103 protein-coding genes, 5 pseudogenes and 1 riboswitch (2 of these 109 cut by a window edge) are annotated in these 111,698 nt (G+C 70.1%); of the genes and pseudogenes, 72 read left to right on the top strand and 36 right to left on the bottom strand.

Translation table 11 applies throughout. The annotated features are described in order from the left end of the window. Together H9L17_RS04445 and H9L17_RS04440 are read right to left on the bottom strand one after the other, a co-directional pair. Positions 1-752, bottom strand: partial view of a DUF58 domain-containing protein gene (locus H9L17_RS04445; protein ID WP_187571854.1) — the 5' portion only. 196 nt of this gene lie to the left of the window's left edge; the window shows 752 of its 948 coding nt (coding positions 1-752); its start codon is at positions 750-752; its stop codon lies beyond the left edge, outside the window. Positions 753-776: 24 nt separating this feature from the next. Next, the gene (locus tag H9L17_RS04440; RefSeq protein WP_187571853.1) at positions 777-1,727 is read right to left on the bottom strand and encodes an AAA family ATPase; all 951 of its coding nucleotides are present in this window, start codon (positions 1,725-1,727) and stop codon (positions 777-779) included. Positions 1,728-1,782: 55 nt separating this feature from the next. Between H9L17_RS04440 and H9L17_RS04435 the strand changes: the two genes are divergently transcribed. Both H9L17_RS04435 and H9L17_RS04430 read left to right on the top strand, forming a co-directional pair. Then, entirely contained in the window at positions 1,783-3,636 is a 1,854-nt protein-coding gene (locus H9L17_RS04435; protein WP_187571150.1) for a glycosyltransferase family 39 protein, read from the top strand. Positions 3,637-3,639: 3 nt separating this feature from the next. Beyond that, a complete protein-coding gene (locus tag H9L17_RS04430) occupies positions 3,640-4,950 on the top strand; it encodes a hypothetical protein (RefSeq protein ID WP_187571149.1) in 1,311 nt (436 codons plus the stop codon). 4 nt (positions 4,951-4,954) lie between these two features. On the opposite strand, the gene H9L17_RS04425 is transcribed toward H9L17_RS04430, so the two are convergent. Both H9L17_RS04425 and H9L17_RS04420 read right to left on the bottom strand, forming a co-directional pair. Continuing rightward, on the bottom strand, positions 4,955-5,533 hold the full coding sequence (locus H9L17_RS04425; protein WP_187571148.1) for a Maf family protein: 579 nt from the start codon (positions 5,531-5,533) through the stop codon (positions 4,955-4,957). Between the two features lie 2 nt (positions 5,534-5,535). Beyond that, on the bottom strand, positions 5,536-5,901 hold the full coding sequence (locus H9L17_RS04420) for a hypothetical protein (RefSeq protein WP_187571147.1): 366 nt from the start codon (positions 5,899-5,901) through the stop codon (positions 5,536-5,538). A gap of 113 nt (positions 5,902-6,014) precedes the next feature. Between H9L17_RS04420 and H9L17_RS04415 the strand changes: the two genes are divergently transcribed. The 19 genes from H9L17_RS04415 to H9L17_RS04325 all read left to right on the top strand — a co-directional run bounded on the left by H9L17_RS04415 (position 6,015) and on the right by H9L17_RS04325 (position 24,079). Next, complete coding sequence (locus H9L17_RS04415) at positions 6,015-6,533, top strand: YceD family protein (protein WP_187571146.1); 519 nt, start codon at positions 6,015-6,017, stop codon at positions 6,531-6,533. Positions 6,534-6,584: 51 nt separating this feature from the next. Further along, positions 6,585-6,779 carry a 50S ribosomal protein L32 gene (gene rpmF / locus H9L17_RS04410; RefSeq protein WP_187571145.1) on the top strand — a complete coding sequence of 65 codons (195 nt, stop codon included), beginning with the start codon at positions 6,585-6,587 and terminating at the stop codon, positions 6,777-6,779. 242 nt (positions 6,780-7,021) lie between these two features. Continuing rightward, positions 7,022-8,011: a beta-ketoacyl-ACP synthase III gene (locus H9L17_RS04405; protein WP_187571144.1), complete on the top strand. Its 990-nt coding sequence runs from the start codon at positions 7,022-7,024 to the stop codon at positions 8,009-8,011. 218 nt (positions 8,012-8,229) lie between these two features. After that, positions 8,230-8,952: a BUD32 family EKC/KEOPS complex subunit gene (locus H9L17_RS04400; protein WP_187571143.1), complete on the top strand. Its 723-nt coding sequence runs from the start codon at positions 8,230-8,232 to the stop codon at positions 8,950-8,952. Positions 8,953-9,166: 214 nt separating this feature from the next. Beyond that, entirely contained in the window at positions 9,167-10,051 is an 885-nt protein-coding gene (gene fabD, locus H9L17_RS04395; protein ID WP_187571852.1) for an ACP S-malonyltransferase, read from the top strand. A gap of 112 nt (positions 10,052-10,163) precedes the next feature. Then, positions 10,164-10,907 (top strand): 3-oxoacyl-ACP reductase FabG, encoded by a 744-nt coding sequence (gene fabG / locus H9L17_RS04390; RefSeq protein WP_187571142.1) that lies wholly within the window; start codon positions 10,164-10,166, stop codon positions 10,905-10,907. A gap of 91 nt (positions 10,908-10,998) precedes the next feature. Further along, positions 10,999-11,238 (top strand): acyl carrier protein, encoded by a 240-nt coding sequence (acpP, locus tag H9L17_RS04385; protein WP_028838444.1) that lies wholly within the window; start codon positions 10,999-11,001, stop codon positions 11,236-11,238. An 88-nt stretch (positions 11,239-11,326) separates the two neighbouring features. Further along, a complete protein-coding gene (gene fabF, locus H9L17_RS04380; protein ID WP_187571141.1) occupies positions 11,327-12,565 on the top strand; it encodes a beta-ketoacyl-ACP synthase II in 1,239 nt (412 codons plus the stop codon). Positions 12,566-12,774: 209 nt separating this feature from the next. Further along, on the top strand, positions 12,775-14,130 hold the full coding sequence (locus tag H9L17_RS04375; protein ID WP_187571140.1) for an aminodeoxychorismate synthase component I: 1,356 nt from the start codon (positions 12,775-12,777) through the stop codon (positions 14,128-14,130). 100 nt (positions 14,131-14,230) lie between these two features. Then, positions 14,231-15,049 (top strand): aminodeoxychorismate lyase, encoded by an 819-nt coding sequence (gene pabC, locus H9L17_RS04370; RefSeq protein ID WP_187571139.1) that lies wholly within the window; start codon positions 14,231-14,233, stop codon positions 15,047-15,049. Next, positions 15,046-16,098 carry an endolytic transglycosylase MltG gene (mltG, locus tag H9L17_RS04365; protein ID WP_246455160.1) on the top strand — a complete coding sequence of 351 codons (1,053 nt, stop codon included), beginning with the start codon at positions 15,046-15,048 and terminating at the stop codon, positions 16,096-16,098. Before pabC ends, mltG begins: the two co-directional genes overlap by 4 nt. Beyond that, complete coding sequence (gene tmk / locus H9L17_RS04360) at positions 16,095-16,754, top strand: dTMP kinase (RefSeq protein WP_187571137.1); 660 nt, start codon at positions 16,095-16,097, stop codon at positions 16,752-16,754. Before mltG ends, tmk begins: the two co-directional genes overlap by 4 nt. Then, positions 16,751-17,749, top strand: coding sequence for a DNA polymerase III subunit delta' (locus H9L17_RS04355; protein ID WP_187571136.1), 999 nt, complete (start codon positions 16,751-16,753; stop codon positions 17,747-17,749). The genes tmk and H9L17_RS04355 overlap by 4 nt, the downstream gene beginning before the upstream one ends. A gap of 53 nt (positions 17,750-17,802) precedes the next feature. Next, entirely contained in the window at positions 17,803-18,150 is a 348-nt protein-coding gene (locus tag H9L17_RS04350) for a PilZ domain-containing protein (RefSeq protein ID WP_187571851.1), read from the top strand. A gap of 248 nt (positions 18,151-18,398) precedes the next feature. Further along, positions 18,399-18,809 carry a GntR family transcriptional regulator gene (locus tag H9L17_RS04345; RefSeq protein WP_187571135.1) on the top strand — a complete coding sequence of 137 codons (411 nt, stop codon included), beginning with the start codon at positions 18,399-18,401 and terminating at the stop codon, positions 18,807-18,809. Positions 18,810-18,923: 114 nt separating this feature from the next. Beyond that, complete coding sequence (locus H9L17_RS04340) at positions 18,924-19,835, top strand: ABC transporter ATP-binding protein (protein WP_187571134.1); 912 nt, start codon at positions 18,924-18,926, stop codon at positions 19,833-19,835. 23 nt (positions 19,836-19,858) lie between these two features. Continuing rightward, the gene (locus tag H9L17_RS04335; protein ID WP_187571133.1) at positions 19,859-21,676 is read left to right on the top strand and encodes a hypothetical protein; all 1,818 of its coding nucleotides are present in this window, start codon (positions 19,859-19,861) and stop codon (positions 21,674-21,676) included. An 89-nt stretch (positions 21,677-21,765) separates the two neighbouring features. Then, a complete protein-coding gene (locus tag H9L17_RS04330) occupies positions 21,766-23,814 on the top strand; it encodes a S9 family peptidase (RefSeq protein WP_187571132.1) in 2,049 nt (682 codons plus the stop codon). Further along, positions 23,789-24,079: a hypothetical protein gene (locus H9L17_RS04325; RefSeq protein WP_187571131.1), complete on the top strand. Its 291-nt coding sequence runs from the start codon at positions 23,789-23,791 to the stop codon at positions 24,077-24,079. The genes H9L17_RS04330 and H9L17_RS04325 overlap by 26 nt, the downstream gene beginning before the upstream one ends. A gap of 9 nt (positions 24,080-24,088) precedes the next feature. Here the strand turns inward: H9L17_RS04325 and H9L17_RS04320 are convergent, their stop codons facing one another. Both H9L17_RS04320 and H9L17_RS04315 read right to left on the bottom strand, forming a co-directional pair. Further along, positions 24,089-24,478, bottom strand: coding sequence for a DUF1801 domain-containing protein (locus tag H9L17_RS04320; protein ID WP_187571130.1), 390 nt, complete (start codon positions 24,476-24,478; stop codon positions 24,089-24,091). A gap of 62 nt (positions 24,479-24,540) precedes the next feature. Beyond that, positions 24,541-26,607 (bottom strand): 3-hydroxyacyl-CoA dehydrogenase NAD-binding domain-containing protein, encoded by a 2,067-nt coding sequence (locus H9L17_RS04315; protein ID WP_187571129.1) that lies wholly within the window; start codon positions 26,605-26,607, stop codon positions 24,541-24,543. Between the two features lie 163 nt (positions 26,608-26,770). On the opposite strand from H9L17_RS04315, the gene rpoE reads away from it, so the two are divergent. The 9 genes and pseudogenes from rpoE to recO all read left to right on the top strand — a co-directional run. Next, positions 26,771-27,391, top strand: a complete 621-nt coding sequence (rpoE, locus tag H9L17_RS04310; protein WP_187571128.1) for an RNA polymerase sigma factor RpoE — start codon at positions 26,771-26,773, stop codon at positions 27,389-27,391. Between the two features lie 5 nt (positions 27,392-27,396). Further along, positions 27,397-28,278, top strand: a complete 882-nt coding sequence (locus H9L17_RS04305; RefSeq protein WP_187571127.1) for a sigma-E factor negative regulatory protein — start codon at positions 27,397-27,399, stop codon at positions 28,276-28,278. 79 nt (positions 28,279-28,357) lie between these two features. Beyond that, positions 28,358-29,923, top strand: a complete 1,566-nt coding sequence (locus H9L17_RS04300) for a DegQ family serine endoprotease (RefSeq protein WP_187571126.1) — start codon at positions 28,358-28,360, stop codon at positions 29,921-29,923. A gap of 141 nt (positions 29,924-30,064) precedes the next feature. Next, positions 30,065-31,858, top strand: coding sequence for a translation elongation factor 4 (gene lepA, locus H9L17_RS04295; protein WP_187571850.1), 1,794 nt, complete (start codon positions 30,065-30,067; stop codon positions 31,856-31,858). A 180-nt stretch (positions 31,859-32,038) separates the two neighbouring features. After that, a complete protein-coding gene (gene lepB, locus H9L17_RS04290) occupies positions 32,039-32,824 on the top strand; it encodes a signal peptidase I (protein WP_187571849.1) in 786 nt (261 codons plus the stop codon). A gap of 40 nt (positions 32,825-32,864) precedes the next feature. Then, positions 32,865-33,245: a DUF4845 domain-containing protein gene (locus H9L17_RS04285; protein ID WP_187571125.1), complete on the top strand. Its 381-nt coding sequence runs from the start codon at positions 32,865-32,867 to the stop codon at positions 33,243-33,245. Continuing rightward, positions 33,229-33,912: a ribonuclease III gene (gene rnc, locus H9L17_RS04280; protein WP_246455159.1), complete on the top strand. Its 684-nt coding sequence runs from the start codon at positions 33,229-33,231 to the stop codon at positions 33,910-33,912. The genes H9L17_RS04285 and rnc overlap by 17 nt, the downstream gene beginning before the upstream one ends. A gap of 156 nt (positions 33,913-34,068) precedes the next feature. After that, on the top strand, positions 34,069-34,989 hold the full coding sequence (gene era, locus H9L17_RS04275; RefSeq protein WP_187571124.1) for a GTPase Era: 921 nt from the start codon (positions 34,069-34,071) through the stop codon (positions 34,987-34,989). Between the two features lie 124 nt (positions 34,990-35,113). Then, a pseudogene (gene recO / locus H9L17_RS04270) lies at positions 35,114-35,833 on the top strand (DNA repair protein RecO); the annotation flags it as partial. A 209-nt stretch (positions 35,834-36,042) separates the two neighbouring features. Here recO and rnk read toward each other — a convergent pair. The 3 genes from rnk to yhbY form a co-directional block, all read right to left on the bottom strand. Further along, positions 36,043-36,471 (bottom strand): nucleoside diphosphate kinase regulator, encoded by a 429-nt coding sequence (rnk, locus tag H9L17_RS04265; RefSeq protein WP_187571122.1) that lies wholly within the window; start codon positions 36,469-36,471, stop codon positions 36,043-36,045. A 136-nt stretch (positions 36,472-36,607) separates the two neighbouring features. Continuing rightward, positions 36,608-36,979 carry an Mth938-like domain-containing protein gene (locus tag H9L17_RS04260; RefSeq protein ID WP_187571121.1) on the bottom strand — a complete coding sequence of 124 codons (372 nt, stop codon included), beginning with the start codon at positions 36,977-36,979 and terminating at the stop codon, positions 36,608-36,610. Positions 36,980-36,985: 6 nt separating this feature from the next. Beyond that, positions 36,986-37,291, bottom strand: coding sequence for a ribosome assembly RNA-binding protein YhbY (gene yhbY / locus H9L17_RS04255; protein ID WP_187571120.1), 306 nt, complete (start codon positions 37,289-37,291; stop codon positions 36,986-36,988). 118 nt (positions 37,292-37,409) lie between these two features. On the opposite strand from yhbY, the gene rlmE reads away from it, so the two are divergent. The 11 genes from rlmE to H9L17_RS04200 all read left to right on the top strand — a co-directional run bounded on the left by rlmE (position 37,410) and on the right by H9L17_RS04200 (position 49,182). Beyond that, complete coding sequence (rlmE, locus tag H9L17_RS04250; RefSeq protein WP_187571119.1) at positions 37,410-38,063, top strand: 23S rRNA (uridine(2552)-2'-O)-methyltransferase RlmE; 654 nt, start codon at positions 37,410-37,412, stop codon at positions 38,061-38,063. Positions 38,064-38,082: 19 nt separating this feature from the next. Then, complete coding sequence (gene ftsH, locus H9L17_RS04245) at positions 38,083-39,984, top strand: ATP-dependent zinc metalloprotease FtsH (RefSeq protein ID WP_187571118.1); 1,902 nt, start codon at positions 38,083-38,085, stop codon at positions 39,982-39,984. 67 nt (positions 39,985-40,051) lie between these two features. Continuing rightward, entirely contained in the window at positions 40,052-40,948 is an 897-nt protein-coding gene (gene folP / locus H9L17_RS04240; RefSeq protein WP_187571117.1) for a dihydropteroate synthase, read from the top strand. 245 nt (positions 40,949-41,193) lie between these two features. Then, complete coding sequence (locus H9L17_RS04235) at positions 41,194-42,630, top strand: amino acid permease (protein ID WP_187571116.1); 1,437 nt, start codon at positions 41,194-41,196, stop codon at positions 42,628-42,630. 11 nt (positions 42,631-42,641) lie between these two features. Then, a complete protein-coding gene (gene miaA / locus H9L17_RS04230; protein WP_187571115.1) occupies positions 42,642-43,712 on the top strand; it encodes a tRNA (adenosine(37)-N6)-dimethylallyltransferase MiaA in 1,071 nt (356 codons plus the stop codon). Between the two features lie 142 nt (positions 43,713-43,854). Next, positions 43,855-44,124: an RNA chaperone Hfq gene (hfq, locus tag H9L17_RS04225; RefSeq protein ID WP_187571114.1), complete on the top strand. Its 270-nt coding sequence runs from the start codon at positions 43,855-43,857 to the stop codon at positions 44,122-44,124. 66 nt (positions 44,125-44,190) lie between these two features. Further along, positions 44,191-45,537 (top strand): ribosome rescue GTPase HflX, encoded by a 1,347-nt coding sequence (gene hflX, locus H9L17_RS04220; RefSeq protein ID WP_187571847.1) that lies wholly within the window; start codon positions 44,191-44,193, stop codon positions 45,535-45,537. Positions 45,538-45,578: 41 nt separating this feature from the next. Then, entirely contained in the window at positions 45,579-46,649 is a 1,071-nt protein-coding gene (gene hflK, locus H9L17_RS04215) for an FtsH protease activity modulator HflK (protein ID WP_343044065.1), read from the top strand. Further along, the gene (gene hflC / locus H9L17_RS04210) at positions 46,646-47,509 is read left to right on the top strand and encodes a protease modulator HflC (protein WP_187571112.1); all 864 of its coding nucleotides are present in this window, start codon (positions 46,646-46,648) and stop codon (positions 47,507-47,509) included. The genes hflK and hflC overlap by 4 nt, the downstream gene beginning before the upstream one ends. 3 nt (positions 47,510-47,512) lie before the next feature. Further along, complete coding sequence (locus tag H9L17_RS04205; RefSeq protein ID WP_187571111.1) at positions 47,513-47,701, top strand: DUF2065 domain-containing protein; 189 nt, start codon at positions 47,513-47,515, stop codon at positions 47,699-47,701. A 188-nt stretch (positions 47,702-47,889) separates the two neighbouring features. Next, entirely contained in the window at positions 47,890-49,182 is a 1,293-nt protein-coding gene (locus H9L17_RS04200) for an adenylosuccinate synthase (RefSeq protein ID WP_187571110.1), read from the top strand. Positions 49,183-49,255: 73 nt separating this feature from the next. Here the strand turns inward: H9L17_RS04200 and H9L17_RS04195 are convergent, their stop codons facing one another. From H9L17_RS04195 to H9L17_RS04180, 4 genes are read right to left on the bottom strand one after another with little or no spacing between them, the layout of a single operon-like run. Further along, the gene (locus H9L17_RS04195) at positions 49,256-50,422 is read right to left on the bottom strand and encodes an acyltransferase family protein (RefSeq protein ID WP_187571109.1); all 1,167 of its coding nucleotides are present in this window, start codon (positions 50,420-50,422) and stop codon (positions 49,256-49,258) included. Between the two features lie 10 nt (positions 50,423-50,432). Continuing rightward, positions 50,433-51,119: an ABC-2 transporter permease gene (locus H9L17_RS04190; RefSeq protein WP_187571108.1), complete on the bottom strand. Its 687-nt coding sequence runs from the start codon at positions 51,117-51,119 to the stop codon at positions 50,433-50,435. Beyond that, on the bottom strand, positions 51,116-52,000 hold the full coding sequence (locus tag H9L17_RS04185) for an ABC transporter ATP-binding protein (protein WP_187571107.1): 885 nt from the start codon (positions 51,998-52,000) through the stop codon (positions 51,116-51,118). Before H9L17_RS04185 ends, H9L17_RS04190 begins: the two co-directional genes overlap by 4 nt. Then, a complete protein-coding gene (locus H9L17_RS04180; RefSeq protein WP_187571106.1) occupies positions 51,997-52,425 on the bottom strand; it encodes a GntR family transcriptional regulator in 429 nt (142 codons plus the stop codon). The genes H9L17_RS04185 and H9L17_RS04180 overlap by 4 nt, the downstream gene beginning before the upstream one ends. Positions 52,426-52,526: 101 nt before the next feature. Here H9L17_RS04180 and trhA point away from each other — a divergent pair. The 3 genes and pseudogenes from trhA to H9L17_RS04165 all read left to right on the top strand — a co-directional run bounded on the left by trhA (position 52,527) and on the right by H9L17_RS04165 (position 57,399). After that, a pseudogene (gene trhA, locus H9L17_RS04175) lies at positions 52,527-53,179 on the top strand (PAQR family membrane homeostasis protein TrhA). Between the two features lie 207 nt (positions 53,180-53,386). Continuing rightward, a complete protein-coding gene (locus tag H9L17_RS04170) occupies positions 53,387-56,047 on the top strand; it encodes a M1 family metallopeptidase (RefSeq protein WP_187571105.1) in 2,661 nt (886 codons plus the stop codon). Between the two features lie 134 nt (positions 56,048-56,181). Then, entirely contained in the window at positions 56,182-57,399 is a 1,218-nt protein-coding gene (locus H9L17_RS04165; RefSeq protein ID WP_187571104.1) for an NAD(P)/FAD-dependent oxidoreductase, read from the top strand. 65 nt (positions 57,400-57,464) lie between these two features. Here H9L17_RS04165 and gcvP read toward each other — a convergent pair whose 3' ends face one another. The 4 genes from gcvP to H9L17_RS04145 form a co-directional block, all read right to left on the bottom strand. Further along, the gene (gene gcvP / locus H9L17_RS04160) at positions 57,465-60,398 is read right to left on the bottom strand and encodes an aminomethyl-transferring glycine dehydrogenase (RefSeq protein ID WP_187571103.1); all 2,934 of its coding nucleotides are present in this window, start codon (positions 60,396-60,398) and stop codon (positions 57,465-57,467) included. Between the two features lie 33 nt (positions 60,399-60,431). After that, positions 60,432-60,559: riboswitch (glycine riboswitch) on the bottom strand. 95 nt (positions 60,560-60,654) lie between these two features. Next, positions 60,655-61,401 carry a sensor histidine kinase gene (locus H9L17_RS04155; RefSeq protein ID WP_187571102.1) on the bottom strand — a complete coding sequence of 249 codons (747 nt, stop codon included), beginning with the start codon at positions 61,399-61,401 and terminating at the stop codon, positions 60,655-60,657. 151 nt (positions 61,402-61,552) lie between these two features. Next, positions 61,553-63,955 carry a serine/threonine-protein kinase gene (locus H9L17_RS04150; RefSeq protein ID WP_187571101.1) on the bottom strand — a complete coding sequence of 801 codons (2,403 nt, stop codon included), beginning with the start codon at positions 63,953-63,955 and terminating at the stop codon, positions 61,553-61,555. Positions 63,956-63,962: 7 nt separating this feature from the next. Then, positions 63,963-64,610, bottom strand: a complete 648-nt coding sequence (locus tag H9L17_RS04145; RefSeq protein ID WP_187571100.1) for a response regulator transcription factor — start codon at positions 64,608-64,610, stop codon at positions 63,963-63,965. Positions 64,611-64,784: 174 nt separating this feature from the next. On the opposite strand from H9L17_RS04145, the gene H9L17_RS04140 reads away from it, so the two are divergent. The 3 genes from H9L17_RS04140 (at position 64,785) to H9L17_RS04130 (ending at position 67,693) form a co-directional block, all read left to right on the top strand. Next, positions 64,785-65,798: a hypothetical protein gene (locus tag H9L17_RS04140; RefSeq protein WP_187571099.1), complete on the top strand. Its 1,014-nt coding sequence runs from the start codon at positions 64,785-64,787 to the stop codon at positions 65,796-65,798. 34 nt (positions 65,799-65,832) lie between these two features. After that, on the top strand, positions 65,833-66,357 hold the full coding sequence (locus tag H9L17_RS04135; protein WP_187571098.1) for a hypothetical protein: 525 nt from the start codon (positions 65,833-65,835) through the stop codon (positions 66,355-66,357). An 88-nt stretch (positions 66,358-66,445) separates the two neighbouring features. Continuing rightward, a complete protein-coding gene (locus H9L17_RS04130; protein ID WP_187571097.1) occupies positions 66,446-67,693 on the top strand; it encodes a multidrug effflux MFS transporter in 1,248 nt (415 codons plus the stop codon). Here H9L17_RS04130 and H9L17_RS04125 read toward each other — a convergent pair. The 8 genes from H9L17_RS04125 to H9L17_RS04090 all read right to left on the bottom strand — a co-directional run bounded on the left by H9L17_RS04125 (position 67,680) and on the right by H9L17_RS04090 (position 75,300). Beyond that, the gene (locus H9L17_RS04125; RefSeq protein ID WP_187571096.1) at positions 67,680-68,951 is read right to left on the bottom strand and encodes an amino acid permease; all 1,272 of its coding nucleotides are present in this window, start codon (positions 68,949-68,951) and stop codon (positions 67,680-67,682) included. The genes H9L17_RS04130 and H9L17_RS04125 overlap by 14 nt on opposite strands. Continuing rightward, entirely contained in the window at positions 68,948-70,015 is a 1,068-nt protein-coding gene (locus H9L17_RS04120; RefSeq protein ID WP_187571095.1) for an aromatic ring-hydroxylating oxygenase subunit alpha, read from the bottom strand. The genes H9L17_RS04125 and H9L17_RS04120 overlap by 4 nt, the downstream gene beginning before the upstream one ends. 85 nt (positions 70,016-70,100) lie before the next feature. Beyond that, positions 70,101-72,062: a M2 family metallopeptidase gene (locus H9L17_RS04115; protein WP_187571094.1), complete on the bottom strand. Its 1,962-nt coding sequence runs from the start codon at positions 72,060-72,062 to the stop codon at positions 70,101-70,103. 74 nt (positions 72,063-72,136) lie between these two features. Beyond that, positions 72,137-72,673, bottom strand: a complete 537-nt coding sequence (locus H9L17_RS04110) for a hypothetical protein (protein WP_187571093.1) — start codon at positions 72,671-72,673, stop codon at positions 72,137-72,139. Between the two features lie 66 nt (positions 72,674-72,739). Beyond that, positions 72,740-73,003 carry a cell division topological specificity factor MinE gene (minE, locus tag H9L17_RS04105; RefSeq protein ID WP_187571092.1) on the bottom strand — a complete coding sequence of 88 codons (264 nt, stop codon included), beginning with the start codon at positions 73,001-73,003 and terminating at the stop codon, positions 72,740-72,742. 3 nt (positions 73,004-73,006) lie between these two features. Next, a complete protein-coding gene (gene minD / locus H9L17_RS04100) occupies positions 73,007-73,819 on the bottom strand; it encodes a septum site-determining protein MinD (protein ID WP_187571091.1) in 813 nt (270 codons plus the stop codon). 96 nt (positions 73,820-73,915) lie between these two features. Next, positions 73,916-74,692 carry a septum site-determining protein MinC gene (gene minC / locus H9L17_RS04095; protein ID WP_187571090.1) on the bottom strand — a complete coding sequence of 259 codons (777 nt, stop codon included), beginning with the start codon at positions 74,690-74,692 and terminating at the stop codon, positions 73,916-73,918. After that, positions 74,689-75,300 (bottom strand): GNAT family N-acetyltransferase, encoded by a 612-nt coding sequence (locus tag H9L17_RS04090; RefSeq protein WP_187571089.1) that lies wholly within the window; start codon positions 75,298-75,300, stop codon positions 74,689-74,691. The genes minC and H9L17_RS04090 overlap by 4 nt, the downstream gene beginning before the upstream one ends. Positions 75,301-75,438: 138 nt before the next feature. Here H9L17_RS04090 and H9L17_RS04085 point away from each other — a divergent pair, with 138 nt between their 5' ends. The 5 genes from H9L17_RS04085 (at position 75,439) to H9L17_RS04065 (ending at position 79,649) form a co-directional block, all read left to right on the top strand. Further along, complete coding sequence (locus tag H9L17_RS04085) at positions 75,439-76,629, top strand: sensor histidine kinase (RefSeq protein WP_187571088.1); 1,191 nt, start codon at positions 75,439-75,441, stop codon at positions 76,627-76,629. Then, the gene (locus H9L17_RS04080) at positions 76,626-77,297 is read left to right on the top strand and encodes a response regulator (RefSeq protein WP_187571087.1); all 672 of its coding nucleotides are present in this window, start codon (positions 76,626-76,628) and stop codon (positions 77,295-77,297) included. Before H9L17_RS04085 ends, H9L17_RS04080 begins: the two co-directional genes overlap by 4 nt. 133 nt (positions 77,298-77,430) lie before the next feature. After that, entirely contained in the window at positions 77,431-78,492 is a 1,062-nt protein-coding gene (locus H9L17_RS04075; protein ID WP_187571086.1) for a GyrI-like domain-containing protein, read from the top strand. A gap of 94 nt (positions 78,493-78,586) precedes the next feature. Continuing rightward, positions 78,587-78,961 (top strand): DUF423 domain-containing protein, encoded by a 375-nt coding sequence (locus H9L17_RS04070; protein ID WP_187571085.1) that lies wholly within the window; start codon positions 78,587-78,589, stop codon positions 78,959-78,961. A gap of 13 nt (positions 78,962-78,974) precedes the next feature. After that, positions 78,975-79,649: a DNA-3-methyladenine glycosylase family protein gene (locus H9L17_RS04065; protein WP_187571084.1), complete on the top strand. Its 675-nt coding sequence runs from the start codon at positions 78,975-78,977 to the stop codon at positions 79,647-79,649. 10 nt (positions 79,650-79,659) lie between these two features. Here H9L17_RS04065 and H9L17_RS04060 read toward each other — a convergent pair whose 3' ends face one another. Beyond that, positions 79,660-80,049 (bottom strand): DUF488 domain-containing protein, encoded by a 390-nt coding sequence (locus H9L17_RS04060; RefSeq protein ID WP_187571083.1) that lies wholly within the window; start codon positions 80,047-80,049, stop codon positions 79,660-79,662. Between the two features lie 120 nt (positions 80,050-80,169). On the opposite strand from H9L17_RS04060, the gene H9L17_RS04055 reads away from it, so the two are divergent. Next, positions 80,170-81,177, top strand: a complete 1,008-nt coding sequence (locus H9L17_RS04055) for a TraB/GumN family protein (protein ID WP_187571082.1) — start codon at positions 80,170-80,172, stop codon at positions 81,175-81,177. Positions 81,178-81,195: 18 nt separating this feature from the next. On the opposite strand, the gene dxs is transcribed toward H9L17_RS04055, so the two are convergent. Then, complete coding sequence (gene dxs, locus H9L17_RS04050) at positions 81,196-83,121, bottom strand: 1-deoxy-D-xylulose-5-phosphate synthase (protein WP_187571081.1); 1,926 nt, start codon at positions 83,119-83,121, stop codon at positions 81,196-81,198. Between the two features lie 99 nt (positions 83,122-83,220). Between dxs and H9L17_RS04045 the strand changes: the two genes are divergently transcribed. The 5 genes from H9L17_RS04045 to H9L17_RS04025 all read left to right on the top strand — a co-directional run bounded on the left by H9L17_RS04045 (position 83,221) and on the right by H9L17_RS04025 (position 88,705). Beyond that, positions 83,221-84,408, top strand: a complete 1,188-nt coding sequence (locus tag H9L17_RS04045) for a GGDEF domain-containing protein (RefSeq protein WP_187571080.1) — start codon at positions 83,221-83,223, stop codon at positions 84,406-84,408. A 76-nt stretch (positions 84,409-84,484) separates the two neighbouring features. Continuing rightward, a complete protein-coding gene (locus H9L17_RS04040) occupies positions 84,485-85,168 on the top strand; it encodes a DUF502 domain-containing protein (RefSeq protein WP_187571079.1) in 684 nt (227 codons plus the stop codon). Positions 85,169-85,170: 2 nt separating this feature from the next. After that, positions 85,171-85,941: a queuosine precursor transporter gene (locus H9L17_RS04035; RefSeq protein ID WP_187571078.1), complete on the top strand. Its 771-nt coding sequence runs from the start codon at positions 85,171-85,173 to the stop codon at positions 85,939-85,941. Positions 85,942-86,058: 117 nt separating this feature from the next. Next, entirely contained in the window at positions 86,059-86,295 is a 237-nt protein-coding gene (locus H9L17_RS04030; RefSeq protein WP_187571077.1) for a hypothetical protein, read from the top strand. 64 nt (positions 86,296-86,359) lie between these two features. Beyond that, positions 86,360-88,705, top strand: a complete 2,346-nt coding sequence (locus H9L17_RS04025; RefSeq protein WP_187571076.1) for a methyl-accepting chemotaxis protein — start codon at positions 86,360-86,362, stop codon at positions 88,703-88,705. On the opposite strand, the gene H9L17_RS04020 is transcribed toward H9L17_RS04025, so the two are convergent. From H9L17_RS04020 to trxA, 3 genes are all read right to left on the bottom strand, one after another. Next, positions 88,658-90,607 carry a serine/threonine-protein kinase gene (locus H9L17_RS04020; protein ID WP_187571075.1) on the bottom strand — a complete coding sequence of 650 codons (1,950 nt, stop codon included), beginning with the start codon at positions 90,605-90,607 and terminating at the stop codon, positions 88,658-88,660. The two genes, H9L17_RS04025 and H9L17_RS04020, sit on opposite strands and share 48 nt — an antisense overlap. Before the next feature lie 62 nt (positions 90,608-90,669). Continuing rightward, on the bottom strand, positions 90,670-91,119 hold the full coding sequence (locus tag H9L17_RS04015) for a DUF4442 domain-containing protein (protein ID WP_187571074.1): 450 nt from the start codon (positions 91,117-91,119) through the stop codon (positions 90,670-90,672). 2 nt (positions 91,120-91,121) lie between these two features. Continuing rightward, complete coding sequence (gene trxA, locus H9L17_RS04010; RefSeq protein ID WP_187571073.1) at positions 91,122-91,994, bottom strand: thioredoxin; 873 nt, start codon at positions 91,992-91,994, stop codon at positions 91,122-91,124. 134 nt (positions 91,995-92,128) lie between these two features. Here trxA and H9L17_RS04005 point away from each other — a divergent pair, with 134 nt between their 5' ends. From H9L17_RS04005 to H9L17_RS03980, 6 genes are all read left to right on the top strand, one after another. Then, complete coding sequence (locus H9L17_RS04005) at positions 92,129-92,779, top strand: hypothetical protein (protein ID WP_187571072.1); 651 nt, start codon at positions 92,129-92,131, stop codon at positions 92,777-92,779. After that, on the top strand, positions 92,776-93,231 hold the full coding sequence (locus H9L17_RS04000; protein WP_187571071.1) for a hypothetical protein: 456 nt from the start codon (positions 92,776-92,778) through the stop codon (positions 93,229-93,231). Before H9L17_RS04005 ends, H9L17_RS04000 begins: the two co-directional genes overlap by 4 nt. 61 nt (positions 93,232-93,292) lie before the next feature. Beyond that, complete coding sequence (locus tag H9L17_RS03995; RefSeq protein WP_187571070.1) at positions 93,293-93,736, top strand: hypothetical protein; 444 nt, start codon at positions 93,293-93,295, stop codon at positions 93,734-93,736. Then, positions 93,733-93,951, top strand: coding sequence for a helix-turn-helix transcriptional regulator (locus H9L17_RS03990; RefSeq protein WP_187571069.1), 219 nt, complete (start codon positions 93,733-93,735; stop codon positions 93,949-93,951). The genes H9L17_RS03995 and H9L17_RS03990 overlap by 4 nt, the downstream gene beginning before the upstream one ends. Further along, positions 93,933-94,853 carry an alpha/beta fold hydrolase gene (locus H9L17_RS03985; RefSeq protein ID WP_187571068.1) on the top strand — a complete coding sequence of 307 codons (921 nt, stop codon included), beginning with the start codon at positions 93,933-93,935 and terminating at the stop codon, positions 94,851-94,853. Before H9L17_RS03990 ends, H9L17_RS03985 begins: the two co-directional genes overlap by 19 nt. After that, positions 94,850-95,470 (top strand): DUF998 domain-containing protein, encoded by a 621-nt coding sequence (locus H9L17_RS03980; protein ID WP_187571067.1) that lies wholly within the window; start codon positions 94,850-94,852, stop codon positions 95,468-95,470. Before H9L17_RS03985 ends, H9L17_RS03980 begins: the two co-directional genes overlap by 4 nt. Here H9L17_RS03980 and H9L17_RS03975 read toward each other — a convergent pair. The 5 genes and pseudogenes from H9L17_RS03975 to H9L17_RS16275 form a co-directional block, all read right to left on the bottom strand. Beyond that, on the bottom strand, positions 95,418-95,669 hold the full coding sequence (locus tag H9L17_RS03975; RefSeq protein WP_187571066.1) for a SemiSWEET transporter: 252 nt from the start codon (positions 95,667-95,669) through the stop codon (positions 95,418-95,420). The two genes, H9L17_RS03980 and H9L17_RS03975, sit on opposite strands and share 53 nt — an antisense overlap. Beyond that, the gene (locus tag H9L17_RS03970; protein WP_187571065.1) at positions 95,666-95,887 is read right to left on the bottom strand and encodes a hypothetical protein; all 222 of its coding nucleotides are present in this window, start codon (positions 95,885-95,887) and stop codon (positions 95,666-95,668) included. The genes H9L17_RS03975 and H9L17_RS03970 overlap by 4 nt, the downstream gene beginning before the upstream one ends. A gap of 218 nt (positions 95,888-96,105) precedes the next feature. Then, positions 96,106-99,855, bottom strand: a pseudogene (locus H9L17_RS16285) (putative Ig domain-containing protein); the annotation flags it as partial. A 153-nt stretch (positions 99,856-100,008) separates the two neighbouring features. After that, a pseudogene (locus H9L17_RS16280) lies at positions 100,009-102,984 on the bottom strand (beta strand repeat-containing protein); the annotation flags it as partial. A 30-nt stretch (positions 102,985-103,014) separates the two neighbouring features. Continuing rightward, a pseudogene (locus H9L17_RS16275) lies at positions 103,015-103,584 on the bottom strand (putative Ig domain-containing protein); the annotation flags it as partial. Positions 103,585-103,902: 318 nt separating this feature from the next. Here H9L17_RS16275 and H9L17_RS03960 point away from each other — a divergent pair. The 4 genes from H9L17_RS03960 to H9L17_RS03945 all read left to right on the top strand — a co-directional run bounded on the left by H9L17_RS03960 (position 103,903) and on the right by H9L17_RS03945 (position 106,230). Beyond that, complete coding sequence (locus H9L17_RS03960; protein ID WP_187571063.1) at positions 103,903-104,451, top strand: phage tail protein; 549 nt, start codon at positions 103,903-103,905, stop codon at positions 104,449-104,451. A gap of 78 nt (positions 104,452-104,529) precedes the next feature. Further along, positions 104,530-105,066, top strand: coding sequence for a phage tail protein (locus H9L17_RS03955; protein WP_187571062.1), 537 nt, complete (start codon positions 104,530-104,532; stop codon positions 105,064-105,066). Positions 105,067-105,137: 71 nt separating this feature from the next. Beyond that, positions 105,138-105,665 (top strand): phage tail protein, encoded by a 528-nt coding sequence (locus tag H9L17_RS03950; protein WP_187571061.1) that lies wholly within the window; start codon positions 105,138-105,140, stop codon positions 105,663-105,665. 58 nt (positions 105,666-105,723) lie between these two features. Further along, positions 105,724-106,230, top strand: a complete 507-nt coding sequence (locus H9L17_RS03945) for a GNAT family N-acetyltransferase (protein WP_187571060.1) — start codon at positions 105,724-105,726, stop codon at positions 106,228-106,230. A gap of 59 nt (positions 106,231-106,289) precedes the next feature. Here H9L17_RS03945 and H9L17_RS03940 read toward each other — a convergent pair whose 3' ends face one another. Further along, positions 106,290-106,586, bottom strand: coding sequence for a DUF6916 family protein (locus H9L17_RS03940; RefSeq protein WP_187571059.1), 297 nt, complete (start codon positions 106,584-106,586; stop codon positions 106,290-106,292). 209 nt (positions 106,587-106,795) lie between these two features. Between H9L17_RS03940 and leuS the strand changes: the two genes are divergently transcribed. The 4 genes from leuS to nadD form a co-directional block, all read left to right on the top strand. Then, the gene (gene leuS / locus H9L17_RS03935) at positions 106,796-109,528 is read left to right on the top strand and encodes a leucine--tRNA ligase (protein ID WP_187571058.1); all 2,733 of its coding nucleotides are present in this window, start codon (positions 106,796-106,798) and stop codon (positions 109,526-109,528) included. A gap of 119 nt (positions 109,529-109,647) precedes the next feature. Further along, positions 109,648-110,151: an LPS-assembly lipoprotein LptE gene (locus tag H9L17_RS03930; RefSeq protein ID WP_187571057.1), complete on the top strand. Its 504-nt coding sequence runs from the start codon at positions 109,648-109,650 to the stop codon at positions 110,149-110,151. A 21-nt stretch (positions 110,152-110,172) separates the two neighbouring features. Beyond that, positions 110,173-111,213, top strand: coding sequence for a DNA polymerase III subunit delta (holA, locus tag H9L17_RS03925; RefSeq protein ID WP_187571056.1), 1,041 nt, complete (start codon positions 110,173-110,175; stop codon positions 111,211-111,213). Beyond that, positions 111,210-111,698, top strand: the 5' portion of a protein-coding gene (nadD, locus tag H9L17_RS03920; RefSeq protein ID WP_246455158.1) for a nicotinate-nucleotide adenylyltransferase. It continues 213 nt past the right edge of the window; 489 of the gene's 702 nt are visible here — the first part of the coding sequence; the start codon lies at positions 111,210-111,212; its stop codon lies beyond the right edge, outside the window. The genes holA and nadD overlap by 4 nt, the downstream gene beginning before the upstream one ends.

Below are 111,698 nucleotides of genomic sequence, written 5' to 3'. Positions count from 1 at the left end.
AGGCCGGCGGTGTGCTGCCAGTCCAGCAGCAGTTCGCCGCCGCGCTGCTGCTCGTAGTCGCGCACCAGCAGGTTGTCGTGGCGGGCCGAGGCTTTCCACGCCACCGAGCGCGGTGCGTCGCCCGGACGATAGGCGCGCAGATGGTGCGGCTCGTCGCCCGCGCGCGCGGCCTGCGGATGGCCCTGCTCGCCGGCGGGCACCGGCAGCGGCGGCGCCTGCGCTTCCGGCGCGGGATAGACCAGCAGCGACTGCGCCGGCCACGCGTAGGCCCAGGCGCGCGCCAGCCCCAACGGCTGCACGGTGGACAGCTCCAGCTTCGGCACCGGCATCAGGCCGCGCCGCGCGGTGGGCAGGCGCAGTTCGGCGGTGGTGCCGCGCGGGTCCAGCGCGACGTGCGCGGCGTGTTCCTCATGCGCGATGCGCAGGCCGCGACGTTGGCGCGCGTCGTCGGCCGCCAGCGCGATGCGCAGATGCAAGGCTTCGCCGGCGGCCACCGGCTCGGCCGCCACCGCGTCGATGCGCAGCCCGGACAGCTGCATGTGCGCGGCGATCAGGCTGGCCAGCGCCGCGCCGGCCAGCAGCAGCGCCAGCAGCAGCGCCGGATTGTTGTTGAAGTTCAGCGCGCCCAGCAGCATCGTGCCGAGCAGCAGGCCGAAGAACAGGCCGCTGGCGGTCGGCAGCACGTAGATGCGGTGGCGGTCCAGCCGCGCAGGCAACGCCTCCAGCGCGCGCGGACGCGTCAACGCGCGGATGCGCCTGCGCAGCGCCGCGAACACTCAGTCCACCGCGACCGCGTGCAGGATCGCCTTCGCCAGGCCGGCGGCGGAGGCGTCGGCGTCCGCCACCAGTCGGTGTTCTGCGACCGCCGGGAACAGCGCCTGCACGTCCTCGGGAATCACGTGGCCGCGCCCCAGCAGCAGCGCGTGCGCCCGCGCCGCGCGCAGCAGCGCCAGCCCGGCGCGCGGCGACAGCCCCACACGCACGCCCGGCTGCTTGCGGCTGCGCGCGATCAGCGCCTGCACGTAGTCCAGCAGCGCATCGCTGGCGTGCACGTCCAGCACCGCCCGGCGCAGCGCGAGGATGCGCGGCGCGTCCAGCAGCGGCGCGACGCCCGCGATCAGGTCGCGGCGGTCGGCGCCGGCCAGCAGCGCGCGTTCCGCCGCCTCGTCGGGATAGCCCAGCGCCAGCCGCAGCAGGAAGCGGTCGAGCTGCGAATCCGGCAGCGGGTAGGTGCCGGACAGGTCCACCGGGTTCTGCGTGGCGATGACCAGGAACGGATCGGGCAGGGCGCGGGTCTGGCCGTCGAGGCTGATCTGGTGCTCCGCCATCGCCTCCAGCAGCGCGCTCTGGGTGCGCGGCGGCGCGCGGTTGATCTCGTCGGCCAGCAGCACGTGGGTGAACACCGGGCCGGGATGGAACTCGAAGCGCCGCGCCTGCGCCTCGTACACCGACACGCCGAGGATGTCCGAAGGCAGCAGGTCGGAGGTGAACTGCACGCGCGCGAAGTCCAGCCCCAGCGTCGCCGCCAGCGCGTGCGCCAGCGTGGTCTTGCCGAGGCCGGGCAGATCCTCGATCAGCAGGTGCCCGCCGGCCAGCAGGGCCACGAAGGCCAGCCGCACCTGCGCGGGCTTGCCCAGCACCAGCGTGTTCACCTGCGCCTGCGCCTCGCGCAGGGCCTGTTTCAGTGCATCGGGTAGCATTTGCGCCGGTGCCGAGGTCGCGGACATGTCGTTGGGCATGGATTCTCGGGAAGTGCAGCGAGTGTAGCGAGGACGCCCGGACATGCGGGATGCAGGGAACGCGGAAGCGGCGCGGTCGGCCCGGCGAGGGTTCGTCGGCACGTGGCTGCTGCTGTGTGCGCTCAAGCTGGCGCTGGCGGCGCAGGTGCCGCTGTTCGTCGACGAAGCCTTCTACTGGCAGGAAGGCCAGCATCTGGCCTGGGCCTATTCCGACCTGCCGGGGCTGACCGCCTGGCTGGCGCGGCTGGGCGTGGCAGTGTTCGGCCAGCACGAGCTCGGCCTGCGGATGCCGTTCCTGCTCATCGGCGCGCTGGTGCCGTGGCTGCTGGTGCGGATGACCGCGCGCGAAATCGACGCCAAGGCCGGCTATCGCGCCGGCCTGCTGGCTCTGCTGCTGCCGCTGGCCGGCACGCTGGGCGTGCTGGCGCTGCCCGACGTGCCGCTGCTGCTGGCGACGCTGCTGTGCCTGGACGCCGGCCTGCGCCTGCTGCGTCGGGTGAGCGGCGTCGCCGCGCTGGAACTGGCGCTCGGGCTGGCGATGGGCGGGCTCACGCACTATCGCTTCGCGGCGGTGATCGCGGTCGGCTTCGCGGTGCTGCTGATGCTGCGCGAGGGACGCGGCGCGCTGCGCGACTGGCGCGTGTGGGTGGCCGTCGCCGTCGGCGCGCTGGCCTGGCTGCCGCTGCTGCTGTGGAACCTGCACAACGCCGACGCCGGCCTGCGCTTCCAGCTGGTGGATCGGCACCCGTGGCAGTTCGGCAGCGCCGGCATCGAACTGGGCCTGATGCAGCTGATGACCGCCACGCCGCTGCTGCTGGCGGCGATGGCCGTGGCCGCATGGCGCGGCCTGCGCGATCCGCGCCCGGCGGCGCGCTGGCTGGCGCTGTGCGGCGCGCTGATCGTGCTGGGCTTCCTCGCGCTGGGCTTCTTCGCCGACCGCGAGCGGATCAGCTTCCACTGGCCGCTGCCCGGCTTCGTCGCGCTGCTGCCGCTGGTGCCGGCGGTGCTGGCGGGCTGGCCGCGCTTCTGGCGCATCGCCACGCTGGCGACCACCGCGCTGGGGCTGGCGGGTATGCTCGGCTACTTCGCGCTCGCCACCACGTCCGGGGAAGGCCAGCGCGGAAGCAACGACATGCTGTATCCGGCCAACTTCGCCGGCTGGACGGAGCTGGACGAAGCGGTGCGCACGCGGCTCGCGTCGATGCCGCCGGACACCCGGCTGCTGGCCGGCGATTTCAAGATCGCTTCGGAGCTCGGCTTCGCGCGCGGCGACGCCGACATCCCCGCGCTCGACCACACCTTGAACCACAAGCACGGGCGCGCGCCGCAGCTGGCGCTGTGGGGCTTGCAGAGCGACGGTTCGCGCAGCGCGCCGACCCTGTTGGTGGTCGCGACCCACCACATCAACCTGCGCGAACAGGTGGCCTACTTCCAGCACCTGTGCGGCTTGGTGGGCACGCTGCCGCCGCCGCAGGTGCTGAACGTGCGCCACGGCCGCCAGCGCTTTTTGCTGTTCGCGCTGCCGGCCAGCCGTGACGATGCGGCCTGCGTCGCACCGGCGGTGTCGCATGTCGATGCACCCGAAGCCGGCGCGCGGATCGGCAGGCGGTTCGAGGTCGCCGCGTGGGCGGTCAAGGACACCGTCGGCGTGCGCAAGGTCGAGGTGCTGCTGGACGGCCGCGCGGTCGCCACCGCGCGGCGGGATGGCGAGAACGGATGGATCGTCGATACGTTCCTGCAAGGCCGCTCGCGCGACCCGGCCGTTCCCGCCATCCGCTTCGTCGCCGACGTGGACGCCTCCGGGCTGCCGGCGGGCCTGCACTGGCTCGGCCTGCGGATCACCGGCGGCGACGGGGCGGTCGAGGACAGCGTCGAGCAGCCCGTCGAGCTGCGTTGACCGATGGCCGCGCGCATCGCCACGCCCCCGTCGCCGATTCCCGCCTGGGCGCTGCCGCTGGCGCTGTGCGCACTGCTGGCCGCCACCCTGTGGCTGCATCTGCCGCTGATGCTGTGGGATCACATCGACCTGGTGCCGATCATTGATGCCTGGCGGCACGGCGAACTGGCCGCCTCGCAGTTCTGGCGCCTCCACGACGGCAGCCACTTCCATTCCGCCGCCTATGCGGTGCTGCTCGCCACGACCTGGCTGTCGGGCGGGCGGCCGTGGCTGGACTGCGTGGCCGGATGGGCGTTCTACGCGCTGCTGGCGTGGACGCTGTGGCGCATCGTCGCCAACGGCTGGCGCGGCGCGCAGGTGGGGCGCGGCTGGTGGTGGGCGATGCTGCTGCTGATCGTCCATCCCGGCCACTTGGCGAACCTGCAATGGGGCTGGCAGGTGGCGGTGTTCATCAGCCTGCTGGGCGCGGTCGCACCGATCCGTTTCCTGACGCTCGAGCGGCCCACGCATGCGTTGAATTTCGCCGGCGTGCTGCTGGCGGTGGTCGGCGTGCTGGGCTTCTCCACCACGCTGGCGGCCTTCCCGGTGGCGCTTGCGTTGATCGGAACGCGCGGCGAATGGCCGTGGTCGCGACGCTTCGCGTTCGCCCTGCCTTGGCTGCTGGCCGGCGGCGGCATGGTTGCGTGGCTGCTGGCGGCGCGCGGGCCATCCGCGCCCTTGCCCGACGCCGGCGTGGTGGCGCTGTATTCGCTCAACTATCTCGGCGGCGGCGTGCTGCGCTTCGCCGAGAAGCTCGCGCCGTGGTGGACGCTGCTCGCCCTGCTGATGGCGGTGCCGGCGACGCTGCGCTGCCGGCATCGCCCGCAGGTGCGGCCATGGCTGGCGTTGATGGCGTTCGCGCTGGGCTGCGCGCTGCTCACCGCGCTGGGCCGCGCCGGCACGTTCGGCGCCGAGCACGCCTTCGTGACCCGCTACGCCAGTTTCTCGCTGCCGTTCTGGATCGGCTGGCTGGGGCTGATGGTGCTGGCGTGGCGCGATGACGGCACGACGTGGCGGCGCTGGGTGCGTCCGCTGCTGGTCGCCACGGTGGCATTCGCGACCATCAACGGCCTGCATCTGGGCAAGAAGGCGTGGAGCGCGCACCAGCGCGCGGTCGGCTATGCTGGGCAGATCCGCGCGCAATACCCGCGGCTGGACGATGCTTTGATGGAACAGGCCTACGGCGACCGGGCCGCTGTCGCGCGGCAGCGTCTGGCCCTGCTCAAGCGCTGGGGCTTCGCACCGTTCGACCGTGATGCCGCGGACAACGACTAAACGACTAAGGCAACGCGAATCCCGCCTGCCGCAGCAAAGCGCAGGTCGCGATCAGCGGCAATCCGATCAGCGCGGTCGGGTCGCGGTTGTCGATCGCCTCGAACAGGGCGATGCCCAGCCCTTCCGACTTGAAGCTGCCGGCGCAGTCGAACGGCTGTTCGGCATCGACGTAGCGTTCGATCTCGGCGTCGGTCAGCGTGCGGAACCGCACTTCGGTCAAGTCGATGGCGGCCAGCGCGCGGCCGTCCGGATGGGCCAGACAGAGCGCGGTATGGAACCGCACCGCGCCGCCGGACATCGCGCGCAGCTGGGCGATGGCGGCCTCGCGGTGGCCCGGCTTGCCGAGCGCGCGGCCGGCGAGATCCGCCACCTGGTCGGAGCCCAGCGCCCAGCCGTCGCCGTCCAGCACGCGTGCGACCGCACGCGCCTTGGCCTCGGCCAAGCGGACGGCCAGCGCCTGCGGGGGTTCGCCCGGCAGCGCGGTTTCGTCCACCTCGGGTCGGGCGACATCGAACGGCAGCCGCAGCCGCTCCAGCAATTCGCGCCGGTAGCGCGAGGTCGAGGCCAGCACCAGCCGCGGCATGGTCAGGCCGCTCCGGTGCGGGCGCGGTCCACCCGCTGCAGCTGCCGTTCGATGCTGGCGCGGGCCGCGTCCAGCGCGTCGCGCACGCCGTGCAGCTGTGCCAGGCTCGCGGTCTGCGCGTTGTCCTGCAGCCACAGCCGCTGCCGCAGCAGGTCCTGCATCGCCGCGCGCACCGGATTCTCCTCGCTGCCGGCGACCGCCTCGATCTCGGCCCGCGCCGCGCGCAGGCGGGCTTCCAGCGCGTCGGCGGCGTCCAGCAGCTGCGAGATCGCCTGCTGCCGCTGCAGGCTGCCGCGGCGCAGGCGGAAGGCCAGCCAGAACGCGAAGCCGGCGAGCGCGACGACGATGATGGGCAGGGCGATGTCCATCCGCGCAGTCTGCGCGAGGCGGGCGGGGGCCGCAAACCGGCGGCCGGCGCGCGGTTCGCGGACTGGCGGGGGATTTGACAGCATCGGCAGCGACGCGTAGCATTTTGCGGCTTATGTCCGAACAGCCGACAAGCCGGGTTCCAGAAGTCTTGGACGTCTGGCGCATGGTCGCGGCGCGGCGCGAGTTCGAAGGCCGGGTTCCGCTGGCGTCGATGACCCGCCTGCAAGGCAGCCTGCTCGATGCCGAAGGCGAGGCCCGCTACACGCTGGCCTTCGACACCGACGCGCTGCGGGTGCCGTTCGCCGAACTGCGGATCGAGGCGGAGCTGCCGCTGGAATGCCAGCGCAGCCTGCAGCGGTTCCTGCTGCCGGTGCGGCTGGTGCAGCGGCTGGGCCTGATCCGCGACGAGGCCGACGAAGCGGCCCTGCCGCCGGACTACGAGGCCCTGCTGGTGGCCGACGACGGCATGCTCCGTCCGGCCGAGCTGGTGGAGGACGAACTGATTCTGGCGTTGCCGGTGGTGCCGGTGTCGCCCGATGCCGAAACGGTCGAGCGCGACTTCGCGCCCACCGTGGAGGAAACCGCCCAGGCCAACCCGTTCGCGGCGTTGTCGGGGTGGAAGAAGGAATAGTGCGATAATCGCCGCATCGCGCGTCACAAACGTTTTTCTTGGAGTTGTCCCATGGCCGTCCAGAAGTCCCGTGTTTCCCCGTCCCGCCGCGGCCAGCGCCGCGCCCATGACGCCCTGTCCGCCAAGCAGCTGGCCACCGATCCGACCAGCGGCGAGACCCATCTGCGCCACCACGTGACCGCCGACGGCTACTACCGCGGCAAGCAGGTCGTCGCGCCGAAGACCAAGGTCGTCGACGAGGAGTGATCGCCGGCCGCAAGGCCGCCGACCCGCACGACGCCCGGCCGCGCCATCAGGCGCGGCCGTTGGCGTTTCTGCGTCCGTGATTTGATCGGCCGGCGCGTGGAGGCCGGCCCGCTCGCCGCCATTGAGCCGACGGCGCCCGCGTCCGCGACGGACGCAGCGCAGGGCCGCATCGGCTACTCTTGTCCGCTTCGCGCTTCTTTTCAGCGCGCTCCGCCCGCTCGTTCCAGGGAGTCACCGTCCGCATGAGCCAGACCGACCGCCGCCTCTACGCCCGCATCGCCGGCACCGGCAGCTACCTGCCCGAGAAGGTGCTCACCAACGACGACCTGGCGAAGATGGTGGACACCAGCGACGAGTGGATCGCCGCGCGCACCGGCATCCGCGAGCGCCACGTGGCGGCGGAGGGCGAGACCACCAGCGACCTCGGCTACCGGGCCGCGCTGCGCGCGCTGGAAGCCGCCGGCGTCGCCGCGGACGAACTGGACCTGATCGTGGTCGGCACCACCACGCCCGACCTGATCTTCCCGTCCACCGCCTGCCTGATCCAGCACAAGCTCGGCGTGGCCGGCTGCCCGGCGTTCGACGTCAACGCCGCCTGTTCCGGCTTCATCTACGCGCTGACCATCGCCGACAAGTTCATCCGTTCGGGCGCGGCCAAGACCGCCCTGGTGATCGGCGCGGAAACTCTGACCCGGATGCTGGACTGGAACGACCGCGGCACCTGCGTGCTGTTCGGCGACGGCGCCGGCGCGGTGGTGCTCAAGGCCGATACCGATACCGGCATCCTCAGCACCCACATGCACGCCGACGGCAGCAAGAAGGAATTGCTGTGGAACCCGGTGGGCGTGTCCGCCGGCTTCCGGCCGGAAGAAAAGAACGCCGGCGTGCGGGTGATGATGACCGGCAACGAGGTGTTCAAGCACGCGGTGAAGGCGCTGGATTCGGTGGTCGACGAGGCGCTGGAATCCAACGGCCTGGACCGCAGCGCGCTGGACTGGCTGGTGCCGCACCAGGCCAACCTGCGCATCATCGAAGCCACCGCCAAGCGGTTGGCGATGCCGATGGACCGGGTGATCGTCACCGTGGACCGGCACGGCAACACCTCGTCGGGTTCGGTGCCGCTGGCGCTGGACGAGGCGGTGCGCTCGGGCCGCGTGCAGCGCGGCCAGCTGGTGCTGCTGGAAGCTTTCGGCGGCGGCTTCACCTGGGGTTCGGCGTTGCTGCGCTATTGATCGCACCAGCGATGCCCGTGCGCCCGGCATCGCCCGCGGCGCACCGGGTTCCGTTTGACCGGGTTCCTCCGCGTGCCGCGTATCCGCTGAGCGGGACGGAAGGGCGAACGACACGGCCGGCAAGGGAAGCGGCACGCATGGTGACCCAGTTGAGCTTGCAGGGCCGCAGGGCCTGGCTCAAAACCTACGAACGCGGCGATCGCCGCCTCAGGCTGCGTATGCTCGATCTGGCCGCGCGCCGGCTGGGCGTGCCCGCGCTGCGCCCGCCGCCGCATCCGGGCGGCGACGCGGCGCGTGCGGTCGAGCGCCGCCGCCTGGGCGAACTCGCGGCGCTGCAGGTGCGGGTGCCCGAGGTGCTGGGCGAAAGCGGGCAGGTGCTGCTGCTGAGCGACATCGGCGAGACGCTGGCGTCCCGCCTGCGCGGAGCCGGGCCGGACGAGCGCCGGCGGCTGGTGCTGGCCGCCGCTAGGGCGCTGGCGGAGGTGCACGCGCGCAGCGGCTGCATCGGCCAGCCGCTGGCGCGCAACATCGCGGTGGACGAGGCCGGCCGGATCGGTTTCCTCGATTTCGAGGAGGACCCGCGCGAGGTCATGCCGCTGGAACAGGCGCAGGTCCGCGACTGGCTGGTGTTCGCCGCCGGCGTGTCGCGCTATTTCGATGCGCCGGAGCGGGAACTCGCGGACATCCTGGTCGAGGCGTTGCGCGATGCCGCGCCGCCGGTGCGCATGGGCGTGGGGCAGGCCGGCGAGCGGCTGGGCGTCGTCGCCCGCATCGCCGGCCGGCTGGGCGAACGCGCGCGGCGCATCGCCGGGGCGATCCTGGCGCTGCGTTCGGCGGCGCTCGGCGGGCTGCTGGCGCTGGCCTGCCTGGGGCTGGCCTGGGACTACGCCGGGGATCGCCAGCTCGATGCTGTCCAGCAGGTGGTCGACTATCTGGATTGACCGTGCGGGACTGGCCGCTTGCCGCAGGTTGCGGCAAGCGGCTCCACCATACGCAGTGGTACAGACGCGCTAGAGCAATTGCTCGTATCATTCCCGGCCCTGTTGCGGGCCCCGGGCCTGCGCATCTCCTGCACGGTTTTCCAGCGTGAGCGAAGCTTCCCATTCCAATTCCCTCGCCCTCGTGTTCCCGGGGCAGGGCTCGCAGGCGGTCGGCATGCTGGCCGAACTGTCGGAACTGCATCCGTCGGTGAAGGCCACGTTCGAGGAAGCCTCGGACGGCGCCGGCGTCGACCTGTGGGCGCTGTCGCAGGGCGGCCCCGAGGAAATGCTCAACCGAACCGAATACACGCAGCCGGCGCTGCTGGCCGCGGGCGTGGCGGTGTGGCGGCTGTGGAACGAACAGGGCGGCGCGCAACCGGCCGTGCTGGCCGGGCACAGCCTGGGCGAATACACCGCGCTGGTCGCGGCCGGCGCCTTGTCGCTGAAGGAAGGCGCGCATCTGGTGCGCATCCGCGGCCAGCTGATGCAGGACGCCGCACCCGTCGGCATCGGCGCGATGGCGGCCGTGCTCGGCGCCGAGGACGCGCTGGTCGAGGCGGTCTGCTCCGAAGCCTCCGGCGCGCAGGTCGTGGTGCCGGCCAACTACAACTCGCCGGGCCAGATCGTGATCGGCGGCGATGCCGCGGCGGTGGACCGCGCGCTGGCGCTGCTGCAGGAAAAGGGCGTGCGCAAGGCGGTGAAGCTGGCGGTCAGCGTGCCCTCGCACACCCCGCTGATGCGCGAGGCCGCCAACCGGCTGGCCGAGACGATGGCCGGCCTGCACTGGCACCTGCCGGCGCTGCCGGTGGTGCAGAACGTGGACGCCCGCGCGCACGACAGCGTCGACGCCATCCGCGACGCGCTGGTGCGCCAGCTCTACCTGCCGGTGCAGTGGACCGGCTGCGTGCAGGCGCTGGCCGCGCGCGGCGTTTCGTGCATCGGCGAATGCGGCCCGGGCAAGGTGCTGGCCGGGCTGGTCAAGCGCATCGACAAGTCGCTCGACGCGCGCGCGTTGGGCACGCCGGCGGAGTTTGCCGGTGCGCTCGAAGATTGGAACTAGGATTTTTCGACGCGGATCAGAGCCGATGAGCGCGGATTAAAGCCATTTATAAAGGTTTATCCGTGCCCATCAGATCTGATCCGCGTCAAAGACAGCTCTTTGGGAGAATTGCATGACCGAAATCCTGAAAGGTGAAGTGGCGCTGGTGACGGGCGCATCGCGCGGCATCGGCGCGGCCATCGCCGACGAACTGGCCGCGCAGGGCGCGACCGTGATCGGCACCGCCACCTCGGACGCCGGCGCGCAGGCCATCGGCGATCGCTTGGCCGCGGCCGGCGGTCACGGCCGCCGCCTCAACGTCAACGAGGCAGGCGCGATCGAGGCGCTGGTCGATGCCGTCGCCACCGAGTTCGGCGGCGTTTCGATCCTGGTCAACAACGCCGGCATCACCCGCGACAACCTCTTGATGCGGATGAAGGACGAGGACTGGCAGGCCATCCTCGACACCAACCTCACCAGCGTCTATCGCGCCTCCAAGGCGGTGCTGCGCGGGATGATGAAGGCGCGCAAGGGCCGCATCGTCAACATCGCCTCGGTCATCGGCGTGACCGGCAACGCCGGGCAGGCCAACTACGCCGCGGCCAAGGCCGGCATCATCGCCTTCAGCAAGTCGCTGGCGAAGGAAATTGGTTCCCGCGGGATCACCGTCAATGTCGTCGCGCCCGGCTTCATCGCCACCGACATGACCGCCGACCTGCCGGAAGCGGCCAAGGAGGCCATGCTGGGCCAGATCGCGCTCGGCCGCCTGGGCGAGCCGGCCGACATCGCCCGCGCCGTCGCCTTCCTCGCCGGCCCCAATGCCAGCTACATCACCGGCGAGACCCTGCACGTCAACGGCGGCATGTACATGCCGTGATTTTTTCCGCCGGCGGGCGTGCGATCATGCCCGCCGGCTTTCCCGTACACTTACCCACCGAACGACCCGATTTCCGGGAGGAGCAACCCACATGAGCAACATCGAAGAGCGCGTCAAGAAGATCGTCGTCGAACAACTGGGCGTCAAGGAAGAAGACGTCACCAACAGCGCGTCGTTCGTGGACGACCTGGGCGCGGATTCGCTGGACACCGTGGAGCTGGTGATGGCGCTCGAGGAAGAGTTCGAGTGCGAGATCCCGGACGAGGACGCCGAAAAGATCAGCACCGTGCAGGCGGCGATCGACTACATCAAGGCCCACGTCAAGGCGTAAGCCCGGCGTCCGCCAGTGGTACCCCGGGGCCGCGCATGCGGCCCCCTGTGTTTGCATCGAACGTAACGAGCGTGTGGAGGACAGGATGATGGGCAAGCGCCGCGTTGTGATTACCGGAATGGGCATCGTCTCGCCGCTGGGCAACGATCTGGCCAGCAACTGGGACGGCATCGTCAACGGCCGCTCCGGCATCGGCCCGGTGGAAGGCTTCGATGCGTCCACCTACCCCACCCGCATCGCGGGCGAGATCCGCGACTTCGACGTCACCCGCTGGGTGAACCCGAAGGACGCCAAGAAGATGGACCACTTCATCCACTACGGCATCGCCGCTTCGCTGATGGCGAAGGACGACGCCGGGCTGGAGGTCACCGAGGCCAACGCCGAGCGCATCGGCGCGCTGATCGGCGCCGGCATCGGCGGCATCTGGGGCATCGAGGAAACCGCGATCAAGCTGCACGAGGGCGGCGTCCGCAAGATCAGCCCGTTCTACATCCCCTCGACCATCATCAACATGCTGCCCGGCCAGCTCTCGCTGCTGACCGGCCTGAAGGGGCCGACCTTCTCGGCGGTCTCCGCCTGCGCCACCGCCAACCATTCCGTCGGCATGGCGATGCGCATGATCCAGTACGGTGACGCCGACGTGATGTTCGCCGGCGGCGCCGAACGCGGCAGCTCGCCGACCTCGATGGGCGGCTTCTGCGCGATGAAGGCGATGAGCACCCGCAACGACGACCCGACCCGCGCCTCGCGGCCGTGGGACGCGGAGCGCGACGGCTTCGTGCTGGGCGACGGTGCCGGCATCCTGGTGCTGGAGGAATACGAGCACGCCAAGGCCCGCGGCGCGCGCATCTACTGCGAGCTGGCCGGCTTCGGCGCGTCCTCCGACGCCTTCCACATGACCGCGCCCAGCGAGAACGGCGAAGGCCCCGCGCGCTGCATGGCGATGGCGTTCCGCGACGCCGGCATCGACGCGACCGACGTGGGCTACCTCAACGCGCACGGCACCAGCACGCCGCTGGGCGACCTGGCCGAGACGCTGGCGATCAAGCGCGCGCTGGGCGACCACGCGTACAAGACGATGGTCAGCTCCACCAAGTCGATGACCGGCCACCTGCTCGGCGCGGCCGGCGGCGTGGAGGCGATCTACACGATCAAGGCGCTGGAGACCGGGATCATCCCGCCGACCATCAACCTGGAGAATCCGGGCGAAGGCTGCGACCTGGACTACGTGCCGAACACGGCGCGCGAGGCCAAGGTGGACGTGGCGGTGTCCAACGGCTTCGGCTTCGGCGGCACCAACGGGACGCTGGTGTTCAAGCGCCTTTGATTTTTCCTTCTCCCTTTGGGAGAAGGTGCCCACCGCGGGCGCCGGAGCGCCCGCGAACAGCGAAGCTGGCCCGAAGGGCGAACGCCATGGATGGCGTGAGTCAAGGGCGGATGAGGGTACGACGAAGCGGCAATACCGCACGCGCCGAACCCTTACCCAAACCTCTCTTCCGACGGGAGAGGGGCTTCAAGCGGGAACGACTGGCACCCATGATCCGAACCCGCGCGATTCCATCCGACGTCGACCTGCTCGACCTGTATCGGCTCGATCCGGCGCGCTATCCGGTGCTGCTGGAATCCAGCGCCGCCGGCGCGCACGGCCGCCGCGACATGCTGCTGGCGCATGCGGGCGAGGGTTTCGTCCTGCATCGCGACGGCGTGGTGCGCACGCTGTCCGGCGAGGTCGTCGAAGGCCGCTTCCTCGACGTGCTGGACGCGCACTGGCGCGCGGCGCGCATCGATCGCGACGACGATGCCGCGCTCCCGTTCCGCGGCGGCTGGGCGCTGCTGCTGGGCTACGAACTGGCGCAGCAGGTGGAACCCGTCCTGCATCTTCCGCAGGCCGACGGCACGCTGCCCGTCGCGGTGGCGCTGCGCTGCCCGGCGGCGCTGCTGCGCGATCGCGCCAGCGGCGAATGCGTCGCGGTGGCCGAAGCCGATGCCGGCGGGTGGTTGGCGCGCATCGCCGACGATGCCGGACGCGCGCGCGCGCTGCCGCCGCCGCCTTCATTCACGCCGCCGATCCGCATCGACGAAGACGAGCCGCAGCGCTATCTCGACGGCGTGGAACGGATTCTCGATTACCTCGCCGCCGGCGACGTGTTCCAGGTCAATCTGTCGCGAGGCTGGCGGGCCGCGTTCGACGGCGCGCTCGATCCCGCAGCGCTGTTCCGGCGCCTGCGCGCGCACAATCCCGCGCCGTTCGCGGGCATCTTCCGCAGCGGTTCCGGAAGCGTGGTCAGCGCCTCGCCGGAGCGGCTGCTCTCGGTACGGCAGGGCGTGGCCGAGACGCGCCCCATCGCCGGCACGCGCGCGCGCTTCGCAGGCGACGACGACGCGGCGCGCATCCGCGAGCTGGTCGGCCATCCCAAGGAACGCGCCGAGCACGTGATGCTGATCGACCTCGAACGCAACGACCTCGGCCGCGTCTGCGCGCCGGGCAGCGTGCGGGTGGACGAGCTGATGACGGTGGAGAGCTACGCGCACGTCCACCACATCGTCAGCAACGTGCGCGGCGAACTGCGCGCCGACGTGACGCCCGGACAGGCGATCGCCGCGGTGTTCCCCGGCGGCACCATCACCGGCTGCCCGAAGGTGCGCTGCATGCAGATCGTCGCCGAGTTGGAAGGCGTCGGCCGCGGCGCCTACACCGGCGCGATGGGCTGGCTGGGCCGCGATGGTGACATGGACCTGAACATCCTGATCCGCAGCGCGGAAGTGGAGGGCGACGCGTTGCGCTTCCGTACCGGCGCCGGCATCGTGATCGACTCCGATCCGCGGCGGGAGCTGGACGAGACGCGGGCGAAGGCGCGCGGGATGCTGCGGGCGTTGGGAGTGGCCGAGTGATGAGGGCGAGGCTTGGCTGCTTGCGTACGTCATGGGATTCGACTCATGCCAGCGCAATTGCGCTGGCACTCCCCGGTACTCGCTTGGTGAGTCGAATCCCATGACGTACGCCGGATACATTGGTCGCGAGTGCGTGGGTGAAATTTCCGTTGCCAACCGCGGCCTGAACTACGGCGACGGCCTGTTCGAAACCATGCGCGTGCATCGCGGCGCATTGCCGCTGTGGCCGCGCCACCTCGCGCGGCTGCGCGACGGCGTGAAGCGGCTCGGCATCGCATTGCCCGATCCGGTCTTCATCGAAGCGCGCATTGAGGAAACCATCGCCGGCACCGAAGCCGGCGTCCTCAAGCTGCTGCTGACGCGCGGCGACGGCGGCCGCGGCTACGCGCCGCCCGTCGATGCGCAGCCGGTGTGGACGCTGGCGCTGCATCCGCTGCCGTCGATGCCTGCAGCGCTGCGCCTGCACCTCTGCGAAACGCGCCTGGCGATCCAGCCCGCGCTGGCCGGCATCAAGCACTGCAACCGGCTGGAGCAGGTGCTGGCACGCGCCGAGGTCGAGCGCGCCGGCTGTGAGGAAGGGATGATGCGCGACACCGAAGGACGCCCGGCCTGCGCCACCTCGGCCAACCTGCTGGTCTATCGCGACGGTCGCTGGCTGACGCCGCCGGTCGAGCGCTGCGGCGTGGCCGGCGTGCTGCGCGGCTGGCTGCTGGAACAGGGGTTGGCGGAGGTCGCGGATTTGACCGCTAACGACGTCGAGTGCGCCGACGCGTTGGCGCTGTGCAACGCCGTGCGCGGTATCCTGCCGGTCTCGATGCTGGGCGCCCGTGCATGGGCGGCGCACCCGGCGATCACCGACCTGCAGGCGCGACTGGCGATGGCGTATCCGATGTTCTCCAACCCGGCGGTGGCGGCGTGAAGGCGCGCCGCCTGCTGCTGTTCGTGCTGCTGGCGGCCGCCATCGCGGCCGGCTGGTACTGGCAGCGCTTCCAGTCGTTCGCCGACGCGCCGCTGGCCGGCATCAAGGCGGACGCCAGCCTGGTGGTCGAGCGCGGCGACAACCTCGACAAGGTGCTGCGCAAATTGCAGGCGCAGGGCGTCGCCACCGGCGATCGCCTGTCCTGGCAGCTGCTGGCGCGGCAGACTGGCGCGGCCGGCAGGCTGCAGGTGGGCGAATACGCGCTGCCGGCGGACGTCTCGCCGGGCGCGCTGCTGCGGGCGATGCGCGACGGCAAGGTGGTGCGGCGCAAGTTCACCATCGTCGAGGGCTGGAACATCCGCGACCTGCGCGCCGCGCTGCGCAAGGTGCCGCTGCTGGAGCAGAAGACCGCCGCCATGGACGATGCCGCGCTGATGGGCGCGCTGGGCCATGCCGGCCAGCACCCGGAAGGCCGCTTCCTGCCGGAAACCTATGCCTGGGTGCGCGGCGACGCCGACCTCGACGTCCTCCAGCGCGCGTATTCGGCGATGGACAAGGCGCTGGACGACGCGTGGAAATCCCGCGACCAGGACCTGCCGCTGGACAACCGCGACCAGGCGCTGGCGCTGGCCTCCATCGTCGAAAAGGAAACCGGCGTCGGCGACGAGCGCGCGCAGATCGCCGGCGTGTTCGTGCGCCGGCTGAAGACCGGGATGCGGTTGCAGACCGACCCCACGGTGATCTACGGCATGGGCTCGAACTACGCCGGCAACATCCGCCGCGCCGACCTGACCACCGACACGCCGTACAACACCTACACCCGCACCGGCCTGCCGCCCACGCCGATCGCGATGCCGGGCAAGGCGGCGCTGCGCGCGGCCACGCATCCGGCGCCGGGCGACGCGCTGTATTTCGTCGCGGTGGGCGACGGCAGCGGGCGGCACGTGTTCAGCGCCTCGCTCGACGCGCACAACAGCGCGGTGCGCGACTACGTGCAGCGCTACCGCGCGCAGCGCCAGGCCGAGCGCGAGGGAGCGACGCCGAAGTGACGCAGGTGTTGCATCGCCAGAAGCGCCTGCTGACCATCGAAGGCGGCGAGGGCGCGGGCAAGAGCACGGTGCTGTCGGCGCTGCGCGACGCGTTGCTGGCCGACGGCTGCGAGGTGGTCTGCACGCGCGAGCCGGGCGGCACGCCGCTGGCCGAGCGCATCCGCGGGCTGCTGCTCGACGCCGGCGACGAGCCGGTGCATCCGCACACCGAACTGCTGCTGATGTTCGCGGCGCGCGCGCAGCACGTGCGGCAGGTGCTGCTGCCGGCGCTGGCGCGCGGCGCGTGGGTGATCAGCGACCGCTTCACCGATTCCAGCTACGCCTACCAGGGCGCGGCGCGCGGCATGGACGAAGCCTTCATCGCCGAGCTGGAGCGGCGCGCGGTCGGGATCGAACCGGGCCTGACCCTGCTGCTCGACCTCGGCGTCGCGCATGCGCGCGAACGCACGCGCGGACGCGACCTGCTCGGCGGCGCCTCGCCCGACCGCATCGAATCCGAGCGCGACGATTTCTTCGAGCGCGTGCGCGACGGCTTCCTCGCCCGCGCGGCGCGGCATCCGCAGCGCATCCGCGTGCTCGACGCCAGCCCGGACGCGGCCACCGTCGCCGCCGCCGCGTTGGCCGCGCTGGCCGACTATCGCAAGGGGCTGGAATGAACCTGCCGCCGCTCTCGCCCTGGCAGCAGCGCGCCTACGCGCAGGCGGCCGACGCGCTTGCTGGCGGCTATTTCGGCCACGCCACGCTGATCGTCGGCCCCGCGCTGATCGGCAAGCGCCTGCTCGCCGAGCACCTGGCGCGGCGCGTGCTGTGCCTGTCGCCGCGCGCCGACGGCGAAGCCTGCGGCGCGTGCAAGAGCTGCACGCTGTTCGCCTCGCGCGCGCAGATGGAGACGCCGGAGCTGCGCCCGGACGGTTCGCCGGCGCATCCGTGGGGGCACAGTGCGCATCCCGACCTGCAGTTCCTCGGCTACGAGGTCAACCAGAAGACCGGCAAGCCGCGCGGCGAGATCGTCATCGAGCAGATCCGCACGCTGTCGGAAAAGATGGGCCTGACCGCGCAGCTCGGCGGCGCGCAGGTGGTGATCGTCGATCCCTGCGACGCGATCAACTGGAGCGCCTTCAACGCGCTGCTGAAGACGCTGGAGGAGCCGCAGCCGGGCCGCTACCTGTGGCTGCTGGCGTCCAATCCGGCGCAGCTTCCGGCCACCATCCGCAGCCGCTGCCAGCGGCTGGAACTGCGCCTGCCGCCGCGCGACGAGGCGCTGGCCTGGCTGCGCCAGCGCGGGCACGCGGAAACGCTGGCAAGCGAAGCGCTGGACGCCGCGCGCGGGCATCCCGGTTTGGCCGACGCCTGGGCGTCGGGCGACGGCCTGTCGCTGCGCCGCGATGCGGTGAAGGACGCGCAGGCGCTGCAGCGCGGGCAGGCCGAGGCCAGCGACGTGGCGCAGCGCTGGGTGGCCGATGGGCGCGCGGCGGAACGTTTGGGTCATCTGGCCGAGTACGCGTTGCGCGAGGCGGCGGGCTTGACCGATCCGGCCGCAACCCGCACGCTGGCCGCGCGCTTCGACGCGGCCAATCGCGCGCGCGACCTGCTGCGCACCACGGTGCGGGCGGATCTGGCGGTGATGGAGGCGCTGCTGGCGTGGCGCTGAAGAACAACGATCGTTCGCGTGGCATCTGACGGGAAAAACGAATGAGCAATCCGATGGGCGGGGCAAGGCAGGGCATCCTGTCGCTGGGCATCAAGGACAAGGCGGCGCTGTACAACGCCTACATGCCGTTCATCCGCCAGGGCGGCATCTTCGTGCCCACCACGCGCCGCTACTTCATCGGCGACGAAGTGTTCCTGCTGCTGACCCTGCCGGATTCCTCCGAGCGCCTGCCGGTGGCGGGCAAGGTGGTGTGGGTGACGCCCACCGGCGCGCAGGGCAACCGCGCCGCCGGCATCGGCGTGCAGTTCGCCGAGACCGCCGAGGGCGAGGCGGTGCGCAGCAAGATCGAAACCATCCTGGCCGGCACCCTCAACGCGGACCAGCCGACGCAGACGATGTAAGCGCGATGGCAATCCCCGCGCGAAGCGGGGAGCCGGCTACCGGCCGCCCATCCAGTCCTGCACCCATCCGTCATTCGCCGCGACCCGCTCGCGGCCATGGCGCGCTGAAATCCACCCAACCTTGGGGCACCCGCACCCGTCCTGCGCGGTTTCGTCGTGCCGGGAGGCGGTTTCGTCGCAACCGGCTTGACGATCGCTGCTCGTTCGTACTGTACTATTTCAAATAGTACAGATAGGACGGTGCGCGCATGGCTCGAACCAGCCCCCTGATGATCCAGGTCGCCACCGGCGATCCGCGCCCGATCGGCCGCCAGATCGTCGATGCCGTGCGCATGAAGATCGCCACCGGCGAACTCATCCAAGGCGACCAGCTGCCCAGCGTGCGCGGCCTCGCCCAGCAGCTGATGATCAACCCGAACACCGTCGCCAAGGCCTACGCCGAGCTGACCACCGAAGGCTGGCTGGAATCGCGGCAGGGCACCGGCCTGTTCGTCGCCGCGCCCCGCCAGCGGCTGTCCGACGCCGAGCGCGAGCGCCGGCTGGACGACGCCATCGGCCGCTTCGTCAACGACGTGATCCCGCTGGGGTTCCCGCCCGACGAGGTGCAGGACCGGGTCGCCCACGAATTCCGGCAGCTGGTTCCGCGCAAGACCGCCTGACGCGATCTCCCGTTCCCCGTCGTCCCGAGCGCAGCGAAGGACCTGCTTCATCACGCCGCCCCGGCAGGCGGGTTCTTCCCCCGTGCCCGGAACGGCAGCCCAGAGAGCACAACCATGCCCAGCCACGACTACGTCATCGAAACCCGCGCGCTCTCCAAGCGCTACGGCCGCAAGCTGGCGCTGGACCGCCTGGACCTCGCGATCCCGCGCGGCCGCATCCACGCCATCGTCGGCGCCAACGGCGCCGGCAAGTCCACCCTGTTCCGCATCCTGATGGGCTTCATGCCGCCGAGCGCGGGCGAGGCACGCATCCTCGGCAAGGACAGCCAGGCACTCACGCCGCAGGATCGCAGCCGGATCGGTTTCGTCAACGAGGAACACACGCTGGCCAACTGGATGCGGGTGTCGCAGGTCGCGGCGATGCAGAAGCACCAGTACCCGCGCTGGAACCAGCAGGCCTACGACGGCGTGATCGGCCATTACAACGTGTTGCCGGACCAGAAGGTCGGCCAGCTCTCGCGCGGTGAGCGCGCCGGCTTCAACCTCGCGCTGGCGCTGGCGCAGGGGCCGGAACTGCTGGTGCTGGACGAACCGACGCTGGGCCTGGACGTGGTCGCCAAGCGCGCGTTCCTGGAGTCGCTGATGTACAGCAACGCCGCCGCCGACTGCACGGTGATCTATTGCTCGCACCAGATGGAGGAGATCGAGCGCGTCGCCGACAACCTGATCATCCTCGAACGCGGGCAGCTCCGGCACATGTCGGCACCGGAGGACTTCACCGCGCGCGTGAGCCACTGGGTGGCCGACGTGCCGTTCAAGGGCCCCGATCCGCACACCGTGCCTGGTCTGCTGGAGGTGCAGCGCCTCGACGGCCTGCACCACTACCTGGTGCTGGACCAGGACGACGGCTTCGAGCGCTTCCTGCGGGAAGCCGGCGCCCGCAACGTGCAATCGATGCCGGTCAGCCTGGACCGCGCCGTCAACGCTTTCCTTGCCAAGAACCACGCCGCGCCGGCAGCCGCCTGAGCGCGCGACACGAGGACACCACCATGATCGATCTCTTCAAGGGCGAACTGCTGCGCTTCCGCCTGTGGGCCGGCATCGCCGCCATCGTCAATCTCGCCGTGCTGGGCTTCCTCAGCCGCATGGTGGACATGGCGCAACAGCCGATCTTCGTCTACCAGGTGTTCGCCGCGGTGTACGCCGTGGCCGGCATCCTGCTGGGGCTGTACCAGATGGGCACGTACCGCAAGCCGAACCAGTGGCTGAGCCTGCTGCACCGCCCGTTGCATCGCCTGAGGATCGCCGGTGCCCTGAGCGGCGCCAGCGCCTTGCTGTTGCTCGCCGCGGTCGCGCTTCCCGTCGTGCTGGTCTGCATCTACCAGGACACGATGACCGCGCGCGTGGTCGACCTGCGCCACTGGCTGCTGCCGGTGGCGGCGTGGCTGATCGCGGTGTCCGGCTACCTCGCCGGCGCCTACGCGATGGTCGCCAACCGCCGCTATTCGTTCGCCGCCTTCCTGCTGCCGACCCTGTTCATGTATGCGCAGGCCTCGGGCGTGGCGATGCTGGGCGTGCAGCTCGTGGTCATCATCTTCCTCGCGTTGCTGCTGGCGATCGCGTTCAAGCCGGATCCGGCCGCGCAGCCGCGCAATCCGGCGGCGGTGCTGGCGGTTGCGCTGCCGGTGCAGGTGGGCGCGTATTTCCTGATCTGGATGCTGGGCTTCGGCATCGAACTGCTGTGGACGGTGAGCGGCACCCATCCGCTCAACATGCCCGCGCCGCCGAAGGGTGGCTACATCGAAGCCGAGCGCGCCGAGGGCAAGAGCATCCTGCTGCTGGGGCTCGAAGGCAGCCGCGATCCCGAGGCCGCGCTGTGGCGCGAGCAGATCGCGCTGTCCGACGTGTACACGACCTACCCGCTGCGCAACCTGCCGGTGCAGGGCAGCATGACCAACCTGTCGCCGCTGGAATTCGCCGATGGCGACAACAATGTCTTCCTGGTGTTCAGCCACGACCGCCAGCGCTTCGTCACCCGCGGCCTGCGCGACCAGCGCCCGATCGGCGAACTGGGCGTGGGCGGGAAACAGGCGCCATTCCCGGCCCCGACCATGCCGTACGGCCCCACCTACCTGTACAACGCCCATGCGGCCTACCAGTACGACAGCGACCAGCAGCGGATGTTCGAACGCGTCCGCCTGCCGCAGGACGAGGTGATGGCCAGTCCGCCGGCACCCGCCGGCGACAACATCCTGGTGCTCAGCGACCGCGCCGCCTATTTCTATCCCGGCCGCGAGGCGATGAACGGGCTCGACCTGCTGCAGCCGCTGCTGCGCGTGGCGATGCCGGGCCACGTCGGCAACCTCAGCCGGATGGACATGATCGAGCTGCTGGATGGCTACCTGGTGTCGCTGACCTATACCTGGGGCGTGTGGTCGGGCGAAATGCAGCATCCGTTCCAGCAGGTGCTGCGGGTCGACGGCAATGGCAACGTGCGCACGGTCGCGCGTCGCGCGCTGAACGTCGATCTGCCGCCGGCCTACACCACGCGCATCTGGTGGCTGTCGCCGGTGCTGCGCACGCTGTGCCTGGGCGCGCAGGATCTGTTCGCGGCAAAGGATCCGCTGCGCGCCGCGCCGCAGCCGGTGCCGCGCGGGATGGTCTGGCTGGCGCTGACCTGCTGCGTGGCGTCGCTGCTCGGCGCGATCTGGGTGAGCGGACGGCAGTCGCATTCGCGGCGCGCGCGCTGGGCATGGGTGCTGCTGTGCGGCGTGGTCGGCCTGCCCGCGCTGGTCAGCCTGTGGCTGATGTACCCGATGCGCGAGCGGCTGGACGACCTGCGGCTCGCGCGGCCCGCCGCCGCCTGAGCTTTTGATCGTCATTCCCGCGCCGCATCTAACAGACGAATGTCTGTTCAAAGCGGGGATGACGGGCGCGAAAAAAGGAGATCATCGAAATGACGTTCCCGAAATTGCTGGGGGCGCTGGCCTGCAGCGTCCTGTTGTGGGCGGCGACGCCTGCCCGCGCCGACGACGCGCAGGCCTTGCGCACCGCAGTCGCCGCCGCGCGCGCGCGCGCGCCGGCGCCGCAGTACCCGCGCGCCGCGTTCGAGGCCTCGCGCGCGCTGCAGTCGGTGCGGCTGTCGCCCGATGGCCGCCATGTCGCCTACCTGCGCCAGCTCGGCCAGCAACGCAGCCTGTGGCTGCTGCCGACCGCCGGCGGCGCGGCGCGGCAACTGCTGCCGCGCACCGAAGCGGAGGAGCTGTATTGGTCGCGCGATGGCCGATGGCTGTTCGCCAAGGCGAGCCGCACGCTGATGACGCTGGAGATTGGCGGTCGCGGCGGCATGCGCATCGCCCTCGACAATCCGCGCGGCATGCTGCGGGTCGATCCTTCGCAACCGGCGGCGGTGGTGCTGCGCGAGCGCGTGCGCACGCCCACCGGCGAGCGCTGGCGGGTGGTGCGCCGGGACGCGCGCGGCAAGCGCACGCTGCTGTGGGAAGACCCGCGCTTCATCCATGACGTGGCGCTGGATGCGCGCGGCCGGCTGGTGGCGCTGATGCGTTTCGATGGCGACCACGACGCGCTGTACCGGGTCGAGGGCAATGGCCGCCTGCGCGAAGCGCTGCGCTGGACCGTCATCCGCGACCAAGCCCAACTGCTGGCCGTCACCCCGCAGGGCGACCTGTTGCTGGACAGCGACGCGGGCGGCAATTTCCGCCGCGTGTTGCGGCTGGATCGCGACAACGTCCTGCACACCGTGCATGCGGATCCGCGCGGCGAAGCCGATCTCGACCAGGTGGCGCTCGATCCGGCCACGCAGCAGCCGGTGGTGGCGAGTTATCGCAGCATCGTGGCCGCGACCTACGGGATCGGCGCCGCGCAGGCGCAGGTGGCGGCGATCACCAGGCAATTCCCCGATCGCGACGTCGGCATCAGCATCGGCAATGGCCCCGGCGCCCGATGGCTGGTGTCCGAGCGCGCCGGCACCCTGCGCGATGCGCGCTGGCACCTGTACGACCCGCGCAATGGCCGTTTCCGCCGCATCCTCGAGCAGGAGGCGAAGGTCTCGCCGCCGCCGCCGGAAACAGCGCTGGCGCGCAAGCTGCCGTTCGCCTACCGCGCCTCCGACGGCATGCTCGTGCACGGGTTCCTGCTGTTGCCGCCGGGCGCCGATCCCGCGCGAGTTCCGCTGGTCGCGCAGGTGCACGGTGGCCCGATCAATCATTTCCACGCCGGCGATTACGACGGCATCGCCCAGTTGCTCGCCAATCGCGGCTATGCGGTGTTCGAGTCCAATTTCCGCGGCTCCACCGGACACGGCCGCGACTACGCGCTGTCGCCGCACGGCGACTACGGCAACGGCCGCGTGCAGCAGGACATCGTGGAAGGCGTGCGCTGGCTGCTGGCGCAGGGCATTGGCGACCCGCAGCGCGTCGGCATCGTCGGCCATTCGTTCGGCGGCTATTCGACGTTGCTCGGCGTGACCTTCGATCCGGAGTTGTTCAAGGTCGGCGTGGCCGGTGCGCCGCCTGCGGACTTCGGCTGGTCGATGCGCTGGCTGCACGAGTTCGGCAACCAGGGCGCACGGCCGGATCGTTCGCTGACGGCGCAGTTGCGCCTGCTCGGGGTCGATGTCGGCGATGCCGCGAGCTACGCGCACCTGCGTGCGCAGTCACCCCTGGCCAACGCCGGCAAGCTGCGCCGTCCCTTGTTGCTGCTCGCAGGCGGCGAGGACCGCACGGTGCCGATCCGCGAAGTGATCCATTACGCCGCGGTGCTGCGCCGCCTCGGCAAGGACGTCAGCCTGTACGTCGAAGCGGACGGCGGCCATTCGCCGACCGAACCGCTGCCGCGCGAGGCCTATGTCTACCTGATGGAAGCGATGCTGCATCGCTACCTCGGCGGCGCGAAGCCGGAACCGCCGAGCCCCGCGCTGCACGATTACCTGAAGCCGGCGTTGCGCATCGTGGACAAGGATGCCGACCTGCTGTCGAAGCGCTGATGCCCATCCGACTCGCATCACTGCTGGAGATTCGAAGCATGAAAAATCTGAGACCACCGCAATCGCGATCCTGCTGACCGCCGCGGCATTGGTCGGCGCGGCGATCGCCTGCGATACAACGCTGGTGACGATCGCGCCCGGCATGCCGGCGCAAGGCGGAGAAGCCGTCGTGGCGGTAGCGAGTCTCGACGCCGCTCTGGCCGCCATCGCCTTCGGCATCCGCGAACTGCGGCGCATGCGTCGAGGGCGGCTCACGCATGCCTGAAGGCGCGGTTCAGCGGATGCGTTCCAGCCTGCCCTTGCGCTTGACGATGTGCTTGTAGTCCCACTGGATGTCGCGTGCCTTGATCAGCCAGCGCCGCAAGGCCTCGACATCCACCTGTGCGGCAGCGGTATAGCGCGCCTCGGCCGCCTTGAAGCTGCCTTCGTTTTGCAGGCCGGCTTCGTCGAAGGATTGCCCGCTCCAGAACAGCAGGCGGATGCAGGATTTCAGCTTGCCGTAGCCCACGACCGGATTGCCGTCGAGGAACCAGACGGGATGCCGGTGCCAGACCTTGTTTTCGGCATCCGGCAATGTCTGTTCGATTTCGCGCGCCAGCAGGTCGCAGATCGCCTTGTCGTCCGGCGATTGCGCATCGTTGTAGGCCAGGGTGTCGGGATGCATGGCGGCTCCGCGGTTTCGTCGCAGCCGCCACTGTACGCCCGGAGTCCGGGCGCGGAGTCGGCTTACGCCGTCGGCTCGCGCAGCGCCGGGCTGTCCCAGCCGGCGCGCGGGGCGAAGCGCTGCCCGTATTTCGCCCGCAGCGCTTCCAGCCGCACCAGCAGCGCGTCGGCGCCGACGGCGCGGATATGCTGGATCGGGCCGCCGCGGAACGGGGCGAAGCCGGTGCCGAAGATCACGCCGGCGTCCAGCAGGTCGGCGTCGCTGACCACGCCGTCGTGCAGGCAGGCCACCGCTTCGTTGAGCAGCGGCAGGATCAGGCGGTCTTCCAGGTCATCGGGCGCAACAAAGCCCGCCGGCAGTTCCGGTTTCACCGCCTTGCCGTTCTCCCATTTGTAGATGCCCTGGCCGTCCTTCTTGCCGCGCTTGCCGGCCTCGACCGTCGCCAGCGCCGCCGGTACGTCGAGGCCCAGGAAGGGTGCAAGCTCGCGGCCGACGCTGGCGGCCACGTCCAGGCCGACGGTGTCGAGCAGTTCGATCGGCCCCATCGGCATGCCGAAGCGCGTCGCCGCCTTGTCGATGACCGGGCCGGGAATGCCTTCGGCGTAGGCGGTGGCGGCCTCCAGCATGTACGGGAACAGCACCCGGTTGACCAGGAAACCCGGCGTGCCGGCCACCGGCACCGGGAACTTGCCCAGCGCCTTGCAGAACGCGGCCAGCCGGCGTTCGGTCTCGGCGGCCATACCATCGTGGCGGATGATTTCCACCAGCGGCATCTGTGCCACCGGGTTGAAGTAGTGCAGGCCGGCGAACAAGGCCGGGCGCGCGATGTGTTCGCGCAGTTCGTCCAGCGGGATCGACGAGGTGTTGGTGGTCAGCAATGCGTCCGCCTTCATGTGCGGTTCGACCGACTGGTACAGCTCGCGCTTGGCTTCCGGATTTTCGATGATCGCTTCGATGACCAGATCGGCCTCGTTCACGCCCGCGCCGTCGAGGTCGGACTTCAGCCGCGCCGCCACCGCCGGGCGCTTGCTTTCGTCCTTCACTTTCTTCTCGAACAGTGTTTGCGCGCGTTGCAGCGCGCCGTCGATGAAGCGCTGCTCGCGGTCTTGCAGCGTCACCTCGAAGCCTTTGTAAGCGGCGAACGCGGCGATGTCGCCGCCCATCACGCCCGCGCCGACCACGTGCACGCGCGCGATGCCGGACTCGCCCTTGCCCAGCGCCTTCAGGCGTTCGGTGAGGAAGAAGATGCGGATCAGGTTGCGCGCGGTCGGCGTGCCGGCCAGCTTCACCACCGCGCGGCGTTCGGCGTCGAGGCGTGTGCGGATGCCGCCGCCGCCGCTGCGTTCCCACGTCGAAATCAACGCGTAGGGTGCGGGATAGAACGCCTTGGGCGCCTTGCGCGCGACCTGCTTGGCCATTTGCGGCGCCAGCAGCTTGCGCGCGACGAAGGTGTTGGTGAGCCAGCCCAGCGCGCGCTGCTTGAACGGCCGCACGGTGCCTTTCAGCGCCAGCGCGGCGGCGTCGTCGATCAGCTGCGCCGGCTCCACCACCTTGTCCACCAGCCCGATCGCGCGCGCGGCCTTCGCCGACAGCGCGCGGCCGGTCAGCATCATGTCCATCGCCGCCGGCGCGCCGACGAGGCGCGGCAGGCGCGCGCTGCCGCCCCAGCCGGGGAAGATGCCGAGCTGGGTTTCCGGCAGACCGATCCGGGTGGAGACGTCGCTGCTGGCGACGCGGTAGCGGCAGGCCAGCGAAATCTCGGTGCCGCCGCCCATGCAGAAGCCGTGGATCGCCGCGGCCGTGGGGCAGGGCAGCGTCGCCAGCGTCTGGAAGGTGTCCTGGCCGCGGCGGATCGCGTCGTTGACGGTGCCGCGGCGGTCGAACTCCTGGAACTCCTTCAGGTCGGCCCCGGCGATGAAGCCGCTGCTCTTGCCGGAGGCGATCACCAGCGCCTTCGGCGGTTCGATGGCGATGCGCTCCAGCGCCTCGCCCAGCTCGATCAGCGCGTCCTGCGAGAACGCGTTGACCGGCGCGTCGGCGCGATCGAAGTACAGCACCAGCACGCCGTCGTCGCGGCGCTCGGGCGTCCAGTGGCGAAGGCGGAGTCCGTCGAAACCGTTTGCGGCCATGGGGTTGCCATCCGAACCTGGGGAAGCGGCTATCGTAGCCCGCGAAAACTTGAATACTTGTCTAAACGCCTTCACCTCATCCGGGTGTCGCGGAACTTTCCCGGCGTATTCCTGTCACACCCGCCCGGAAGCGACCGGGCCCAACCTGCGAGGCGCGGCGCAAATGGCGGAGGATCGGGTGTCGGAAGCGCTGGATCAGGATCTGGTGGCGCGGGTGCAGCGCGGCGACGGCGCCGCGTTCGACCTGCTGGTGCGCAAGTACCAGCACCGCGTCGCCGCGGTGATCTCGCGCTACGTCCACGACTGGGCGGAAGTGCAGGACGTGGCCCAGGACACCTTCATCCGCGCCTACCGCGCCATCGGCGGGTTCCGCGGCGACGCGCAGTTCTCCACCTGGCTGCACCGGATCGCGGTGAACACCGCCAAGAACCATCTGGCCTCGCACAACCGCCGCCCGCCCGGCGAGGACATCGAGATCGAGGACGCCGAGCAGTTCGAATCCGGCCTGCGCCTGCGCGACAACGACACGCCGGAGCGCGAGCTGATGCGCCAGCAGCTGGAACAAACCGTGCTGTCCGCGGTCGAAGAACTGCCGCAGGACCTGCGCGACGCGATCACCCTCCGCGAAGTGGAGGGCATGAGTTACGAAGAGATCGCAGAACGCATGGGCTGCCCGATCGGGACGGTGCGTTCGCGCATCTTCCGCGCGCGCGAGGCGATCGACGCCCGCATGCGGCCCCTGCTGGACCACGACCCCTTGCCGAAGCGCTCGTACGCATCATGACGCCGATGACTACCGATACCGACCGCCACTGCATCGACCTCACCCAGCTCAGCAGCCGCGAGCAGCTCTCGGCGCTGATGGACGGCGCATTGCCGGAGGACCAGACCCGGTTCCTGCTGCGCCGCCTGCAGCACGACGCGCCGCTGGCCGGCTGCTGGGAGCGCTGGCGCATCGCCGGCGACGCGATGCGCGGGCTGGCCCCGGCGCATCGCCTGCCCAACGATTTCGCCGAGCGCGTCGCCGCGGCGCTGCACGGCGAAAGCGTCGCCGCGCCGCAGCCCGCCGCGCGTCGTCCCGCCTGGCTGCGCTGGGGCGGCGGCGCCGCGATGGCCGCCGCGCTCGCGGTGGTGGCGCTGATGGCGCGCCCGCAACTGGAACGCCCGCAATCGCCGCAGGGCGATGCCGCGCCGGCCGTGCAACTGGCGGCGAATCCGCCGTCCTCGCCCGCTTCACCGAAAGCGCCGCAGCCGCAACCCTCCGCGCCGCTGGCCGAAGCGCCGGCCATGCTGGCCGCCGCGGTGGCGGTCGCCGCCAAGCCGGTGCGCCGGACGCCGGCGCGCTCCGCACGGCCCGCCGCCGCACCGGCAGCCGCGCCAGAACTCGTCGCCGAGCAACAACGCACGCCCGCGGTGGAGCTGCACGTCGATCCGCCGGCATCCGAAATCGTCACCCGCCCGTGGCCGCGTTCGATCCTGTCGCAGTACGGCGGCAGCAGCGGCCTGACCGTGGGCTTCGGCGAACATCTGCCGCGCGCCGCCGACAACCCGTTCGCGCCGCCGGTGTTCGGCGCGCCGCCGACGCTGTCGTCCGGGCGCAAGCCGACGCAGGCGGACGCCGCGCCGCCCGCGCAGGGCGAAGCCTCCGCCGAGGCGCAGCCGCAGCCCTAAGCCGGGCCGGCGCGCCTGGCGCGCCCCCCTTCCCGAATTTGTTCCGCAGTCCCGTCCACGCGAAGAGGATGTAGTCCCCATGCCTGCCAACCGCCTTTCCTTCCTGCGTCCCCTGCTGCTGACGACGGCGCTGGCCGTGGCCGGCGTCGGCGCCTGCAGCGGGCAGACCCCCGCCAACGCGCAGACCCCATTGGCGACGCAGCCCGCCACGCCCGCGCCCGAGCTGGTGGTGGGCCTGCCGGACTTCACCCGGCTGGTGGACCAGGTCGGCCCGGCGGTGGTCAGCGTGCAGGCCGAGATCGGCAGCAAGCCGCAGCCCGCCGCGCAGGCGCGCCGCGACCAGCAGATGCCGGACGACGATCAAGGCGAGGGCGACGACGAGATCCCCGAGTTCTTCCGCCGCTTCTTCGGCCCGGGCATGACCCCGATGCCGGGCATGCCCGGCATGCCCAACGCGCGCCCGCGCGGCACCTCGCTGGGCACCGGCTTCATCATTTCGCCCGACGGCTACGTGCTGACCAACCACCACGTGATCGACGGCGCCGACACCGTGCGCATCAAGCTGTCCGACCGCCGCGAGTTCACCGCCAAGGTGGTGGGCAGCGACGAGGCGTCCGACGTCGCCCTGCTCAAGATCGCCGCGACCGGCCTGCCGACCCTGCGCGTCGGCGATTCCAAGACGCTGAAGCCCGGCCAGTGGGTGGTGGCGATCGGCTCGCCGTTCGGGCTCGACCATTCGGTCACCGCCGGCATCGTCAGCGCGGTGGGCCGCGCCAACCCGGCCGCCGACCAGCGCTACGTGCCGTTCATCCAGACCGACGTGGCGATCAACCGCGGCAATTCCGGCGGCCCGCTGCTGGACACGCGCGGCCAGGTGGTCGGCATCAATTCGCAGATCTTCAGCAATTCCGGCGGCTACATGGGCGTCAGCTTCGCCATCCCGATCGACGTGGCGATGAGCGCGGTGCAGCAGCTCAAGGCGACCGGCAAGGTGACGCGCGGGCAGCTCGGCATCGTGATGCAGCCGATGCAGCGCGACGATGCCCGTGCGCTGAACCTGCCGGACGCGCGCGGCGCGCTGGTGCAGGAAGTCGTCGCGGGCGGCCCGGCCGAAAAGGCGGGCGTGCAGCGCCTCGACGTGATCCGCAGCGTCAACGGCCAGGCCATCAACGAATACAGCGACCTGCCGCCGATCATCGGTGCGATGGCGCCCGGTTCGAAGGTCACGATGGACGTGATCCGCGACGGCAAGCCGCGCACCCTGACCGCCACGCTGACCGCGCTGGATGAGGACGCCGTCGCGTCGGCCGGCGGCGCCGCGCCGCGCGACAGCGAGAAGCCCGCCGCTCCCGCGCAGGCCAACGCGCTGGGCATTGTCGGCCAGGATTTGACCGCGCAGCAGCGCAGCCGCCTGGGCCTGCAGCCAGGCGAAGGCGTGCTGATCGCCCGCATCGACGGGCAGGCCGCGCGCGAGGCCGAACTGCGGCCGGGCGACGTGATTTTGGCCGTGGGCCGCAACGACGTCGGCAGCGCCGCGGCGCTGAACGCCCAGCTCAAGGCGGCCGGCACCGGCAAGCCGGTGATGCTGCTGGTGCGGCGCGGCGGCGGCACTCGCTACGTCACGGTCAACCCGGCGGAAGGCTGATCCGCCGGGCCGCCCCGGTGACGCCCGCGCCCCGGCAAGGCGCGGGCGGGGCTGTGCGATAATGAACGGCTCACTTCACGACAGGCTGCGCTCCCGCCGCCGTCGCCGCCCACAGCACGGTCCCCCATGCAGCACGACGCGATGCGGTTCATCCGCAACTTCTCCATCATCGCCCACGTCGACCACGGCAAGTCGACCCTCGCCGACCGCATCATCCAGCTTTGCGGCGGGCTGCAGGCGCGCGAGATGGAAGCGCAGGTGCTCGACTCCAACCCGATCGAGCGCGAGCGCGGCATCACCATCAAGGCGCAGTCCGTTTCCCTGCCGTACAAGGCGAAGGACGGCAATACCTACTTCCTGAACTTCATCGACACCCCCGGCCACGTCGACTTCAGCTACGAAGTCAGCCGCTCGCTGGCCGCCTGCGAGGGCGCGCTGCTGGTGGTCGATGCCGCGCAGGGCGTGGAGGCGCAGTCCGTCGCCAATTGCTACACCGCGGTGGAGCAGGGCCTGGAAGTGGTGCCGGTGCTGAACAAGATCGACCTGCCGACCGCCGACATCGACAAGGTGAAGGAGGAGATCGAGGCCGTCATCGGCATCGACGCCGCCGACGCGGTGGCGATCTCCGCCAAGACCGGATTGAACGTCGGCGACGTGCTGGAAGCCATCGTCCAGCGCATCCCGCCGCCGCGGCCGCGCGACACCGACAAGCTGCAGGCGCTGATCATCGATTCGTGGTTCGACAACTACCTCGGCGTGGTCTCGCTGGTGCGCGTGATGCAGGGCGAGCTGAAGCCCGGCGACAAGATGCTGGTGATGAGCACCGGCCGCACCCACCAGGTCGATGCGGTCGGCGTGTTCACGCCCAAGCGCAAGGTGCTGCCGGTGCTGCGCGCCGGCGAAGTGGGCTGGATCACCGCCTCGATCAAGGACGTGCACGGCGCGCCGGTGGGCGACACGCTCACCCTGGCCGGCGATCCCGCACCCAAGCCGCTGCCCGGCTTCCAGGAAATGCAGCCGCGCGTGTTCGCCGGCCTGTTCCCAGTCGACGCCGAGGACTACCCGGCGCTGCGCGAGGCGCTGGACAAGCTGCGCCTGAACGACGCCGCGCTGCGCTTCGAGCCCGAAAGCTCGGAGGCGATGGGCTTCGGCTTCCGCTGCGGCTTCCTCGGCATGCTGCACATGGAGATCGTGCAGGAGCGGCTGGAGCGCGAGTACGACCTCAACCTCATCAGCACCGCGCCGACGGTGATCTACGAGGTGCTCAAGACCGACGGCAGCACCGTGCCGATGGACAACCCGGCCAAACTGCCGCCGATCAATCAGGTGCAGGAGATCCGCGAGCCGATCATCCGCGCCAACATCCTCACGCCCGAAGCCTACATCGGCAACATCATCAAGCTGTGCGAGGAAAAGCGCGGCGTGCAGATCGGCATCACCTACATGGCCAGCCAGGTGCAGATCAGCTACGAGCTGCCGATGGCCGAGGTGGTGCTGGACTTCTTCGACAAGCTGAAGTCGGTGAGCCGCGGCTACGCCTCGCTGGACTACCACTTCCTGCGCTTCGACGCCGGCCCGTTCGTGCGCGTGGACACGCTGATCAACGGCGACCGCGTCGATGCGCTGTCGATCATCGTGCACCGCTCGCACGCGGATCGACGCGGCCGCGAACTGACCGAGAAGATGAAGGACCTGATTCCCCGGCAGATGTTCGACGTGGCGATCCAGGCCGCGATCGGCGCGCAGATCATCGCCCGCACCACGGTCAAGGCGCTGCGCAAGAACGTGCTGGCGAAGTGCTACGGCGGCGACGCCACGCGCAAGAAGAAGCTGCTGGAGAAGCAGAAGGAAGGCAAGAAGCGGATGAAGCAGGTCGGCCGGGTGGAAATCCCGCAGGAGGCCTTCCTCGCCGTGTTGCAGGTGGACAGCAAGTAATCGCTTTTCCTTCCTCCGCTGAGCGGGGGAGGCGTGCTTTTGATTTTCCTTCTCCCTTCGGGAGAAGGTGCCCGAAGGGCGGATGAGGGTACGCCGCAGCGGTGCGGCAACACTCTCGCGCCGAACCCTCACCCCAACCCCTCTCCCGGAGGGAGAGGGGGTCAAAGGAGACATCGCATGATGGTGTGGTTCGAAACGATCCTGGTCCTGCTGACCGCGCTGAGCGGCCTGGTCTGGCTGCTGGACAAGCTGTTCCTGGCCAAGCGCCGCGCCGCCGCCGCCGGCCCGCTGGACGAGGCCAAGGAGCCGCTGCTCGTCGACTACTCCAAGGCGTTCTTCCCGGTGCTGGCGCTGGTGCTGGGCCTGCGCAGCTTCGTCGCCGAGCCGTTCCGGATTCCCTCCAGTTCGATGATGCCGACCCTGCTGATCGGCGACTTCATCCTGGTCAACAAGTTCGCCTACGGCCTGCGGCTGCCGATCAACAACCGCAAGTTCGTGGAGATCGGCGAGCCGGCGCGCGGCGACGTGGTGGTGTTCCGCCCGCCGCACCACCCGCGCGAGGACTGGATCAAGCGGGTGATCGGCGTGCCCGGCGACCGCATCGGCTACCACGACCACAAGGTCAGCGTGAACGGGCAGGTGCTGCCGTACCGGGTGGAGGGCGTCTATACCGGGGTGGGGCAGGGCATCGGCGAGACCGGCGACACCCGGCTGACCGAGGGCCTGCCCGGCCGCCCGCATTTCGTGCTGGAGCGCGAGTTCAGCGTCGCCGATGGTGACTGGACGGTGCCGGCGGGGCATTATTTCGTGATGGGCGACAACCGCGGCAACAGCGAGGACAGCCGGTTCTGGGGGTTCCTGCCGGAAGCCAACCTGCGCGGCAAGGCGTTCATGGTGTGGATGAACTTCGACACCAGCGCCGACCGCTGGGTGGACGTTTCCCGCATCGGAACGCGTATTCCTTGACAGAGATGGTCCGGCGGTTCAACCAAGAGGGGATGCACGAATGAAGCAGACGCAACGCGGCATGACCATGCTGGGATTCCTGATGGTGCTGTGCCTTGGCATTTTCTTCGCCTTCTGCGCGATGAAGATCGTGCCGATGTACATCGAGTACTACTCGGTCAAGAAGATGCTGGCCACGATCTCGAAGAATCCCGAGGCAGCCAATGGCTCCAAGGAGAAGATCCGCGACTTGTTCCGCAGGGGTCTCGAGATCGACTACGTCAAGGTCATTAAGCCGGACATGCTGAAGATCGAGTCCACCGACGGCGGGATGAAGATGATCGTGGACTACGAACGCCGCGAAAACCTGATGGCGAATCTGGACGTGGTCGGCAAGTTCCACGCCGAACAGGTGATGGCGCGCGGTGCCGGGGGGTACTGAGCCGACGCTGCGCGCGTTCGCCGGTCACGCGTTCGCGGAACCGGCGCTGCTGGCGCAGGCGCTGACCCACCGCAGCGCCGGCAGCCCGCACAACGAACGGCTCGAATTCCTCGGCGACGCGCTGGTCAACCAGTTCGTCGCCGAGGCGCTGTACCGGTACTGGCCGAAGGCCGACGAAGGCGCGCTGACCCGCGCCCGCGCCGAGCTGGTGCGCGAATCCGCGCTGGCCGGCATCGCACGCACCCTCGACATCGGCCCGAAGCTGGTGCTCGGACCGGGCGAGATGAAGACCGGCGGCCATCGCCGCGATTCGATCCTGGCCGACGCGGTGGAGGCGGTGGTGGCGGCGATCTACCTGGACGCCGGCTTCGAGCGCTGTCGCGAGGTGGTGCTGCCGTGGTTCGATACGATGATCGCGGCGCTGCCGCCGCCGAACAAGGTCGGCAAGGACGCCAAGACCCGCCTGCAGGAATGGCTGCAGGGCCGCCAGCGGCCGTTGCCGGTGTACGCGCTGCTGTCGGAAGGCGGCGAGGACCACGCGCGGATCTTCCGCGTGTCCTGCACCCTGGCCGAACCTGCGCATGCCACCGAAGGCGAGGGCAGCTCGCGTCGCGCCGCCGAGCAGGCCGCCGCCGGCGCGATGCTGGAAAAGCTCGACGCCATGTAAGCCCTGTGCCGCAAGCGCCTGTTGACGCGGATTGACGCGGAAAAGGCGGATCAGGTGTTGGAAATCAGATGTTCTCCGCGTCAATCCGCGTCAAATGCTTCTACAGAGCGGGATCGGTCGGCGCCGGTGGGCGAGCCCGGCCTCTACAATAGCCGGATGAACGCATCTTCCCGCAGCGGCGCGGTGGCCGTGATCGGCCGCCCCAACGTCGGCAAATCCACCTTGGTCAACGCCCTGGTCGGCGCCAAGGTCAGCATCACCTCCAACCGCCCGCAGACCACGCGGCACCGCCTGCTCGGCATCGCCACCTTCCCCGGCGGCCAGCTGCAGCTGGTGGACACGCCCGGCATCCACGGCGAGCAGGGCAAGCGCTCCGGCAAGGCGATGAACCGGATGATGAACCGCGCGGCGCGCGGCGCGCTGGAAGGCGTGGACGCGGCGCTGCTGGTGATCGAGGCCGGACGCTGGGACAACGAGGACGGGCTGGCCTTCGACGCCCTGCGCGACGCCGGACTGCCGGTGGTGCTGGTGGTCAACCAGGTGGACAAGGTCAAGGACAAGACCGCGCTGCTGCCGTTCATCGCCAAGGTGACGGACGGCCGCGAGTTCGCCGCCGTGGTGCCGCTGTCCGCGCTCAAGCGCAGCGGGCTGGAGCCGCTGGTGGCGACGCTGCTGGACCTGATGCCGGAGGCCGCGCCGATGTACGGCGAGGACGAGATCACCGACAAGAGCCAGCGCTTTCTGGCCGGCGAGATGATCCGCGAGCAGCTGATGCGTCAGCTCGGCGCCGAGCTGCCTTACGCCACCACGGTGGAGGTGGAGAAGTTCGAGGAGGAGCCCTCGCCGCAGGCCGGCGTGATGTACCGCATCGACGCGGTGATCTGGGTCGAGCGCGACAGCCAGAAGGCCATCGTCATCGGCAAGGGCGGCGAGCGCCTGCGCGAGATCGGCAAGCGCGCCCGCGAGCAGATGGAGCGGCTGTTCGACGCCAAGGTGTTCCTGCAGACCTGGGTGCGCGTGCGCGAAGGCTGGAGCGACGACGAAGCGGCGCTGCGCGCGCTCGGCTACCACGACTGAGGTTTTCTCCCTCCCTTGCGAAGCGGGGGAGGTCCGGGGAGGGGTGCTCTTGCTCTTGCCAGAATCGGAAAAGCAGCCTCTCCCGACGTTCTCCTGCGCGCCGCGCCCGGGAAGGATTTGATCCGTGCGCTTCGTCGCCGAACCCGCCTTCGTCCTGCACGCGCGTCCCTGGCGGGAAACCAGCCTGCTGGTGGAAGTGCTGAGCGCCGAATACGGCCGCGTCGGACTGGTGGCGCGCGGCGTGCAGGGCCCGAAGCGGCATCTGCTGCGCGCCGCGCTGCAACCGTTGCAGTCGATCCGCTTCGACGCCGTGCAGAAGGGCGAACTGGCCCAGCTCGCCGCCGCCGAGGCTGCGGACGCCGCGCCGCTGCTGCACGGCGACGCCGCGCTGGCTGTGTTCTACATCAACGAACTGTGCCTGCGGCTGGCCCCGCGGCTGGCCCCGCAGCCCGAGCTGCACGCCGCCTACGCGCAGGTGCGCGAACGCCTGCGCGCGGGCGGGACGCTGGCGTGGACGCTGCGCCGGTTCGAGCGCGACCTGCTGGAGGCGCTGGGCTTCGGCCTGGATTTTTCGACCGAAGGCGGCGAACGCGACGTCGACCCCGCGGCGCGCTATCGGCTCGACCCGGAAGAGGGCCCGCGCCGTCTGCTCAGCGAGCGCGCCGGCGACCGCCGCGACGCGGCGACCGGCCGCGCGCTGCTGGCGCTGTCCGCCGACGCGCAGCCGGAAAGCGAGGACCTGTCCAGCCTGCGCTTGCCGCTGCGCGCGGTGCTGCTGCATCACTTGGGTGGGCGCGGATTGAAGTCGTGGGAAATGCTGGGCGAGCTTGGGCGCCTGGGCGCGCCGAACGGGGGCGGTGACGAAGTGGATGGGCGAAGCGTCGTCACGGATTGCCGTTATTCCCGCGAAGGCGGGAATCCAGCTCTTTATTCATGTGCAGAGATCGAAAGCTGGATTCCCGCCTTCGCGGGAATGACGAGTAAAAAGCACGCCCGCGGCAAAGCGACGAAGCGAGGAAATGCAGGCGGTGCCATGATCGCACGCATCTCGAATCAGCGGTGCAACTCGCCCGCCGCTTCCGGCTGGTAGCGGATCGACAGCACGTGCAGGCGCGCGCTGCGCCCGCCCGGCATCGGCCAGTCGATGCTGCTGCCCGCGCGCAGGCCGAGCAGGGCGCTGCCGACCGGGGCCAGGATCGACACCTTGTCGCTGCCGCCATCGGCGTCGCGCGGATACACCAAGGTCAGCTCGTGCTCGTGTTCGCTCTGGCCGTCGACCACCTTCACCAGCGCGGTGGAGTTCATGGTGATGACGTCGTCCGGCACGTCGCCGGGTTCGACCAGCTCGGCGCGCTCCAGCTCCTCGCGCAGGGCCTCGGTGTTCAGGCCGCGGTACTGCGGACGCTCCAGCAGGTCCTCGATCCGCTCCACGTCCACGCGGGACAGCAGCAGGGCGGGACGTTCACGGCTGGCGGTGTTCATTTCGGCAAGGCTCCTGCAAAGCAATGCGGGCGGCGCGGCTGGCGCGTCGCCCGCGGGTGTTCTGGAAGTGGGGGAACATTAGCCCCGAATCGCCGGGGCGGCAACCGCAGCGGCGCGACCGTTCAGCCGGCCACGGTCAGGGAAACAGGAACCCGGCCACCACCCGCCGGCCTTCCCCGGCCAGCACCGCGTAGGTGCGCGCGGCGGCGGCGTTGGTCATCGCTTCCAGGCCGATCCCGCGCCGCAGGCAGGCGGCCATGACCGCAGCCGGCGGGAACGCCTGCGTCGCGCCGGTGCCCAGCACGACCAGCTCCGGTTCCAGCGCCAGCAGGGCGTCCAGGTCGGACGCCGCCATCGCGCGGGCGTCGCACACCGGCCAGTCCTCGACCAGCGCATCGGGGGCGATGATGAAGCTCGACGCCAGCCGGCGCTCGTTGACCAGCGCGCCTTCGCCGTCCGCACCGCGCAGGAAGTACCGGTAGTCCGGGCGTTCGAGGCTCAGCTGCATGGGCGGTCAGGAGCGCGGCAGCACGATCTGCCGTTTCTCCTTCGCCGGCCGGTAGAGCACGGCGGTATGGCCGATGCGCTGCACAAGCACGGCGTCGGTGCGCTCGGCGAGGTCGACGATCATGGCGTCGCGCAGCTCCCGGTCCTCGGCCGCCACCTTCACCTTGATCAGCTCGTGGTGCTCCAGCGCCAGATCCACCTCGGCCACCAGCGCGTCGGTGATGCCCTTGCCACCGACCTGCAGCATCGCCTTGAGGTCGTGCGCCTGCCCGCGCAGGAAGCGGATCTGGGCGTTGGTCAGGGCGATGGGCATGCGGCACGCGGCGGAATAATCAGGGGTGCGCAGGGTATCATGCGGGCGATGGAGGCCGCCCGCGGGCGGCCTCCGGCCCCCACCGCAACCCTCCCGCGCCGGGAGGGAGACGAGACGCATGGCGACCCGCAGCAAATCCAGCCAGCGCTGGCTCAAGGAACACTTTTCCGACCCCTACGTGAAGAAGGCGCAGGCGGAAGGGATGCGTTCGCGCGCCGCCTACAAGCTGGAGGAACTGGTCGAGCGCGACCGCCTGCTCAAGCCGGGCATGGTGGTGGTGGACCTCGGCGCGGCGCCGGGCGGCTGGTCGCAATGGATCCGCCAGGAGCTGGACCGGCTGTCGCCGAACAGGCCCGGCCGGGTCATCGCCAGCGACATCCTGGAGATGCCCTCGCTGGCCGGCGTCGAGTTCCTTCATGGCGACTTCAGGGACGATGCCGTCCTATCGAGGCTGCTGGAGCTGCTGAACGGGGAACAGGTCGACCTTGTCTTGTCCGACATGGCCCCCAATAAGAGCGGTGTGGATGCGGTGGACCAGCCGCGCGCGATGCACCTGTCCGAACTGGCGATGGATTTCGCCGACGGCCAGCTGCGGACCGGCGGCACGTTCCTGATCAAGCTGTTCCAGGGAACGGGATTCGACGCCTACGTGCGGGAACTGCGGCGGCGCTATGCCAAGGTGGTGATCCGCAAGCCGGCGGCCTCCCGCCAGCGGTCGCCGGAAGTGTACGCGCTGGCGACCGGCAAACTGGCGCAGATGAAGCAAGCGTAAGGAACCCTCAGAGAACGACATGAACGATCTTGCGAAAAACCTGCTGCTCTGGGTGGTGGTCGCCGCCGTGCTGATGGTGGTGTTCCAGAGCTTTTCGCCGAAGCTGGCCGCCGGCCAGGACGTGGTCTATTCGCAGTTCGTGCAGGACGTCGAAGCCGACCGCATCCGGACGGTGGACATCGCCAGCAACGAGCGCACGATCAGCTTCGTGCGCACCAACGGCGAGAAGGGCACCACCACCGCGCCGGTGCGCGACAAGGACCTGATCAACGACCTGATCGAGCACAAGGTCGAGATCAAGCAGGCCCCGCCGGAGTCCGGTTTCTCGTTCGTGTCGCTGGTGCTGAACTTCCTGCCGGTGCTGCTGATCATCGGCTTCTGGCTGTTCATGATGCGGCAGATGCAGGGCGGCGGCGGAAGCAAGGGCGCGATGTCGTTCGGCCGCTCGCGCGCCAAGCTGCTGTCCGACGATCAGGTGAAGGTGACCTTCGCCGACGTCGCCGGCTGCGACGAGGCCAAGGAGGACGTGGCCGAGCTGGTCGAGTTCCTGCGCGATCCCTCGCGCTTCCAGAAGCTGGGCGGCAAGATCCCGCGCGGCGTGCTGATGGTCGGCCCGCCGGGCACCGGCAAGACCCTGCTGGCGAAGGCCATCGCCGGCGAAGCCAAGGTGCCGTTCTTCTCGATCTCCGGTTCCGATTTCGTCGAGATGTTCGTCGGCGTCGGCGCCTCGCGCGTGCGCGACATGTTCGAGCAGGCCAAGAAGCATGCGCCCTGCATCATCTTCATCGACGAGATCGACGCGGTCGGCCGCCACCGCGGCGCCGGCCTGGGCGGCGGCCACGACGAGCGCGAGCAGACCCTCAACCAGTTGCTGGTCGAGATGGACGGCTTCGAGGGCGGCGAGGGCGTGATCGTGATCGCCGCGACCAACCGCCCCGACGTGCTCGACCCGGCGCTGCTGCGCCCGGGCCGCTTCGACCGCCAGGTGGTCGTGGGCCTGCCCGACGTCAAGGGCCGCGAGCAGATTCTCAAGGTGCACATGCGCAAGCTGCCGCTGGCCGACGACGTCGAGCCGATGACCATCGCGCGCGGCACGCCGGGCTTCTCCGGCGCCGATCTCGCCAACCTCTGCAACGAGGCGGCGCTGTTCGCCGCGCGCGAGAACGCGAAGGAAGTCCGCATGGACCACTTCGACAAGGCGCGCGACAAGATCCTGATGGGCGCCGAGCGCCGCTCGATGGCGATGAGCGAGCAGGAGAAGACCCTGACCGCCTACCACGAGGCCGGCCACGCCATCGTCGGCCGGCTGGTGCCGGAGCACGACCCGGTCTACAAGGTCACGATTATTCCCAGAGGAAGAGCTTTGGGCGTGACCATGTACCTGCCGGAAGGCGACAAGTACAGCTACAACAAGATCGCCATCGAATCGCAGCTCGCCTCGCTGTACGGCGGCCGCGTGGCCGAGGAGCTGATCTTCGGCGCCGACAAGGTGACCACGGGCGCCTCCAACGACATCGAGCGCGCGACCAAGATGGCGCGCAACATGGTGACCAAGTGGGGCCTGTCCGAACTCGGCCCGATCACCTTCGGCGAGGAGGAGGACGAGGTGTTCCTGGGCCGCAGCGTGACCCAGCACAAGAACGTCTCCGACGACACCGCGCGCAGGATCGACGACGTGGTGCGCGGCATCCTCGACCGCGCCTACGCGCGCACCACCCAGATCCTGACCGAGAACATCGACAAGCTGCACACGATGGCGAAGGCGCTGCTGGAGTACGAAACCATCGATGTGCCGCAGATCGACGCGATCATGGACGGCCGCGACGTGCCGCCGCCGATGGGCTGGAACAAGTCCGGCGGCAGCCGCACCGACGCCGCGCCGCCGGCCGCGCCGATCGGCGGACCGGCCGCGCAGACCTGACCGCGCTTGCCGCGAAACCACGAAAAGGCCAGAGTCCGCTCTGGCCTTTTTCGTTGGCGCTCTCCCGATGTTCGACACCTCCCCGCAGCTCGACTGCAACGGCCGCATCCTCCGGCTCGACCGCCCGCGGGTGATGGGCATCGTCAACGTCACCCCGGATTCGTTCTCCGACGGTGGCGCGCATTTCGACGCCGAAGCGGCCATCGCGCACGGCTTGAAGCTGGCGGAGGAGGGCGCGGACATCCTCGACGTCGGCGGCGAATCCACGCGGCCCGGCGCGCAGGCGGTTTCCGCCGAGGAGGAACTGCGCCGGGTGATCCCCGTCATCGAACGGTTGGCAAAGGACGCCGCGCTGCCGATCAGCATCGACACCAGCAAGCCCGAGGTCATGCGCGCGGCGATCGAAGCCGGCGCCGGCATGGTCAACGACGTGTACGGCCTGCGCCGCGAAGGCGCTCTGGACGCGGCGGCGGCGCTGGGCGTGCCGGTGGTGCTGATGCACATGCTGGGTGAACCGCGCTCGATGCAGGACGCGCCGGAGTACGACGACGTGGTCGGCGAGGTGCACCGCTTCCTCGCCGAGCGCATCTTCGCCGCCGAGATGGCCGGCATCGCGAAGAAAAACATCCTGATCGATCCCGGCTTCGGCTTCGGCAAGACCACCGCGCACAACCTGCAACTGCTGGCGCAGCTGCGGCGCTTCACCGAGCTCGGCGTGCCGGTGCTGGCGGGGCTGTCGCGCAAGCGCAGCATCGGCGAGCTGACCGGCCGCAGCGACCCGCGCGAACGCGCGGCGGGCTCGGTGGCCGCGCATCTCATCGCCGCGCAGAACGGCGCGATGCTGCTGCGCGTGCACGACGTGGCGGCGACGGTGGATGCGCTGAAGGTGTGGAACGCCGTGGCGGCGGTGCCGGCGCCGCGCAAGGACGCGGGCAAGCCCACCATCGTCTGGCCCGACGACTAGGGCATGTCGTCCTTGACGACACTCTGCCCCCTCCCTTTCGCGTGGCGAAGGGGAGGGTTGGGGCGGGGTGCTTTTCAGCGCTATCGGATCACGGCTTCAAAGAGCTACCCCCTCCCGACCTCCCCCTTGCGCTGCGCGTAAAGGGAAGGAGCCAAAAGCGGTGGCCCGCCGGCGATGGAAAAGGAACCACCCTTCCATCCGATGGCTACACTGTTCCCTTCCAACTCACCGATGCGGGGATCCCCATGCAGGCATGGCTGCGGCGCAAGGACATCGACCAGGTCACCGTCCACGAGGAGGGCCGGCGGCTGGTGCCCACGCTGGGCTGGCCGCACCTGATCGCGCTGGGGATCGGCGCCATCGTCGGCACCGGCATCTACACCCTGATCGGCGTCGGTGCGGACAAGGCAGGGCCGGCGGTGCTGCTCTCGTTCGTGATCGCCGGGCTGGTCTGCGCCTGCGCGGCGCTGGCCTATGCCGAGCTGTCCACGATGATGCCGGCCGCCGGCAGCGCCTACACCTACAGCTACGCGGTGCTGGGCGAGACGCTGGCGTGGATCGTCGGCTGGAGCCTGATCCTGGAATACACGCTGGTGGTCAGCACGGTGGCGGTTGGCTGGTCCGGCTACTTCACCGGCTTCCTGCAATGGCTGCAGCAGCAGACCGGCTGGCAGGTGACCCTGCCCGCCGCGCTCGCCGCCGGGCCGCATGCGGGCGGAATCCTCAACCTGCCGGCGATCGGCATCACCTTCCTCGTCGCCGGCGCGTTGATCGTCGGCACCCGCGAGAGCGCCACCGTCAACGCGGTGCTGGTGGTGTTCAAGCTGATCGCGCTGGCGGTGTTCGTGGCGGTGGCGCTGCCTGCGTTCGATGCGAACAACCTGCAGCCGTTCATGCCCTACGGCTTCTCCAAGACGCTGGGCCCGGACGGCGTGGAGCGCGGAGTGATGGCGGCGGCGGCGATCATCTTCTTCGCCTTCTACGGCTTCGATGCCATTTCCACCGCGGCCGAGGAAACCAAGAATCCGGGCCGCGACCTGTCGATCGGCATCGTCGGTTCGATGGTCGGCTGCACGCTGATCTACCTGGTGGTCGCGCTGGCGGCGGTCGGGGCGATGAGCTTCAGCGTGTTCGGCAAGAGCGCCGAGCCGCTGGCGCTGATCATGCGCGAGCTTGGCCACGGCACTGCGGCATTGGCCATCGGCGTGGTCGCGATCATCGCGCTGCCGACTGTGCTGCTGGCGTTCTTCTACGGCCAGAGCCGCATCTTCTTCGTGATGTCGCGCGACGGCCTGCTGCCGCGCAACCTGTCGAAGGTGGGCAAGCGCGGCACGCCGGTGGCGATCACCGTGTTCACCGCGCTGGTCACCGCCTCGCTGGCCGGCGTCGCCCGCCTCGACGAGATCGCCGCGCTGGCGAACGCCGGCACCCTGATCGCCTTCGTCGCGGTGGCCGCGTGCCTGCTGGTGCTGCGCAAGCGCGACCCGGACCGGCCGCGCGTGTTCCGCACGCCGATGGCCTGGCTGGTGGGGCCGCTGGCGATCCTCGGCTGCGCCTACCTGTTCTGGAGCCTGCCGGCCCGCACCCAGCTGTGGTGCCTGCTGTGGAACGCGTTCGGCCTGCTGGTCTACGTGGTCTATGCGCGCCGCAATAGCCTGCTGGCAAAGGGGCGCGACGCCTGAGCGCGGGCGCCATGACGAGGAGCGCCGACCCGCGCCCATGCGCGATCGCGTTGATGGGCCCGACCGCCTCGGGCAAGAGCGCGTATGCCATCGAACTGGCGCGGCGCTACGGCGGCGAGATCGTCAGCGTCGATTCGGCGCTGGTGTATCGCGGCCTGGACATCGGTGCGGCCAAGCCGACGCGTGAGGAACAGGCGCAGGCGCCGCACCACCTGATCGACCTGCGCGCGCCGTGGCAGCCGTATTCGGCGGCGGACTTCGCGGCGGACGCGCAGCGCGCCATCGACGGCATCGTCGCGCGCGGCCGGCTGCCGATCCTGGCCGGCGGCACCGGCCTGTATTTCCGCGCGCTGCTCGAGGGCCTGTCCGACATGCCTGAGGCCGACGAGACGATGCGCGCCGCGATCGCCTCGGAAGCGCAGGAGCGCGGCTGGGCGGCGCTGCACGCGGAGCTGGCGCAGATCGATCCCGACGCGGCGGCGCGCATCCACGCCACCGACGCGCAGCGCATCCAGCGCGCGCTGGAAGTGTTCCGGCTGAGCGGCCGGCCGATCAGCGACTGGCAGCGCGGCGCGCGCGGCCGGCGCCTGCCGCTGAAGGTATTGAAGCTGGCGTTGGCGCCGCCGCAGCGGGCGACCTTGCACCAGCGCATCGAACGCCGCTTCGACGCGATGCTCGAGGCCGGCTTCCTCGACGAAGTGCGCGCCCTGCGCGCGCTGCCCGAACTGGCCTCGCATCCGCGTCCGCTCGACCTGCCGGCGCTGCGCGCGGTGGGTTACCGGCAGGCATGGGAGTATCTGGATGCGACCGAAAGCCCCTCTCCCGCCGGAAGAGGGGTTGAAGTGAGGGTACGGGCGGGCGATGAATCTCAAGTTGTTCCGACCCCTCATCCGGCGCTGCGTGCCACCTTCTCCCAAAGTGAGAAGGAAACGCAGTTCCGCGAACGCGCCATCGCCGCCACCCGCCAGCTCGCCAAGCGCCAGTACACCTGGCTGCGCGGCGAGCTGGACGCGCGCTGGTTCGATCCGCTGTCGCAGCGCGGCGCGCTGGACGCGGCGGTGGCGGGCTTCCTCGGCGCGTGACCGGCGGCGGCATGCCCCGCTGCCGCCGCTCCTGCGTTAACATCGGGCGGCGCCCTCCGCGATGGACGGGCGCGGGGCCGGGGAACGCCACGGCGGACGGCCCACGAATACAAACAACAACGCACGACAGCACGGGGAATCCATGACGAAGTCGCAGTCCTTGCAGGACCCATTCCTGAACGCCTTGCGCCGCGAGCGCGTGCCGGTCTCCATCTACCTGGTCAACGGCATCAAGCTGCAGGGCACCGTCGAATCCTTCGACCAGTTCGTGATCCTGCTGCGCAATACCGTCAGCCAGATGGTCTACAAGCACGCGATCTCCACCGTGGTGCCGGCGCGCAACGTGCGCCTGGGCGGCGCGGCGCAGGACGGCGCCGAGGCTGGCGAACCGGCGGCGGCCGAGGCCGACTGACACGGCCGGGCCGCGGGCTTGCAATCGCGGGCCGGCGCCCGCATCTGGAGTCCGATGCCAAGCCAATTGTTCGAACGCTCGCGCGGCGGCGAAAACGCCCTGCTGATCCAGCCCCACGCCGGCGGCCCGCCGGCCGAGGGCGTGCTGGAGGAATTCGGCGAACTCGCCCGTTCCGCCGGCGCCACCGTGGCCGCCGTGCTGACCGCGAAGATCGACAAGCCGAACCCGTCCACCCTGATCGGCAGCGGCAAGCTGGAGGAAGTGAAGGCCGCCTGCGAGGCGACCGGCGCCGACCTGGTGCTGGTCAACCACGCGCTGTCGCCGGTGCAGGAACGCAACCTGGAGCGCGCGCTGGAGCGCCGGGTGGTGGATCGCACCGGCCTGATCCTCGACATCTTCTCCCAGCGCGCGCGCAGCTCCGAGGGCAAGCTGCAGGTTGAGCTGGCCCAGCTCAAGCACATGGCGACGCGGCTGGTGCGCGGCTGGACCCACCTGGAGCGCCAGCGCGGCGGCTCCATCGGCCTGCGCGGCCCCGGCGAAACCCAGCTGGAAACCGACCGCCGCCTGCTGCAGAAGCGCATGGAAATGCTGCAGAAGCGGTTGGAGAAGGTCGAGGTGCAGCACACCCAGATGCGCCGCGCGCGGGTGCGCAGCGAGCTGCCGCGGGTCGCGCTGGTCGGCTACACCAACGCCGGCAAATCCACCCTGTTCAACGCGCTGACCGGCGCCGACGCCTACGCCGCCGACCAGCTGTTCGCCACCCTCGACCCGACCGTGCGCCGGATCGCCCTGAGCGGCAACGAACGCTCGAAGGGCGACGTGGTGCTGGCCGATACCGTCGGCTTCGTCCGCGACCTGCCGCACGAACTGGTTGCCGCGTTCCGCTCGACGTTGAGCGAAGCGCGCGAGGCCGACCTGCTGCTGCACGTCATCGACGCCGACGACCCGCTGCGCGACGAGCGCATGGCGCAGGTGGACGCCGTGCTGCACGAGATCGGCGCCGGCGACCTCCCGCAGCTGCGGGTGTTCAACAAGATCGACCGCATCGACGGCGCGACGCCGCGCATCGACGGCGACGAGGAACAGCGCAGCGCGGTCTGGCTGTCGGCGCGCGACGGACTGGGCTTGGACCTGCTGCGCGAGGCGCTGCGCGACCGCCTGGGCCTGCGCCGCATCGCCGGCGGCATCGACCTGCCCACCGACGCCGGCCGCCTGCGCGCGCGCCTGCACGCCTTGGGCGCGGTGCGCGACGAGCGCCACGAGGCCGACGGTTGGCGCCTCGACATCGACCTGTCGCTGGCCGACGCCGCGCGGCTGGCAGCGCAGCCCGACGGCGCGCCGCTGCGCGCGCTGCTGCCGGCCGAGGCGCCGGAGATTCACGAAGATCGCTTCCCGGTAGAATCCGACGCATGACCACGAAGAACAGCGGCCCGCGCGGGCCACGAGCGGCCTGGATGGCCTGGAACCGGCCAGGCGGCAGCGCCGGAAAGTCCTCGGGCGGCGGCTTCGGCTCGCTGCTGGACAAGCTGCCGGACTTCGGCGGCGGTGGCGGCCCGCTGCGCTGGGTGGGCCTGGCGTTCGCGCTGTGGCTGGCCTTCAACTGCTTCGTGCTGGTCGCCGAGCAGGAACGCGGCGTGGTGCTGCGCTTCGGCCAGGTCGCGCGGGTGATGCAGCCCGGCCCGAACCTGAAGCTGCCGTGGCCGCTGGAGCGCGTGATCAAGGTCAACGCCACCCAGATCAAGAACTACGAGGACCGCGTGCCGGTGCTGACCCGCGACGAGAACATCGTCGAGGTCGCGGTGAACGTGCAGTACAAGGTCGCCGATCCCAAGCTGTACCTGTTCGGCACCCGCAACGGCGATGAAGTGCTGAAGCAGGCCGCGCTGAGCACCGTGCGCGAGCAGGTCGGCCGCTCCGACCTCGACACCGTGCTGGGCGCGCGCGAGCAACTGGCGGTGTCGGCGCGCGAGCGCCTGCAGAAGTCGCTGGAGGCGTACCGCACCGGCCTGGTCGTGACCGAACTCAACCTGCCCGACGCGCGTCCGCCGCAGCAGGTCAAGCCGGCGTTCGACGACGTCAACAGCGCCCAGCAGGACAAGGAAAGGCTGATTTCCGAATCCCGCGCCTACGCCGCCAAGATCGTGCCCGAGGCGCGCGGCCAGGCGGCGCGCGTGCGCACCGTCGCGGAAGGCTACAAGACCGCCGAGATCGCCCGTGCGACCGGCGACGCCGAGCGCTTCACCCTGCTGGTGCAGCAGTACAAGAACGCGCCCGACGTGACCCGCAAGCGGCTGTGGCTGGAAACCGTGCAGGACGTGCTGGCGCGCAACCGCAAGATCGTCGGCGGCGACGGCCGCCAGCTGATCTGGGCGCCGCTGGACGGCGCGTCGAAGCCGGCGATGCCGACCGCACCGGCCGCGCTGCCGGATCTGGTTTCGCCCACGGTGGAAGCCACGGCGCCGGAGGCGTCGGCACGCCCGGGCCGCAGCGGACGCCCGACGGGCCGCGAGGAGGTGGTGCGATGAGGTTCCCCGCATGGATGGCGGCGGTGGTCGCCGCGCTGGTGCTGCTGATGGGCTCGGTGTTCGTGGTCAACGAGGGCCACACCGCCATCGTCCTGAACCTGGGCCGCGTGTCGCGCGTGGACATCGGCCCCGGCCTGCACTTCAAGCTGCCGCTGATCGAAAGCGCGCGCATTTTCGACCGCCGCCTGCAGGTGCTGCCGGCCGAGCCGGAGCGCTACCTGACCTCCGAGCGCAAGGACGTCAGCGTGGACTTCTTCGCGATCGGCCAGATCCAGGACGCCCGCGCGTTCTACCGCGCCACCGGCGGTGATGAGGGCGCGGCGGTGGATCGCCTGGCCCCGATCATCAAGGACGCGCTGCGCAACGAGATCAACTCGCGCACGCTGCAGCAGGCGGTGTCGGGCGACCGCACCGAGATCGTCAAGAGCCAGCTCGACGTGATCAACCGCGGCGCCGCCACGCTGGGCGTGCGCATTCTCGACCTGCGCATCAAGCAGCTCGACCTGCCCACCGACAGCCGCGTCATCGACGACGTCTACAACCGCATGCGCGCCCAGCGCCAGCAGGTGGCCAGCCGCCTGCGCGCCGAGGGCGAGGAGCAGGCCAACGAGATCCGCGCCGGCGCCGACCGCGACCAGCAGGTGATCATCGCCGAGGCCGAGCGCGACGCGCAGAAGCTGCGCGGCGAAGGCGACGCCGAGGCCGCGCGCATCTATGCCGAGGCGGCCAACCGCGACCCGGGCTTCTACGCCTTCCAGCGCAGCTTGGAGGCATACCGCAAGGCGTTCTCCGGCAACGACAGCGTGATCGTGCTGGAGCGCAACGATCCCTTCCTGCAATACATGCGCAGCGACCGCTGACCGATGTCGGACCTGTGGTCGGCGCTGTGCCTGGTGGCGGTGGTCGAGGGCCTGTTCCTGTTCGCCGCGCCGGGCGCGTGGAAGCGCGCGGTCGAGCAGATGCTGTCCATGCCGGACGAGCACGTCCGCCGCATCGGCGGGATCGTGCTGGCGCTGGGGCTGGTGTCGCTGTGGCTGGTGCGGGGCGGCTGAACGCGGCGGTCGCGACACGGGGCCGAAGCGGGTAGAATGCGCAAAAGCCGGGGCTCGCCTCGGCTTTTTCCGTGTCTGGAGCCGGTCCGGCCCGAATCGCCCCGATGGCGGTTCGACCGCGGCGGGCGGCGTTCCGGACGCACCCATCCAGCGGCCCCGATGGCCGCCAGAAACTCAGGAGTGTGGCCATGGGCCAGTCGGTCGTGGTGTTGGGCGCCCAGTGGGGCGACGAGGGCAAGGGCAAGATCGTCGATCTGCTCACCGAGGACATCGGCGCGGTGGTGCGCTTCCAGGGCGGTCACAACGCCGGCCATACGCTGGTCATCAACGGCAAGAAGACGGTGCTGCACCTGATCCCGTCCGGCATCCTGCGCGACGACGCGCTGTGCCTGATCGGCAACGGCGTGGTGATCTCGCCGGCCGCGCTGCGCAAGGAGATCGAGGAACTGGAAGCGGCGGGCGTGGAAGTGCGCAGCCGGCTGAAGATCTCCCCGGCCGCGCCGCTGATCATGCCGTACCACATCGCGCTGGATCAGGCCCGCGAGAAGGCCGCCGGCGGCAAGGCCATCGGCACCACCGGCCGCGGCATCGGCCCGGCCTACGAGGACAAGGTGGCGCGCCGCGGCATCCGCATCGCCGACCTGCACTATCCGGAGGCGCTGGCCGAGAAGCTGCGCACTGCGCTGGACTACCACAACTTCGTGCTGACCCAGTACCTCGGCGTCGAAGCGGTGGACTTCCAGCAGACGCTCGACGAGGCGCTGGCCTTCGGCGAGTACGTCGATCCGATGAAGTCGGACGTGGCGGGCATCTGCCACGAGCTGCGCAAGCAGGGCAAGCGCGTGCTGTTCGAGGGCGCGCAGGGCGCGCTACTGGACATCGACCACGGCACCTATCCCTACGTGACCTCGTCGAACACCACCGTCGGCGGCGCGTTGGCCGGCACCGGCGTGGGCGCGGACGCGATCGACTACGTGCTCGGCATCGCCAAGGCGTACGCGACGCGCGTCGGCGGCGGCCCGTTCCCGACCGAACTGGACGACGAAGTGGGCCAGGGCATCCGCGACCGCGGTGCCGAATACGGTGCCTCCACCGGCCGCCCGCGTCGCTGCGGCTGGATGGACATCGTGGCGCTCAAGCGCGCGGTGGCGATCAACGGCATCAGCGGGCTGTGCATCACCAAGCTCGACGTGCTCGACGGCATGGAGAAGCTGAAGGTCTGCATCGCCTACGAATACCGCGGCAAGCGCAGCGAATACGCGCCGCTGGACGCCCAGGGCTGGGAAGAGTGCACGCCGGTCTACCTGGAGTTCCCGGGTTGGAGCGAGAACACCCATGGCATCACCGAGTGGGACAGGCTGCCGCCGGCGGCGCGCGCCTACCTGCGCGCGCTGGAGGAACTGGCGGGCTGCCCGATCAGTATTGTCAGCACCGGCCCCGACCGCGAGCACACGATGGTGCTGCGCGATCCGTTCGCCTGAGGCGAACGCAGGTGCGAAAAGAAGAAACCCCGCCGATGCGGGGTTTCTTTTTGGTTGTCCGCGATGAATGTTCCTATGCGGCTTTCGCCACGTCGCGAGGCGATTGCGGTATCGCCCTCTTGCCGTTGAGCAGCCTGCCGATCGGGGTATGCCGCACCAGCAGCTGGTAGCTGGCGAACGACAGCGCCAGCGTGACGGCCGTGGAGAGCGCGAACTTCGCCATCCAGTGCAGCGGCAGGTCCAGCAGCCGGTACTGGATCGCGAACAGCAGCGGCAGGTGCACCAGGTAGGTCCAGTACGAAGCGTCGGCGAGCCAGCGCATCGCCGCGCTGCGCCTGTCCAGCCAGCGCCTGCCGGCGAGCAGGCACCACAGGATCATCCAGAAGCCCGCGCACGCTTCCAGCAGGGCGTGCAGGAGGTGCTGCGAAGAAGACGCGGTGCGCGCGTTGGCGAAGCCGTCGGTCAGCCAGAACAGCGCCGCATAGGCCGCGATCGCGCCGCCCAGCAATAGCGGCGACAGCGGACGCAGGCGGTCGAGCAGGTCGCCGCGCTGGAACGCCTGGTAGCCCAGCGCGAAATACGCGCCGAAGAACGCCAGCGCCCACAGCGACGGAACGAAGAACTCCGGCGCCGGCCACGGCACGCCGGTACCGGCCAGCGCCGGTGCCAGCAACACGGGCGTCGCCAATGCCAGCGCGAGCGGGGGCAGCGATGCGATCCACGCGCCGATGCGCCGCAGTTCGAGCGCGGACGCGACCCAGACCAGCACCGTGAACAGCAGCAGGTAGAACAGGAACCACAGATGCGCCCACCCCGGCATGGACGGCAGCGCGCCATGTGCGTCGATGTAGCTGCGGATCCAGGCCAGCGCCGGCGATGGGTGCGCGACGGTGGCGGCGGCGTGCGCGGTCAGCCATTCCATGCTGGCGACGACCAACGGCAGGAACAGCAGCAGCGGCAACAGCACGCGCGCGCAACGGTTGCGGAACAGGCCAGCCATGCCGCGACGCGCCACCAGCAGCGCCGCGAAGTAGCCCGCGACGACGAAGAACAGCGGCATCCGGAACATGTGCAGGAACCAGGCGAGCGCATCGACGACGACCGATCTCCCGGCATCGGCCGCCGGCCAGATGGGATGCATCAAGGGGCTGTAGGCGAGCGCCGCGTGGAACACCACGCCCGCCAGCATCGCCAGCGCGCGCAGGTTGTCCATCGAGTGAATGCGCTCGCCGGACTGCATCGCCGCGGCCTCAGAGGAACGAGGTCTTGCGCGCATGCACCCAGCCGGCGGCGAGGATGGCGATGCCGATCACCGCCAGTTCGCCGCCGATCAGCCACAGCACCTGCGGACTCCAGACGATGACATCGCCCTGCAGGTGCTCGCGGATGCCATCCATCCAGGTGACCCAGTAGATGAAGGGTCCGATCAGGGTCATCAGCGCCAGCATCGCGAATGCGTTCCAGCCATCCGAGTCCACCGCGATCGCCACGCACAGCGAGACGACGAAATTCACCAGCACGAACAGCGCGATCAGCAGCACCCACGGCACGGCTCCGTCGGGACTCGGCGTGCCCAGGATCAGGGCCAACATGCCGCCGGTGACGAGCAGGAACGGCACCAGGTAGATCGCCAGGTTGGCCAGCAGCTTGCCCCAGAACACATCCATCGGCGTCACTGGCAGGCTCATCACGAAGGGCTGGGTCTGCTCCTTGCGTTCGGCCATGATCAAGGACCCGATCGCGAAGGTGCCCACCACGATCAGCAGCACCAGCAGCAACAGCCCGCCGGCTGCCGACAGGAGCGGCGACCCCATGCCGACCAGCCCGAGCGCGAACAGCAGGCCGGCGACATACCCGGCAAGCTGCTTGCGGTACACCTGCCAATCCTTGACGACCAGCTTGCGGACCATCGCCGCATCGGATGCGAGCCAGTTCATGCGTCGTTGCTCCCGCGGACGGTGGTGACGAAGATGTCTTCCAGCGGCATCGGCTCGACCGATTCCACGGCCAGCCCCAGCGCCTGCAGCGCGGGCAGGGTGGCGGCGTCGAACGCGCCGGTCTTCAGCTCGATCAGCGGCGCGCTGTTGCGCACCGACGCCACGCCCGGCAACTGCCGCAGCGCGTCGGTCCATTCGCCCCGGCACAGGATGCGCCGCCAGCCGTCGAGGAAGGATTCCTTGTCGCGCGAGGCGAGCACCGCGCCGCCGTGCAGGAAGGTGATCGAATCGGCGATCTGCTCGATGTCCGCGGTGTTGTGCGACGAGAACAGCACCGAGCGTTCCTCGTCGCGCAGCACCTCGGCCAGCGCGTCCAGCACTTCGCCGCGCGCGACCGGATCGAGTCCGGTGGTCGGCTCGTCCAGCAGCAACAGGCGCGGATGGCGGGCAAAGAGCAACAGCAGCAGCGCCTTGACCCGCTGGCCGTGCGAGAAGCCGCCGGTCTTCTGCTGCTCCTTCAGATCGAAGCGCTTCAGCAGGTCCTGCGCATACGCCTCGTCCCAGCCGGGATAGACGCTGCGGACGAAGTCCATGTGCCAGCGCAGCGTCTGCCCGCGGTACAGGCGCATGTCGTCCGAGGCATAGCCGATCTCGCGTTTCACCGCGACCTGCGCCTGCGGCAGGCGCTGGCCCAGCACCTCGACCTCGCCGCCATCGGCGCGGACCAGACCCATCAGCAGCCGCAGCAGGGTGGACTTGCCGGCGCCGTTGACGCCGACCAGGCCCATCACCTGGCCGGCGGGCAGTTCGAGGTCGATGTCGTGCAGGGCGAACGTGTCGTAGCGCTTGCGCACGCCTTTCAGCGCGATGGCGGGAGTCATGCCGGCGTCCTTCTGTGCGTCGGTTCGGTGGTGGATGGCGATGCGTCCTGCGGGCCGGCCAGCGCCTGGTCGATGCGGTCGACGAGGTCCTGGCGGTCCAGCCCGAGCTTTCCGGCCGCGTCCAGCAGCCCCTTCAAGTGCGTCTGGAATTCGGCGAAGGCGAGGGCGCGGGTGGCGTCCAGCGCATCCGCCACGAACGAGCCCTTGCCCTGCCGGGTGACGATCACCCCCGCACGCTCCAGCTCCAGGTAGGCGCGCTTCACCGTGATGACGCTGACCTGGCTGCCGGCGGCGAGCTCGCGGATCGAGGGCAGCGGCTCGCCGGCCTTCCACTCGCCCGCCATCACCTTGGCGACGACCTGCTCCACGATCTGGGCATACATCGGCGTGCTGGAATACGGGGAGAGGAGCAGATCGGCGCGCATGTCGCCTCGTGAATAGTGTGTATAGTGAATATACACAGATATTCAGTCCGGTCAACAGGGCACGCATGCGATACGCCCATACCGGCTGGTATGCTGCTGCGATGCAGCACGCCCTCCACGGACGCAACCTCGTCCCGCACCCCGGCGAAGAACTGGCCAACGCGCTGACCCACGGGCTCGGCGCGGCGGCGGCGCTGGCCGGGGCGCGGTGCTCATCACCCTGGTGGCGATCTACGGCGACGGCTGGCAGCTGGCCGGCGCGATCGTGTTCGGCGTCGCCCTGCTGCTGCTCTACACCGCCTCGACGCTGTACCACGCGATCTCGCATCCGGTCGTCAAGGGCCGGTTGAAGGTGTTCGACCACTGCGCGATCTACCTGCTGATCGCCGGCACCTACACGCCGTTCACCCTGGTCGGCCTGCGCGGTTCCGCCGGCTGGTGGCTGTTCGCCACGATCTGGACGCTGGCGCTGGCTGGAGTGGTGTTCAAGCTGTTCTATACCGGCCGGTTCAAGCGGATCTCGACGCTGATCTACATCGGCATGGGCTGGCTGATCGTCTTCGCGATCAAGCCCATGCTGCATGCGCTCTCGACCGCCTCGCTGCTGTGGCTGCTGGCCGGCGGCGTGGCCTACACGCTGGGCACGGTCTTCTACATGCGCCCGCAGATGCGCTGGTCGCACGCGATCTGGCACGGTTTCGTGATCGCCGGCAGCGTCTGCCATTACGCGGCGGTGATGCTGCATCTGCTTTGAAGGGAGACGTCGCCTTCCAGGAGCGTTTTTGACGCGGATCGACGCGGATAGCACCTGATTCAATGACTTTGATCCGCGTCTTTCCGCGTTGATCCGCGTCGAAAACGCCTTCCCGGCGTGCAATCGGCATGACTTCCGGCGGTGTGCGGCGGTCACGGCAGGCGGGATGATCGGGCCCCTGTGCCCATCATTTTCCCGAGGACTTCCATGCGCCGCATCCTGACAACCGCCATCGCGCTGGCCCTGACCGGCGCCGGCAGCGCCGCGTACGCGCAAGCCGCCGCGCCCGCGCCCGCCGCGGCGCAGGCGTCCGTCACCACCCAGCTGCCGCGCAGCGTGCGCCCGACCAACTACGACATCGAGATCGTGCCGCACGCCGAGAAGATGACGTTCGACGGCAAGGTGCGCATCAACGTCGACGTGCTCGAACCCACCAATGCGATCACGCTGAACGCGGTCGACATGACCTTCGCCAACGTCCGGCTGGGCCGCGCCAACGGCAAGAGCCTGGCGCCGAAGACCGGCATCGACGCCGAGGCGCAGACCGCCACCTTCACCTTCGACCAGCCGCTGCCGGTCGGCAGCTACGTCCTGTCGATGGACTACACCGGCAAGATCGGCACCCAGGCCAACGGCCTGTTCGCGCTGGACTACGCCACGCCGGAAGGCAAGAAGCGCGCGCTGTACACCCAGTTCGAGAATTCCGACGCGCGCAAGTTCGTGCCGTCGTGGGACGAGCCGAACTACAAGGCTACCTTCAACCTGGTCGCCACCGTGCCGGCCGCGCAGATGGCGGTGAGCAACATGCCGGTGGCGCAGAGCAGCGACCTGCCGGGCGGCCAGCGCCTGGTGCGTTTCGCGACCTCGCCGAAGATGTCCACCTACCTGCTGTTCTTCGGCCTGGGCGAATTCGAGCGCGCCACGATGAAGACCGAGGGCGGCACCGAGGTGGGCGTGATCACGCCCAAGGGCAAGGTCGACCAGGCCAAGCTCGGCCTCGAGGCCAGCCGCGACACGCTCAAGGAATACAACGAGTACTTCGGCGTGCCGTATCCGCTGCCGAAGCTGGACAACATCGCGGCGCCGGGCCGCAGCCAGTTCTTCAGCGCGATGGAGAACTGGGGCGCGATCTTCACCTTCGAGAACACCCTGCTGCTCGACCCCAGCATCGCCACCGTCGGCGACCAGCAGCGCATCTTCGGCGTGGCCGCGCACGAGATCGCCCACCAGTGGTTCGGCGACCTGGTGACGATGCAGTGGTGGGACGACCTGTGGTTGAACGAAGGCTTCGCCTCGTGGATGGCCGACCGCACCACCGACAAGCTGCACCCGGAATGGGACCCGGACCGCGTGGGCGCGGTCTACACCAGCCGCGGCGCGATGGGCCGCGACAGCATCGCCACCACCCACCCGGTGGTGCAGCACGTGGCCACCGTGGAGCAGGCCAGCCAGGCGTTCGACGGCATCACCTACGGCAAGGGCTCGGCGGTGATCAACATGCTGGAGGACTACATCGGCGCCGACGCGTGGCGCGACGGTGTGCGCAACTACATGAAGAAGCACGCCTACTCCAACACCGCCACCGATGACCTGTGGGCGGAGATGGAACAGGTGGCGCCGGGCAAGCAGTTCGTGCAGGTCGCGCACGACTTCACCCTGCAGCCGGGCATCCCGCTGATCAAGGTGGACGCGAAGTGCGAAGCCGGCAAGACGCAGGTGTCGCTGCAGCAGGGCGAATTCACCGTCGACCGCCCCGACAAGCAGCCGCTGCGCTGGCGCGTGCCGGTCGCGCTGCAGAGCGTCGGCGGCAAGCCGGTGAAGGTGCTGGTGGACGGCAGCGCCAGCGTCGAGCTGCCGGGCTGCGGCGCGCCGGTGCTGGTCAACGCCGGCCAGAAGGGCTACTACCGCGTGCAGTACGCGCCGGCGCAGTTCAAGGCGCTGGCCGGCAACTTCGGCAAGCTCGCCACGGTCGACCAGCTCGGCGTGATGATGGATGTGGGCGCGCTGTCCGCCGTGGGCCTGCAGCCGGTGGCCGATTCGCTGGACCTCACCACGCAGGTGCCGCTGGATGCTTCGCCGGACGTGTGGCAGAACGTGGCCGGCACGCTGGGCGGCATGGTCGGCGTCTTCGGCGACGACGAGAAGGCCGCGGCGCCGGCCAAGCGCTATGCGCTCTCGCGCCTGTCGCCGGTGTTCAAGAAGCTGGGCTGGGAGAACCAGCCGAACGATTCGTCCACCACCAAGCAGCTGCGCACGGCGCTGATCGCCCAGCTCAGCAGCCTGGGCGACAAGGACGTGCTGGCCGAGGCGCGCCGCCGCTTTGAAGCCAGCGCCACCGATCCGAAGGCGCTGCCGGCCGACCTGCGCCGCACGGTGTTGGGCATCGTCGCCTACAACGCCGACGCCGCCACCTGGGACAAGCTGCACGCGATGGCGAAGGCGGAAACCTCGTCGATGATCCGCGACCAGTACTACGGCCTGCTCGCCATCACCAAGGACAAGGCGCTGGCGCAGCGGGCGCTGGACATGGCCCTGACCGATGAGCCCGGCGCGACCAACAGTGCCTCGATGATCAGCCGCGTCGCCTACGAGCATCCGGACATGGCGTTCGACTTCGCCGTGGCGCACCGCGAGCAGGTGGACAAGCTGGTCGACACCACATCGATCTCGCGCTACTACCCGGGCCTGGGCGGCGGTTCCGACAAGCCGGAGATGGTGCAGAAGCTGAAGGATTTCGCCGACAAGCACATCGCCCCGACCTCGCGCCGCGACACCGAGACCGCGATCGCCGGCATCCAGACCCGGATCAAGCTCACCGCCGCCCGCCGGCCGCAGATCGAGGCCTGGTTGAAGCAGCACGGCAAGTAAGGCGCCGCGTCGAACGATGGAAAAGACGGGCCTCGCGATTGCGGGGCCCGTTCTTTTTGCGGGCGGGAGTGACCCCTCACCGGCGACACCGGAGCGTTCACGCCGCCGTTAGCGGCGGCATGCGATCAAGCGCCATGGACCTCAAGAGCGGTTATCCGTGGTGGGCGGTGCGCAACGGGCTGATGCACGCGTTTCCGCGCGCGCAGGCCGATTTGCGCTGCGACGTGGCCATCGTCGGCGGCGGCATCACCGGCGCGCTGATCGCGCGCGAATTCGCGGCGCACGGTCACGACATCGCGGTGATCGAACAGCGCGACATCGCCTGGGGCAGCACCGCCGCCAGCACCGCGCTGCTGCAATACGAGATCGACACCCATCTGGTCGATCTGGCGAAGCGGCTGGGCGAGGCCGACGCGCTGCTGGCCTATCGCAGCTGCGTGGCCGCCGTGGAGGCGCTGGAAGCGCTGCTGGCGCGGCTGGGCGACGTCGGCTTCCGCAGGTCGGACAGCCTGTACTTCGCCAGCCGGCGCCGCGACCGGCGCGGGTTGCTGCGGGAGTGCGAGGCCCGCGCCCGCCACGGCTTCGACGTGGAATGGCTGGAGCGCATCGACGTGCGCGAGCGCTACGGCTTCGACGCCCACGCCGCCATCCTGACCCGACCCGCGGCGGGCGTGGACCCGTACCGGTTCGCGATGCGTCTGTTGCAGCGGCTGGAGAAGGACGGCGCGCGCGTGTTCGACCGCACCCGCGTGGAGGCCATCGAGCCGCGCTCGCGCGACGTGCTGCTGCGCACCGACGGCGGCGCGCGGGTGATGGCGAAGCACGTCGTGCTGGCCGCCGGCTACGCCACCCAGCGCTGGCTGCCGGTGCGCGTCGCGCGCAATCGCAGCAGCTACGCGGCGATCAGCGATCCGCTGGACGCCGGCGCGCTGGACGCGTTCCGCGACACCATGGTCTGGGAAACCGCGCGCCCCTATCTGTACTTCCGCATCACGCCCGACAACCGGCTGCTGGTCGGCGGCGAGGACGACGCCGTGGACCTGCCCGCGCGCCGCGACCGCCGCGTGCCGAAGAAGGCGGCGAAGCTGCTGGACCGCATCCGGTCGATGTTTCCCGATGCCGCCATCGTGCCGGCGTTCTCGTGGGCGGGCACGTTCGCGGAAACCGAGGACGGCCTGCCGTTCTTCGGCCCGCACCGCGCCACCGGCCCGCGCGTGCACCACGCGATGGCCTACGGCGGCAACGGCATTACCTATTCGATGCTCGGTGCCGACCTGCTGCGGGCGCGGGTGGAGCGCCGCCGGCATCCGCTGGCCAACCTGTTCTCGTTCGAGCGGGTCGGCGCGGCCTGAGCCTGCCGGCGAAAGGAAAAGGCCCCGCGATGCGGGGCCTTTGTTCCTGCATGACCGGGCCTGACTCAGACCGCCAGCGGCTCGCTGAAGGCTTCCGGCTCGTCCTTGAAATCGCCGATCGGCACGCAGGTGCAGAACACGTTCTTGTCGCCATGCACGTTGTCCACGCGCGCGACCGGCGGCCAGTACTTGACCTGCTTGAGCACGGGCAGCGGGAAAGCGGCCAGCTCGCGCGGGTAGGCGTGCGGCCACTCGCTGGCGGAGACCTGCACCGCCGTGTGCGGGGCGTGCTTGAGCGGGTTGTCGGTGCGGTCGAGCTTGCCGTCGATCACGTCCTGGATCTCGGCGCGGATCTGGATCATCGCGTCGATGAAGCGGTCGAGTTCGTGCTGCGATTCGCTCTCGGTCGGCTCCACCATCAGCGTGCCGGCGACCGGGAAGCTCAGCGTCGGCGCGTGGAAACCGAAGTCGATCAGGCGTTTCGCAACGTCCTCGGCGCTGATGCCGGACAGCTTTTCCAGCGGGCGCAGATCGAGGATGCACTCGTGCGCCACCAAGCCGTTGCGGCCCGTATAAAGCGTCGGGTAGTGCGGGGCCAGACGCTTCGCAATGTAGTTGGCGTTGAGCATCGCCACCTGGGTCGCCTTGCGCAGGCCGTCGCGGCCCATCATCGCGATGTACATCCAGCTGATCGGCAGGATCGAGGCGCTGCCGAAGCTCGCCGCCGACACCATCGCGCCGCCGCCGGTGCCTTCCGTGCGCACGCCGTCGTCGCCGAACGCCTTGGGCAGGAACGGCGCGAGGTGCGACTTCACTGCGCACGGGCCGACGCCGGGACCGCCGCCGCCGTGCGGGATGCAGAAGGTCTTGTGCAGGTTGAGGTGCGAAACGTCCGAACCCCACTTGCCGGGCTTGGCGAGGCCGACCAGCGCGTTCATGTTGGCGCCGTCGGTATAGACCTGACCGCCGTGCTTGTGGACGATCCCGCAGATCTCCACCACGTCCTCCTCGAACACGCCGTGCGTGGACGGGTAGGTCATCATGATCGCGGCGAGGTTGGCCGAATGCTTCTCGGCCTGCGCGCGGATGTCCTCGACGTCGACGTTGCCGTTGGCGTCGCACTTCGTGACTACGACCTTCATGCCGCACATCTGCGCCGAGGCCGGGTTGGTGCCGTGCGCCGATTCGGGGATCAGGCAGATGTTGCGATGCGCTTCGCCGCGCGATGCGTGGTACGCGCGGATCGCCAGCAGGCCCGCGTATTCGCCCTGCGCGCCGGAGTTGGGCTGCAGGCTCACCGCATCGTAGCCGGTGGCTTCCACCAGCATGGCTTCGAGGCCGGCGATCAGTTCCTTGTAGCCCTGCGCTTGCTCGGCGGGCACGAACGGATGCAGATTGCCGAACTCCGGCCAGGTCACCGGGATCATCTCGGCGGTGGCGTTGAGCTTCATCGTGCACGAGCCCAGCGGGATCATGGTGCGATCCATCGCCAGATCCTTGTCGGCCAGCGTGCGCAGGTAGCGCAGCAGTTCGTGTTCGCTGTGGTGGGTGTTGAACACCGGGTGGGTGAGGAAGGCGCTCTTGCGCTCCAGTTCCGTCGGGATCAGCGAGGGCGCGGTGGCGTCCAGCGCGTCGATCGACGGCAGCGTCGCGTCGTCGCCGCCGAAGATGCGCCACAGCAGTTCGAGGTCGGCGCGTGTGGTGGTTTCGTCGAGCGAAATGCAGATCGAGCCGTTGCCGCGCACGCGCAGGTTGGCACCGTGCGCGCGGGCGCGCTCAAGCAGCGCGGCGGACTTGTCGCCGGCGTCGATGCACAGCGTATCGAACGCGGTCGCATGCACCGCGGCGAAGCCCAGTTCGTGCAGGCCGGCCTTGAGGATCGCGGCATAGCGGGCGACGCGTCGGGCGATCCGCTTCAGGCCGTCGGGGCCGTGGTACACGGCGTACATCGCCGCCATCACCGCCAGCAGCACCTGCGCGGTGCAGATGTTGGAGGTGGCCTTCTCGCGGCGGATGTGCTGCTCGCGGGTCTGCAGGGTGAGGCGGTAGGCGGGGTTGCCGTCGGCGTCGATGGACACGCCGATCAGGCGGCCCGGCATCGAACGCTTGTAGGCGTCGCGGCAGGCCATGAATGCGGCATGCGGGCCGCCGAAGCCGAACGGCACGCCGAAGCGCTGGCTGTTGCCGATCACGATGTCCGCGCCCATATCGCCCGGCGACTTCAGCAGGGTCAGCGCCAGCAGGTCGGTGGCGACGACGAACAGTGCGCCGTGGGCGTGGATGGCCTCGGCGTCCTTGTCCCATTCGGCGATCCAGCCGCTGGACGCCGGATACGACACCAGCACGCCGAAGTAGTCGCCCTTCGCGACGGCCGCGTGGAAGGCGTCGGCGGAGCGCACGATTTCGACGTTCAGGCCCAGCGGCTCGGCGCGCGTCTGCAGCACTTCCAGCGTCTGCGGATGGGTGTCGCCGGAGACGAGGAAGGTGTTGGACTTCGACTTCGCCGAACGCTTTGCCAGCGTCATCGCTTCCGCCGCCGCGCTGGCTTCGTCCAGCAGCGAGGCGTTGGCGATGTCCATGCCGGTGAGGTCGGCCACCATCGTCTGGAAGTTGATCAGCGCTTCCATGCGGCCCTGCGAGATCTCCGCCTGGTACGGCGTGTAGGCGGTGTACCAGGCCGGGTTCTCGAGGATGTTGCGCAGGATGACGTTCGGCGTGTGGGTGCCGTAATAGCCCTGGCCGATGAAGCTGCGCAGCACCTGGTTCTTGTCGGCGATGGCGCGGATCTTCGCCAGCGCGTCCACCTCGGTCATCGATTCCGGCAGCGCCAGCGGCGTGGCGGACTTGATCGACGCCGGGACGATGGCGTCGGTGAACGCTTCCAGCGAATCGTGGCCGACCACCTTCAGCATCGCCGCGATCTCGGCGTCGTTGGGGCCGATGTGGCGTTCGATGAAGGCGTCGTGGTGTTCGAGGGAGCGGAGGGACGGTTGGGTCATGGCGGCATCCGAAGCGCGGCAGCGCGTGAAGGGGATGCCCGCTCTGTCCTTCTGCCTGAGAGTTTGGAAGCGCGCGGTGGGGAGGGGAGTCCGCACGGCTTCTTGCCCCTTCGGCGCCGGCGCGGGCCCGAGGGCCGGCCGATCTCTCCAGAGTGTGGTCACACGGCGGTCTTGGGCCTGAGCGATTCCGGGCGGTTGCGCCTTCGGCAGCGCTGCGGGACGAGGTCCGCGCGCTTCTCCCTCCGTGCGGGCGGAATTATACCCTGCCGGTCGTCGCCGGAAGGGGGCCGGCAGGCAGCGGGAAGCGCAGGATCACCTTGGTGCCGCCCAGCGTCCCGGCTTCCCAGCCGATGCTGCCGTGCAGGGCCCGGGCGCGGTGGCGCATGCCGGCGATGCCGCGCCCCGCCGCGCCCGCGCCGGGGGCGGGAAGGCCGGGGCCGTCGTCGGTGAGGTCGAGCAGCAGTTCGTCCGCGACGGCGCGGATGCGCATCCGCACCTGGGTGGCGTGCCCGTGACGCAGCGCGTTGGTCACCGCTTCCCGGACGATGCGGAACAGGTGCAGGGTCTGCTGTTCGTCGAGGTCGGGATCGGGCGTGTCGGGGGACTGCTGCCAGTCGAGCCGGCTGCCGCAGGCGTCCAGCCGGGCTTCGGTTTCCTCGCGGATTTGTCCCAATGCTTGCAGCAGCGTGCAGGCGTCCTGGTGGCTGCGGCTGACCACGTCGCGGAAATCCTGCACCACCGCGCGCACCAAGTCGGCCTGTTCGGGGCGTTCCAGCGAGTGGATCAGGTTGAGCAGCTTCGCGCCGATGTCGTCGTGCAGGTCGTCCAGCAGGCGGCGACGCTCGGCGTCCGCGCCCTGCCGGCGTTCGTCTTCCAGCCGTGCGGCGGTGTCGTTGCGCAGGCGCTCCAGTGCTTTCCGCAGCGCGCGTGCGCGTCTATGCATCGCCAATGCGAACGCGGCGAGGGCGAGGACGGCGAAAACGAGCAGCGCAAGCCACGGCATCGCCGGATTATGGTGGTTTTCCCGAAGGGACGCCAGAGAAACGAAGATCAGAAAGACGTCATACCCGCGAAGGCGGGTATCCAGCTTTCTTGTTCTCGACCGGCAACGCTGGATGCTTGCCCCCGCGGGAGGTTTTGCTTGGCGAACGTGTTCAACGCTTAGCGTGCGATGTCAGCGCTTCCCGGATCCCGGCCAACCGGCTCGCGGCGGCGACGGTTTGCGGATGCGCCGCGCCCAAGTGCTGCACGGCCTGCCGGTGCGCCGGTCCCATGATCGCCAGCGCGTCGGCGGGGCGGTGCGCCAGCAGCAGGCATTCGGCGGCGTTGGTGGCATAGGTGATGGTTTGCAGGTGCGCATCGCCCAGCGCCTTGCGCGCGCGCGCCAGCAGGTCCTCGAAGCGCGGGCAGGCTTCGTCCAGCTTGCCCTGCCGCATCAGGCCCAGCGCGTAGGCGTTGCGCAGCGGCAGGGTTTCCGGGCCGTCGGCGAAGCCCAGCTTCTGCATCGAGGCCAGCGCCTGCCCGGCCAGCGCGGTGGCCTCGGCGAATCGTCCCTGCTTTTGCAGGAACAGCGACAGCGTGCTTTTCGCATTGAGCGCATAGGGATGGTCCGGCCCCAGCCGTTCCTCGTAGCGCGCCAGCACGTCGCGCATCAGCGCCACCGCTTCGGGCGAATCGGGCGTCCGCGATTGCAGCGCGGCGGCCAGCATGTAGCGGCTGGTGATGGACAGCGGGTGGCCGGTGCCGAGGGCGCGGTCGGCGTCGGCCATCAGCGCGCGGGTGAGGCGTTCGGACTCGGCGAAGTCGCCCAGCTCCCGCACGATGGCCGCCTGCGCCAGGCGCGCGGACAGGGTGGTCGAATTGCCGGGGCCGAGGGCGTCGCGCAGGCGCGGCAACAGCGCGTCGAAATCGGCCAGCGCGCCCCTGCCGTCGCCCGACTGGTGGCGCAGCTCCGCCTGCTGGAAGGCGATGTCCAGCAGCAGCCGGTCGTTGCGTTCCAACCAGTGCGCCGCGTCCGCTTGCAGGGCGGCGGCGTCGCTGGCGGCCTCGCGCATGCGGCCCAGGCCCGCGGTGTCGGTCACCGCCTCCGCGCGCGCTTCCAGCCACAGCCGCCGCGACAGCGCGTCGCCCGGCGCGTTGGCGAGCAGCAGCGGGCGCAGCCGCGCCAGCGCATCGGCGTAGCGGCCGGCGGCGGCGAGCACCTGCGCATGCGCCACGCGCAATCGGTTGCGCGTATAGCCGTCCGTCGACGGCATCGCGTCCAGCGCCGCCTGCGCGGCTTCGATCTGCTTCAGCCCGATGGCGACGTCGCCGCTGCGGGCGTAGGCCAGCGCCATCGTGCGCGCGGCCATCGCCCGCACCGCGGGCGGCAGCGAGCGGTTGCCGTCGAGGGCGATGCGCGCGTCGTCGAGGAACTCGCGCAGGCTGGGCGGATGCTGGCGCAGCATTTCAGGATCGGCGCCGGCGAGGATGCCGTCGATGAACGCGTTGGCCGCGTCCAGCTGCTCCGCCCGCAGTTCCGCCTGCGCGCGGGCGCGCGCTTCGCGCAGGCCGTAGCGCAGCGAGATCGCGCTGGCGGCGACCAGCGCCAGCGCGGCGAAGGCCAGCGCGGCGGCCAGCGCGCGGTGGCGGCGCACGAACAGGCCCAGCACGTAGCCGGCGGTCGGCGGGCGCGCGGCGATCGGCTGCCGCTGGCGCACCCGCTCCAGGTCGTCGGCGAGCTCCGCCGCGGAGCCGTAGCGCTGCGCGGCCTCCGGCGCCATCGCCTTCATCACCACGGTTTCGGTGTCGCCGCGCGCCTGCGGCAGGCGCCGCGACAGGCGCTCCACGTGGACTTCGCGCAGCAGTGCGATGGCTTCGATCACCGGCGAATCGGACAGGCCGGGGTAGGGCAGCGCGCCGCTCAGCAGCTGGTAGGCGATGACGCCCAGCGCGTACACGTCCAGGCGCGGGTCGTCGAACGCGCGCGCGCCCAGCAGCTGTTCGCGGCTCATGTACGGCACGCTGCCCAGCACCTGGCCTTCGCGGGTGGCCGCGGCCTCGTCCGCCAACAGCCGGGCGACGCCGAAATCCAGCACGTGCGGCTGGCCCTGCGCGTCCACCAGGATGTTGGCCGGCTTCAGGTCGCGATGGACGATGCCGCGGCTGTGGGCGTGATGCACGGCGCGGGCGATGGCCGCCAGCACCGCGAGCCGGGCGTCGAGGCCGGGCGCGGGACTGGCGTTCGCCCACGCCAGCAGGTCCTGCCCGTCGATGCGCTCCATCGCCAGGTAGGGCAGCGGGCCGGCGTCGCTGTCGGCCACGCCGGCCGCGTACAGCCGCGCGATGTTGGGATGCTCCAGCCGCGCCAGCAGCTCCGCCTCGCGCGCGAAGCGGCTGCGCGCCTCCGCCGGCAGGGCGGGACTGCGCAGGACTTTCAGCGCGATGTCGCGCGGCAGGGTGGCGTCGCTGGCCAGATAGACGCGGCCGCTGGCGCCTTCGCCGAGCAGGCCGAGGATGGCGTACGGGCCGATCCGCTCCGGCAGCGCGTCGGCGTCACCCACGGCGGGCTCGGGCATGGCGGCTTCAGGCATGGGGATTCACCAGTCCCCGCCGCGCCGCTTCCAGCGTGGCTTCGGCGCGGCTGCCGACCTTGAGCTTGCGGTAGACGCCCTTGACGTATTCGTGCGCCGTGTGCGCGCTGACGCCCAGCGTGGCGGCGACTTCCGCGATCTTGTAGCCCTTGGCGATCAGCACCAGGGTTTCGCTTTCGCGCGGCGAGAGCTTCAGCGCTTCGCTGCGCGTGTCCGTGGCTTCGCCGGAAAACACCCGCAGCAGCCGGCGGGCGATGCTGGCCGACAGCGGCGGCTCGCCGTTGGCGATGCCGCGCAGCGCCTGCACGGTTTTCGCGCGCGGCTGGTCCTTCAGCAGGTAGCCGTTTGCGCCGGCGCGCAGGGCGGGGAACAGGTGATGGTCGTCGGCGTAGATGGTGGTCACCACGATCTCGCAGGCGCTGGGGCGGGCGCTCAACGCGCGGATCAGGTCCAGCCCGGAGCCGTCGGGCAGGCCGAGGTCGACCAGCGCGATGTCCGGCACCTCCTGCTCCACGTGCCGCAGCGCGGCGGCCAGCGTGTCCGCGTGGGTCACGCGGATGCCGGGAAAGCATTCCTCCAGCGTCTCCCGCAGCCAGCCGGCCAGCGTCGCCTGATCTTCCAGCACCAGCCCGGATTTCATTCGCTCGTCCCCCTGCGCGGCCCATGCGGACTGGGCGGCGGCGCGGCGTTCCGTCAAGCGCCGCGGGCGGCGATCCCCCCGAACAGGGGATGTGCGCGCGCCGGGCGATTGCCTACCGTGCCGCTGGGGTCGACGGCATCGGGCCGTCCGCCCGGATCACGCAAGGGGAACCGCATGAAAACCGGATTGGCGCGCCATGCACTGGCGGCGTTGCTGCTGCTGTCGTCGTTGCCGCTGCTGGCGCAGACGCCGCAGCTGGATGTGTCCGTCGCCGCCATCAAGGGGCATCGGCGGGTGGTGATCGCCGAGTTCGGCGTGGAGTTCTTCACCCAGATCGCGGCGGCTTCGCAGCGCGGGGCGGTGGGCGCGTCGATGACCACCCGGCTGCAAGGCGTGGACGGCGCCGATTTCCAGGCCATCGCCGACAAGGCCTATGCCGACACGGTGGCGGCGCTGAAGCGCGCCGGCTTCGAGGTGCTCGACCCGGCGGTGCTGCAGGACAACGCCACCTACCGCGAGCTGGACGCGCAGTACGGCCATCCGTCCCCCTATCTCAACGAAGACAAGCACATGGGCGTGGACGCGCAGATCAGCGAGATCTACGCGCCGACCGGCATGCGCGCCTTCTACCAGTCCAGCCTGAAGATCGCCGAGGGGCGCGGCAGCGTGCGCAAGAACATCGATGCGCAGAATCAGGGGCGGGCGAAGAAGGAAGGCGAAGTGGCCAAGGCGCTGGACGCGGCGCTGCTGCACGTCCACTACCTCGCCGCCTACGGCCAGCCGAACAAGCGCAGCCACAACGCGCTGTTCAGCGGCAGCACCGCGCGCGCGCGGGTGAAGGTCGCGCCGATGCTGTGGGCGGACGACACCGAGCTGCAGTTCGTCACCGAGGCCGGCGGCCGCACCTTCGGCAACGGGCGCATGCGCCACAACGGCTGGGTGGCGCTGGACGACGCGCTGACCAGCGACGCCGACCTGTTCGCCACCGCCGACACCACCAGCGCCGCGATGAAGCGCGGCAACGGCATCGCCGCCGCCATCGGCCTCCTGACCGGCTCCGGCGGGGCGCAGAAAAGCGGCACCAGCGCGGTGACGCCCGCCAGCGCGGACGCCTATCGCGAGGTCTTCGGCGGGCTGATTTCGGAAGCCGCCAACGCCTTCGCCGGGAAGCTCGGTTCGGGCCTTTGAACCGCTCCATCCACACGACACGGGGGAACGCACGATGAACACCAAGACGACGCTGGCGGTTTGCTGCCTGCTGATGGCCGCAGGCGCGCCGGGCGCGGCCCGCGCGGGCAATGCGGATGCGTCCGTGGGCAAGAAGCTGGACGCCCTGGGGCTGAAGTACGAGGTGGACGCGGACGGCGACTACAAGCTGCTGTTCGACGTGGAGAACGGGCGCTCGCAGATCGTCTGGGTGCGCTCGCCGGTGGAGACGCTGGGCAACATGCGCATCCGCGAGGTGCTGTCGATCGCGGGCAAGTCGCCGAAGCCGAGGAACGACGAGGAAGTGGCCAGCGCGGCCGTGGTGGCGACGGCCGCGCTGCTCGACGCCAGCAAGAAGAAGCTGGGCGGCTGGGTGCTGAAGGGAACCGACGACACCCAGGCGTTCTATTACGTCGCGCAGATTCCCGCCGACGCCAGCGGCGACGACCTGAAAAGCGTGGTGGTCAGCGTCGCCAAATCGACGGACGGCTTCGAGCAACTGCTCGAGACGATCAACGGCAGCGAGAAGGACAAATACTGATTCCGCCATTCCCGGCCGGCATGGAGGCCGGCCGGATGGGCGGATTCGTGCGGGCCGGATCCGCGCGGCGTTTCCGTAAACTGGAGGGATGCCCGCATCTCCCGCACCCTCGACCCGCCGCCTGGCCCTGCTGCTCGGCGGGCTGGCCATGTTCGGCCCGTTCTCGATCGACACCATCTTCCCGGCGTTCCCGCAGATCGGCGCGCAGCTGGGCGCGGACAAGCTGGCGATGCAGCAGACCATCAGCGTCTATCTGCTGGCCTACGCGGCGATGAGCGTGGTGCACGGGCCGCTGTCCGATGCGCTCGGACGGCGATGGGTGATCCTGGCCGGGCTGGCGGTGTTCACGCTGGCCTCGGCGGGCTGCGCGCTGGCGACGTCGCTGCCGCAGCTGCTGGCGTTCCGCGCGTTGCAGGGATTGAGCGCGGGCGTCGGCCTGATCGTGGGCCGCGCGGTGATCCGCGACGTGCTGCACGGCCACGACGCGCAGCGGCTGATGAGCCAGGTGTCGATGATCTTCGGCATCGCCCCGGCGGTGGCGCCGGTGCTGGGCGGCTGGCTGCTGGGCTGGCACCGCTGGCCGTCGATCTTCTGGTTCCTGGCGGCGTTCGCGCTGGCGCTGATCGCGATGGTCTGGCGCGCGCTGCCGGAAACCCACCCGCCCGCGGCGCGGCTGCCGCTGCATCCGGCGACGCTGCTGCGCGGCTACTGGAGCATCGCCCGCAATCCGCGCTTCCTGCGCCTGTCGATGGCGGCGGCGCTGAACTTCGGCGCGCTGTTCCTCTACATCGCCTCGGCGCCGGCCTTCGTGCTCGACCTGCTGCATCTGGGCGAGCGCCAGTTCGGCTGGTTCTTCATCCCGATGATCAGCGGGATGATGCTGGGCGCGTTCGTGTCCGGGCGCGCGGCCGGGCGCATCGACGGCGCGAAGCTGGCGAACATCGGCTTCGCCTGCTGCGGCACGGCGATGGCGCTCAACCTCGGCTACGGCCTGCTGGTTGAGATGCCGTCGATCCCGTGGGCGGTGCTGCCGATGAGCCTCTACGCCTTCGGCATCGCGCTGGCGTTCCCGATCATCACCCTCGCCATCCTCGACATGTATCCGCGCCAGCGCGGCGGCGCGTCGTCGCTGCAGGCGTTCGTCGGCCTGCTGGCGAATGCGCTGATCGCCGGAATGCTGTCGCCGCTGCTCAGCGGCTCGGGCCTGCACCTGGCGCTGGGCGCGGCGGCGTTCGCGCTCGGCGGCTGGCTGTTCTGGTGGTGGGAGGCGCGCGTCTCGCCGCGGCCGCCGCGGATGCCGGACGAACCGGCGGCGCTGGAGCCTAGCGCGCTCTGACCGCGCGCATCCACGCGTACACCGGCAGCCCGGCCAGCAGCAGCGCGGCGCCCCACAGCAGCGCCTCGCCGCCGGCGCCGAACAGCGCGTAGCCGCTGTACGCCAGCGCGAACAGCGCGGCGAAGCGGCCCCTGCGTTCACCGCGCAGCAGCCAGGCGGCGCTGCCGACCAGGTAGGGCAGCAGGGTGGCGGCGGTGGACAGCAGGATCGAGAAGGTGAACAGCTGCACCAGCGAGCGGCTGAAATTGGCCGCCACCAGCAGCGAGGCCAGCAGACCGCTGGCGACGATGCCGAACGCCGGCGTGCCGCGCGCGTCCAGGCGGGCGAAGGCGCGCGGCAGCAGGCCGTCTTCGGCCGCGGCCAGCGGCACCTGCGCCGACAGCAGCACCCAGCCGTTGAGTGCGCCGAGGCAGGAGATCGCGGCCACCGCGGCGATGCCGACGCCGGCCCAGCCGCCCCACAGCATGCGCGCGGCGTCGGCCATCGGCGCGGCGGAGTCCTGCAACTGCGCGGCCGGCACGATGCCGATCACCGCGGTCACCGCCAGCACCGTGGCGACGCCCGCCAGCAGAGTGCCGATCACGGTGGCGCGCGGAATGGTGCGCGCCGGATCGGCGATGGCGCCGGCCGGCACGGTGGCCGCCTCCAGCCCGAGCAGCGCCCACAGCACCAGCGCGACGCAGGCGTGGGTGGCCGCCGGCAGCGACTCGGCGCTGCGGTTGAACGGCTGGAACTGCGCCGGATCGACCGACCAGATCGCGATGCCGGCGAACAGCGCCAGCGGCACGAACTTGAGCACGGTCAGCGCCACCTGCGTGCGCCCAGCTTCGCGCACGCCCAGCAGGTTGATGGCGATGCACAGCCACAGCGACGCCAGCGCGCAGGCGCCGGCCCGCAGCGGCGTCGACACCAGCGCCGGCAGCAGCGCGCCCATGCTGCCGGCGAAGGCGACCGCGATCGCGGCGGTGGCGCTCCAGATCGACACCCAATAGCTCCATGCGACCAGGAAGCCGGGCGTTTCGCCGAACGCGTTGCGGGCGAACGCGTAGGGGCCGCCGGTCTGCGGCCAGCGCATCGCCAGCCGGGCGAAGGTGAGCGCCAGCGCCAGCGCACCGAACAGGGTGATCGCCCAGCCCAGCAGGCTGACGCCGCCATAGGGCGCCAGCGCCGAGGGCAGCAGGAACACGCCGCTGCCGATCATGCTGCCGACCACCAGCGCGATGGCCGACCACGTTCCCAGCGGGCGTGCGCCGCTCATGCGCCGGCGTCCGCGCGATACGCCTCGCGCAGCAGCTCGTGGAAGTGGTGCACGCCGGTTTCGCGCAGCGGGTTGAGCCGGCCCGGCACGTAGCTGCCGGAGGCCATGCCGCGCTGCACGTCCTCGCAGATGCCGATGTCCTCGTGCTGCACTTCGTCGCTGAAATCCAGGTCGGCGGCGCGCTTCGCCGCGTCGCCGCTGGCGTCGTAATAACTGTCGAAGGTGACGCGGCAGCGGTCCGCGCCCAGCGGCACCACCGTGTTGGTCTGCAGGCGGCCGGGCAGGATGTTGAGCATGGTGTTCGGCCACAGCCAGTAGTAGAGCGCGTCGCCGTTGCCGTACAGCGCGGGATCGCTTTCCAGCGGGCTCCATTGCAGCGAATGCCAGCGTTCCAGTTCGGTGCGGTAGCTGCGGTAGTCGAGCAGGCGGTTCAGGCCCGGATGCACGAACGGGACGTGGTAGCCCTCCAGATAATTGTCGACATAGACCTTCCAGTTGCAGGCGATGTCGTAGCTGGCGCGGTGGTGGTTGCCGTAGCGTTCCATGTGGCGGTCCGGGCCCAGGCGCGCGTCGATGCCGGCGACGAAGGCGCCGAAGTCGGGCGCATCCGTCGCATCGACGGCGGCGAACACCAGTCCCTGCCAGACCTTCACCGCCAGCTGCGGCAGGCGCACGTTGGCGACGTCGAAGCACGCCGCGTCCTTCATCTCCGGCGCGGAGCGCAGCTGGCCTTCCAGCGTGTAGGTCCAGCCGTGGTAGCGGCAGCGCAGCGCCTTCGCGCCGAGGCCGTCGCACTGCGCGATGGGTCCGGCGCGGTGCCGGCAGACGTTGTGGAACGCGCGGATCGCGGCGTCCGCTCCGCGCACCGCGATCACCGGCAATCCGGCCAGGTTGGCGACCACGTGGTCGCCCGCGTCGCGCAGCTGCGAGACATGCGCGACCAACTGCCAGCCGCGGTCGAAGATCGCGCGACGGTCGGTGGCGGCCATCGCCGGCTCCGCGTAGAAGCGCGCGGGCAGGGCGGTAGCGGTAGCTTGCGGCTGCGGGGTGAGGTCGGCGTCCATGCCGGCAGTATCGCGCCGATCCCGTGGCCTGGGGCAATGAAAAGGCCGGCGTGGGCCGGCCTTTTCCCGCGCCTTCCCCGGCGGATCAGGCGCCCGCAGTGGGGGCCTGCCAGCCGCACTGCTGCCCGGCGTTCTGTTCCTTCAGCCAGTCCTGCAGCGGCGCGAAGTATTCCAGCACTGCGCTGGCGTCCATCTTCTCGCCGCCGGTCAGTTCCTTCATGGTCTGCTGCCAGGGCTGGCTGCTGCCCTTGGACAGCATCGCCCAGTATTTGTCGCCGGCCGCTTTGCTGCCGTAGAAGCTGCATTCGTACAGCGGACCCTTGTGGCCTGCGGCGTCGCACAGCGCCTTGTAGAACTGGAACTGCAGGATGTGCGAGAGGAAGTAGCGGGTGTACGGCGTGTTGCCGGGCACGTGGTACTTCGCGCCCGGATCGAAGAACTCCTCGCCGCGCTTCGTTGCCGGAGCGACGCCCTGGTACTTCGCCTTCAGCGCCCACCACGCCTGGTTGTAGCTGTCCGGCTTGATCGAGCCGTCGAACACGCCCCAGCGCCAGCGGTCGATCATCAGCCCGAACGGCAGGAACGCGACCTTCGCCAGCGCCATCCGCATCTGCGCGTCGATCAGCGCCTCGCGGCTCTGCGCGGGCTCGTCCACCAGCCCGACCGAGGCCATGTACTTCGGCGTCATCGCCAGCACGATGGTGTCGCCGATGGCTTCGTGGAAGCCGTCGTGCGCGCCGTTCTGGAAGATCGGCGGCTGCTTGTTGTAGGCCAGGTCGTAATAGAGGTGGCCGAGCTCGTGGTAGATGGTGGTGAGGTCTTCCTCGGTCGGCGCGATGCACATCTTGGTGCGCACGTCGCCGGCCATGTTCATGTCCCAGGCGCTGGCGTGGCAGACCACGTCGCGGTCCAGCGGCTTCACGAACTGCGACTTCTGCCAGTAGCTCTCCGGCAGCTTCGGCATGCCCAGCGAGACGTAGAAATCCTGCGCGCGCTCGGTCATCGCCTTGGCGGTGGCGAGCTGCGCCGCGCGCTGGGCCATGAAACTGCGCTCGGCGGCGGAGGCGTTGGAGGCGGCGGGCTTGCCGAGTTCGCGGGCGAGGTCGGCGTCGGCCAGGCGCTTGAGCGCGCCGTTGACGTCCAGGCTGCCGGCGTCCTTGTACGGCTGCAGGATGTCCCAGAGGTTGCTCCAGTCCTGCTGCCACAGGTTGCCCATCAGGTGCGCGGGCAGCAGGCCGCCGGCGACTTCGCCCCTGTCCTTGCCGTACTGCGCGTCGAGCTTGCCGCGCGCGTAGCAGTGCAGCTGTTCGTACAGCGGCTTGACCTGGCCCCACAGGCGGTCGCTTTCCGAGGCCAGCTCGGCCGGCGTCATGTCGTAGCCGGAGCGCCACAGTTCGCCGGCGTCGGCGAAGCCCAGCTCCTTCGCGCCCTCGTTGACCAGCTCGGCGAAGCGCACGTAGTCCTTGCGCATCGGGATGCTGATGGTGTGCCAGCCCTGCCATGCGTCCAGCTGCGCGTCGTAGTCGCGGCTCTTCGCCAGCACGTCGCTGAGCTGGCCGATGTCGCGGCACTGCCGGGCGCTGCCTTCGCCGGTGCAGTAGCTGCCGGCGCCGTACATGCCTTCCATGTGGGTGGCGAGCTGGGTCAGCTCCTCGAGTTTCTTCGGATCCTTCGGCGCGGGCATCGACGTCCACAGCCGCAGCAGCTTGAGCGCGCGCGCCGTTTCCGGCTTCAGCTGCTGGCCGTCGAAGCGCTTGGACTGTTCGATCCAGACGTTGAGCTGGGCCAGCCAGCGCTCGTTGGCCTTGGCCGCCACCAGCTCGCTGTCGCCGTTGATGTAGGTGGCGGACAGCCACTGCGCGGAATTGAGCTCGGTGCTGAGCTTGCGCACTTCCTCGTTGACGCGGGCGACGAACTGGTCGGCGGTTTCGCCCTGCTGCGCGACGGGCGCGGTGGCGGCGGGCGCCGGTTCGGCGTCGCGCTTGCAGGCGGTCAGGGCGAGCGCGCCGACGATGGCGACGGCGAGCAGGGCATGGCGTGGCTTCACGGGACGGTCCTCGGGCTGCGCGGAAGGGCAGGCGCAAGGCTACACGAACGTCTCCGGACGGTAGAGATGGCTTCCTAGGCGACGGCCAGCGCGCCGTCCGCGTCGACCAGGCCGCGTTCGCGCAGCCAGCGCCAGGCGTCGTCGGCGTCGCGCTCCACGTAGGCCTGCGCCGAGCCGAGGCGGAAGGTGTAGCCCCACGCGTCCATGTCGGCCCAGACGCGCGCGCGGCCGACGCCGGGCAGGGCGTCGCCCAGCAGGCCCTGCAGGACGCACACGGCGTCCTCCTCGGGCACCGAGTCGGTGGCGTCGGTATGCACCTGCGCGCGGCGCTCGGGCGGCAGCACGATCAGGTGGCCGGCCTCGTGCAGCAGCGAATGCACCGGCGTGTCGGCGCGCGCGTACACGGTGCAGCCGATGATGCCGGCCTCGCGCTCGCCCCAGTAGCTGCCGGGGATGGCGTCGCCGTCGGCCACCCGCGCCAGTGCCAGGCCGTAGCGTGCGAGCAGCGCGGCGGGCGCGTTGAAGCCGATGTCGGCGAGGGTGAGCACGCCGTCTTCGCCCGCCGCGTCCGCACGGGAACCGGCGAGGGGATGGGATTGCCTGTCCTGCATGGCGATGCCTGTCTGCGGGAATCCCGTTCGGACCAGGGCCCTTCCGCGGCCGGAAGGGCCCGCGCGTCAGGCCGGCGCGGCGCCGCGTTCCGGCAGCGACACCGAGATGTCCAGCACGTCGTGCTCGCCGTCCTTGACCACGTCGACCTTGACCGCGTCGGCGTCGACGTTCACGTACTTGCGGATCACTTCCAGGATCTCGCGCCGCATCAGCGGCAGGTAGTCCGGCGCGCCGGCGGAACTGCGCTCCTGCGCGATGATGATCTGCAGGCGATTTTTGGCGACCGAGGCGGTGTTCTTCTTGGGCTTGAGGAAATCGAAGATGGCCATGCGTCAGCCTCCGAACAGCTTGCTGAAGAAGCCCTTCTTCTCCACCGTGGTGAAGCGCAGCGGACGGTCTTCGCCCAGCAGGCGCGCCACCGCGTCCGCGTAGGCCTGGCCGGCGACGGACTCGCCGTCCATGATCACCGGCTCGCCCTTGTTGGAGGCGTTGAGCACGTCGCCCGATTCGGGGATGACACCTATCGTCTTCAGGCCCAGCACTTCCTCGACGTCGGCGATCGACAGCATCTCGCCGCCTTCCACGCGCAGCGGGTTGTAGCGGGTCAGCAGCAGATGCGCGGACACTTCCCCCTCGTTGCGCTCGGCGCGGTGGGTCTTGGAGGCCAGCAGGCCCAGCACGCGGTCGGAGTCGCGCACCGAGGACACTTCCGGGTTTACCACCACGATGGCCTTGTCGGCGAAGTACATCGCCAGGAACGCGCCCTTCTCGATGCCGGCCGGGCTGTCGCAGATGACGTAATCGAAGCCGTCGGCGGCCAAGTCCTTCAGCACCTTCTCCACGCCGTCCTTGCTCAGCGCGTCCTTGTCGCGGGTCTGGCTGGCGGCCAGCACGAACAGGTTGTCGAAGCGCTTGTCCTTGATCAGCGCCTGCTTGAGCGTGGCCTCGCCGTGGATCACGTTGACGAAGTCGTACACCACGCGGCGTTCGCAGCCCATGATCAGGTCGAGGTTGCGCAGGCCGACGTCGAAGTCGATGACCGCCACTTTCTTGCCGCGGCTGGCGAGCCCGGTTGCGAGGCTGGCGCTGGTCGTGGTCTTGCCCACGCCGCCCTTGCCCGAGGTGACTACGATGATCTCTGCCACGTTGCGCGTTCTCCGTCCTTAAGTCGTTGGTTTTCTTCTTGCGTGGAGCCGAGTTTGCCCGACTGCCCGCCGCGTGCAAGCGGCGGCGGTTCAGCTTCAGTCGAGCGCCGCGAGCCTGAGCTGTCCGTTTTCCAGCCAGACCTGCACGGGCTTGCCGCGCAGGTCCGCCGGAATGTCTTCCATCACCTTGTAGTGCCCGGCCACCGCGACGAGCTCGGCGTGGAACTCGCGGCAGAAGATGCGGGCGCCTTCGTTGCCCTGCGCGCCGGCCAGGGCCCGCCCGCGCAGCGCGCCGTAGATGTGGATGCTGCCGTCGGCCAGCACTTCCGCACCGGCGCCGACGGTGGCTAGCACGGTCAGGTCGCGCTGCTCGGCGTAGACCTGCTGGCCGGAACGCACCGGCGCGGTCTGGATCAGGCCGGGCGATGCGCCCTGCGGCGCGGCCGCGGGCTTCGGCGGTTCGGCGGCGCGCGCCGGTTCGGGCTGGCGGGCCGGCGCAGGCGCGGCGGCGGGCGGCGGCGCATCGTCCGCGCGCTCGTACTGGGCGCGGAACTTCGCCAGCAGCGGCAGGCCGAGCTGCTGCGACAGTGCGTCGATCTCCTTGGTGCCGTAGGCCAGCGCCACCGGCAGCACGCCGGCCTCGCGCAGCCCGTTCACCAGCGCCTGCGCCTCGTCCAGCGACGGCGTCTTGCTCAGCCCGCCGAAATCCAGCACCACCGCGGCGCGCGCGAACAGGTTGGGCGCGCGCTGCACGCGCTCGCGCATCTCCTCGGCGAGCTGGGCCGGGTCGAGCGTGCGCACGCGCAGGTTGGCGATGCCGACCTGGCCGAATTTCAGTTCGCCGGCCTGCGCGTAATCCACCTGCGCGCTCATGCGCAGGCTCCCTTGCTGCTCACCGCGACCGGCGCATCCGCGACGATGGCGCGCGGGCGCTGCAGCCAGGGTTCGTCGGGCAGGGCGTCGCCGTAGGTGTCGCGCACCCACGGATAGCTGCACAGCGTTTTCATCAGCATCGCGGCGCGCAGGTCGTGTTCGGGCATGACGTTCTGGCCGACTTCGCGGAAGCCGAAGCTGCCGTGGAACAGCAGCGCGTGATCCGCGCCGTGTTCCAGGAACACCTCGCAGGCCAGCTGCGGGTAGCGCAGCTCGGCGTAGCTCTGCACGTCGGCGTACAGCGCGCGGCCCACGCCGCCGCCGCGGCGGCGGCTGGCGACCACCACGCGGTCGATGTAGAAGAAGTCCGGATAGCGCTCGCGGAACCAGGAGAAGTTGCTGCTCTCGTGCCGGGCGTGCGAGCCGAAGCCGATCAGGAAACCGGCCATGGCGCCGTCGCGCTCGGCCACGCGGAAATATTCCGCGCTGTCGAACAGGCGGCGCAACCTGGCCGAATCCAGGGGGAGGATCGCCGGGCCTGCCGCGTTGTTGAGGGCCAGAACGGAATCCAGCTCGTGCTCGCGCACGTCGCGGATGGCGATCGACATTCCTTGAAACTCCGATGACTGCTGCGGATGGCCCGTCTGCGCGAGCCGTGCGCGATTATCGCATGGCGGGTGCCGCCGGGACGCCCCCCATGACCTTCGATGCAGGGCGGGTTGGGGCGGGAGGCGGTATAAAACGCCATGTTCGCGCGAATTTCCCACACCCGCCTGTTGCGCTACGCCGGCCTGTTCACCTGGGCGATGGTGGGGCTGCCGCTGCTGTATTTCTGGCTGCGGCCGCAGCCGGCCGCCATCGGCGAGAATCTGGCGATGCCCTGGCAGGGCTGGGTGGCCTATCTGGCGTTCGGCGCCGGCTACGTCTGGCTGACCCGCAACCTGGGCGGCCGCCGTCGCAACGCCGCCGATTACATGCTGCTGCTGGTGCTGACCGTGGCCGCGCTGGGCGTCAGCTATTTCAGCGGCACCGGCATGGGCAGCGTCCTGCTGATGGTGGCGGCCTGCGTGTTCCCGTGGCTGCTGCCGCTGCCGCTGGGCGTGGCCTGGCTGCTGGTCAGCCAGCTGGCGGTGGCGCCGGTGTTCATCCGCTGGCTGCACTTCCCGCCGATGGAAGCCCTGATGCAGTCGATGCTGTATGCGGGGTTCTCCGGCTTCGTGTTCGTGGTCAGTCTTGTTGCGTTGCAGCAGGCGCAGGCGCGGGAGGAACAGCGTCGGCTCAACGCCGAGCTGCGCGCCACCCGCGCACTGCTGGCCGACAGCGCGCGGGTCAACGAGCGCACCCGCATCTCGCGCGAGCTCCACGACCTGCTGGGCCACCACCTGACCGCGCTCAGCCTCAACCTGGAAGTGGCCGGCCACCTGTCCGAAGGCCGCGCCAAGGAGCACGTGCAGCAGGCGCACACGCTGGCGCGCCTGTTGCTGACCGACGTGCGCGAAGCGGTCAGCCAGTTGCGCGAGGGCGGGGCGATCGACCTCGGCGCCGCGCTGCGCCCGCTGGCCGAGAACGTGCCCAAGCTCGCCATCGCTATGGACATCGAGCAGCCGCTGACCGTCGATGATCCCGAGCGCGCCCACGTGCTGCTGCGCTGCGCGCAGGAAGCCATCACCAACGCGGTGCGCCACGCCGGCGCCGGCCGGCTGTGGCTGAGCGCGCGCCGCGAGGGCGACAATGTCGTCCTGCAGGTGCGCGACGACGGCCGCGGCAGCGAGCAGGTGACGCCGGGCAACGGCCTGCGCGGCCTCGGCGAGCGGTTGCGCCAGCACGGCGGCCGGCTCGACATCGCCACCCGGCGCGGGCAGGGATTCCAGCTCACCATCACATTGCCGGTGGCGCCGAACGCCGCCATCCGCCTCCCGGAAGGAGTTGCCGCATGAACCGTTCCGATCCGATCAGCCCCGCTTCCATCAGTGTCTTCCTGGTCGACGACCAGACCCTGGTGCGCCAGGGCATCCGCTCCCTGCTGTCGCTGGCGGAGGGCATCGAGGTGGTCGCCGAGGCCTCCGACGGCCGCCAGGCCGTCGAGAAGATTCCGCAGGTGAAGCCCGACGTGGTGCTGATGGACATGCGCATGCCGGCGATGTCCGGGCTGGAGGCGCTGCAGGCGCTGGGCCGCGCGGGCACGCTGCCGCCGACCATCATCCTGACCACCTTCGACGATGACCAGCTGGTGCTGGCCGGCATCCGCGCTGGCGCCAAGGGCTACCTGCTGAAGGACGTGTCGCTGGAGCAACTGGTCGACGCCATCCAGACCGTGGCCGGCGGCGGCTCGCTGGTGCAGCCGGCGGTGACCCAGCGGCTGCTGTCCGGGCTGGAGCACATGCGCAACGAATTCGTCAGCCTCGACCGACCCGATCCGCTGACCGACCGCGAAACCGAGATCCTGCGGTTGATGGCCTCGGGTTTCTCCAACAAGGAAATCGCCAATTCGCTGGGCGTGGCCGAGGGCACGATCAAGAACCACGTTTCCAACATTCTGTCCAAGCTTGGCGTGCGCGACCGCACGCGGGCGGTATTGAAGGCGTTCGAGCTCCAGCTGGTGTGAGCGCGGTGGCGGAGACTGGGGCCGCCGTCCCGTTTTTTTGCCGGCCCGCCCCTCGCCGTTGCCGGCTCCAGTTTGCTAGGATGGCGGGTCTGTGCGGCTCAAGGCCGCTGGCGGCCTTTCCGGAGATTCCTGAATGACTCGTTTGCTCGAGATCCTGATTTCCCTTGCGATCGTCGTGGCGCTGTACCTGGTCGTTGGCCTGGTGCTGCCGTCTTCCCGCCACCTGGTGGAAAAGACGGAAACCAACCGCAAGCTCACCATCGTGTTCGACACCCTCAACAGCTTCCGCCGCTTCAAGGACTGGAACACGCTGTCCCTGCGCGACCCGCGCATGCAGATGACCCTGTCCGGTCCCGAGGAAGGCGTCGGCGCCCGCCTCGACTACGACTCGAAGGAGCACGGCCTGGGCCAGGGTTCGTGGGAGATCACCGAGAGCGTGCCGCGCGAGAAGATCGCCTTCAAGATCGACAACGTCGAGCGCGGCGAGAACAAGCGTACCGAGTTCACCTTCAAGCCGACCGGCCGCAACAACCGCAACGTCGAGATCACCCAGACCTACGACGTCGACTACGGCTGGAACCTGCTGGGCCGCTACGCCGGCCTGTACGTCACCCGCCACGTCGGCGACGACATGAAGATGGGCCTGACCCGCCTGGTCAACATGCTGGCCTCGGTGCCGAACGTCGACTACGCGGTGAAGGACAGCAAGATGACCACCCCGAAGGTGGTCGAGCGTCCCGCCGAGGACCTGCTGTTCGTCAACGCCGGCGCGGTGGAGCGCGGCAACACGCAGATCCAGTCCTCGATCGCCGCCAACAGCGAGTGGATCAAGCGCGTGATCGACGCCAACGGCCTGGAAGCGGTGGGCCCGGTGCGCATCGTCACCACCGACCTCGGCCGCGAAACCTACACCTTCGACGTGGTCCAGCCCGTGCGCAAGAAGGACGGCGGCGCGGTCGGCAAGGTCGCGACGCAGGGTCCCGTGCAGTACGTGCAGGCGCCGGCGTCGAAGGCCGCCACCGCGTCCTACACCGGCTACATGGCCGAACTGGAGAACGTCCGCAACGCGCTGCGCGCCTGGGCGGCCACCCACGGCTACGAAGTGAAGGACCGCGCGTTCGAGGACTACAAGTCCGGCGTGACCGGCGCCTTCACCGAAAACGGCGAGTTCGACGTGTACTGGCCGGTGAAGTAAACGCACCGCGCAAGCCATCGCGATACCCGCAGACGCCGCGTTCCGACGCGGCGTCTGCATTTGCGGCGGGCGCCGTTGTTGGCACAATGCCCGGATGAACGCACACGGCACGCCCGCCTTCGTCGTCCTGCGACGCTACCTCGCCGCCATCGGCAGCCTGCTCGCCGGACTCTCCGTGGCCCTGTCCGCCTACGCCATGCATGCGGCGGAGCCGGCCGCGCAGGGGCGGATGCTGCAGGCGGCGGTGTTCGCCTTCGCGCACGGCCTGGCGCTGACCGCGCTGGCGCCGCTGGCGCAACGCCTCGCAGGACTGCTGGCGCTGGCGATGCTGCTGGCCGGCGCGTTCCTGTTCTGCGGCAGCCTGCTGGCGGCGGCGCTGCTGGGGCTGTCGCCGATGCTGGCGCCGTTCGGCGGCGCGCTGATGATCGCCGGCTGGCTGCTGCATGCCTACGACCGCCTGCGCGGCTGACGGAGACGGGGCAATGCCGAAGCAGGCGAGGGGATTCGATACCGACGAGGCGTTCGCGCACCTGTGCAGGCGCGACCGCAAGCTGGGCGCGTGGATGCGCCGGCTCGGGCCGATCGAGGCCGATCCGCGCTGGCGCAAGCCGTTCGATCCAGTGGATGCCCTGGCCCGCGCCATCCTCTACCAGCAGCTCAGCGGCAAGGCGGCGGCGACCATTGTCGGCCGCGTCGAAACCGCCATCGCCAGCGACCGCTTCCACTGCGACACGCTGGCGCGCATCGACGATGCCGCGCTGCGCGGCTGCGGCGTGTCCGGCAACAAGATGCTGGCGCTGCGCGACCTGGCGCGGCGCGAGGAAGCGGGCGAAATCCCGACCCTGCGGCGGATGGCGGCGATGAGCGACGACGCCATCGTCGCCGCGCTGGTGCCGGTGCGCGGCATCGGCCGCTGGACGGTGGAGATGATGCTGATGTTCCGCCTCGGCCGCCCCGACGTACTGCCGATCGACGACCTCGGCATCCGCAAGGGCGCGCAGGCGGTGGACAAGGCGGAGGCGATGCCGGCGCCGAAGGAACTGGCCGCGCGCGGCGAACGCTGGGGGCCGTACCGCAGCTACGCCAGCTTCTACCTGTGGCGGATCGCCGACGCGGCGGCCGGCGCGAAGCAGGCGGTGGCGCGCTCGCAGGACTGAAGCGGCGCGGCTAGTTCGCGATCACCGCGCCGGCAGCGAGCAGCAGCTTGCGCAGCTCGTGGCGGTGGCAGTGCGCCTCGTCCTCGCAGTAGCAGCCCACGCTGAAGTCGCTGGCGTGCGACATCGCCGCCAGCAGCTCGATCGCGTGCGCGGCGTCCGGCCGCTTCATCTCGCTGCGGTAGCGGCGCAGGAACGCCTGCCACTGCGCCGGCGTGGTCGCGGCATGGGCGATGTCCATCGCCTCCTGGCTGGGCGCCACGGTGGGCAGCCAGATGTCGTGGAAATCGCGCTTGGCGAACTCGGATTTCGGCACGCCGCGCGGCGGCCGCCGCACGGTGCCGATGCGCAACCCTTCTCCCTTCGCGCGCGGCGTTCCCAGGCGAACCACACGGATGGCCATGGCGCAGTTCCTCCTCGGCGGCGATGGCGAAAGCATCCCACGGATTCAGCCGTCGGTTGAACTTTCGCGCGCGGATGCCGTCACACTGCCGCCCTGACGACGGACCACGGAGACGGACGGATGCGGAACGCGATGCTGGCGGTTGCGGTTGCGGTGGGTTGCATGTCGATGCCGCTGCAGGCGCAGCAGGCCGCGCCGCCGGCGGACGGCATCCGCACCGAGGCCACCATCGTCGTCGAGGGTGAGCAGCCCGGTCCCGGCCTGTGGCTGGTGCGCAAGGGCAACCACGACCTCTACATCCTCGGCACGCTGCGCCCGCTGCCCGCGAAGATGCAGTGGCAGTCCGCGCAGGTGCAGCAGGTGCTGGCGCAGGCGCAGGAAGTGATCCGCATGCGCGGGGTGGACATCGACGCCAAAGTCGGATTCTTCAAGGGCCTGATGCTGATGCCGAAGCTGCTGGGCGTGCGCAACAATCCGGACGACAAGAAGCTGAAGGACGTGGTGTCGCCGGCCTCCTACGCGCGCTGGCTGGCGCTGAAGGAGCGCTATATCGGCAGCGACGGCGGCGTCGAGAAGCGCCGCCCGCTGTTCGCCGCGCAGGAGCTGTACGTGGCGGCGATGAAGAAGAACGGGCTGGACACGCACGATCTGGCCTGGCCGGTGGTGAGCGCGGCGATCGAAGCGCACCATCCGACGGTGACGGTGGTGAAGGAAACCATCACCGTCACCGACGTCAAGCCGCTGCTCAAGGAATGGTCGAAGACCACCATGGATGACATGGCCTGCTTCGACAACTCCATGCGGCTGGTCGAAACCGACATCGGCACCATGCGCGCGCGCGCCAACGCCTGGGCCACCGGCGACATGGCCGCCCTGCGCGCGCTGCCGCCGGCCGAGCAGTGGGAGGCGTGCGAAAGCGCGATCTCCGAAACCGGCATCGGCAAGCGGTTGGGGTACGGCAACGCGCAGCAGAAAGTGCGCGCGAAGTGGCTGGCCGCCGTCGACGCGGCGCTGGACAAGAACACGGTCAGCTTCGCCCTGCTCAACCTCAACGACCTGCTGGGGTCGAACGGCTATTTGGCCGCGCTGGAGGCGAAGGGCTACACGGTGATCGCGCCGGACGAATGAATCGCCGGCGCGTGTGTCTCAGGCGCTGCGCGCCGCGTCCGTCGCCTGCGCGGCGAGCCGGGGCCAGCGCCTGAGCACCGCCGCGCGGATACCGGCGACGTCCAGCCCGGCTTCCGCCAGCAGGTCTTCGCGGCTGGCGTGGTGCTGGAACGCATCGGGCAGGCCGAGGTGCAGGATCGGCAGGGCGATGCCGGCGTCGGCCAGCAGCTCGGCCACGCCGCTGCCGGCGCCGCCGGCCACCACGTTGTCTTCCAGGGTGACGAAGCCCTCGTGGGTCTTCGCCAGTTCCAGGATCAGCGCGCGATCCAGCGGCTTGACGAAGCGCATGTTGACCACGCTCAGGCCGAGTTCCTCGCCGACCTGCTGCGCCGCCGGCACCAGCGCGCCGAAAGCGAGCAGGGCGAGGCGCGCGCCCTGCCGGCGGATTTCCGCCTTGCCGACCGGCAGCGTGTCCAGCGTCGGCCGCACCGCCACGCCGGGGCCGGTGCCGCGCGGGTAGCGCACGGCGGCCGGGCCTTCGTGCCGGAAGCCGGTGCTGAGCATCTGCCGGCATTCGTTCTCGTCGGCGGGCGCCATCACCAGCATGTTCGGCACGCAGCGCAGGTAGCTGAGGTCGAGGTTGCCGGCGTGGGTGGCGCCGTCCGGGCCGACCACGCCGCCGCGGTCGATGGCGAACAGCACGTCCAGGTTCTGGATCGCCACGTCGTGCACCAGCTGGTCGTAGGCGCGCTGCAGGAAGGTGGAGTAGATCGCGACCACCGGCTTGTCGCCCTCGCAGGCCATGCCGGCGGCCAGCGTGACCGCGTGCTGCTCGGCGATGGCGACGTCGAAATAGCGCTGCGGATATTCCTGGCTGAAGCGCACCAGGCCGGAGCCTTCGCGCATCGCCGGGGTGATGCCGAGCAGCTTCGGGTCGGCGGCGGCCATGTCGCAGAGCCAGTCGCCGAACACGTCGGTATAGGTGGGCTTCTTCGCGGCGCCCGGCTTGGACACCACGCCCTTCTCGGGATCGAACGGGCTGACCGCGTGGTAGCCGATCTGGTCGCCCTCGGCCAGCTCGTAGCCCTTGCCCTTGGTGGTGATGACGTGCAGCAGCTGCGGGCCCTTCAGGCCCCTGAGCGTCTTCAGCGTCGCCAGCAGCGCGTCGGTGTCGTGGCCGTCGATGGGGCCGGTGTAGTGGAAGCCCATCTGCTCGAACAGGGTGGACGGCACGAACATGCCCTTCCAGTGTTCCTCCCAGCGCTTGACGAAGCGCGCCGGCGGGCTCTTTTTCTTGTCGCCGAGCAGCTTCTTGCCGCCCTCGCGGATCGCGTTGAGGGTGCGGTTGCCGCTCATCCGGCCGAGCATCTTGGTCAGCCCGCCCACCGCCTCGCTGATCGACATGCGGTTGTCGTTGAGGATCACCAGCAGATCGGGGTCCTCGTCCATGCCGCCGGCGTGGCCCAGCGCTTCCCAGGCCATGCCCGCGGTCATCGCGCCGTCGCCGATCACCGCCACCACCCGGCGGTCGTTGCCGGCGCGGGCGTTGGCGATCGCCATGCCCAGCGCGGCCGAGATCGAGGTCGAGGAATGGCCGACGCCGAAGGTGTCGTACTCGGACTCCTCGCGCTTGGGGAACGGCGCCACGCCGTCCTTCTGCTTGACCGTGTGGATGCGGTCGCGACGACCTGTCAGGATCTTGTGCGGGTAGCACTGGTGGCCCACGTCCCAGACGATGCGGTCGTCCGGCGTGTCGTACAGGTAGTGCAGGACGGTGGTCAGCTCCACCACGCCCAGGCCCGCGCCGAAATGCCCGCCGGACTTGCCCACCGATTCGATCAGGAAGGCGCGCAGTTCGTCGGCGACCGCGCGCACGTCGGATTCCGGCAGCTGGCGCAGGTCGGCCGGGCTGTCGATCCGCGACAGCCGGGGGTAGCGGGAAGCATCGATGCTTGCACTGGACATCCGCGTATTGTCGCGCCGCGGGCGGGTGCGGGCAACGTGAAGACCGGTGGCGGGAGCGGGGCGATGTTCTATGCTCCGGGCAGGCCAAGGAGGACATGGATGCAGCCGCTGGACGACGGGGTTTACCAAGCGCTGTTGATGGATCTGCTGCTGGCGTCGGCGCTGCTGGCCCTGTTCGCCTACGTGGCCCGGCTGTCGCGCGACGTGCGCGGCGTGGCCGCCTGGGGCGCGGCGCATTTCGCCTACACCACCGGCGCCACCGTGCTGGACGCGATCGCGCCGATCGTGGCCGGCGCGGGGCATCCCGGCCTGGCCGTGGCGGTCATGCACGGCGGAGTGATGCTGGCCTGCGCCGGCATGGCCGGGCTGGCGGTGGCGGTGATCGGGTTCGTGCGGCAGCGGCCGCTGCGCCAGTGGGAACTCGGATTGGTGCCGGCGGGCGCGGCGCTGTCGCTGGCGGTCTGGATCGGCGGCGGCGGGCGCGATGCGCAGACGGTGGCGCTGACCATCGTCGAACTGGGCGCGTTCCTGCTGATGGGCTGGCACCTGCTGGCCCTGCGCAACCGGCCCGAACGCGTGCCGGCCCGGCTGATGGTGGCGTGCTGCGCGGTGCTGTTCGTGCTGTACGGCAGCGTGGTGCCCGGCTGGTCGCGCGGACACTTCGGCTTCGGCGAGATCTGGGTCAGCGTGGACGTCTCGATCTGGTTCATGCTCAATTTCTGCATGCTGATGCTGGCCAGCTTCCGCGCCGCCGAGGGCCTGCGCCGCAGCGCGATGACCGATCCGCTGACAGGCGCGCTGAACCGGCGCGGCGTCGAGGACGCGCTGCGCTCGCGCGCGCATCCGCTGGCCGCCGGCGCGGCGCCCGACGCCGCGATCAGCCTCGACATCGACCGCTTCAAGGCCATCAACGACCGCCACGGCCACGCCGCTGGCGACGACACCCTGCGCCGCCTGGCCGAAACGGTGCGCGAGCAGCTGCGCGCGGACGACCTGTTCGAGCGCGCCGGCGGCGACGAATTCACGGTCCTGCTGCGGCACTCCGGGCCGGCGGCGGCGCTGGAAGTGGCCGAACGCATCCGCGCGGCGGTGAAGGCGCGGGCGATGCATGCGGCTGCGGCGGCGGGCGAGGTGACGGTCAGCGTCGGCGTGCATGCCGACGCCGGCGCTCGGGTGGAGCAGCTGGTGCGCGGCGCGGATGCCGCGCTGTACCGCGCCAAGCAGCAGGGCCGCGACCGCGTGGTCGCGCTGGCGGACTTGGCCGGCGACGGGACGCTGGACGGCTGACCAGGTCGAAGGCCGCGCTCCGGCGGCGGCTGGCAGACTTCGCCTCTACCCGCCCGCGCTCCCCTAGAATGCGCGCATGTCCGCATCTCCTTCATTCGGCCAACGCCTGCAGCGCCTGTTCCTGACCGGCCTGCTCACTCTGCTGCCGCTGTGGCTGACCTGGGTGGTGGTGAAGTTCGTTTTCGTGCTGCTGGGCGGCCTCAGCCAGCCGCTGATCGAGCCCGGCCTGCAGGGCATCGCCGCCGGCAATCCGCGCACCTTCGGCTGGCTGGTGGAGCCGTGGGTGAAGAACGCGATCGCGATGGTCGCCACCGTCGGCGCGATCCTGCTGGCCGGCTGGCTGGCCCGGCGCGTGGTCGGGCAGACCTTGCTGCGCTGGTTCGAGGCGCTGGTGGCGCGCATCCCGCTGGCCAGCACCATCTACGGCAGTGCGCGCAAGCTGCTGGACATCCTGCAGACCAAGCCGGACGGCACCCAGCGGGTGGTGCTGATCGACTTCCCGCACAACGAGATGAAGACGCTGGGCTTCGTCACCCGCGTCATGCGCGAGATCGGCACTGGCCGCGAACTGGCGGCGGTGTACGTGCCGACCACGCCCAACCCGACCTCCGGCTACCTGGAGATCGTGCCGATGGAGAAGATCACGCCCACCGACTGGACGGTGGACCAGGCGATGAGCTTCATCATCAGCGGCGGCGCGGTGGCGCCGGACAGCATCCCGTTCGCGCCGCCATCGCCGCCGCCGGCGACGGCGTCCTGAGAATGCGGCAGCTCGACGACCGCGCGGTCCGGCTGTTCGTCGCGCTGGCGGCGTTCTTCTGCGCCAACGCGGTGCTGGCGGAGTTCATCGGGGTCAAGATCTTCGCGCTGGAAGGCACGCTGGGCATCGCCCCGCTGCACTGGAACCTGCTCGGCCAGAGCGGCACGCTCGATTTCACCGCCGGCACGGTGATCTGGCCGATCGTGTTCATCATGACCGACACGGTCAACGAGTACTTCGGCAAGCGCGGCGTGCGGATGATCAGCTGGCTGGCCGCCGGGCTGGTGGCCTACGGCTTCCTGTTCGCCTACATCGCCATCCACCTCGCGCCGGCGACGTGGTGGGTGGGCGCGGCGAAGGAGCAGGGCGTGCCCGACTATCAGGCCGCCTTCGCCGCGATCTTCGGCCAGGGCATGTGGATCACCGTGGGCTCGCTGGTCGCGTTCCTGATCGGCCAGCTGATCGACATCCACGTGTTCCACCACATCCGCCGCCGCACCGGCGAGCGCCACGCCTGGCTGCGCGCCACCGGCTCCACCGCGGTGTCGCAGCTGGTGGACAGCTTCGTGGTGCTGTACATCGCCTTCGTGATCGGCCCGCAGCACTGGCCGACCTCGCTGTTCCTGGCCGTCGGCACGCTCAATTACTGCTACAAGATGCTGGCGGCCATCGCGCTGATCCCGCTGCTGTACCTGGCCCGCGCCGGCATCCACCGCTACCTGGGCCATGACCGCGCCGCGCAGCTGCGCGAGCAGGCCGCCGGCACGGCGTGAGCGTCGAATCCGGAATTCCCGCCGCCGCCTGATTGATTCCGGTCAAGGCGCCGCCGTCGCCGCCTCCCGATCATGGCACCACCGCGCGCTGCGCATGTGCCATGACGGAGTTTCCCCATGCTGTTCGACGTCCTCGGCCTCGTTGACGAGACCACCGCCCGTTCCATCGCCTTCGCCGTGCACGCGCTGGACCCGCAGGCCAAGATCACCGCCAACATCGGCCGCGGCCGGCTGCTGGTGGAAAGCAGCCTGAAGGAGAACGACATCAGCGACGCCCTGCGCGCCGCCGGCTACCCGGCCACCCTGGCGCCGGAGCATGCCGAAGGCACCACCTGTTGCGGCAGCTGCGGCTGACCCTTCCCCATTGCCGACGCCGGGGCCGTCGGCCGCGGCGACCTACTTGCCGAGGAGCAGGTTGATGATCGCGTCTCCCGATGTCGATGCCGTGGACTCCGTCCTGCCTCCTCCGCGCCGCGCCAGCGGATCGCTGTCGCGGAAGGAACTGCTGGAACAGCCGGTGACCGGCGTGGAAATCCCGTTCCGCGACGGTGAGCTGATCGTCTCCTGCACCGACCTGCGCGGCATCGTCACCTACGTCAACGAATATTTCTGCGAGATCAGCGGCTACGGCGAGGCCGAGCTGATCGGGCGGCAGCACAACGTCATCCGCCATCCGGACATGCCGGCGGCGGCGTTCGCCGACCTGTGGCTGCGCATCCAGGCCGGGCAGCCGTGGATGGGGCTGGTCAAGAACCGCTGCAAGAACGGCGACCACTACTGGGTGGACGCGCACGTCACCCCGATCCTCGACCAGGCCGGCAAGGTCACCGGCTACATGTCGGTGCGGCGCAAGCCTTCGCGCGAGCGCGTGGCCGAAGCCGAGCGCGCCTACGCGCAGCTGCGCGCCGGCACACTGAAGAACGTGGCGATCCGCAACGGCCGCGTGCAACCGGTGCCGCTGGCCGAGCGGCTGAATCCGCTCTGGAAGCTGCCGCTGACCGCGCGCCTGTACCTGTTTGCCCTGTTCGGGCCCGCGCTGGCGGCGGCGCTGTTGCTGCGCGCAGGCGGTGCCGGCATCGCCGACTGGGCGCTGCTCTGCGCCGGGCTCGGCTTCGCCCTGTATTCGGCGCGCTGGCTGTCGCGCGACGTGGTCGGCCGCTGTGACGACGCCCGGCGCGCGCTGCGCGAGATCGCCGGCGACGTGTTCACCGGCGGCATCGACACCTCGCGCAGCGACGAGGTTGGCAGCATCCTGCTGGGCATCAAGTCGATGCAGATCCGGCTCGGCTTCCAGGTCGAGGACCTGCGCCGCGAGCGGGCGATGACCCGCGAGGCGATGGCCTCCGCGACCGCCAGCATCCTGGTCGCGGATTCGAACCGCAAGGTGGTGTTCGCCAACCGCGCCATGCTGGCGATGTTCGGCGGCGCGGAAGCCGCGATCGCGCAGGCGCTGCCGGGGTTCGGCGCCGAGCGCGTGGTGGGCTCCAGCCTGGAGGACCTGCACCCGGAGCCGGCGCAGTGGCGGAGCCGGCTGGGCGGCCTGACCGCCGCGCACGTCGAAACGCTGGCGCTGGGCGCGATGACGTTCGACACCACGGTCACGCCGGTGCGCAACGAGCAGGGCAAGCTGCTCGGCTACGTGGCCGAATGGCGGGACCGCACCGATGAACTGTCGATCGAGCGCGAAATCGGCCAGCTGGTGACCGGCGCGGTGCGCGGCGAGCTCGACCGCCGCATCGGCGAGCACGGCAAGCAGGGTTTCCACCTGGCGCTGGCGCGCGACCTCAACGCCATGCTCAACGGCATCAACGCGGCCTTCGAGGGCATCCGGCTGGTGTTGCAGGGACTGGCGCAGGGCGACCTGACCGGCCGCGCCGACGCGGGCCTGCAGGGCGCGTTCGGCGGCATTGCCGAATGCGTCAACGACACCATGGACCGGCTGGCGGACATGGTCGGCCAGATCCAGGAGGCGGTGGGCGTGATCGGCATGGCGGCGGCCGAGATTTCCAGCGGCAACGACGACCTGTCGATCCGCACCGAGCAACAGGCGATCAGCCTCGAAAAGACCGCTTCGTCGATGCACGAACTGGCCTCGACCGTGGAGAACAACGCGGCCAGCGCGCGCAACGCGCGGGTGCTGGCGGAAGGGGTGACGGCGATCGCCGGGCGCGGCGGCGAGGTGGTGGCGGGCGCGGTGGACACCATGCAGCGCATCACCCGCGCCTCGCACCGGATCGAGGAGATCGTCGGGGTGATCGACGGCATCGCCTTCCAGACCAATCTGCTCGCACTCAACGCGGCGGTGGAGGCGGCGCGCGCCGGCGAGCAGGGACGCGGCTTCGCGGTGGTGGCGGGCGAGGTGCGCACGCTGGCGCAGCGCTCGGCGGCGTCGGCGAAGGAGATCAAGGCGCTGATCGAGGATTCGGTGCAGACCGTCGACCAGGGCGCACGGCAGGTGCGCGAGGCCGGCGGCACGATCCGCGAACTGGTCGCCGAGGTCGGCAAGGTGTCCGCGCTGGTCGCGGAAATCAGCGCCGCCACGGACGAACAGGCGATGGGCGTGGGCGTGGTCAACCAGACCATCACCCAGCTCGACGGCGCGACCCAGCAGAACGCGGCGCTGGTGGAGGAGGCCAGCGCGACGGCGTGCGCGATGGCCGAGCAGGCGCGGTCGCTGAACGAGCTGGTGGCGCGCTTCCGGCTGCGCGACGAGGCGTCAGCGGGCGCGCGCGAGCAGGAGGCCGATGTCGTCGTAGCCGCGTGAGGCGTCCAGCGGCTTCGGCCGGTCGCTGACCATGCGGGTGCCGCAGTTGCGGTCGGCGCACAGCGTCAGCCAGCCGGCGGCCGGCGCGGGATGCGCGCGCAGCTCGCCGGCGCTGGGCAGGCGGTAGTGGCGGCCGTCCTGCGCGCCGATCCAGGCGGCGTAGGCCAGCGCGTCGGCGGCGGACACGCAGACCACCGGCTTGCGGTCGCTGCCGGTGTTGTTCCACTTCAGCTTGCGGCCGAGGAAGCCCTTGCCGCATTCCGCGGCGGCGCGGCCGCTGGCGCTGGCGAAGCGAGCGTAATCCGCACGGGTGACGGCGACGATTTCGATGGGCACGGCCGCGGTCGGCGCAGTGGCCGCGGCGGTGGCCGTCCTGTTGTCGGCAAGCGTTCCCACCCGCGTCCGTAGGGCGCGTTCGCGCGCGGGATCGAGGTCCAGCCAGGCGATGTCGGCGAGCAGCGCGGCAGCAGCAGGGCGGGTGTCCGGCTTCGCCAGCAGGCCGGTCAGGCGCTGGTCGAGCGCGTCGGCCAAGCGCTTGCGCAGCAGCGCCACGGACGCGCCGGTGCCGCCGCGCCGTTCGTCCAGCTGCTGCGCGCGCTGGAAGGTGATGCGCGCGCCGGCGACGTCGCCCGCGCGCAGCGCGCGCTCCGAGGCGGCGTTCAGCGCGTCGAACAGCGCAGCGGTCAGGCGCAGGGTGTCGGGATGGGTCGGGTTGGTGCGCCACGCCGCGTCCAGGCTGTCCCAGGCGTTGGCGTTGCGCGGCGCCAGCAGGCGCCCGTCGCGCAGCTGCTGCTCGGCGTTGGCGACGTAGGCGGCCACGCTGCCGCCGCTGACGATCGCCTCGCCCGGAAGGGATTGCGCCTCGTCGTAGCCGGGCGCGGCGGGCGGCGTCGGAGCCGTGGTGGTGGCGGCAACGGCGGGCGCGGGTGGCGGCGACGCATCGTCGCGGGTCGCGACATAGGCAAGGCCGATGCCGAGCGCGGCCAGCACGGCGGCGCCCGCGCCGAGCGGCAGCCAGCGCGGGCGCGGCGACGCCGGCGGGGCTTCCTGCATCCACGCCGTCGGCACTTCCACCGCGGCGAACGAACGGCTGCTGCGGCGCTCCAGCGCGTCCAGCGCATCCACCATTTCCTGGGCGCTGGCGAAGCGCTGCTCCGGCCGCTTCGCCATTGCCTTGTCGATGAAGCCCTGCCACTGCTTCAGCGCCGGCGGCAGGCGCGGGATCGGTTCCTGCACGTGCCGCAGCGCCATCGACAGCGCATCGCCGGCGTTGTACGGCAGCCGGCCGACCAGCATTTCCCAGGCCAGTACGCCGATGCTGTAGAGATCGGCGCGGCGGTCCACGTCCTGCCCGCGCGCCTGCTCCGGCGGCATGTAGGCGGTGCTGCCCACCGCCAGCCCGGCGGTGGTCAGGCGCGGGTTGCTGCCGCGCCGCAGGGCGATGCCGAAGTCGGCCAGCATCGGCCGGTCGGCGTCGTCGAACAGCACGTTCTCCGCCTTCACGTCGCGATGCACCACGCCGCGCACGTGCGCGTAGTCCAGCGCCTGCAGCAGGCTGCGCAGGATCGACGCCACCTTCGGCTGGTCGCCGGCCAGCCGGCGCTGGGCCAGGTGGCCGCGCGACAGGTAGGGCATCGAATAGAAGGGCAGGCCGTCGGACGTGCGGCCGACCTCGAAGATGCCGACGATGTTGGGATGTTCGAGCCGGGCAATGGTGCGCGCCTCGTTCTCGAAGCGCGCGCGGCTCACCTCGTCGGCCAGCACGTCGGCCAGCATCACCTTCAGCGCGACCTTGCGGCCCAGCGATTCCTGCTCGGCCAGATAGACCGTGGACATGCCGCCCTGGCCGATGACCCGCAGGATGCGATAGCCCTGGATGCTGGGATTGGTCTTGTCCGTCACTGCGCCGTCGTTCCCTTGGCCCGCACCGAGCATACGACGGAGACGCCGCGGGATGGAACGCTTCAGCGTTCCGGTTTGCGGCGCACGTAGAGCTGCTTGCGCACGCGCGCCACCACCTCGCCCTGCGCGTCCACGACGGCGTTGTCGAACCAGCGCAGCACCTTGCCGCCGTCCGCGGCCTCGGCGCGCAGCCCGTCCAGCACGCCGTCGTCCAGCGCGAAGGCGGTCTGCACGACGCCGCGGCCGGGTTTCACGAACTCGATCTCGCCGGCCTTGTCCCAGACGTAGTGGTCGCGCCCGAGGTGGTGCAGCACCATCAGCATCCAGAACGGGTCGGTCATCGCGAACAGGCTGCCGCCGAAGTGGGTGCCGACGTAGTTGCGGTTCCACGGCCGCATGCGCAGCTCGACCCGCGCATGCCGGTAATCGTCCGACAGTTCGGCGAGGTGGATGCCGGCGAACAGGAACGGCGGCCACAGGTTGATCCCGTGGCGGAACAGGCCGGCCCGCACGGTCAGACCAGCAGCAGCGCCGACATCTGCCGGCGCACGCGGCCCACCAGGTCTTCGTCCTCGACCACGCGGAACGCGTCGATCAGCGACTTGCGCGCCAGCCCGTCGCCGTAGCTGCGGTCGCGGCGCAGCATCTCGATGAACTGCGCCAGCCCGGCCTCGGCGTCGCCGGCCACCAGCTGGCGCACGCCGAGCAGGTGGCGCGCGCGCAGGTCGCCCGGATCGGCGGCGATGGCGGCTTCCAGCGTTTCGGCCGGCGGCGCGTCCTTGAGCAGGGCGGCGAAGCCGAGCCGCGCGCGCGCCTTGATCGTGCGGTCGTCGGTGGCGAGGTTGGCCGGCAGCCTGTCCAGCAGCTGTTCGGCCTCGACCGCGGCGCCGGTCTGCAGCAGCGCCAGCGCCAGGTCGAGCTTCAGCTCGTCCTTGTCCGGCTCGGCCTCGATGGCCTTGCGCAGGCGCATCACGTCCTCGTGCGGATCGACCGGCGCGGCGGCTTCGGGCACGGACTCTTCCGCAGGCGCGGCGGCGGGCTCGATGCCCACCTGCGCCAGCATCTCGCGCAGCTGGCCTTCCGGCAGCGCGCCGGGAATCGCGCCCAGCATCTGGCCGTCCTTGAACAGCACCATCGTCGGCACCGAGCGGATCTGGAACGCGGCGGCCAGCTCCTGCTCCTTGTCCACGTCGACCTTGGCGACCGCGAACGCGCCGTGGTACTCGGCGGCGAGCTTCTCCAAGATCGGCCCCAGCGTCTTGCACGGCGCGCACCAGGTGGCCCAGAAGTCCACCAGCACGGGCGTCTCCAGCGACTTGCGGATCACCTCCTCCTCGAAGCGGGCGGCGGTGGCGTCGAACACGTGGGGGTGGGCGGTGTCGGTCATGGCATCAAGGGGCGGGAACATGCCCCAGTAGATGGCGACGAAGGGCGCATTCGCAAGCCGATGTAAAAAATAGTTGACATCGCGGGTCGTCAATGTAAATTGAACATTACATTTAGTCCGCTGGAGATGACACGATGGCTGGCCTGTCCCCGCGTACCCGCTTCGTCGCCTGGCTGCTGCTGGCCGGCGTCGGGCTGGCGCTGTTCTTCAGCGGCGACTACCGCGACATTCCCTTCCCGGTGGGATGGCTGGGCACGTTCCTGTTCGTCGCGGCGGTGTGGTTTTCCGTGGCCCGGCTGCACGACGTCCCGCAGAGCGAGGAGGAGGCGCAGGTTGCGCCCGGCGAATGGCAGGCCTGGATCGGCGTGGCCTTCGTCGGCGCGGTGATCGCGGCCAGCCTGCTCAAGGCGCACCTGTTCCTGCCGGAGGTGCCGATTGGCCGCAACCCGGAGGTCAGCGCGGCCGGCCGCTCCATCGGCACCCTGTTCGTGGCGTGGCTGGTGCTTTCGCACGTGCTGAAGCAGCGCTGGGCCGGCAAGGTGCTGGCCGACGAGCGCGACGCACGGATCGAACTGGTCGCCAGCCAGTGGGCGCGCTGCGCCACCGCGGTCTGCGTCATTGCCATTGCGGTGATGCTGGGCTTTTCCGACACCGAGCGGCTGCGCCAGTTCAGCTATCCCTTCATCGCGCAGATGCTGATGCTGGCGCTGCTGGTGGGGCTGTGGCTGGACCAGCTGGTGGCGGCGATCCTGTACTGGCGCGACCGCCGCGGAGCGCAGGCATGAATCTCCTGGGGCGGAGACTGGCCCGCTCCGATGCGCAGGCGTTCGGCGAACGCTTCGCGTGGCGGATGGTCGCGATGTTCGCGGGCATGGCGCTGTACCTCACGTTCGGCGCGATTCTCGGCGGGCGCGAAATCGCCGTCGTCGCAACGTTGATCGCGCTGCCGCTGACGTTCGGCTTCCGCTTGCGCGCGGCGGCGGACGAGCGCAGGCGCGGCGAGACAATGGAGGACGAGCGCGATGCCGCGATCCGCGCGCAGGCCGACCGCGCCTTCCGCATCGCCGCCTCCTGCTGGTTCGCGCTGCTGGCGCTGGCGCTGTCCTTCGATGCCGGGCGCGGGGCGTTGTCGGCGAACGATTGCGCGATTCCCGGCCTGCTGTTGCTGGGCGTGGTCGTCGCCAACCTCACGGGGCATCTGACGGTGGCGGTGCTTTATCGCCGCGACAGGCAGTGAGCGCAGCCGGCGCATGTCGAGGCAATCGGAAGGGCACGCGGTGCCCGGAGGCGATGCGGGAATGAGCAAGCAGGAAAAGATCGGTCTGGTGATGCTGGCGGTGGCGCTGACCGGCGCCGTGTATCTGGCGTGGGAACTGTTCCTCGCGCCGGGCGCCGCGGCTTCGGAAGGCGCGCTGGGCGGCATGCGCGACAACGTCGCCAAGCTGTTCGCGGCGCTGTTGCTGGGCTCGATGGCGATCCAGAAATACGGCAACGGGCCGCTGGAGGACGAGCGCGACCGGCAGATCAAGGCGGCAGGCATGGAGGCCGGGTATTTCGCGCTGATCCTGATGGTGTTCGTGTCGGGGACGCTGATCCGGGCAACCGGCTTCGCCGACTATCTGCGCTTGCGTCCGCACGGCTGGCTGGAACTGTACCTGCTGCTGTGCATCGCCGTGTCCGTGGCGGTGAACGGCGCGGTCAGGACCTACCGCTACTGGTGCGATCGCCGGGCGCCGGCATGACCGGCACTTCGATCGCCAACGAGATCCGCCGCCTGCGCTTCGAGCGCGGCGAGATGACCCAGCAGGCGCTGGCCGACGCCTGCGGGGTCACCCGGCAAACCATCATCGCGCTGGAGGCGGGGCGCTACGCGCCGTCGCTGGAACTGGGCTTCCGCATCGCCGACGCGCTCGGCGTGCGCATCGAGGACGTCTTCCAATGGAGCAGACCGAAGTGAGCAAACGCGCGAACGGGTTCTTACGGTTCCTGAAGTGGGCGCTGGGCGTCGTGGTCGCGCTGGCGCTGTTGCTGGCGGCGTACCTGTGGTGGGTGGTCGCGCGCTTCGACACGAAGACGCTGCCGGCGCGGCACGGGCAGGTGGATGCGGAACTGTTCGCCCGCGAGGGTGGCCGGCATCCGCTGATCGTCGGCCTCGGCGGCGGCGAGGGCGGCAACGCGTGGGCGACGAAGACCTGGAAGAAGCAGCGCGAGCGCTTCCTCGACCAGGGCTACGCGATGCTGGCGGTCGGCTATTTCGGCACGCCGCATTCGCCGGAGCATCTGGACCGCATCTCGCTGGACGGCGTGCACGCGGCCATCGAACGAGTCGCCCGCGATCCGCGCGTGGACGGCCGCTGCATCGCGGTGATCGGCGGTTCGCGCGGTGCCGAGCTGGCGCTGCTGCTGGCCAGCCATTACCCGGACATCAAGGCGGTGGTCGCCATCGTGCCGGGCAGCGCGGTGTTCCCGGCGCTGACCGACGCGATGACCACGGCGGGCTTCTCCTTCCACGACAAGCCGCTGCCGTTCGTGCCGATGACCTGGAGCGCGACGCCGTACCTGTTCACCCGCGACCTGCGCGCCGCGTTCGAGACGATGATGCGCGACGAGGCGGCGATGGCGCGCGCGGCGATCCCGGTGGAGCGGATCAACGGCCCGGTGCTGTTCGTGTCCGCGGCGCAGGACGAGATGTGGCCGTCGAAGGAGATGGGCGACGCGATGATGCGGCGGTTGCAGGCGCATGGCTTCCGTCACCATGCCGAGCATCTGGTGGTGCAGGGCGGCCACGCCGAGCCGCTGGACGAGTTCCCGAAGATGGAGGCGTTCCTCAAGACCCGTTTCGCGGAGACCTGCCGATGAGGCGCGCGGCGGTGCCGCTGGTCCTGCTGGCGCTGGCGTCGTTCGCGCTGGCGCTGCTGCTGGCCGGCGCCGGCCTGCCCGAATACTCGCACCGCCTCCACCCGGTCGCGCTGCGCGGCGCGGCCGGATTGCCGGGCGCCATGCCGTTCAACGCCGCCGCGTTCCTGTTGCCGGGAATCGCGCTGCTGCTGGCATCGCATGCGCTGCGGCCAACGCTGGCGGCGCGGGGCTGGACGGCGCGGATCGGGCTGACCCTGGCGCAGCTGTCGGCGCTGGCGTTCGCCATGCAGGGCGCGCTGCCGCTGGACGCGCGCGAGCTGGACGGCGATGCCAGCCGGCTGCATGCGCTGGCGTGGATGATCTGGTGGATCGCGTTCGTGCCGGCGATGGCGCTGCTGGCCGTCGGTGCGCGGCGTGGCGCGAGCTTCGCCGTCGCCTGCCTGCTGGCCGGCGCGCTGGTGTTGGTGCTGGCGGTGCTGGCGCCGGTCGGGGCGTGGGTGGGGCTGGCGCAGCGGCTGGCGTTCTTGGTGTGGTTCGGCTGGTGGCTGTATGCGGCGTTCGCGCTCAACCGTGCTTCAGCTTCAGCGCCAGGATCGTCGCCGACAGCACGAAGGTGACCGCGTTCGACACGATCATCGGCCACGAGTGCAGCACCAGCCCGTAGCCGAACCAGCACGCGATGCCGAACGTGAACGTCGCGTACATCAGCAGCGAAATCCCGCGGGTGTCGCGGCTGCGGATGGTCTTCACCGCCTGCGGGACGAACGACAGGGTGGTGCAGGTGGCGGCGAGGGCGCCGATCCATTCCAGGCTCATCGCTTCGATCCTTGCGCCGTGTCGTGACGGGCGATGCCGGGTTCCGTCGCGAACTCGGGCTGCCGCATGCCTGCGATGTGCCACGACGGATCGGCCAGCATCAGGGTGGATGCGCCAGCGCTTCCGCTGAAGGCGATGCCGGCCAGCGGGCTGAGCGCGATGAGGGTGGTTCCACTGTTGCCGGGCGGGCGAGCGTTGAACGATGGCGCGCGGGGCATCGGCTTCTCTCCGTCAGGGGCGTCGGAGTGTGGCATGCGGCGTCCGCAATGCGCTGCGAACGCGCCGCGTCATCACCCGCATCCGGCGCGTCGTGTCGCCTGTGGGCGGCATGGCAGGCGCAGCCGTCCTCCTGAAACGCACAAGCCCGGGTTGCCCCGGGCCTGTACTTGCCGGATGCGCCCGCTGGGACGCATCCGGCCGTTCGCTGGAGCGGGCGTCAGAACTGCGCGTCCAGGTGGAACTCCACGCCGTGGTCGCTCGAGTCTCCGCCCATCTGCGCGCGATAGTCCACGCGCAGGCCCCAGCCGGTGCCCCAGTTGAATTGCAGGCCGGCGCCGAGGATCCAGCGGTTGCGCGCATAGCCCTCCAGGGTGGTGCGGTAGAACGGCATCTGCAGCAGGTCGCTGTACTGCACGGTGGCCGTCCCGCTGCCGCTGAAGTCGTGCTGGTACTCGGCCTTCAGCTGCGGCGAGATCGAGCCCCACGCGGTCTGCCGGCGCCAGTCGAACCGCACGCCCGCGTTGCCGGTGGTGCTCTCCACGTCCATCTTCCCGTAGGTCAGCGCGTTCGGTGCGTCCGCCTGCTCGGCATAGCCGTCCAGTTCGCCTTGGGCGATATCCAGCCGCAGGTACGGCGTGACCTGCAGGTTCCGGAACGCGAGGTCCGCGCCGGCCGAGACCGAACCGAACCACTGCGAGCCGTCGCGCGAGCCGGCGGCCGTGCTGCCGTCCGCCGTCACGTGGCGGCGCAGGTCGAAGTCCAGCGTCTGATAGCCGAGCACCGTGTCGATGAAGAAGCGCTCGCCCGGGCTGACGCTGGCGTAGCCGGCCAGGGTGTAGGCCCTGGCGTCGCTGCGGGTGCCGTTGTCGCCGACGTGGGTGCGGTCGCGGCCGTAGCCGACGCCCATGCCGAGCACGACGCGGTCGCTGATCCGGTAGTCGGCGCCGGCGGACACGCCGTCCGTTTCGAACGTCAGCTCGGAGGTGGCGCCGCGGCTGTCGAGGCTGCCGGAGCGGAGCATGCCCGCCGCCCACGTACCGAAGGCCGTGGATACGCTGGAGGACGCGCCGGAGTCTGTCGCATTTCCATCGCCGGGCGCGGCGCCGTTGGCGTCGAACGGCTGCTGGCGCTGCATGTCGCAGCGGTTGTTGCCGGGCGCGATGTCCGTCCCCGGGACGCATGCCTGGCGCGAGGCCATCGACAGCGAGTTGCTGAACCCGGAAGCGTTGCCGTGGCCGTGCAGCCGTTGCATGCGCTGCTGGAAGTTGTTGACCTGCGTGTTGGCGAAGCGGCGAGCCGCCTCGGCCTGGGCGTTGATCAACCCGCGGACCTCGGGATCCTGCGACGGGTCCGGACGCTGCGCGACCACCAGCGAGTAGGCGCGGTTGCCGGTGAAGTGCAGCGCGTCGGTCGCGGTGACGGTGAAGGCGAAGGTGCCTGCCGCCTCCGGCGAACCCGAAAGCCGCCCGTCCTGGTCCAGCGTGATGCCCGCCGGCAGCGCGCCGGTGGTCACCGCGTAGTGGTAGGGCGCGGTGCCGCCGGTCGCCGTCAGCTGCTGCGCGTAGGCGACCATGAAGGTGCCCGCCGGCAGGGTTTCGGGCGTCAGCGTGATCGTCGGCGCCGACACTTCCAGCGTGTACGTCTGCGTGATCGAACCGGCGGTGCCGGTGGTGCTGTCGGTGGCGGTGACGCTGAAGCCGAAGCTGCCGGCCACGGTGGGCGTGCCGGACAGCGCGCCGGTGGCGGCATCCAGCGTCACGCCCGCGGGCAGCGCGCCTGCCGACACCGTGTAGGCGTACGGCGCGATGCCGCCGCTGGCGACGAACGTCTGCGCATAGGCCACGCCGGCGGTGCCGGCCGGCACCGTCGCGGGCGTCAGCGTGAGCGTCGGCGCGGCGATGGTCAGCGTATAGCTGTTGGTCGCGGTCGCCGCGGTGCCGCCGGTGCTGTCGGTAACGGTCACGCTGACGTTGAACGTGCCCGACTGCGTCGGCGTGCCGCTGTAGGTCAGCGTGGCGGAATCGAACGCGATTCCGGTCGGCAGCGCGCCGCTGGCGACGACCGTGTACGGCGCGATGCCGCCGCTGATCGTCAGCGTCTGGCTGTAGGCGCTGCCGGCGATGCCGGACGGCAGCGTGGCTGGAGTGACCACGAGCGTCGGCACCGCCACCACGACGGCGTAGGCGCGGCTGCCGGTCTGGCCGTTGTGGTCGGTGGCGGTCACGGTGAAGTTGAACGTGCCCGACGTGGTGGTGGTGCCGGAGAGCGTGCCGTCGGCGGCGATGGTCAGGCCGTCCGGCAGCGCGCCGGCGGTCACCGCGAAGGCGTAGGGCGCGACGCCGCCGCTGGCGCTGATCGCCTGGGTGTAGGCCAGGCCCGCCGTGGTGCCCGGCAGCGTGGCCGGATCGACGGTGATGGTCGGTGCGGGCACGTCGATCGTGTAGTTCTGCGTGATCGAGAACGGCGCGCCGGTGCCGGTCAGCACGGTATCGGTGGCGGTGATCGTGACCGGATAGCTGCCGGGTGCGGTCGGCGTGCCGGAGACAGTGTTGCCGCTGAAGCTCAACCCGGCCGGCAGGGGGCCGGTCAGCACGTAGCTGAAGTTGCCCGAGCCGCCTGCCGCGGTGAATGCCTGCGAGTACGGCGCACCGTAGGACGCGGTCAGTGTGCCGGCGGCGGGCGTCAGCGTCAGCGTCGGCGCGGCGAGGGTCAGCGTGTAGGCATGGCTGCCGGTCTGGCCGTGGTCGTCGGTGGCGGTCACGGTGAAGTTGAACGTGCCCACCGTGTTGCTGGTGCCGGACAGCGTGCCGTTGGATGCCAACGTGATGCCGCTCGGCAGCGCGCCGGCAGTCACCGCGAAGGTGTAGGGCGCGACGCCGCCGCTGGCACTGATCGTCTCGCTGTAGGCCACGGACGCGGTCGGATCGGGCAGCGTGGTGGGAGCGACCACGACGGTCGGCGCCGGTACGTTGATCGTGTAGTTCTGCGCGATCGAGAACGGCGCACCGGTGCCGGTGAGCGTGGTGTCGGTGGCGGTGACCGTGACCGGGTAGCTGCCGGGCGCGGTCGGGGTGCCGGAGACGGTATTGCCGCTGAAGCTCAACCCGGCCGGCAGGGCGCCGGTCAGCACGTAGCTGAAGTTGCCCGAGCCGCCCGAGGCGGTGAACGCCTGCGAGTACGGCGCGCCGTAGGACGCGGTCAGTGTGCCGGCGGCGGGCGTCAGCGTCAGCGTCGGCGCGGCGAGGGTCAGCGCGTAGGCACGGCTGCCGGTCTGGCCGTGGTCGTCGGTAGCGGTCACGGTGAAGTTGAACGTGCCCACCGCGTTGCTGGTGCCGGAGAGGGTGCCATCGGCGGCAAGGGTCAGCCCGGCCGGCAGCGCGCCGGCGGTCACCGCGAAGGTGTAGGGCGCGACGCCGCCGCTGGCGCTGATGGTCTGACTGTAGGCCACGGCCGGGGTCGGATCGGGCAGCGTGGCCGGAGCGACCACGACGGTCGGTGCGGGCACATCGATCGTGTAGTTCTGCGCGATCGAGAACGGCGCGCCGGTGCCGGTCAGCACGGTATCGGTGGCGGTGACGGTGACCGGATAGCTGCCGGGCGCGGTCGGGGTGCCGGAGACGGTATTGCCGCTGAAGCTCAACCCGGCCGGCAGGGTGCCGGTCAGAACGTAGCTGAAGCTGCCCGAGCCGCCCGCTGCGGTGAACGCCTGCGAATACGGCGCGCCGTAGGACGCGGTCAGCGTGCCGGAGGTCGGCGTCAGCGTGAGCGTCGGCGCGGCGAGGGTCAGCGTGTAGGCGCGGCTGCCGGTCTGGCCATTGTGGTCGGTGGCGGTCACGGTGAAGTTGAACGTGCCCACCGTGTTGCTGGTGCCGGACAGCGTGCCGTCGGTGGCGAGGGTCAGCCCGGCCGGCAGCGCGCCGGCAGTCACCGCGAAGCTGTACGGCGCGACGCCGCCGCTGGCGCTGATGGTCTGGCTGTAGGCGGTACCTGTCGACGGATTCGGTAGGGAGGTGGGGTCCACCACGATGAGCGGCGTCGCGACGTTGATCGTGTAGTTGCCGGTGACGGTGAACGGCGAACCCGTGCCGGTCGAACCGGTGTCGGTGGCGGTGATCGAGAAGCTGTAGTTGCCGGGTGCGGTCGGCGTGCCGGACAGCGTATCGCCGCTAAGGGTGACGCCCGGCGGCAGCGAGCCGCTGGCCGCGTAGGTGTACGGGCCGGTGCCGCCGCTGGCCGTGAAGGCCTGCGAATACGGCGCGCCGTACGGCGGATTGAAGGTGGCGCTGGCGGGGGAGATCGCCAGGGTCGGGGCGGCGACGGTCAGCACGAAGGACTCGCCGACCGTGTACGGGCCGTTGCCGGTGCTGCTGTCGGTGGCGGACACGTTGAGGTTGAACGTGCCGGCCTGGGTCGGGGTGCCGGAGACGGTCACGGTATTCGCGGTGGTGCCGGTGATCGCCAGGCCCGCGGGCAGGTTGGTGACCTGGTAGCCGCTCCAGGGCTGTGCGCCGCCGTTGAAGGTGAACGTCTGCGAATACGGCACGGCCGTGGTGGCGGCGAAGCCGCCGGAAGCCGTGATGGTGATCGTCGCGTCGTTCACCGTGACGGTCACCGTTGCCGGCGCCGACGTGCCGCCGGTGTTGGTTGCCGTGTAGGTGAAGCTGTCCGGGCCGGCATAGCCGGCGGTCGGCGTGTAGGTGACCGTGGTGCCGCTGGCGATCGCGGTGCCGTGCGCTGGTGCGGTGCCGATCGCGACCGAAGTCGGGGCGCCGCCGGTGATGTTCAGCGTGACCGGATTGGCGCTGCTGTCATAGGCGACCGTCGCGCTGACCGGGTTCGCCACCGGCGGCACGTCGATGACGGTGATGGCGTAGGCCTGCGTGGCGGTGTAGGGCCCGGTGCCGGTGCTGCTGTCGGTCGCGGTGACGCTGAAGTTGAACGTGCCCAGCGCCGACGGCGTGCCGGTGATGGCGCCGGTCGAACCATTCAGGGAAAGCCCGCCCGGCAGCGCGCCCGCGGTGACCGCGTAGGCGTACGGCGCGGTGCCGCCCGACGCCGGCGCGATGCCGTCCGAATAGGCCGCACCCAGCGTGCCGCCTGCCAAGGTGGCGGCCGGCAGGGAAATCGTCGGCGCGTCGATGGTGATGCTGTACGCCTGGTTGCCGCTGAAGGGGCCCGGGAACGGGCTGGCGTCGGTCGCGGTCACGGTGAAGTTGAAGGTGCCGCCCGCCGTCGGGGTGCCGGAAAGCGTGCCGCCTATCGACAGGGTCAGACCCGTCGGCAACGTGCCGGCGGTCACCGCGAAGGAATAGGGCGTGACGCCGCCGCTGGCAGTGAAGGTCTGGCTGTAGGCCGTCGCCACGGTGCCGCCCGGCAGGGCTCCGCCTCCGGGGCTGACCGTCACCGGTACGTCGTCGTTGGTGATGGTGCCGACGCCTTGGTTGTCGGCGATGGTGGCGTTGGTCGCGCCGCTGAGGTTCAGGAAGAACGTCTCGTTCGCTTCCGGCACGGTTTCGCCCAGCACGGCGACGGTGATCGTCCGCGTGGTCTGGCCGGGGGTGAACGTCAGGGTGCCGCTGGCGGCGGTGTAGTCGCTGCCGGAGGTGGCGGTGCCGTCGGCGGTCGCGTAGTTGACCGTCACGGTCTGGCCGCTGGCCGCGCTGAGCGTCACCGTGAAGGTGGCGTTGACGGTGCCGCTATTGCCTTCGACCACGCTCGCATCGTTGATCGACAGGCTCGGCTGCGGATCGTCGTTGACGATGGTGCCGATGCCCTGGCCGTCGACCACGGTCGCGCCGGTGACGTTGGTCACGTTGACGAAGAACGTCTCGCTCGGCTCGTTCAGCGTGTCGCCATTGACGGTCGCGGTGAACGTGTAGGTGCTGCTGCCGGCCGGAATGGTCTGGCTGGTCAGGCTTTGCGCGGCATAGTCGACGCCCGCCGTGGCGGTGCCGTTGGCGGTGGCGATGTCGAAGCTCGCGCCGCCCGGACCGGCCGGCGCGCTCAGGCTCACCGTGAAGGTGAAGTTGGTGGTGCCGGCGTCGCCTTCGCTGGCGCTGACGTCGTTGATCGACAGGTTGGGCAGGTCGTCGTTGAGGATGGTGCCGGTGGCGCTGTTCGGCACGCCCACGATGTAGCCGGCGCCTGCGTTCAGGGTGATGGTGACCGTCTCGTCCGCCTCGATGGTGGCATCGGCGGTCGGGTCGATCGTGATGGTGCCGGTGGTGCTGCCGGCGGGAATGGTCAGCGGCGAGGTCGCCGCCGCATAGTCGGTGCCGGACGTGGCCGACCCGCTGACCGTGAAGTTGATCGAGGTCGCGCTGAATGCGGCCTGGTTCAGGGTGACGGTATAGACCAGGTTGGTGGCGCCGTCTTCGGCGACCGAGGCCGGCGCGACCGCGATGGATGCGGTCGGCACGTCGTCGTTGAGGATGGTGCCGGTGGCGCTGCTCGGCGCGCCGACGGTGTAGCCGGTGCCGGCGGCGACGGTCAGGATGACGGTTTCGTTGGATTCGACGGTGCCGTCGGCGACCGGATCGATGACGATGGTGGCAGTGGTGGCGCCGGCCGGGATGGTGACGGTCGGCACGCCGCCGGTGTAGTCGGTGCCCGCCGTCGCGGTGCCGCTCGTGGTGATGTTTACCACCGTCGGCGAACTCAGGTTGAGGCTGCGGGTGACGGTGTAGACCAGGTTGGTCGCGCCGTCTTCCGACACGCTGGCCGGTGCCACCGCGATCGAGACGCTGGGCGGCGGACTGACCGTGAGGGTGAAGTTCTCGACCTCGAAATAGCTGCCCGGGCCGGTGCTGGCATCGGTGACGCGGAGGGTGACGGGGTAGTTGCCGGGTGCCGCCGACGTGGTGCCGCTGATGATGCCGGTGCCGGAGATGCTGATGCCGGCCGGGAAACTGCCGGTCTCAAGCAGGTAGGTATAGGGCGCCACGCCGCCGTTGGTGGTCAGGGTCTGCGTGAACGCCGCGCCCTGGATGGCGGTGCCGGCGTTGGCGGCAAGGCTCAGGCTGGGGTTCTGGACGGTGCCGGTATAGCCCTTGTCGACGAATTGCGCGGTGGGCGATGTCGAATCGGTCGAACGCACGCTGAAGCTGTAAGCGCCGCGCTGGGTCGGCGTGCCGCTCAGGACGCCGCCGGCGGTCAGGGTCAATCCGGGCGGCAGGACGCCGCCCGCTAGGGAGTAGGTGTAGGGCGCCACGCCCCCGCTGGAGGTCAGCGTCTGCGAGAAGGGGGTACCAGCCGTCAGGGTCGGCAGCGAGCCGGGGGAAACGGTGATGGCCGAGGCGGCCGGGGTGATGGTGATGCTCACCCGGACGTCGCCGGCGCCGGTAAGCGAGCCATCGGCGAATTCGAAGACATCGGTCGAGCCGACGCTCCCGCTGGTGTTGCTGTAGTCGAGGAACCACTGGCCGCCGGTATGCCGAAGCGTAGCGGTACCGTAGTCCTCGAAATCGGCGGGGCCGTAGCTGCCGCCGTCGATGGCGCCGTCTCCGCCGAAGCCGCTGGAGAATTCGCAATCGGAGACGTTGATGGTCACCGTGCCGCCAGCGCTGACGGTGGCGGTCTGGGCCGGGCATTCCGCGGACGTATGCTGCGCGCTTGCCAGCGCGGGCCAGAGCAACGCCAGGCTGCACAGCAGCAGATGGCAACCAGACAGGAACCGGCGACCGCCGCGGCGACGCATCAGAAGCCTCGAAAGCATATGCATGTGTTTTTCCCCGGGAATCCATCCGCGTGACGCGGAGCGGTCGCATCGACCATTGACGCTTGCTGTACTTGTCACCCCAACGCAGGCCGGGTCCGGGATCGGCCAAATGGAATGGCGTGCCGGCGCGGCTGGCTGGTATTGGAACAGGATCGCGTTGTCAGAGGAAGCTCAGGGACGAAATCGGGAAAACCATACGCCGCCGTCGGGATTGTGGGGCTGCCGATACGCGTTCAGAGTGAAAAAGGCGTCGTGCAATCGTGCAGGGCGTCCACACAATCGAGGGGAAGGATCACGATGAGCGAATTCTTCATCGGCCAGATCATGATGGCCGGTTTCAACTTCGCGCCGAAATACTGGGCGTTATGCAATGGGCAACTGCTGCCGATCGCGCAGAACCAGGCCTTGTTCTCGCTGCTGGGGACGCAGTACGGGGGCAACGGCGTCACCAACTTCGCGCTGCCGGATCTGCGCAGCCGCACGCCCGTGGGCTACGCCTCCTCGGTCGATCCCGGCTGGCAGCCGCCTTCGGTGCAGATCGGACAGACCGACGGCGTCGAGAACGTCACCCTCCTGTCGACCAATCTCCCGCCGCATACCCATTCGATGAACGCATCGACGGCCGGCGGAGACAATCGCAGCGCGGGCGGGCGCGTTTTCGCCACCAGCACCAATGCCGGAGCGCCTCCGCCGAATCTGTATTCCGCCAGCACGGGTTCCCCGGTTCCCCTGAACCCCCAGACCGTCGCTCCGGCAGGCGGCAGCCAGCCGCATCCGAATCTCCAGCCCTACACCACGATCAATTTCTGCATCGCACTGCAGGGCATTTTCCCGTCGCGCAACTGAGGCGCACCGACTCACGCTGGATGCCCGCGTTCTCGAACCTGGCGGATATCCACACAACAATCTTCCGGAGTACCTCCCATGAGTACACCCTATGTCGGCGAGATCCGCATGTTCGGTTTCGGCTCCCGTGGCGCCCCCAACGGCTGGCAGGCCTGCGACGGCACCCTGCTGCCGATCGCCGAATACGAGGTTCTGTATACGCTGCTTGGCACCACCTATGGCGGCGACGGCCAGTCCACTTTCGGAGTGCCTGACCTGCGCGGCCGCCTGCCCATCCACCAAGGCACCGGGCCGGGACTGAGCAACTACGTCATCGGCCAGAAGTCGGGCACCGAGTCGGTCACCCTCCTCAGCCAGCAGATGCCGGCGCACACGCACACGGCGGTGGCGACGACCGGAGCGGCGACCGCTCTGACGCCAGGCATCGCCCTGCTGCCGGGCGCGGTCAGCGGCGACAATTTCTATGCGTCCGACATCACGGGGGCGACGGCGGTGCCGATGTCGGCGCAATCGACGGGCCTCGCCGGCGGCAGCCAGCCGCACGAGAACTGCATGCCCACGCTGACGGTGCAGTACTGCATCGCATGGGCGGGCATCTTTCCGTCGCAAGGCTGAGCTGCCGCACGCACGAAACGCATTCCATCGCGCCATGCCGGCGCGGCATCCTTCATCGGAGGACACACATCATGACCGAACCCTTCATCGGCGAAATCCAGTTGTTCGGCTTCAACTTCAATCCGCGCGGCTGGGCGTTCTGCAACGGCGCCACCATGCCGATCCAGCAGAACACCGCGCTGTTCTCGCTGCTCGGCACGCAGTACGGCGGCAACGGCCAGACCACGTTCCAGTTGCCCAACTTCGCCGGCCGTGCCGGCTGCGAACAGGGCCAGGGGCCGGGCCTCACGCCGCGCACCATCGGCGAAACCTTCGGCGTGAACACGGTGACGCTGACCACGCAGCAGATCCCGCAGCACAATCACGGCATCAACGCGTTCGTACCGTCGAATTCGGGCTCGCCCGCCACGAACGGCGGCCTGTCGCAGCCCGGCATCGCCGCGAACAGGCCCTTCTCTTCCAGCGCGCCCAACACCACCTTCGCCCCCAATATGATCAGCCCCAGCCAAGGCGGCGGCCAGCCCCACCAGAACCAGCAGCCCTACCTCGGGGTGAATTTCTGCATCGCGTTGCAGGGCGTGTTCCCGTCCTTCCCGTGACATGACGGCGGAGCATTCCGCCCGGCCGGCGCCGTTCCCCCGGGAACGGCCCGACCGCATGCGGATTCCCGAAGCGCTGGCGATGCGGGGCTTCTCGCTGCGTTCGTTGCACGAGGGCGATCTGCCCTGGCTGCGCGACCTGTACGCCACCACCCGCGCCGAGGAAATGGCGCCGGTGCCGTGGCCTGAGGCCGCCAAGCGCGCGTTCCTCGACCAGCAGTTCGACCTGCAGCATCGCCATTACCTCGCCCACTACGGCGATGCCGATTTCCTGGCGTTGGAGCAGGAAGGGCGCGGCCCGGTCGGCCGCTATTACCTGCGGCGCGCGACGCCGGACCACTTGCTCATCGACATCAGCCTGTTCCCGACGCTGCGCGGCGGCGGGCTGGGCAGCGCGCTGATCGGCCAGAGCCAGCGGGAGGCGGCCACGCTGGCGCGCGGCATGCGGCTGCATGTGCTGGAGGCCAATCCCGGAGCGCGTCGGCTCTACGAGCGGCTGGGCTTCGTGGTGGAAGGCGGCGAAGGCGGATATCGGGCGATGCGATGGTCGCCGGCGTCGTCCTGACGCAGGGCCGCTTTCGGTAAGACACTCAGGGGAGCCGGGCGATGCCGGGTTCGTTCCGCTCAGTTGAAGACGGCCTGGTACAGGAAGCCGGCGCGCTCCTGCGCGATCGGCACCAGGAAGATCCCGACCTCGCCGACCCGCGCATGGCGCATGGGATAGATCTGCTGCGGGAACAGCACCGGCGAGGTGTTGCGGAACAGCAGCGAGAAAGGTGCGCGCGCCGCGTTCGCGGAACTCGGGGGCGGCGGCAGCGGGCGCGCTTCGACCAGCACGAACTCCACATCCATGCCGTTCAGCGCGGCGGAGAAGGGCTCGTTCACGCAGCCGGCGAAGTGTTCCAGCGTCAGCAATTCCATCGGTATCCGGCTCCCGGCTCTGGGGCTGCGCGGCGCGGCAGCGGCGGACATCCTCGCCGCTGCGCCGATGCCGCACAAGCGCCTGCTGGATAACGACCGGCCAGGGGACGGCTCCGCCCGCTGGCGCGCGGGCCGGACGCAGGGCGAGGCAATGGCGGCCTTTGCTGCGCTGCGGTAGGCTTCCAACCCCGATTCCAGCGTTTTCCGCCGTGTCCGAGCCCGCCATCTACGATCCCCGCACCGTCGAATCCGCCGCCCAGTCGTTCTGGGCCGCCAACCGCGCCTTCGAGGTGAAGGAAGACGCCGGCAAGCCGAAGTACTACTGCCTGTCGATGCTGCCGTACCCGTCGGGCGCACTGCACGTCGGCCACGTGCGCAACTACACCATCGGCGACGTGATCAGCCGCCACAAGCGTATGACCGGGCACAACGTGCTGCAGCCGATGGGCTGGGACGCCTTCGGTCTGCCCGCCGAGAACGCCGCGATCAAGAACAAGACCGCGCCGGCCAAGTGGACGTATTCCAACATCGAGCACATGCGCGCGCAGCTGAAGTCGCTGGGCTACGCCATCGACTGGAGCCGCGAGTTCGCCACCTGCAAGGCGGACTATTACGTCCACGAGCAGCGCATGTTCGTGCGCCTGCTGAAGAAGGGCGTCGCGTATCGCAAGAACAGCGTGGTGAACTGGGATCCGGTCGACCAGACCGTGCTGGCGAACGAGCAGGTGATCGACGGCCGCGGCTGGCGCACCGGCGCGCTGGTGGAGAAGCGCGAGATCCCGCAGTGGTTCCTGCGCATCACCGACTACGCGCAGCAATTGCTGGACGAACTGGACACGCTCGACGGCTGGCCGGATTCGGTCAAGACCATGCAGCGCAACTGGATCGGCCGCAGCCAAGGCCTGGAAATCCAGTTCGCGGTCGATGGCGAATCCGAGCCGCTGACCGTGTTCACCACGCGCCCCGACACGCTGATGGGCGTCACCTTCATCAGCATCGCCGGCGAGCATCCGCTGGCGCTGAAGGCCGCGCAGGACAATCCGGAGCTGGCCGCCTTCCTCGCCGACCTGAAGCAGGGCGGCGTGTCCGAGGCCGAACTCGAAACGCAGGAAAAGCGCGGCATGGCCACCGGCCAATGGGCCAGGCATCCGATCACCGGAGACGACGTGCCGATCTACGTCGCCAACTTCGTGCTGATGGGCTACGGCACCGGCGCGGTGATGGCGGTGCCGGCGCACGACCAGCGCGACTGGGAGTTCGCCAAGGCCTACGGCCTGCCGGTGAAGCCGGTGATCGTCGATGCGGCCACGCGCGACGCGCTGGAGGAAATGTCCGCGCACCTGAAGGAACACGACGACCCGATGGCGGTCGCGCTGGGCGGCCACGCGCCGGTGGACGTGTTCGAAATCGACGCCGCAGTGTCGGTGGTGCGCGAGTACCTGCGCCGCATCGAGGAAGACGGCGCGCAGACCGAGCGTGGCTGGCTGATCAACTCCGGCGAGTTCAACGGGCTGGACTTCGACGGTGCGCTGGACGCGCTCGCAGCGAAGTTCGAGGCTGCGGGCACCGGCAAGCGCAAGATCAATTTCCGCCTGCGCGACTGGGGCGTCAGTCGCCAGCGCTACTGGGGCTGTCCGATCCCGGTCATCCACTGCGCAAGCTGCGGGGTGGTGCCGGTGCCGGAAGACCAGTTGCCGGTGGTATTGCCGGAGGACGTGGCCGACGCCTTCGCCTCGGGCGACGTGCATTCGCCGATCAAGTCCGATCCCGAATGGCGCAAGACCACCTGCCCGCAGTGCGGCAAGCCGGCCGAGCGCGAAACCGACACCTTCGACACCTTCATGGAGTCGAGCTGGTACTACGCGCGCTACACTTCGCCGGGCGCGGCGGACATGGTGGACGAGCGCGCGAATTACTGGCTGCCGGTCGATCAATACATCGGAGGCATCGAGCACGCGATCCTGCACCTGATGTATTTCCGCTTCTACCACAAGCTCCTGCGCGACGCGGGGCTGGTGCACAGCGACGAACCGGCCACGCGCCTGCTGACGCAGGGCATGGTCATCGCCGACACCTTCTACCGCGAGGACGAGCACGGCGCGAAGGAGTGGATCAACCCGGCCGACGTGGAGCTGCAGCGCGACGACAAGGGTCGCGTGACCGGCGCGACGCTGATCGCCGACGGGCAGCCGGTGAAGATCGGCGGCACCGAGAAGATGTCGAAGTCGAAGAACAACGGCGTCGATCCGCAGGTGCTGGTGGACAAGTTCGGCGCCGACACCGTGCGCCTGTTCTCGATGTTCGCCGCGCCGCCGGAACAATCCCTGGAGTGGAGCGAGGCCGGCGTGGAAGGCATGGCGCGCTTCCTGCGCCGCCTGTGGCGCGACGTGCACGCGCACGCCGCGCAGCCGGATCATCCGCTGGTCGATCCCGCACAGCTCGATGCCGCGCAGAAAACCCTGCGCCGGCAGACCCACGAAGCCATCCAGAAGGTCGGCGACGACTACGGCCGTCGCCACAGCTTCAACACGGCCATCGCCGCGCTGATGGAACTGCTCAACCACGTCGGCAAGTTCGGCGACATGAGCGAGCAGGGGCGCGCGGTGCGCCACGAGGCGTTCGAGGCCATCGTGCTGCTGCTCAACCCGATCACTCCGCACATCGCGCACGCGCTGTGGCAGGCACTGGGCCACCCGGAAACGCTGCTGGAAGACGTGCCGTTCCCGCAGGCCGATCCCGCCGCACTGGTGCGCGACGCGGTCAAGCTGGCGGTACAGGTCAACGGCAAGCTGCGCGGGACGATCGAGGTCGGCGTGGACACCCCGCGCGAGGCCATCGAAGCCGCCGCACTGGCGGAGCCGAACGTGGCCGCGTTCGTGGCCGGGCAGGCGCCGAAGAAGGTGATCGTGGTGCCGGGCAAGATCGTCAACATCGTGGTGTGATTTCGATTCGTCATTCCCGCGAACGCGGGAGTCCAGTGTCTTTCACACGGATAAACATCAAAGACGCTGGATCCCCGCGTTCGCGGGGATGACGGCCGCGATGGCTTAGACTCCCCCACATGAAATCCCGCCTCTCCGTCCTCGCCCTGTCCGCCGCCCTGCTGTCCGGCTGCGGTTTCCACCTGCGCAACGCGCTCAACCTGCCGGAGAACCTCGGCCCGGTGCGCGTCCTCGCGGCCGACCGCTACAGCCCGCTGGCCGACATGCTGGCCGAGGGCCTGCAGCGCGCCGGCGCGCAGGCGGCCCCGTCCGAGGCGACCGAAGGCGTGGCGACCCTGCAGGTGGTGTCCGAGCAATGGGCGGACACGCCGATCAGCAACGACCAGTCCGGCCGCGCGCAGGAATACGCGCTGCGCTACGCGGTGGTGTTCAGCCTGCATCGCGCCGACGGCACCGCCGCGGTGCCGCAGCAGGCGGTGGAGCTGTCGCGCGACTATCTGGCGCCGGCGGTGGACTCCATCGGCAAGGCCAGCGAGCGCGAAATGCTGGTGCGTGAGCTGCGCCGCGACATGGCGGCGGCGATCCTGCGCCGCGTCGATGCCGCTTCCAAGCCGGCGCCGTAAGGCCGGCGTGCGGCCGATCGCATGGAACTGAGCGCGGACCGCCTCGCCGGGCAACTGGCCAACGAGCCGCTGCGGCCCGCCTATCTGGTGGCCGGCAGCGAGCCCCTGCTGGTGCTGGAAGCCGCCGACGCGGTGCGCGCCGCCGCACGCGCGCAGGGCATCGGCGAGCGCGAAGTGCACGACATGGAAGGCCGCGACGCCGACTGGGGTGGCCTGGACGCCTCGATCCACGCGCCCAGCCTGTTCGCCAGCCGGCGCCTGATCGAAATCCGCCTGCCCACCGGCAAGCCCGGCACGGAGGGCGCGAAGCTGATTTCCGGCTTCTGCGCCGCGCCGCCGCAGGACGTGGTGTTGCTGATCGTGGCCGGCGAATGGTCGAAATCGCATGCCGGCAAATGGAGCGAGGCCGTCGCCAGAACCGGCCACCTCGCGGTCGCCTGGCCGGTCAAGCCGCACGAACTCAACGGCTGGATCGGCCAGCGCCTGCGCAGCCGCGGCGTGAAGGCCACGCCCGACGCGGTGGCGCGGCTGGCGCAGCGGGTGGAAGGCAATCTGCTGGCGGCGGCGCAGGAAGTGGACAAGCTGGCCCTGCTGCTGCAAGGGCAGGCCGAGGTGCTGGACGCCGAGCGGATGGACGCGCTGGTCGCCGACTCCGCGCGCTTCGACGTGTTCCGGCTGGTCGATGCCGCGCTGAACGGGCAGCCCGCGCAGGTCTCGCGCGTCATCGCCGGCCTGAAGGCGGAAGGCGAGGCGATTCCGGCGCTGATGGGCATGGTGGTGAAGGAGCTGAACACCGTCGCCGCGCTGGCGCGGGCGCGCAACTTCGCCGCCGAGTGCAAGGCGCTGCGGATCTGGGATTCCAAGCAGGCGGTGTACAAGCGCGCGCTGGCGCGGCACACGCCGGAGCGCTGGCAGCGGCTGCTGGTGGACGCCGGCGGCGTGGACCGCGTCTCCAAGGGCCGGGTGCGGCCGGGCAAGGAATCCGCCGATGCCTGGCTGCAGCTGGAGCGCCTGCTGCTGGCGGTGGCGGACAAGGGCGCGCTGCGCCTGCTGGCCTCGTGAGCGGCCCGCTGCGCGTTTTCTACGGCGGGAGTTTCGACCCCGTGCACAACGGGCACGTCGCCATCGCCCGCGCCGCGCGCGATGCGTTGCACGCCGAGGTCGCGCTGCTGCCGGCCCGCGATCCGCCGCACAAGGCCGCCACTCACGCCGACGCCGAACAGCGCGCGGAGCTGCTGGAGCTGGCGATCGAAGGCGAGCCGGCCCTGCGCGTGGATCGCCGCGAACTGCATCGCGCCGGCCCGTCCTACACCTGCGACACGCTGGCCGAACTGCGCGCCGACCTCGGCGGCTCCGCGCCGCTGGCATGGCTGATCGGCGCGGATTCGCTGCTGCAATTGCATACCTGGCACCGCTGGCGCGAGCTGTTCGACCTGGCCCACATCGTCGCCGTGCAGCGGCCGGGGGCCGAGGTCGATGCCGCCCGCCTGCGCGCCGAGGCTCCCCAGGTGCTGGCGGAGATCGGCCAGCGCTGGCTGCCGCCGGAC

Origin of the sequence: Thermomonas brevis (assembly GCF_014395425.1) — a bacterium.
GTDB lineage: Bacteria > Pseudomonadota > Gammaproteobacteria > Xanthomonadales > Xanthomonadaceae > Thermomonas > Thermomonas brevis.
This window is presented reverse-complemented; position numbering and strand designations above follow the sequence as displayed.

Excerpts from the sequence above, each read along its gene's own strand:
- H9L17_RS04440 (WP_187571853.1), bottom strand. The coding sequence starts at position 1,727 with ATGTCCGCGACCTCGGCACCGGCGCAAATGCTACCCGATGCACTGAAA.
- H9L17_RS04435 (WP_187571150.1), top strand. The coding sequence starts at position 1,783 with ATGCGGGATGCAGGGAACGCGGAAGCGGCGCGGTCGGCCCGGCGAGGG.
- H9L17_RS04430 (WP_187571149.1), top strand. The coding sequence starts at position 3,640 with ATGGCCGCGCGCATCGCCACGCCCCCGTCGCCGATTCCCGCCTGGGCG.
- H9L17_RS04425 (WP_187571148.1), bottom strand. The coding sequence starts at position 5,533 with ATGCCGCGGCTGGTGCTGGCCTCGACCTCGCGCTACCGGCGCGAATTG.
- H9L17_RS04420 (WP_187571147.1), bottom strand. The coding sequence starts at position 5,901 with ATGGACATCGCCCTGCCCATCATCGTCGTCGCGCTCGCCGGCTTCGCG.
- H9L17_RS04415 (WP_187571146.1), top strand. The coding sequence starts at position 6,015 with ATGTCCGAACAGCCGACAAGCCGGGTTCCAGAAGTCTTGGACGTCTGG.
- rpmF (WP_187571145.1), top strand. The coding sequence starts at position 6,585 with ATGGCCGTCCAGAAGTCCCGTGTTTCCCCGTCCCGCCGCGGCCAGCGC.
- H9L17_RS04405 (WP_187571144.1), top strand. The coding sequence starts at position 7,022 with ATGAGCCAGACCGACCGCCGCCTCTACGCCCGCATCGCCGGCACCGGC.
- H9L17_RS04400 (WP_187571143.1), top strand. The coding sequence starts at position 8,230 with ATGCTCGATCTGGCCGCGCGCCGGCTGGGCGTGCCCGCGCTGCGCCCG.
- fabD (WP_187571852.1), top strand. The coding sequence starts at position 9,167 with ATGCTGGCCGAACTGTCGGAACTGCATCCGTCGGTGAAGGCCACGTTC.
- fabG (WP_187571142.1), top strand. The coding sequence starts at position 10,164 with ATGACCGAAATCCTGAAAGGTGAAGTGGCGCTGGTGACGGGCGCATCG.
- acpP (WP_028838444.1), top strand. The coding sequence starts at position 10,999 with ATGAGCAACATCGAAGAGCGCGTCAAGAAGATCGTCGTCGAACAACTG.
- fabF (WP_187571141.1), top strand. The coding sequence starts at position 11,327 with ATGGGCAAGCGCCGCGTTGTGATTACCGGAATGGGCATCGTCTCGCCG.
- H9L17_RS04375 (WP_187571140.1), top strand. The coding sequence starts at position 12,775 with ATGATCCGAACCCGCGCGATTCCATCCGACGTCGACCTGCTCGACCTG.
- pabC (WP_187571139.1), top strand. The coding sequence starts at position 14,231 with ATGACGTACGCCGGATACATTGGTCGCGAGTGCGTGGGTGAAATTTCC.
- H9L17_RS04355 (WP_187571136.1), top strand. The coding sequence starts at position 16,751 with ATGAACCTGCCGCCGCTCTCGCCCTGGCAGCAGCGCGCCTACGCGCAG.
- H9L17_RS04350 (WP_187571851.1), top strand. The coding sequence starts at position 17,803 with ATGGGCGGGGCAAGGCAGGGCATCCTGTCGCTGGGCATCAAGGACAAG.
- H9L17_RS04345 (WP_187571135.1), top strand. The coding sequence starts at position 18,399 with ATGGCTCGAACCAGCCCCCTGATGATCCAGGTCGCCACCGGCGATCCG.
- H9L17_RS04340 (WP_187571134.1), top strand. The coding sequence starts at position 18,924 with ATGCCCAGCCACGACTACGTCATCGAAACCCGCGCGCTCTCCAAGCGC.
- H9L17_RS04335 (WP_187571133.1), top strand. The coding sequence starts at position 19,859 with ATGATCGATCTCTTCAAGGGCGAACTGCTGCGCTTCCGCCTGTGGGCC.
- H9L17_RS04330 (WP_187571132.1), top strand. The coding sequence starts at position 21,766 with ATGACGTTCCCGAAATTGCTGGGGGCGCTGGCCTGCAGCGTCCTGTTG.
- H9L17_RS04325 (WP_187571131.1), top strand. The coding sequence starts at position 23,789 with ATGCCGACCTGCTGTCGAAGCGCTGATGCCCATCCGACTCGCATCACT.
- H9L17_RS04320 (WP_187571130.1), bottom strand. The coding sequence starts at position 24,478 with ATGCATCCCGACACCCTGGCCTACAACGATGCGCAATCGCCGGACGAC.
- H9L17_RS04315 (WP_187571129.1), bottom strand. The coding sequence starts at position 26,607 with ATGGCCGCAAACGGTTTCGACGGACTCCGCCTTCGCCACTGGACGCCC.
- rpoE (WP_187571128.1), top strand. The coding sequence starts at position 26,771 with ATGGCGGAGGATCGGGTGTCGGAAGCGCTGGATCAGGATCTGGTGGCG.
- H9L17_RS04305 (WP_187571127.1), top strand. The coding sequence starts at position 27,397 with ATGACTACCGATACCGACCGCCACTGCATCGACCTCACCCAGCTCAGC.
- H9L17_RS04300 (WP_187571126.1), top strand. The coding sequence starts at position 28,358 with ATGCCTGCCAACCGCCTTTCCTTCCTGCGTCCCCTGCTGCTGACGACG.
- lepA (WP_187571850.1), top strand. The coding sequence starts at position 30,065 with ATGCGGTTCATCCGCAACTTCTCCATCATCGCCCACGTCGACCACGGC.
- lepB (WP_187571849.1), top strand. The coding sequence starts at position 32,039 with ATGGTGTGGTTCGAAACGATCCTGGTCCTGCTGACCGCGCTGAGCGGC.
- H9L17_RS04285 (WP_187571125.1), top strand. The coding sequence starts at position 32,865 with ATGAAGCAGACGCAACGCGGCATGACCATGCTGGGATTCCTGATGGTG.
- era (WP_187571124.1), top strand. The coding sequence starts at position 34,069 with ATGAACGCATCTTCCCGCAGCGGCGCGGTGGCCGTGATCGGCCGCCCC.
- rnk (WP_187571122.1), bottom strand. The coding sequence starts at position 36,471 with ATGAACACCGCCAGCCGTGAACGTCCCGCCCTGCTGCTGTCCCGCGTG.
- H9L17_RS04260 (WP_187571121.1), bottom strand. The coding sequence starts at position 36,979 with ATGCAGCTGAGCCTCGAACGCCCGGACTACCGGTACTTCCTGCGCGGT.
- yhbY (WP_187571120.1), bottom strand. The coding sequence starts at position 37,291 with ATGCCCATCGCCCTGACCAACGCCCAGATCCGCTTCCTGCGCGGGCAG.
- rlmE (WP_187571119.1), top strand. The coding sequence starts at position 37,410 with ATGGCGACCCGCAGCAAATCCAGCCAGCGCTGGCTCAAGGAACACTTT.
- ftsH (WP_187571118.1), top strand. The coding sequence starts at position 38,083 with ATGAACGATCTTGCGAAAAACCTGCTGCTCTGGGTGGTGGTCGCCGCC.
- folP (WP_187571117.1), top strand. The coding sequence starts at position 40,052 with ATGTTCGACACCTCCCCGCAGCTCGACTGCAACGGCCGCATCCTCCGG.
- H9L17_RS04235 (WP_187571116.1), top strand. The coding sequence starts at position 41,194 with ATGCAGGCATGGCTGCGGCGCAAGGACATCGACCAGGTCACCGTCCAC.
- miaA (WP_187571115.1), top strand. The coding sequence starts at position 42,642 with ATGACGAGGAGCGCCGACCCGCGCCCATGCGCGATCGCGTTGATGGGC.
- hfq (WP_187571114.1), top strand. The coding sequence starts at position 43,855 with ATGACGAAGTCGCAGTCCTTGCAGGACCCATTCCTGAACGCCTTGCGC.
- hflK (WP_343044065.1), top strand. The coding sequence starts at position 45,579 with ATGGCCTGGAACCGGCCAGGCGGCAGCGCCGGAAAGTCCTCGGGCGGC.
- hflC (WP_187571112.1), top strand. The coding sequence starts at position 46,646 with ATGAGGTTCCCCGCATGGATGGCGGCGGTGGTCGCCGCGCTGGTGCTG.
- H9L17_RS04205 (WP_187571111.1), top strand. The coding sequence starts at position 47,513 with ATGTCGGACCTGTGGTCGGCGCTGTGCCTGGTGGCGGTGGTCGAGGGC.
- H9L17_RS04200 (WP_187571110.1), top strand. The coding sequence starts at position 47,890 with ATGGGCCAGTCGGTCGTGGTGTTGGGCGCCCAGTGGGGCGACGAGGGC.
- H9L17_RS04195 (WP_187571109.1), bottom strand. The coding sequence starts at position 50,422 with ATGCAGTCCGGCGAGCGCATTCACTCGATGGACAACCTGCGCGCGCTG.
- H9L17_RS04190 (WP_187571108.1), bottom strand. The coding sequence starts at position 51,119 with ATGAACTGGCTCGCATCCGATGCGGCGATGGTCCGCAAGCTGGTCGTC.
- H9L17_RS04185 (WP_187571107.1), bottom strand. The coding sequence starts at position 52,000 with ATGACTCCCGCCATCGCGCTGAAAGGCGTGCGCAAGCGCTACGACACG.
- H9L17_RS04180 (WP_187571106.1), bottom strand. The coding sequence starts at position 52,425 with ATGCGCGCCGATCTGCTCCTCTCCCCGTATTCCAGCACGCCGATGTAT.
- H9L17_RS04170 (WP_187571105.1), top strand. The coding sequence starts at position 53,387 with ATGCGCCGCATCCTGACAACCGCCATCGCGCTGGCCCTGACCGGCGCC.
- H9L17_RS04165 (WP_187571104.1), top strand. The coding sequence starts at position 56,182 with ATGGACCTCAAGAGCGGTTATCCGTGGTGGGCGGTGCGCAACGGGCTG.
- gcvP (WP_187571103.1), bottom strand. The coding sequence starts at position 60,398 with ATGACCCAACCGTCCCTCCGCTCCCTCGAACACCACGACGCCTTCATC.
- H9L17_RS04155 (WP_187571102.1), bottom strand. The coding sequence starts at position 61,401 with ATGCCGTGGCTTGCGCTGCTCGTTTTCGCCGTCCTCGCCCTCGCCGCG.
- H9L17_RS04150 (WP_187571101.1), bottom strand. The coding sequence starts at position 63,955 with ATGCCCGAGCCCGCCGTGGGTGACGCCGACGCGCTGCCGGAGCGGATC.
- H9L17_RS04145 (WP_187571100.1), bottom strand. The coding sequence starts at position 64,610 with ATGAAATCCGGGCTGGTGCTGGAAGATCAGGCGACGCTGGCCGGCTGG.
- H9L17_RS04140 (WP_187571099.1), top strand. The coding sequence starts at position 64,785 with ATGAAAACCGGATTGGCGCGCCATGCACTGGCGGCGTTGCTGCTGCTG.
- H9L17_RS04135 (WP_187571098.1), top strand. The coding sequence starts at position 65,833 with ATGAACACCAAGACGACGCTGGCGGTTTGCTGCCTGCTGATGGCCGCA.
- H9L17_RS04130 (WP_187571097.1), top strand. The coding sequence starts at position 66,446 with ATGCCCGCATCTCCCGCACCCTCGACCCGCCGCCTGGCCCTGCTGCTC.
- H9L17_RS04125 (WP_187571096.1), bottom strand. The coding sequence starts at position 68,951 with ATGAGCGGCGCACGCCCGCTGGGAACGTGGTCGGCCATCGCGCTGGTG.
- H9L17_RS04120 (WP_187571095.1), bottom strand. The coding sequence starts at position 70,015 with ATGGACGCCGACCTCACCCCGCAGCCGCAAGCTACCGCTACCGCCCTG.
- H9L17_RS04110 (WP_187571093.1), bottom strand. The coding sequence starts at position 72,673 with ATGCAGGACAGGCAATCCCATCCCCTCGCCGGTTCCCGTGCGGACGCG.
- minE (WP_187571092.1), bottom strand. The coding sequence starts at position 73,003 with ATGGCCATCTTCGATTTCCTCAAGCCCAAGAAGAACACCGCCTCGGTC.
- minC (WP_187571090.1), bottom strand. The coding sequence starts at position 74,692 with ATGAGCGCGCAGGTGGATTACGCGCAGGCCGGCGAACTGAAATTCGGC.
- H9L17_RS04090 (WP_187571089.1), bottom strand. The coding sequence starts at position 75,300 with ATGTCGATCGCCATCCGCGACGTGCGCGAGCACGAGCTGGATTCCGTT.
- H9L17_RS04085 (WP_187571088.1), top strand. The coding sequence starts at position 75,439 with ATGTTCGCGCGAATTTCCCACACCCGCCTGTTGCGCTACGCCGGCCTG.
- H9L17_RS04080 (WP_187571087.1), top strand. The coding sequence starts at position 76,626 with ATGAACCGTTCCGATCCGATCAGCCCCGCTTCCATCAGTGTCTTCCTG.
- H9L17_RS04075 (WP_187571086.1), top strand. The coding sequence starts at position 77,431 with ATGACTCGTTTGCTCGAGATCCTGATTTCCCTTGCGATCGTCGTGGCG.
- H9L17_RS04070 (WP_187571085.1), top strand. The coding sequence starts at position 78,587 with ATGAACGCACACGGCACGCCCGCCTTCGTCGTCCTGCGACGCTACCTC.
- H9L17_RS04065 (WP_187571084.1), top strand. The coding sequence starts at position 78,975 with ATGCCGAAGCAGGCGAGGGGATTCGATACCGACGAGGCGTTCGCGCAC.
- H9L17_RS04060 (WP_187571083.1), bottom strand. The coding sequence starts at position 80,049 with ATGGCCATCCGTGTGGTTCGCCTGGGAACGCCGCGCGCGAAGGGAGAA.
- H9L17_RS04055 (WP_187571082.1), top strand. The coding sequence starts at position 80,170 with ATGCGGAACGCGATGCTGGCGGTTGCGGTTGCGGTGGGTTGCATGTCG.
- dxs (WP_187571081.1), bottom strand. The coding sequence starts at position 83,121 with ATGTCCAGTGCAAGCATCGATGCTTCCCGCTACCCCCGGCTGTCGCGG.
- H9L17_RS04045 (WP_187571080.1), top strand. The coding sequence starts at position 83,221 with ATGCAGCCGCTGGACGACGGGGTTTACCAAGCGCTGTTGATGGATCTG.
- H9L17_RS04040 (WP_187571079.1), top strand. The coding sequence starts at position 84,485 with ATGTCCGCATCTCCTTCATTCGGCCAACGCCTGCAGCGCCTGTTCCTG.
- H9L17_RS04035 (WP_187571078.1), top strand. The coding sequence starts at position 85,171 with ATGCGGCAGCTCGACGACCGCGCGGTCCGGCTGTTCGTCGCGCTGGCG.
- H9L17_RS04030 (WP_187571077.1), top strand. The coding sequence starts at position 86,059 with ATGCTGTTCGACGTCCTCGGCCTCGTTGACGAGACCACCGCCCGTTCC.
- H9L17_RS04025 (WP_187571076.1), top strand. The coding sequence starts at position 86,360 with ATGATCGCGTCTCCCGATGTCGATGCCGTGGACTCCGTCCTGCCTCCT.
- trxA (WP_187571073.1), bottom strand. The coding sequence starts at position 91,994 with ATGACCGACACCGCCCACCCCCACGTGTTCGACGCCACCGCCGCCCGC.
- H9L17_RS04005 (WP_187571072.1), top strand. The coding sequence starts at position 92,129 with ATGGCTGGCCTGTCCCCGCGTACCCGCTTCGTCGCCTGGCTGCTGCTG.
- H9L17_RS04000 (WP_187571071.1), top strand. The coding sequence starts at position 92,776 with ATGAATCTCCTGGGGCGGAGACTGGCCCGCTCCGATGCGCAGGCGTTC.
- H9L17_RS03995 (WP_187571070.1), top strand. The coding sequence starts at position 93,293 with ATGAGCAAGCAGGAAAAGATCGGTCTGGTGATGCTGGCGGTGGCGCTG.
- H9L17_RS03990 (WP_187571069.1), top strand. The coding sequence starts at position 93,733 with ATGACCGGCACTTCGATCGCCAACGAGATCCGCCGCCTGCGCTTCGAG.
- H9L17_RS03985 (WP_187571068.1), top strand. The coding sequence starts at position 93,933 with ATGGAGCAGACCGAAGTGAGCAAACGCGCGAACGGGTTCTTACGGTTC.
- H9L17_RS03980 (WP_187571067.1), top strand. The coding sequence starts at position 94,850 with ATGAGGCGCGCGGCGGTGCCGCTGGTCCTGCTGGCGCTGGCGTCGTTC.
- H9L17_RS03975 (WP_187571066.1), bottom strand. The coding sequence starts at position 95,669 with ATGAGCCTGGAATGGATCGGCGCCCTCGCCGCCACCTGCACCACCCTG.
- H9L17_RS03970 (WP_187571065.1), bottom strand. The coding sequence starts at position 95,887 with ATGCCCCGCGCGCCATCGTTCAACGCTCGCCCGCCCGGCAACAGTGGA.
- H9L17_RS03960 (WP_187571063.1), top strand. The coding sequence starts at position 103,903 with ATGAGCGAATTCTTCATCGGCCAGATCATGATGGCCGGTTTCAACTTC.
- H9L17_RS03955 (WP_187571062.1), top strand. The coding sequence starts at position 104,530 with ATGAGTACACCCTATGTCGGCGAGATCCGCATGTTCGGTTTCGGCTCC.
- H9L17_RS03950 (WP_187571061.1), top strand. The coding sequence starts at position 105,138 with ATGACCGAACCCTTCATCGGCGAAATCCAGTTGTTCGGCTTCAACTTC.
- H9L17_RS03945 (WP_187571060.1), top strand. The coding sequence starts at position 105,724 with ATGCGGATTCCCGAAGCGCTGGCGATGCGGGGCTTCTCGCTGCGTTCG.
- H9L17_RS03940 (WP_187571059.1), bottom strand. The coding sequence starts at position 106,586 with ATGGAATTGCTGACGCTGGAACACTTCGCCGGCTGCGTGAACGAGCCC.
- H9L17_RS03930 (WP_187571057.1), top strand. The coding sequence starts at position 109,648 with ATGAAATCCCGCCTCTCCGTCCTCGCCCTGTCCGCCGCCCTGCTGTCC.
- holA (WP_187571056.1), top strand. The coding sequence starts at position 110,173 with ATGGAACTGAGCGCGGACCGCCTCGCCGGGCAACTGGCCAACGAGCCG.